This window comes from Ruegeria sp. HKCCA5839, assembly GCF_013035585.1.
In the GTDB taxonomy this organism is placed as follows: domain Bacteria; phylum Pseudomonadota; class Alphaproteobacteria; order Rhodobacterales; family Rhodobacteraceae; genus Ruegeria.
Genome location: NZ_WQIE01000003.1, coordinates 341,167 through 453,612, shown reverse-complemented (window position 1 = coordinate 453,612; position 112,446 = coordinate 341,167). Strand labels below are relative to the sequence as shown.

The following is a 112,446-nucleotide window of genomic DNA, read 5'->3' as shown; positions in this document are numbered from 1 at the left end:
TGGTACCCCGCCGAAGTTTGGCAGGAATGGCAAGACGCACTTGTTGCAGGGGGCGAAATCCCAGGGCCGCTGGATGACCTGAGCGCTGCTTGGACCAACGAGTTTGCTGCCATCGGCAACGCGGCTGTCAGCAAATGAACGCTGTAGTCACACATGAGTTTTCCGGCGCGCCTTTGGGCACGCCGGTCTATGAGTTGACCCATGTAAGCAAGACTTATGCACGCAATCTTGTTGTCGCTCTCGAGGACATCAATCTGACGCTTCGGAAAGGAAGCTTCACATCTGTCATCGGGTCCAGCGGGTGCGGCAAGTCAACGCTACTAAAGATCATGGCGGGTCTGATCCCGCCCACCAAAGGGCGTGTAATCCTTCAGGGGCAACCAGTCACTGGGACCCGCCGGGACATCGGTATGATGTTTCAGCAAGCGACGCTTTTCCCCTGGAAAACAGCGGTGGAAAACATCGTCTTGCCAATTGAGATCCGCGATGGAAAAGCGGCGGCCAAGCAAGCTATGGCCAAGGCCCACGAGCTTTTAGACATCGTTGGTTTGCAAGGATTCGAAAACGTATATCCGAACGAGTTGTCGGGCGGCATGGCGCAGCGCGCTTCGATATGCCGTATGCTGATCACTGAACCAGCCGTACTTTTGATGGACGAACCCTTCAGCGCCCTCGATGAATTGTCGCGCGACATGATGAATATGGAGTTGCAGCGGATTTGCCGGGAACAGGATGCGACTGCTTTTCTTGTGACGCACTCCATTCAGGAAGCTGTTATCTTGTCTGACGAAATCGTCGTCTTGAAGCCGCGCCCAGGCAGGATTGCTGAAATCGTTGAGGTCGACCTGCCACGCCCACGAACACTCGATATGATGACGACACCCAAATTCGGCGCTATCGTAGACTACATTCGCAGCCTCCTGGATAAGGGAGAAGAAATGTGAGCGAAGTTCAGAACTACTCACCTTCCGTAAAAGAAGCTGACTCCTCAGAAGACACTGTATGGGAGCAGAAAGTTCACTTTATCGACTCGGTCCCTCGCTGGCTGGCGATGACCTTTGTTTTCGTGGTCTTCGTTGGTACCTGGCAAATTGTGACTAGCCTCAAGCTGGTCTCTCCGATCATTCTGCCGACGCCAATGGAAACCCTCAAAGATATGATCTTCGTAGGGCAAAACCTTATGACCGGCGGGTATATGCTTGGGGCGCTGTGGATCACCATAAAGGAAGTCATCTATGGCTTTGCGCTGGCAATCGCGATCGGGTTTTCGCTGGGCGTTCTGGTTGGCGAAACGGCTTTTGGGGAGAAGGCAGTAATGCCTTACTTGGTGTCAATCGATACGATGCCAAAAGTCGCGTTCGCTCCTCTCTTCGTAGCTTGGTTGGGCTTTGGCATTGAATCCAAGGTGGCACTTGCCGCCTTTATCGCAACATTTCCGATTGTCGTTGGTACCGCGGCCGGACTTCACGCCGCCGACGAAAACGCGCGCATGTTGTTCAAGACGATGGGCGCCAGCCGGATGCAGACTTTGATCAAGATGAAGCTGCCAACCGGTCTGCCGCAGATATTCACCGGCCTTAAGATCGGAGCAGTCGGGGTTATGGCGGGCGCGATTACAGGAGAGTTCCTGGGCGGCGGGAAGGGATTTGGTGAGCTGATCCGTGTGGCAGCCTCGCAGCTCAATACTCCGCGCGTTTTCTCGTTGATCCTGTATCTCAGCCTCGTCGGCCTGGCCGTTTTTGCAACAGTGGTTTGGACCCAGCGCAAACTAGTGTTCTGGCATAAAGAGCAGGTTGGCAGAGATGACTTCTGAGCCTTTGAAAATTAACTGCCAGACCTTACGTGAGTTTGTGGCGAGCGCGCTCGAAACTCGAGGTGTGCCAAAAGCGGATGCGGATCAGGTGGCCTCGACGATGGTTGAGGCCGACATATTCGGATATTCCACCCACGGGGTCTTTCGCCTGCGCCAGTACCTTGCCCGATTGGCCGGAGGCGGGTGCAACGCCACGCCAAACGTTGCCGTCATACATCAGACAGTCGCAACCGCGTTGATTGACGGCGATGACGGCATTGGGCATTTGGCTATGACGGTGGCGCGAGATCTTGCAATAGAAAAGGCGAAAGAGGTCGGCATCGGATGGGTTGGTGTTCGGCGCGGCAATCATGCAGGACCGCTGGCACTTTATGTGCGCCCGCAAGCCGAGGCTGGGTTGCTTGGTATGGCCGCGGCGGTGGGCAGTGCAAACCACGTACCGCCCTATGGCGGAAGCGACTTGCTTCTTGGCACCAATCCCATCGCATTCTCTGCCCCTGCCGATGGCCCGGACCCGTTTGTGTTTGATATGGCGACGACCGTTGCCGCGATGGGTAAGATCAAAACCCTGTTGCAGCAAGGCGAACCTATGCCCGAAGGTTGGATGGTTGGGCGTGATGGCAATCCGTTAACGGACCCTGCCCGCAAATCAGAAGGGTTTCTTTTGCCGATCGGAGGTCCGAAGGGTTTCGGCCTTTCCGTGGCTATCGGGCTGATGGCCGGGGTGCTGAATGGCGCAGCATTCGGCTCTGACGTGGTCAATTTCACCTCGGACACTACTTCATCCACAAACACCGGCCAGTTCGTTATGGCGCTCAATCCGGCAGCCTTTGGGATGGGCAATGACTTTGCTTCTAACGCAGCCCGCGTCTTCTCTGAAATGCGCGCATCCGCCCCCCTGCCCGGTCATGACCCGGTACGCCTGCCCGGAGACGGAAAAACGGCTGCAGCTGAGGCCCTTCGCAAAGACGGTGTAAGCCTCAACCCCGCTCTTTGCCGAGACCTCAACAATCTCGCCCTGGACTGTGGACTGACTCCCCCGTTTCCTGATGTTAACACTGACTAGCGGCATATCTGAGGGCAGCCGGACTGCACTTTTGACCAGGGTTTAGCGAGGCGTCACTTCTGGCTTCAGCGCTTTTACAAGCGCCGAAAGTTTGTTCATCATGTGAAGTTTCATTGCCTTACCAAGCCCATCTGCATCTCGGGCCTTGAGCAACTCCATCATGGCTTCATGTTCGTCAATTGCCTGTGCCCAACGCTCGTCCGACAAGTTGGCCAAAAAACGTGCACGGCGGACCCGCGCGGCCAAAAGCTTGTGGTGGTTTTCCAGTATGTCGTTTCGCGCGCCCTTTATAAGTGCCTGATGGATGTCTTGATTGGCTGTAAAGTACGCCTGTCGATCACGCGCTTCGTACGCGCTCAGCATATCCTTGTGGCTACCGTCAATCCGTTGAATTTCCGCAACGTCTATTTGCTGACACGCTAGTTCCCCCGCCAGTTGCTCAAGCGCTGCGAGCACTGGAAACGTGTTTTCCAATTCTTCCCTCGTAACACTCGCGACACGGGCACCCCGGTTGGCTTGAAGCACCACAAAGCCTTCGGATGCAAGAACCTTTAGGGCCTCTCGCAATGGTGTCCGGGAAACACCCAATGAGTCGCAAAGCTGTTTCTCGGGCACTTTCTCACCCGGCTTCAAAACGTCTTCGACGACAAGATTGCGCAAGCGTTCGACCAACTCTTCATGTAGGGTCGGGCGATTAATGCTATCCATCAGGTTCATATCCACATCCTAATATTCAAGGACCATATCCAGCAGGCGCGCGACGTGCATCGCTTGGCGCTGCGTACCTTCGGCGATTTGGTGGCGGCATGATGTTCCATCCGCAACAACAATTGCATCCGTAGGCGCCGCCTCTAAAGCTGGAAACAGGTCGAGCTCTGCCATCTTGATCGAGACATCAATAGTACCGGGCGCGTATCCAAACGCCCCGGCCATACCACAACAACTGCTTTCGATCATGTGAACCTGTGATGCGGGAATACGCTTAAGTAAGTTGAGCATCGGTGTAACGGCATCGTGTGCTTTCTGGTGGCAATGACCATGCACATAAATGGGGCGATCTACCGATTTTAGAGGCAGATCCGGCTGTTTGGCCAGAAACTCCTCAAAGGTATGAGAGGCTTTGGATAGCAACTCCGCATCCCGCCCCGGACAAAGAGCCAAATATTCGTCCCGGAATGTGAGGATAGAAGAAGGTTCGAGACCGACTACCGGTATGCCCTGTGCAGCTGCTTCTCGCGTCGCGTCAATCACACGCTGTGCCTCGTGACGCGCCTCTTCCACGCAACCCTCAGCCAAAAGAGTGCGCCCGCAATCCAGCGGCCTTCCTGTTTGGTCATCTCTTGCTATGGCAACCCGAAGCCCTAGCGCACGCAGAACCCGGACAGCGGCGCGCAGATTGTCTGGCTCGAAATATCGGTTGAACACATCGGCAAACAGAAGCACCTGCGGATCTATGTCTTGGGCCTCGACATCCCGGAACGGGTCGGAGGACCACACTGGCAGGTCACGTCGCGCCGAAATTCCAGTTGGTTTCTCCAACAGCTTGCGCAAGGGCCCAATTTTGTTCCGAGCATTCAATAACCACGCGACTTTTGCAGCTTTTGGCGCATATCTCGGCAGATAAGCTATTAACTTATCAGCCAATGTCAGCCCGTCTTTTTTGCGCTTTGCTGAAAGTACTTCGATCTTCATGCGGGCCATATCGACGCCAGTCGGGCATTCACGCGCACAAGCCTTGCAAGACACGCAGTATTCCATCGTGTCCTGCATTGCGTCTGAAGTTAAACCACCCGGCAACTGCCCGCTGATGGCAAAACGCAACGTGTTTGCTCGCCCACGTGTGGCATCACGCTCGTTTCTCGTCGCACGGAAGGAAGGACACATTACTCCGCCCTTGAGCTTGCGACACGCACCGTTGTTGTTGCACATCTCGACGGCACCCTGAAATCCTCCTCCGGCACCCGGCCAAGCGGACCAGTCCAGCGCCGTTTCGAATTCAGGAACTGAGTAGTCCGGGCTGTAGCGGAATAGGAGGCGATCATCCATGGCAGGCGCGTGCACGATTTTGCCGGGGTTCATTAGCCCGGCAGGGTCAAACCGGGCCTTAACCTGTTCAAACGCGGAAACGATACGAGGGCCGAACATCTTTTCATGAAACTCTGATCGCACGATCCCATCACCGTGTTCGCCTGAATGAGACCCTTTGTATCTCTTGACTAGATCAAAGGTCTCTTCGGCAATCGCCCTCATTGTCCGGACGTCTTTGTCCTGCCGCATGTTCAGGACAGGACGAACATGGAGACACCCGACTGAGGCATGCGCGTACCATGTCCCTTTTGTGCCGTGCCGGGTAAAAATTTCGGTCAGGCCAGCGGTATAATCGGCGAGATCAGGCAAAGGGACGGCGCAATCTTCCACAAAAGAGATCGGTTTGCCGGCCTCCTTCATCGACATCATAACGTTCAACCCGGATTTTCGGTATTCGGCGATCGAGTTTTGCAGTTTGGTATCAGTAACTGATACAACCCCGCCCCAACGGTTTTCAGTCCCACTGAAATCAAACCCGAGATCTCCCATCAGTTGCGATAGCTCGACCAGCTTTGCAGCATTGGCGTCAGCGCTACCCTCAGCAAACTCCACTAACAACAACGCTTCAGGGCTGCCTTCTACAAACGCCTCAATCGTACTGCGGAACAATGGGATATCTCTCCCCAACGCAATCATGGTGTCGTCGATCAATTCCACCGCCTGCGGCTTGAGCGTCACGAGGTGCTGTGTTGCCTCCATCGCAGCACGGAACGTCGGGAAATGACACACGCCGACAACTTTCTCGCCCGGCAAGTGAGCAAGGTTCAGTTCCAATTCAGCGAAATAGGCCAGAGTGCCTTCTGACCCCACCAGCAAATGAGACATGTTGACGTCGTTGCCGACAAGCGCATCGATGTTATACCCGCCCACACGACGCTGGAGATTGGGAAACCGGGCGTCAATTTCCGCAGCCTCGCGACGCCCCAGAGCACGCATGTCCCCAACAAGATCGGCATAATCTCCAGATGCCGTCGTATCGGCGCTGAACCGTGCTTCCATACCATCGCTGAGGATTGCACTTATTGCACGGACGTTATCGCGCATGATCCCGTAGCGCAGGGATTTTCCACCAGAAGAGTTGTTGGCGGCCATTCCTCCAAGCGTGCAACGCGACGCGGTCGAGGGGTCTACGGGAAACCATAAGCCATATTGCTTTAGTGACTGGTTCAACTGATCCAGAACAACGCCGGGCTGAACACGCGCGACACGGTTCTCAACGTCCACGTCAAGAACACGATTCAAGTGCTTGGTGTTGTCTAAGACAACGCTTTGATTGACCGTTTGCCCACATTGCGATGTGCCGCCGCCGCGCGGAAGAACGGAGCATCCTTCGTCGCGCGCTACAGACATCACGGCCTGCACGTCCTCTTTGTTTCGGGGAATGACCACGGCGTCCGGCATCATCTGATAGATCGAAGCGTCAGTCGAGTATCGTGCGCGTGATGCCGGGTCAGCCATCACCTCGCCTTGGACGTCAGACATCAGTCGGCGATGCAACGATCCATTCTCAAGCATCGGGTTCGCCTTCCCTTCCCAACTAGCCAATTAGAAGCTTCACTTCACCGTTGACTGAATAATGAATTCATAATTAACTTTTGCCAATAGGTAATTGCGCCACTGTTTCGGCGCCAGCGGAAGGATCAGTTCAGATGCGCCAGGCGGGCAGACATTTTTTGCAAATCCCAGGGCCAAGTGCCGTTCCGGAACGCATCCTGAAGGCCATAAGCATGCAGACCATCGATCACCGGGGGCCAGATTTTGCAGAAGTAGGCCACAAAGCCCTCGCTGGGATGAAAACAATTTTCAAGACAGAACAAAACGTCTTTATCTATCCTTCATCCGGTACAGGCGCGTGGGAAGCTGCGCTTGTGAACACAGTGTCGCCGGGCGGAAATGTTCTCATGTACGAAACAGGACATTTCGCATTCATGTGGTGCAATTTGGCTGAAAAAATTGGGTTACAGCCAGAGTTGATTGAAGGGGATTGGCGTGGCGGTGCGGACCCCAATCAGATAGAAGACCGCTTGCGCGCGGACAGTCAGCACGAGATCAAGGCGGTATGCGTCGTCCACAATGAAACTTCTACCGGGTCAGTCTCGCCTATTGAGGAAGTGCGCAGGGCAATAGACACGGCGAAACACCCTGCCCTTCTTTTGGTTGATTCAATCTCTGGCCTTGCATCGATCGATTTCAGGTTCGATGATTGGGGCGTTGATGTCTGCGTCTCAGGCTCGCAAAAAGGACTGATGCTGCCGCCAGGCCTGAGCTTCAACGCTGTGAGCGATCGTGCTCTGGAACATTCAAAATCCGTGACCATGCCACGCAGCTATTGGAATTGGCAGGATATGGTCGAGCCGAACCAGAAAGGGTTCTTCCCTTATACCCCTGGCACCAATCTTATCTATGGATTGAATGAGGCCATCGATATGTTGCACGAGGAGGGGCTGGAGAACGTATTCGCTCGTCATGCCCGCCACGGAGCCGCGACTCGAGCTGCCGTGCAAGCATGGGGGCTTGAGGTATTGTGTGCCCGCCAAGGTCAGGAGTCAGGCGTACTGACCGCTGTCAAAGTGCCTGAGGGACATTCTGCTGATGCCTTTCGTGCGACGGCGCTGGAGCACTATGATATCTCACTCGGAAATGGTCTATCCAAAGTAGCCGACAAGGTATTCCGAATAGGTCACTTGGGCGATTTCAACGACCTGATGTTGATGGGCACACTCTCAGGCGTAGAAATGGGACTCGCCAAAAGCGGCGTGCCGCACACTACAGGCGGTACTCAGGCTGCATTGGAGTATCTCAAGGCCGCGTAGCGCCGGACAGAGTCTCCAAAAACTTAACCAGGTCTGCAATCTCCTGCTCGGATAAATTCAGTTCAGAGAGTATGGCTTCGCCATCGGCGTGAAGCCTTTCTACATCAATTTCGTTATAGTGTCGGACCACGGCGTCCAGATCATCCAGGCTGCCGTCATGCATGTAGGGGGCGGTTTCGGCCACACCTCGAAGGCTGGGAGTACGAAAGGTTCCAAAATCGGAATGGCTCCTGCGTACATTTCGGACCGCCCACGCGCCTTGCTTTTCCGGATCGTCAGTCCAGTCTCCGTCCAATGTGAAAGGGCTGGAGAGCAAAAAGTTCAGCCCTCCGAACCGGCCATCGTCGACTTCGGTTTCACTCAGAAAATATGGCACGCCCGCGTCGTGGAATTCGTTGTTGGAAAATCTCGGGCCATTATGGCAGAACGCGCAATTCCCGCGCCCTAAAAACAGCTGAAGACCTCGCTGGGCTGCTTCGGGATAGTACGCAGCCGCTGGAAAATCTCGACGCTCTAAGGCATCGCGAAAATCGTCAAACTGCGTCCGTTCGGTAACCAAGTTCTCCAAGTAAGCCGAAAGAGCTTTTGCTGTATTCACAAGAACAAGCTCTGGGTCTTGATCTTGCATGACGCCATAAATAGCTTCAAAGTCATCAAGGTAGGCACTCTCGGAGATGGCTGTCTTTAGGCTTGCTTTGGTATGCGCCATCTCTTCAGCTTCGATGATCGGATGCAGACTGGCCGCCCAAAGACTGTCGCTCTTGCCTACCCATCCGTACCAGCGGAGACCAGCCAGGTTTCGCAGTGATGGTGAGTTCCTGTCCAACAGAACACGCCCAATCGCCCGCGCCTCCTGCGTGGTAAATGCCTGTTCAGGATCATGACAACTTGCACAAGCAAATGCGCCGTCGACCGACAGCACGGGATCATTGAACAAGGCTCTTCCCAGCGCAATCGCTCGGGGATCGTTTGAAACCCTGTTGCTTGGATCAGGTTGGAACGATGGTGGCCACGGCCCAAAGGACAGCGTTTGTTGGATTTCGTCTTCTGACAATAGGACTTCTGCACGCACCGAACTCGTCAGTATGACTAGCGAAGCTGTCACCCACAACTTCATTTCAGCGCAATGTCAAAGGTGTAGGATACCGATTGCCCGTTGTATTCGAAGTCCACTTGAAGCTCCCACATTCCCGGCATGTGAAACAGCATATCATCAACACGGAACACACCGTCGCCTTTTGCAGTGACGACTGGAAGGTAGTTCATCCCGTGTTGGTGAGCAGGCATGATTGCATCGACGCGCATATCACTCACGGCAATTTCGCTGCACACAGTGAGGAGTATTGAAAACGGTTGAGCCAACGGAATTTCGTTGACAGTCACATGCACAGCAGGCGCGTTCTGAATTTCCGAACCCATCCGTTGCCCGGTCGCCTCACAAGCGACGGCAGCGCCGGAAGATACTAGAAACCAGACGAGCCAGCGGATCATTTTGTTGCCAGCAATCGTTCTGCGTTGGCATAAGCAATGTTGTCCGCTATCTGGTCTGGAAGCAAATCCAGCCATGCGCGCGAAAAATCTGCGTGCGGGCCAACGTAATACCAGCGCTCCGGCGCAAATGTATCGGTACCGACCATAAACCGATCAGGATGGGCTTCGAACGCAGCTTGCCAATCCGGATCGACACGGCCCCGCGAGACCATGTCGGAACGGAACGCCAGATCGGCCCAAAGCCGGGGATACGCATTTAAAGCCTCGACAACCTTTCCCGGATCGTCAAAGCCAGAATGTGCCCACAATACCCGAGCCTCCGGCCAGGTTTCGAAGATCAGGTCAACCGCGTCGCGATCACCGTGATGGTGCAGAATTAAGTTCCGTTCCTTCGCCAGTGCGATCATACGCTGGATAACCGGCGTTTTGATATCGTCCCCATAGGCGTGAAACTCGCCGATGGCTTCGTAGGCGTTCTTCGACAGATTTGCTTCCAGATAATCGATTACTGTTTCGTCGTGCATCCAGGTGTTGATCTCACCGCGACGACGATAGGGACGAAGTGCCGGAACAACGATGTCCGGCGCTGCAGCCAAAAGCAGTTGCGTTCCGCTATCGTCCGAGCTGGAAACCAGGGCTTTCCGCACGCCTGCATCCCGCAGGATTTTGGCCACTTGTTCGGGCGGAACCAGTTTCACGGCATCATGGCTGTAGTGAATATGTGCATCGAAAATCGGTCGCTCATCGGCGATGGCCACTCCGCTGACTAGCGCTGCACATACAATGAATATGTATTTTAGCACTTCAAGCATCCTCCATAGCGTTCAGTCCCGAGCAAGCGTGACGTCGAAATTCACGTGCAGGTAAGGTTCAGTGATCCTACCAGAAAGTGCCATGTCATCGGGAAATTCCGAAGCTGGTCGTTCAATATACGTCATCACCAGATCGTCTCGAACACCAAAGACCGTATCCTGATCCAGATAGGGATCGTCGTCCGGAAAAATCTCGGTCACGAGTGAGCGATAGCCGGGGGCTTTGACGATAAAGTGCAGGTGTGAGGGCCTCCACGGATGGCGACCACAAGCACGCAGAATATCGCCAACTGGCCCGTCAGACGGCACAGTGTATTCAACTGGCTTTACTGTGGTGAACGCGTATCTGCCATCGCCACCAACTGTCATCAACCCGTGGAAAGAGTAGGTGTCCTGTTCTTCATCCTGGCTGGCGTAGAGGCCGTTGGGTGCCGTTTGCCAGATGTCGAGTTCTGCTCCTGCAATTGGATTGCCCGCTGTGTCTCGAATGATGCCTTCAGCAAGCAGAACCGGCCCGCCGTAGTGTCGTTTCATATCCCCACCTATGGGCAGCGGAGGTGCGCCGGATACATGAAACGGGCCCAACACCGACGAACTTGTTGCGTCTGGACTTGAATGCAGCATGTCCACCAAAGAAGACAGGCCCAGGACGTCCGACGCCAGCACAAACTCGTGCCGGTCCTCGGTTTCCACAGCGGCACAGCCCTCGAGAAACGCAATCCCAGCGCGCCATTCGTCATGCGTCAGGTTGGTTTCGCGCGCGAAGTCATGAAGGTGTTTGACAAGTGACCCCATGATTTCTCGCATCCTCGGATCGGTGTCCTTGGACAGGTATCCCATGAACACGTCGGTGATATTGTCTTTGGTGACAGAGCGCATCTGGGTCTCCTTAAATCAGGGCAAGGCTGAGGATCGGGAATTCGATCAGAATGAACAGAACGATCAGCATCACGAACGCAAAGGGAAGTGCGCCCATGAACACATCCTTGAGCGATATTCGGTCATCGTTGATCGTCGATTTGATGACGAAGCAGGATATGCCCAAAGGCGGGGTCAAAAGCCCGATTTCGGCGCCGACCACAGTGATAATGCCAAACCAAATCAACGACATGTCCAGGGCTTCGGCCATAGGCAGGAACAGCGGGACGACGATCAGAATGATGGACGCTGTATCGAGCAAAGTTCCCAGAAAAAGCATCAAGAGAACGTAGAGCAGCATGATCGACCAGAAGGACGCCGAATTCCCAGCGAGCAATTCCTGCAACTGGTTGGGTAGCCCTGCAAGCCCCAGCATCCGGCTATAGATCGAAGCCGCAGTGATCAGGAACAGGATCGCCGCTGTAATGTGGCCGGTTTCCAGCAGGGCGTCCCAGAAGGCTCTGGGCGTCATGGATTTGCGCGCCACAGCAATGATAAGCGCAACCAGCGCTCCGGCTGCTCCGGCCTCGACCGCGGTTAGCCACCCGGTGTAAATCCCGCCGAGTACGACTGTGATAATGAACAGTGTCGGCAGGGTTTTCGACGCAACCTCGCGGCCGGACATCCATTCAGTGTCTTCCACGACCCGACCACCAACAAAAGCTGGCGTAAAACGGCCCATAACCCAGATCGCGGCGACGTAGGCAATGGCCAGCATGATCCCCGGAATGACGCCAGCCAGGAACATATCGCCCACGGATTGTTCGGCGACAAAAGAATAGATGATCAGCATGGCCGAAGGCGGGATGATCATACCCAAGACCGAAGACCCGGCGACCACCCCGACAGCAAAGCGCGGGTTGTAAGCCTGCGCCATCATCTGAGGAACCGAGACTTTGGTGAACACGGAAGCGGAGGCTATTGAAGACCCGGTTACGGCTGCAAAGACGGCGTTGGCTCCGACGGTTGCCATGCCGATGCCGCCTTTGACCTTGCGAAACCGCATGGTCATGACTTCGTAGATGTCCTTGCCCAATCCGGCCTTCGAGACAATGAGACCCATAAAGGTGAACAGCGGAATGGTCGCGAAACTGTACTCCATCGCGCTGTCGCCCACCGCAACCTTCAGCAGGTTGAGCGCAAGCGTGAAGTTGTCTCGCATCAGCCAGATCGACACGAAGGAGACCACACCCAAAGCAATCGGAATGTAGACGCCCGCGTAAATCAGAAAGACTATGGCAACAACCGAGATCAGGCCAATCTCAATCGGCGTCATTCTGCGACCTCGTCATGCTCTGGGGTGCGAATAAGTTGCGGGCGGTCCTGCGCCGTGACGACCTTGAGCAGGAAGATCACGCAGGCAAGCGCAGTACCACACGCGATGACCAGTTTGACCGGCCACCAAGGCAATGTGAAAAGACCGGGCACTCCGAAGTAGTCCTGTGTCTCCCACATGTGAAGAAATTCTGGGAAGGTTACATAGGCGATCAAGGCCATGAAGATTGCCGAAATGGCGTTGATGATGCGCCTCAGGTTGGCTGTCAGAACGGGGCGACGATGGTGTAGCAGGTTCAGAAACCCATCTGAGCGCGTCAATCGATCCACTCTGACAACGTCGGCCAGCTGCAGGAACACGATCATCACGACCGAGAATTGCACCATCTCGTAGGTGCCGCGCAGTGGGGCCGAAAACAGGCCCCGCGCAATGACGTCAACATTCAGAACGACCACCAACGCTAGGACGACAAGCGTACCCAATGCATTGGCGACGATAGCAAGCGAATTGGCGACCCGCGACAAGCCAGCAACTGCGGTCTTCAGCATGAAAGGCCCCTTTCGTGGATCGCCAGCCAGTTATTCGGCCGTCCAGTCCCGCACACCAGTGAAACCGGCATCCTGAAGCTTGCCGAGATAAGCGGCCAGCATATCTGTACCCTGCTCGCCGTTCTCATTCAGCGTTGCAGCCCATTCCTGCGCAACATTGGGCATCGCATTTGCCCACGCAGCGCGGTCTTCGTCCGAGATTTCAATGATCGATCCGCCAGCTTCAACAAATGCATCTCGCGATGCAGCGGCTCGATCCATTGCAATACCTGCCACGTGGTCACGGTAGTCGATAGCCACGGCCTGTAGTACTTCTTTGACCTCATCGGGCAGACTCGCCCAGTAGTCGGCATTGACGGTGACTGTTTTTGTATTCACCGCACCAAGATCTGCCTTCAACATGTAAGGGGCCACTTCGACGATTTTGAACGTCTTGGAAGCTTCCGGCCAAATCATTACGCAATCGACAAGGCCGGTTTGAACCATGTTGTAGAAATCAGTGAGGCCTCCGCGTACGCCCGCCGCGTCCTTGATCCCCTCGAGATAGCGTAAATTCAGGCCGGCACCCGCGATCTTGCGTCCTTCAAGATCTGCAACTTTCTCAACCGGCTCTGAGCAGAACATCTGATATGTGTCGAGCACAACGCCCGTCGCCAGATAAACCTGATTTTGCGCAGCAAACTCATTCTGCATAGCCGGGTATTCTCGCGCGATCTCGTCAACTGCCTTGGCCACTGCACGAGCATCCGACGCGACGAATGGTGTCGAGCCCGAGATTCCCTGGCTGGGCAGCTTGGACGAATGGAAGATGGTTGTGACGATGCCAATGTCGCCCAAACCCAACTGTATGCCTTCCAGAACACCTTTGGGTTTTACAATAGAACCGCCATAGTTCTCCTGCCAGTTCATCTTGTAATTGCCGGACTCGGCCAACCGCTTATTCACTTCAGGAATAAAGAAGTTGGTGAATTCCTTCACCCATAAGGCCCGATCTGGGTACCCATCAATCACAACAGCTGAAATGGTCTCTTCTGCCGCGAGGGGCATCGCCATGACACCTGCCAGAGCAGCGCCCACTAGGCTGCGTTTGGTCCAGTTTTTCATTTCTCTCCTCCCAGAAAGTCGGGTCATTTCTATTTTTTTGCTTTGACCCAGTTTACGGTCAGGTCCGTGCCTGCCGCTTCAAACAGTTTTGCGATGGCGCAATACTTGGCTGTCTCCTCGCCCACGCGCGTCAGTTCCTCCTGACTGGTGGGCGTCTCACAATACACGGTGAGTTCAATTTCCGGAAACGGAACATCGATCTCCTCCTCCATCAGCACACCACGCCGGTCCAACCTGCATTTCGCGTCGATTGTCACATTGCCGAGGTAAACTCCCAACCGATGTGCGTTCTTGTGCCCGATGACATTCGTACAAGCGATCAGGGCTGCCATTGCGGTTTCGGTCGGAGACGGACCAAGATTTGTCCCGCCGCGTTCTACGGGTTCATCAACAACAATATCAAAACCGCGAATCGGTATCTCAGTCCGCGCATGAGTCGGGCATTGAGCTGTCGTACGGTAAGTCACGACGGGTTTCACTTTCATAGCCATAGCGTCACCTCCTCATGCATACGAGCAAACCTTTTCGAATGAAAAACGTGGTAGCTTCTGGAACAATCCGGTTTCGTCCGCATAGCCCAGATTGCAAAGAAAATTGGACTTGAGCGTCGTGCCCGCGAAGAACTCCTCATCGACGATCTTGTTCGAAAAACCTGACATGGCGCCGACGTCCAACCCGACAGCCCGGGCCGCAATCATGAAGTAAGCGCCCTGAAGCGTGCCATTTCGAAAGGCCGTGTCTGCCACGTAGTCAGGCTTGTTTTCGAACAATGGCCGACGGTCTTCGTGCGGGAAAAGAAAGGGCAGTTCCTTCCAGAAGTCCATGTCATAGGCAATGATCGCCGTGACCGGAGCATCCATCATCTTTGGCACATTCTTCGGCTTTAAAGACTTTGCAAGCCGCTCTTTCCCTTCGGGACTTTTCACGAAAACGAAGCGCGCGGGCAACGTATTCATGCTGGTCGCGCCGTTGATCGTGATGTCGTAGATCTCTTCAAGTATGTCGTCAGAAACAGGCTTGTTGGTCCACGCGTAGTGCGATCTGGATTCGCGCAGGATCAAGGCGATCGCGTCATCCGACAAGCGTGGAATGCGCTCGCGCAGATCACGATGATCTTGCTGCGCCTTGGCGCGAAGTGCTTCCAGCTCTGCCCCGGTTGGTGCGGTCATGCTGCGGCCACCTTGGACTTGGCGTCTTTTTCGTCAATGACTGGGCTGGCGCAAATTCCAATGCCTTCAATCTCGACCTCAACGGTTTCACCGGGCTTCAACCAACGGGGATTGGGCTTTTTGGCGTGCCCGACACCAGGAGGCGTACCTAGCGCAATCAGATCCCCCGGCTCCAAAGTAGTATATTCCGAAATCGTCGCGATGACCTGACGAACCCCCCAAATCATGTTGGCGGTATTCGAGCTTTGAAGGATTTCATCACCCACACGGCTTTCGATCTTCAGACCTGATGCCCCTTCGGGCAACTCATCCGGAGTCACGGTGAAAGGACCGATCGCGCCCGTGTCATCAAAGTTTTTGCCGGGCGTCCACTGAACGGTTTTGCGCTGATAGTCCCGCAGCGAACCATCGTTGAATACAGTGTAGCCAAAGACATAATCCAGCGCGTCCCGCTCCGAGATATGGCGTCCGCGCTTTCCAACGATCAGCATAAGTTCGGCTTCGTAGTCGAGCTTCTCGGAACAAGCAGGCCGCACCATGGGTTGCCCCGCCGCCATGATCGAATTCTTCCCGCGCATGAACAGCGTCGGATACTCTGGAATATCATACCCGCCTTCCTTGATGTGGTCCGTGTAGTTCAACCCCATGCAAATGATCGTTCCTGGAGCGGTAACGGGCAATGCCGGAGTGATGGAAGACACGGGCACACCGTCTGCCGTGTCTATTTTGCTGGCAAGTGAGTCGGCCAGTTCAGGCTTGGCTATCAAACCCATCAAATCCGAACCGACAGCAGGGTCCAAAGCCGTTAGATTCAATGCGTTTTCGCCGTTGACAGCAAAAACCGCTGTGCCTTCCGAAGTCTCTCCCACCAGGTATTTCATTTTCACCATCCATGTCAGTTCGCTTGATTTTTGCCGACTATTTTGCAATATGTCAATTAATATCGATATTTTTGGAGGGCTCTAATGGTTGCTTGGGCAGACTACAAATCAGAAGCAGAGAGCCGTGGTGCGCTAGCTTTGGAGCTATACGCGGCGCTCAGCACACCAGCCAAAGCGCCCGAAGATGTGAAAGCGTCGCTTCCCGATCACCTGGCATATCAGGCGCAACTTGAACGCTCAGGGCATCTGGCTTTTGCAGGACCAATGTCGGATGAGTCTGGTGAGCACATGCAAGGGATGGGCCTGATCATCTATCGCGCCGACAGTCTTGAGGCCGCCAGGAAACTGGCCGAGGATGACCCAATGCATAAATGCGGGGCACGCAGTTTTGTGCTTCGGAGATGGATGATCAACGAGGGCTCGCTGAACCTCTCAGTCGGCCTATCGACCGGAACAAGCGCCCTCAGTTAAATGTACCCAGAAGTTTGCGCATTCACAGAGGAACAGTCGAACATGGACGTCATGCTTGATACCGGGGGCAAAGAAACATCTGCCACTCACGGAGCGTATCGACGGCTACGCGATATGATCCTGACAGGTGATTTGCCTCCCGGACAGAAGCTCAAGATCGAGCAACTTCGTGGTCTGCTGGATACTGGCGCAAGCCCGGTTCGCGAGGCGCTTAGCCTTCTGACTTCTGACATGCTGGTTGAGCGGATCGATCAGCGCGGATTTCGGGCGGCACCGGTCAGCAAATGCAACTTCGAGGAAATCCTATTGCTGCGATGCAACCTCGAAGAAACAGCGCTGCGCGCTTCCATCGCCAATGCAGACGGCGCTTGGGAGGACAGGCTAGTTTTACGTCATCACCATATGAAAAAGGCCGGTCAAAAAGGTGCGACTGACTTCGAAGACGCCCACAAAGAATTTCATATGGCCTTGTTGGAAAATGCAAAACTGCCGTTGCTGTTACGGTATTGCTCGCAGCTTTATGACCTCAACATTCGCTACCGATATCTGGCAGCGGGAGGGCCAAGTTACAAAAAGCGCGATATCGCTGCCGAACACCAGAAAATCCTAGATGCCGCACTCGATCACGACGCGGACAGCGCGACCCGGCACTTGCTCAACCACTACCGCCGAACGGGTGAGTACCTGAGCAGTCAGATGGAGGCATGAAATGCAGCGGAACTGGTTTCTGGGCGATCTGTTGAATCAGTTGTTCGACCATCCCGGAAAAAGGCGCGGCAACGACGACAAACGATCCATTGTAGAGCTTTGTGAGGCCTTGTTGTCTACCGAAGGCGAAGTATCGGGCTTTACCCTCGCTTCCACGATTCTTGATCGCTACCAGACTTTGAACGATCCCGAGAAACTCAAGTTTTTTGCCTATTTAAATGACCAACTTGAACTGGACGCGGATAAGCTTGCCGAAACGGCAAGCCTCTATGCCAAAGACCGAAGTGCCGATTTATATAAAGAGCTTAGTGAAGTCGCGGAACCCAATCGGCAAGAATTGTTGCGCCGATTAAACCAACCATCAGGTGCGACACAAGAACTCGTAGCAATGCGCGTTGATCTGTTGAGCTTTCTCAATTCCAACCCCGAGCTCCAGCGAACAGATATTGATTTCGTCCATTTGCTGCGAAGCTGGTTCAATCGGGGGTTTCTAGTCCTCAAACAAATCAGTTGGGATACCCCTGCCCGCGTTTTGGACAAGATCGTTGCCTACGAGGCAGTCCATCAGATCAACGATCTGGACGATCTGCGACGCAGGCTCTACCCGCCGGATCGTCGTTGCTTTGCGTTCTTCCATCCTTCGATGCCAGATGAACCGCTGATATTTGTCGAAGTTGCTCTGACGGCTGAAGTTCCAGACGCAATTGATGCGCTTTTGTCCGAAGGTCGAGAACCTATCGAAGCCGATCAGGCAAAATTCGCGGTGTTTTATTCGATCTCAAACTGTCAGAAGGGGCTGACCGGTATCAGCTTCGGCAATCTGTTGATCAAACAGGTTGTGACCGAGCTTTCTCGTGAGCTTCAGGACCTCGACACATTTGTTACACTTTCGCCAATACCTGGGCTAAATCGATGGCTGACCACGCAAAGGCAACATCCTGAGCATGCCCATGCTGCCGAGGCTGTACTTGCAGAAAACGCCTCGCCACAAGAGCTGCGAGCGATGGCTGCGCGGTACTTGATGTTCGCCAAGCGAGAAGATGGGATGCCGTTGGACCCTGTGGCCCGCTTTCACTTGGGTAATGGTGCCGAGCTTTACGAATTGCACGCTGAGGCAGATTTATCGCCGAATGGACGTTCCCAATCCGGCGGCGCGATGGTCAATTACCTCTACGACTTGAACAAGACAGAACGTCACCACCAGGAATTTGCAACTAATGCCACGATCGAAGCCTCGCGTTCTGTTCGCGCAGCTTCAACTGCAGCACTTGCGGTTAAACCAAAGGAAAATACAGAGTGACTAACACCCTCTACGACAGCTTGTTTGACCATCACGAGGGAAACAAGGCTCCATTCCTGCAACTCGATGACGGCCGGGTAGTGTCCTATGATGCGTTTCTGAAACGCGCTGCACAGATCGCGCATGTCTTGCAGAACAATGGGGTTTCCCCCGGCGATCGCGTCGTTGTGCAAGCCCCAAAGATGGCCGATACTATTGCGCTCTACGCCGCTTCGGTTCAGGCAGGCGCTGTCTACTTGCCGCTCAACACTGCCTACACATTGGCAGAGTTGGACTATTTCATCTCTGATGCCCAACCTGCGATGGTCGTCTGCGAAAGCCAAGACGAGGCCGAAATCGGAAAACTGGCGACTCGATCTAGCGCAAGTCTATTGACCCTCGGCGGCGATACCCCAAGCCTGAGCCGAGAGGCGGACGCGCAGCCCAGCGTATTTGAAACTGTGGATCGCGCACCGGACGACCTTGCAGCGCTACTTTATACGTCGGGCACCACGGGCCGCTCCAAGGGCGCGATGCTGAGCCATCAAAATCTACTCTCCAATGCCCAAGCTCTCGCCGATCTGTGGCGTATCACAAACGACGATCGCTTGATTCACGCGCTTCCGATCTTTCACACGCATGGGCTTTTCGTGGCGATTAATACGTCACTACTCGCCAGTGCCAAAGTTCGGCTGATGGAAAAGTTCGACATTGGCTCGATCTTGGAAGAGTTGCCGCATTCCACCCTTCTGATGGGTGTGCCGACATTCTATACTAGACTGCTGGCAGAGGACCGGTTCAACAGAGAGAGAGCCGGTAACATGCGGCTGTTCGTTTCCGGTTCTGCCCCGCTGCTAGCCGAAACCCATATGGCATTTGAAACGCGCACCGGTCACCGCATCCTCGAGCGCTATGGCATGACCGAGACAAACATGAACACCTCGAACCCCTATAGCGGTGAGCGCCGCGCAGGCACCGTTGGCATGGCGCTGCCCGGTACCGAGGTCATTGTGACCAGCCCTGAAACCGGAGCGCCATTGGCCCAAGGCGAGGTTGGAATGATCGAAGTGCGCGGCCCCAACGTGTTCAAAGGCTATTGGCAGATGCCCGAGAAAACCGCCGAAGAACTGCGAGAGAACGGGTTCTTCATCACCGGGGACTTGGGCCAATTCAGCGAGGATGGCTACCTGTCGATTGTGGGCAGGTCAAAAGACCTGATCATTACTGGTGGTTACAACGTCTACCCCAAAGAAATTGAAGACATCCTGAACGACATCGACGGTGTTCTGGAATCGGCGGTTTTCGGCGTCCCTGACGACGACTTCGGAGAAGCAATCATCGCCGCTCTGGTTGCTGAACCAGGCGTAAAACTCGACACGGATCAGATTGCGAAAACCATCAAGGACAAGCTGTCGCGCTTCAAGCATCCGCGCCGCTACGAACTCGCCCCGGAATTGCCACGAAACACAATGGGAAAGGTCCAAAAGAACGTGTTGCGCGAACGGTACGCGGACAAGGAACTGTCAACGGCCGTATCTTAGGAAACCCATGCAAATGCTCAATCAAATTATGACCTTCAGATCGGATACTACCCACCCTTCGGACTGCCAAACTCATTAGGAGATTCACAATGACCCGCATGACGGCAAAAGACTTCGACCAGGAACTTCTGGACCTGTATGACTTTTACGCGCACGGCAAGATCACCAAGCGCCAATTCTTGGACCGAGCCGGCAAGTTCGCGGTTGGCGGCGTCACAGCGGTCGCACTGCTGAACATGCTCAGCCCGAATTACGCGATGGCTCAGCAAGTGTCGTTCAACGATCCCGATATCCACGCGGACTACATCACCTACCCTTCACCGAATGGTACCGGTGATGTTCGCGGCTATCTGGTTCGCCCCGCCGGCGTTGAAGAGCCCCTGCCCGGGGTGCTGGTGATCCACGAAAACCGCGGCCTGAATCCTTACATCGAGGATGTAGCGCGCAGGTTGGCAAAGGCCGGATTTATGGCGCTGGCCCCCGATGGCCTGACATCGGTTGGCGGCTACCCGGGTAATGACGCCGATGGGCGCGACTTGCAAAAGACAGTCGACGGTGTCGAGTTGATGAACGATTTCTTCAACGGATTCGAATACCTGCTGAATCGAGAAGATTGCACCGGCAAGGTCGGCGCAGTGGGTTTCTGCTATGGCGGCGGAGTGGTCAGCGCAATTGCTGTGGCCTACCCCGAACTGGCGGCAGGAGTCCCATTCTACGGACGTCAGCCAGCTGCAGAAGACGTCGCCAAGATTCAGGCACCATTGCTTGTTCAGATGGGAGAGCTTGACGAACGCATCAACGCAGGTTGGCCAGATTTTGAAGCCGCTCTGCAATCCAACGATAAGGTTTACGAGGCCTATATCTACGAAAATGCCAACCATGGTTTTCATAACGATAGCACGCCTCGTTATGACGAGGAAATGGCAAGCCTAGCCTGGGACCGCACTATTGATTGGTTCAACACCTACCTAAAGTAACTACTGTGTACGGCGAAGCGAACATTGTGTTTTCGTCGCTTCGTCGCAACCCACAGTTTACCGGGGCCAAGTCATTTGAAGCCCCAGTATTCTATTTCTCATGATCCGATAGATCGACAGGAACGCTTGACTAAAAGGCTTGGGTGCAAAGAACATTTGATTTGAGCCCCAAGGCAGCAGTCTCAAATTCAATGAATCACTTTGACCGCTTTAAACAGATGGCAATCCCAATCAGATTAGAATTGCGAGCGATTTCGCGATACCGTTAGCATCGCGGAGAAAAAGCAAAGTGTCTGGGTCAATCCAGGATAGGTCAAAACTGGATCTCCGAAATTGGGGCTAGAGATCACCTTTTGTCGAATGACCTGTCAGGTGCTCCGACCAAGCAGTTGAGCACCCACGGGTAGCTTGTCGTGACATAGTATCCGTACTGGCCATCCACAGTCATGCCATTGCACTTATCTAGATCGCCAGCCCCAGTGAATTCGTAGTCGTCGATATATGTCCCGTCCGGAGTACCACCCGGCCCGTTAGGCGGCGCAGGCCGAGGCGTAGTTTTGAGTTGGTAGCCGGAAATCGCAGGTCTTATCGTACCATCCCTGTCTTTGAATATCGTCCCGTAGATCGGAAAGCCGTCAGCGGCGAAGCCAATAGCTGGTGACGGCTTATCAAGGTCGTTATCCAAAAACAGAGCATTTGGATTGGAATGGTAATGATACCTGCCATCGGGCTGGGCATGGGCATTGTGCAGATCTACACCAAAATACTGATCGTAAGACGGCGGATCGAGCAGCCATGGATCAGTGTCTCGACACCCCGCCAATACATTGCCGTTCTTGTCTGCTCGCGGACCGCTCGGGCGATAACACCCAGCCGAAAGCAAGTCGACCGGCACGCCATTCAACAAAATCGCATCATAACTCCGTTGCGACAGCGTGGTTTGGTTGCGGGCCTTTTCCGGATTTCTGGGAATCCGAAAAGTGCCAGGCAATTCTCGCACATTATTAGCGAAGTTGGCTGTAGGCCCGTTGAAATCATGATTGGGGATACCGTTGGTCTTTACGGTGCAGTGCCGGCTATTTGCCGAGATTTCGATTTCGGAGTTAAAACGTTGCTGGCGCGTTACATCCTCCACTGAAGCGGAATACACTCCTGCATAATCCGCGCAGTCTCCAGATCGGTTGCTGAGCAAAAGGTTGGTGATGTCCTGGGCTTCGTTTTGCGCATTAGCCTGAACGGTAAAAAAACCCACGAAAAGCGCGCTGATTGCCAAATATACCAATCGCATGGTTCGACCTCCTAAGGGTTTTCGAAACTACATAAATAAGTCACTCGACGAGAGGTTAGGCCAAGCGTCCAATCGTCAGAAGGCTACGCGATCACCACCCTTCAAATCCAGAATTTCCCTGGCTTCATCAGGCGTCGCCACCTGACTGCCTAGATCTTCTACGATGCGTCGAATTTTGGCGACTTGCTGAGCGTTGCTTTCGGCCAGCTTTCCACGTGAGATGAACAAGCTGTCTTCTAGGCCAACGCGAAGATTGCCGCCCATCTGACTTGCAGTGGTAGCAAGCGACATCTGCGCACCGCCGGCTCCGAGAACGGACCAGCGGTAGTCATCACCAAACAGGCAATCTGCTGTACGTTTCATGAAGATCAGGTTGTCGACCTCAGGCCCGATACCACCGAGGATTCCAAAGATGAACTGAATGAAAATAGGTGCTTTGAACAACCCGATATCCATGCAGAATTTTAAGTTATACAAGTGGCCGACATCGTAGCATTCATGTTCGAATTTGATGTCATGCGGCGCGAGCGTTTCTGCCGCTTCGCGAATGTCCCGGAACGTATTGCGAAAGATGTTCTGATCGGAGTTCGCGACATAGTCTTTCTCCCAATCAAATTTCCAATCATCATCGCCATAACGGTTTGCCAATGGGTGAAACGAGAAGTTCATCGAACCCATATTCATCGAGCACATCTCGGGGCTGAAAGTCTTGGCCGGGTTGATCCGGTCTTGAATGGATAGTGTCAGCGATCCTCCAGTCGATAGGTTCACAACGGCATTGGTCGCCTGTTTTATGCGGGGCAGAAATGGCGCAAAGTCATTTGGATCGACGGATGGCGACCCGTCCTGGGGATTTCGCGCATGCAGGTGTAGGATCGACGCTCCAACCTCGGCGGCCTCAATCGCCTGCCGCGCGATGTCATCATAGGTGTACGGAAGTGCCTCCGACATGGTTGGTGTGTGGATCGCTCCTGTTACAGCACATGTGATGATGGTCTTTTTCTGACGGGCCATTGGTTCAGTTTTCCTTGGATTGTCCGGTGTGCTTTACGCGATAGCCCAGCGGAAAAAGTTGCAGATCATAGCGGCTGCGAATCATGCCCCAGATTCCTTTCGGCGCCTTGAGCATGACGACAATCGCAACCACACCGAGAACGATCAGGTAAGTTGTTCCGAGGTCGGCCAGCGTTTCGCGCAGAGCGAAGAAGACGAGCGTACCGATGATCGGTCCTTCGATGGTACCGATGCCGCCTATTACGACGATGAAGATGACGAAGGCGGTCCAGTCGTTGACGCTGAACGCCGCATCCGGCGATATGCGCAGCTTTTGCAAGAAGATCAGAGCGCCGATCATTGCCGTGAATGCCGAGGTGACGACGTACACAATGAACTTCGTGCGCCAGATATCGATGCCGAGGCTTCCGGCGGCCAGTTCGTTGTCGCGAATTGCCGTCAGCGCCAACCCTTGGCGCGAGCGTAGGAAGAGATAAACGGCAGTCACCACCAACATAGCAGCCCCGAGCGCCAGCCAATAACTAAGCGCCTCTCGCATCGCGCGCCCGGACGCCAGAGATTTGACGATGGCAACGGGCAGCGAAGATCCTGATCCCCCACCAAGCGCTGAGATTTGCGCGAAGCTCAGCCGAAAGACTTCAGCGATGACCCAGGTACCTATGGCAAAATAAGCGCCTCGAAGCCTGAAGATCAGAACAGCCACCGGGATCGAGATCAAGGCTCCCAGCACGCCTGCGGCTGCAATAGCAACCAATGGGTTCAGCCCACCCAGCATCGTAAGCGCAAAGAGCATATAGCCGCCAAAGCCCACATAGGCTTGCTGACCAACAGAGACGAGACCGGCGTAACCCGCCATGAGATTCCAAAGAGTTGCGAGGGACAGGTAGAGAAACAGCTCTCCCATCAGGCGCATGTCGGCGCGGCCTGCCCACCAGGGCGCTGCAATCAAAACAAGCAGACCGATTGCGGCAAGGATCGCGGCAACTCGTGCTGCTTTTGATGATCGAGAAACAGAGTAGTCCTGCAGGTTCATCCGGAAACCCTCGGAAAGAGGCCGTTCGGACGAACGGCAAGAATGACAAGGAAGGCAATATGGCCAGCTAGCACCTGCCAGCCCGGATCAATCTTGGCTCCGATGGTTTGCGCGACGCCGAGGATAACGCCGCCGATCAGGGTGCCCCAAAGGTTGCCAAGCCCACCGATAATGACGGCCTCAAAGCCAAAGATCAGGCGGCCCCCGCCAATGGAAGGATCAAAGCTTGTCCGAATGCCAAGCAGGATACCGGCGATTGCTGTCACGCCCAGCGCCAGAGCCATGGCCAGTCCAAAGATATGCCGGCGATTGAGGCCCATAAGCTGGGCGATGTCTTGATTGTCGGACACCGCTCGAAATGCGCGACCAAGCGCGGTGTGATAGAAGGTCCATTGCAGCCCCCAGATCACAGCAATGGCGATCCCGAAGGTCAGTAGCGGTAATATCCCGAGGGTCACACCGCCTACTGCGACGCTGGCTGTTTCCAGCGCACCAGCATTCAGTGTTTGGGGGTCGGCCGTGTAGACCTCCAGCAACCCGTTCTGAATAATCACACTAAGCCCAAAGGTCACAAGCAGCGGTGGAAGAATATCATCGCCAAGAGTTTGGTTCAGCAGGCCGCGTTGAAGGGCATACCCGATCAACGCCATAGCGGGAACAACGATCACCAACGCCGCCATCGGGTGCATCCCGGTCGCGGTCGTCACGGTCAAGCCGAGATATGCGGCCAACACAATCAGATCGCCATGGGCAATATTGACGAGCCGCATGACCCCAAAGATTAACGACAGACCTGCGGCAAACAGCGCGTATAGCCCACCCAGCAGTGTTCCCTGCACGATAGCGTTCAGCCATTCCATATTATTTGATCCCGAAATACGCGCGTGAGATATCTTCACGCGATACGATGTCAGATGCGCTTTCCAGCGAAACGCGCCCCTCCTGCAGGCAGTAGACCCGGCTCGAGACCGAAAGTGCCTTGGTTATGTCCTGTTCGACGATGATCGCGCTCATGCCTTCACCGATGATACCAGGCAAAGCCTCGTAGATATCTTTGATGATGATCGGCGCCAGCCCGAGGCTGATTTCATCGAAGAGGATCAGATCGGGATTGGCCATCAATGCACGCCCGATGGCGACCATCTGCTGTTGACCGCCCGACAGCGATGTAGAGGCCTGATCTTTTCGCTCTTCAAGGATCGGGAATAGATCATATACTGCTTTCAGATCCCAAGGGCCTGCGCGACCAACTTGGGCGCCGATCATCAGGTTTTCTTTGACAGACAAAGAGGGGAATAGCTGTCGACCCTCTGGCACCATCGCCAGTCCACGTTCAGCAACCTGGTCCGCGCGAAGGCGACTGATATCCTGACCCCGATAGTGAATCTGATCCGGTCCGTTCGTCAGCAGCCCGGTGATAGACCGCATCAGGGTTGTCTTGCCTGCGCCGTTCGCACCGATAATGGCAAGAACTTCGCCTTCACCAACGTCCAATTCGACATCATAGAGCGCTTGAAAATCGCCGTAGTAGGAGTTCAAGCTGCGTGTTTGAAGAATGGGATCAGGCATCGGCTTCGATCCCCAGATAGATTTCTTTGACTTCAGCGCTTTCCATTATTGCCTGCGGCTCGCCCTCGGCGATCTTCTTTCCGAAGTCGATGACGATCAGACGATCCACGACAGCCAGCAGGGCGTGCACAACATGTTCGATCCAGATGATGGTGACACCAGACGCGTGAATGTCCTTGATGGTTTGAACCAGTGATTTGCACTCAGCTTCGGTCAAACCACCGGCAATCTCATCCAACAGCAGCAGTTTGGGTTTGGCGCAGAGCGCGCGTGTCAGTTCCAGGCGTTTCCGTTCCAGCAGTGTCAGGCCGCCTGCTAGAACGTTTGCCTTGGGCAGCAGCTCCGTTTGGTCCAGAACCTCCAGACAAAAGCGCTCAGCCTGATGCCCATGCAAGCCGGCCGACTGCGTGGCGGCGATCATTGCGTTTTCAAAAACAGTCATTCCCGAAAACGGCTGCGGGACCTGAAAAGAACGCGCAATGCCTGCATGGCTGCGCTTTGCGGCGCTCCATTTAGTAACGTTCTGCCTATTGAATTCTATCACTCCGGAATTCGATTTGAGCGTCCCAGTGATCAGATTGAACATCGAGGTTTTGCCGGCACCGTTGGGCCCGATCACCCCCAATGCCTCGCCTTGTTGGACCTCATAGCTCATGGCATCGGCGACAGTGACTGCGCCAAATGCCTTGCTCAGTTCTTGGAGTTTCAAGATTGTCGTCATGCTTCTCTCGGATGGAGGATTCGGCGCCAAGATCGGCGCCGAATGTCTGGTCAGCCCAGCAGTTTCATGTCCGCCGTCACCGGAACCTCTGGCGCGGTGCTGTTGGCAACAATCTGCAACTCGTATGCGTCTCCAGACTTCTGCCACTGGCCACCGACCAACGGAGTTTTGGTAACGTTATTCATCGGCCCGTCACCCCAGTTCACCGGCCCGACAATTGTGTTCAGGTTGGTGGACGTGATTGCCGAAATGATCGAAGACGGGTCTTCCAGATCATCCGCCCGTTTGATGACATCCGCAACGACCTCGAACAGCGCGTGCTTAAAGCCGAGCGGTTGCGTCCAAGGTCGACCCGACTCTGTTGTATAACCTTCGGCAAGGTCTTTCGAGGAAATGCCGGTGAGTGAGGACGAGAACGGATGATGCGGGGACCACCAGACCTCGGTCGACAACCCGTCACCACGGTCTCCCAGCGATTCAATGACCGATGGGAACAGAAGTGCCTTGCCAATGGTCACGACCTTTGGGTTGAACCCTTGCTGGGCGGCTTGGCTCCAGAACGTAGCGAAATCGGGTGGAATCATGTTGCCAGTGACGATTTCGCAACCCGCAGCTTTGAACGCTGCGATCTGGTTTGAGAAGTCGTCGGAGAGAGGCTGATAGCGACCGGGGTCAGTCAGCGTGTAGCCAGCTGTGGCCAGCGGTTTGGGCAGGCCCAATTCCGCATCACCCCATGCATTTCCGTCGGCATCGTTGGGGAAAAGACCGCCCACTGTCTTGGTCACGCCCGTTTTGTCCCACATATCTAGGAACGCCGCGATCACATCCTCCAAACCCCAGAAGAAGTGATAGGTCGTTTCAAAACCCTCACCTGGAACACCATTGCGGCCAAAGAAATAAGGCTGCCAAGGGCAGTCGGTCGTGATGCAGGGAACTTCGTTGATCTCTGCCTGATCAGCAACAGGGTTCACCGTGTCCGGCGTTGAAGCGGCCACGATGATATCGACCTCATCACCCAAGATCAGGTCAGCGGCAACCTCGGCTGCGCGGTTGGGGTTGGACTGGCTGTCTTTTGAGATGATATCGACGTTCCAAGTCTTTCCGTTATTGTCCAACCCGGCCGAAAAGACCTGCTGAATGGCTTGAAGCACATATTCATCGGCCTCGGCGAAACCAGCCAGTGGACCGGTACGCGGGCTGACATTGCCAATCCTTAGCGTCGGGTTTGCCGCATAAGCACGCGTTGCCCGGAGGATGGCCGGAGCAGCGATTGCCGCCGTAGCCCCGGCAATAAAACCGCGCCTTGTGGCCGTCTTAAAAGTCTTTGTCATTGCGTCCTCCCTTCACCGGCCTCCCGCCAGTGTTTGATTGATCTTACAAAGTCTTCTCGAGATTTTTCAGATGTTTCGCGACACGTTGGCGAACCTGATCTGCTTCGCCCTCGGCCCATTTCCTGAAACCTTCGCCTGATTTCATCCCCAGCTTACCCGCATCGACAAGCGACTTGAGGTAGGATGAAGGGCCTTTATGCGCCTCAAGATCGTGTAGTACGTTTTCGTGGATATCGAGAGTCAGGTCGGTACCCACCAAATCTGCGTTTTCCAACGGGCCAAGGACCGCCAATCGCCGCCCAAAGCTGGACTTGATCACGGTATCAACGGCTTCCGCATCGCAAATACCGTTTTCCACCAGACTGACCGCTTCGCGCCACAGCGCATGCTGAAGGCGATTGCCGATAAAGCCGGGTACGTCCTTCTCGACCATCACCGGAGTTTTTCCAGCATCCTTCAATAGATAGAACATCGTCTGTGCAATCTCAGGGTCTGTCCATTCCGTCTTGATGACTTCGACCAACGGGATCATGTGCGGGGGATTCCACCAATGGGTTCCCAAAGCTCGGTTTTTCAGTCGCAAACCGGACATGATCTGAGTGATCGGCATGACCGAGGTATTGGATGCGAGTATGCAAGTTTCTGGTGCATGCGCCTCGATCTCAGCAAAGATCGCTTGCTTGAGCTCCAACTTTTCCGGCGCCGCTTCAAAAACAGCATCGGCATGTTGAACCGCACTTTCTGTCGTCGCAAAGATTTCAATCATCTTGAGGGTATCTGTGATTGTGACCTCGTCGTCCCCCATCGCGGCCATGCTGGAGCGGACGCGGGCAGGCACGCTGGCTCGCGCCTCTTCAACTGGATCTGTGATGGCGACGCATTGACCTGCTTTTGCAAAGGTTAGGGCGATACCGTGCCCCATCAGACCCGCGCCAATTACCGCTATTTGCTGCTTCTTGCGCACCATCACTTAACCCGCCGTGTAACCACCGTCGGCATGAAGGATATGCCCGGTGTAAAAATCAGATGCCCGCGACGCGAGAAACAGGAGCGGACCGGCAAGGTCTTCAGGCTCACCCAGTCGTCCTTTGGGAACACGGGTTAGGAAGCCATCGCGCACTGCTTTAGCTTCGTCGGATTCTTCGAACATCCAAGCCGTCAAAGGCGAGCGGAATACCGTCGGCGCGATCGCGTTGACGGTAATCCCTGTTGGACCCAGCTCACATCCCAAGGCTTTGGTTATCCCGTTCACGGCAGCCTTTGATGCGCAATACGCCGTGTAACCGGCAGGGTGTCCAAGGATGCTGCGCGCAGAACTGACGAAAATTATCTTGCCATATTCGCTTTGCTTCATGTGTGCCGCCGCCGCGCGCGCCAAAAGCCAACTCTGGTTCACATTGGCGTCCATCACTGCATTGAAGGTCTCTGGCGCCATTTCGTTGATCGGCGCGACTTTGTTCATGCCGGACGCGACAACGAGAATATCGAGCTTACCAAAATTATTTACTGCTTCTTCTACCAGCGCACCGCAGGATGCCTCGTTGGACGGGCGCGTATTCACCGCAACGACGGTTGCACCAAGCGCCTTGCACTCTTTGGCAATCTCGTCGAGCGCTTCTTGATTGCCCGCAGCCAGAACCAGATTGCACCCAGCGCCAGCCAGTACGCGCGCAGCGACCATGCCAAACGCGCCGGATGCTCCGGTGATCAGTGCGACGTTGTCTTTTACGTCAAACATCTTGAGTGGATCAGACATTCTTTTCGTCCTTAGTTTTCTGATGGATACGGAATGACCACCAGCATTTTGCAGGTGTGGTTGGCGCGGTTTTCAATTTTACGCACTTCGCCCGGTGCGATCGTGCAGCTATCCATCGGCCCAAGAAGGATTTCGGTGCCGTCAACGATGACGGTCATCTCGCCCTCCAGTACGACGTAGACTTTCTCAAAAGGTGTGGAGTCCGGCCCAGCACCACCGCCCGGTAGGAACTGGCTGAAGCCAATCCACTGATTTGTCGGCCCGCCTTCCTCAAAGCCTTGCAAGCGAAGACCATGACACCCAAAATGGTTCGGTGCTTCGTAGGGTTGGGCGTCTTGAAAGCGCTTCAGATGCATGTCCGTCTCCGCTCAAGGTTATTGGCGGCCACCGGCGAACCGGCGACCGGTCCGTGAGTGTTCAGAAATCTTCGCCAGCTTCGATGCGGTAAGACTGGTTCTTGTCGATCATCGCAACCAATCGGATAATGCAGCCGTCGCCACGGTCCCAATTCCAAGGGAAGAACGCGAAGGTACAGCGCTTGCCGGTTACTGCATCGAGATCGCCGCCAACATTTTCGATACCGAGAATACCCTTGGAGAACAGCATGTTGTGCACAGGCTCCCATTCTGGGAAGTCAACGTCCCAGGGCGTTCCACCTGACCACTCAAGGTATTCCTCCTCAAGATGCGGCATGATCGGACCGTTGCGCTGCGGGCCAATGGCGGTTGCCAGCGGGTGATCGTTCGCCTGGGTATCGTGGCCGACGACTTTCACACCTTTCTCGATCATCCACTCAGCGGCGGAAGGAACGAGACCCGGGCAATAAGCAAAGTAGTCGCCATCTTCATACTGCTTGTGCCAGCCGGTGTTGATGATCAGCACATCGCCTTTGCGGATTGCGTGACCACAGGCCTTTTCCAGATCATCGCCGGTAATTTGCTCCCATTTCTTTTTAGGTACAGAAACCACCAAACCCGAGCCAAAGAAATGGGGTAACGGTACCTCATCGATGAACGGCGTTCCCTGAACGACATGCGCCGGTGCATCAATATGAGTGGTTACGTGCATCGTCGTGGTAATCGTCTGAGACAACACGCCGGACTTAGCCATATAGTGCTTTCGGTCGATCTGGACGTCCTTGAAATACGGCCAGTTGGGGCACTGAAACCCGTATCTGTGGCTCAGATTGTAAAACTCAAGCCCCATGTCATTGTCGGTGTTTGCCTGAAACTCAATGCCGCGGATTTCGACCATAGGGCATATCTCCTCTGTTCGCCGGCAACGCGGCGGTGTTCGCTTTTCAATTGTCTGGGTGGCCTCCCCACCTGTCCCGCATGATGATGCACACGCACCGCATTATGGTCAACAGAAAACTCACTATACGGTTGACTTGCACCGCATTGTGGTACAACACTGTAAAAATGCCAGGCATCCGCAGCTACGATGCCAAGACAGAATGGGGTAGATAAATGTCTGAAAAAGCAGATAAAGGTGGCATTCAGGTCATTTCCAGAGCGGCCTCGATTTTGCGTGTTCTAAAAGAAAACCAATCCGGAATGAGCTTGGGGAAGATCGCCGAGCGTGTTGACCTGCCTCGCTCTACGGTACAGAGAATCACTAGCGCACTTGCTGAAGAAAAACTTGTCATAGCAGATGCAAATGGGGGCGGCTTAAGGCTCGGCCCCGAACTAAACGCTCTCGCTGGCGCGGCGCAGTACAGCATCGTCGAACACTGCCGGCTGCTTTTGACGGAATTAACCCAAAAAACCGGGGAAACCACAGACCTCGCTGTGATGCGTGGGATTGGTATGGTTTTTCTGGATCAAGTTCCGGGCGTTTACCGTTTGACTACGGTCTCGCAAGTAGGCGAGGTTTTTCCACTGACCACCACTGCAAACGGGAAAGCTTGTCTCGCTCAGCTCGATGAAGGAGACGCAACAAAGCTCATTAAGAACGAATGGGAACGGAATGGTATCCAAAGAAACTTGGATGAGTTTCTTTCCGAACTTGATACAGTCCGCGAACAGGGCCTTGCCTATGATTTGGACGAGCATTCTGCCGGCGTATCGGCAATCGGGTTTTCTTTCGTCGACTGGGTCGGAGACCTGCACGCGATATCAATTCCAGTGCCAACGACGCGATTTGCACGGCAAAGAGCAACCATCCAACAAGCGCTTATCGAGACATCCAAAAATATACATCAAACTTTCCAATAAGCTTTCGAAGCTGAATCGAGGCAGATTGGTGTCTCTCGACCGACCTTGTCTGGCAGCCCGCGCTTCCAAAGGAAAAAATCCCTACATTGCACCCAACCAATTGCGGCTAGTTCCGCATGGTCGCGAAGGTTCGCATTCGTGTTTGATCGCAACTTTTGCAGTCATTGGATGATTGTCGACATCGTAACGAACCGAGAACATCACTGAATGGGCGTTATGTGAAGCGATCTCTGGTTGAGTAGTGGGCATTCAGTGGAATGATTGCGAAGGGCTGTCTCGCGGACAAACCAGACTTTTACAATTGGACAAGGCATGTCCGCTCAATGCCTGTCTCCGACATTGGCGTCAGGATGTCTGATTGCACGCTAAACATAATTTGAGCTCATGTTTCCCAAGGAGGCTTTGCGCCAATCTCTGTTACCAGAAAGTCCATGAACACCCGCACTTTTGGGGACAGAACGTTGGACTTGGGATAGATCAGCCACAAGACATTGTCTTCGCTGGCCTCGAAGTTTGGAAGAACGCGTACCAAACGGCCTGACTTCAGTTGTTCATGCACGCTCCATCTAGCATTCAAGGAAATACCGGCCCCGGCCAATGTGGCGCGAACCTGGCTTTGACCGTCATCGATAATCAATTGGCCTTTGGCTGACGTAGGATCGAAAGCAGCGTTTTCGCCTGCCGGTCCTATCAGTGAACGCGGCTGGAGGTTTTGGAATGCGATCAGACGGTGGTTTTTCAAATCGGCTGGTGTATCGGGAACGCCGTGCGTATCGAGGTAGTGTGGTGCAGCACAAAGAATACGCTGGTCATCAGCCAGTTTGCGGCCCTTCAGGCTGGTGTCGACAAGTGGCGCGTTCCTGAGCGCCAGATCATAGCTACCTTCGATCAGGTCGAACTGCACATCTGACAGGCGCAGATCAAGTGTGAGGTCCGGATGCTGTTCAAGGAACTTAGGCAGGATTGGCGCGATGTAATGCTGCGCAAAACTGCTTGGTGCAGCAAACCGCAATGTACCCTTGATCGTTGTCGTTTGCTTGCCCAATGCAGCAAGTGCTGCCTCTTCTTGCGCAATCATCTCACGGGCGAAGGGCAGAAAATCGTCTCCTTCTACCGACAGCGACACTTTGCGCGTTGTGCGGTGCAAAAGCTCGAAGCCCAGGTTCTGCTCCAGCTTGGCAAGCCTTGCGCTGGAGACTGCTGGGGCCATACCAAGTTCACGCCCCGCCGCGCTGATGTTCAGCATTTCTGCAGCCTTGATAAATAATCGAAGCGCGTCTGTGTCCAAGCCCATTATATTTATTATCCGAATTAACAATCCATTATTTGGCAGTTTATCTGGAATTTGATCAGCATTAAATCCCTTTCATAGATACTGCAGAGCTTAGGCGGGAGGCGCAAATGACACGGAAAGCCATAGTCAACTACCATGTTCACAAATCCTACCGGCAAGCCTTTGAACTTGATGCTGGCGGGGTAGCAGGGAAACTGATTTCCCCTGAACTGGCCGCGACATCCGTTGTGCTAACAGACAACCGCACAACTACTGCGCCTATTTCATTTGCGTGTGATGCCGTTGAAATCACGGCACTGGAAACGCAAGTCTCAGACTTTGCAGGCGACAGCTGGGAACCGATTTACGATACAGAACTCAAGGCGATGCTGCAGAACAGGCTGGGTGCGCGAGAGGTGGTGGTTTTTGATCATACCGTTCGGGTGGATGACCCTGAAGCATTGCGTAAACCAGCGCGCAATGTCCACAGCGACTACAGCAAAGACGGGGCCGAACAGCGGCTTGTCGATCTGCTGGGTGCCGAGGCCGCAGCGGAATGGGCGCAAGATCACTACGCTTTTGTCAATGTATGGCGCCCTTTGGATCATCCCATCAATTCTGCGCCACTTGGATTCGTTCGCCCATCATCGGTTGATCCGTCTGATTGGATTCTGTTGGACCTGATCTATCCTGACCGCGTGGGACAAATCATGGGGTTGGTGGGAAACCCTAAACATGAGTGGATCTATCAATCCAAGATGACACCGGATGAGGTCGCGATCTTCAACATCTATGACAATCAAGGCCTGGCGTCGATTGCTCACAGCGCCCTCGATATGGTCGAGGATCCAAACATCACTACCATTCGCAAAAGCATCGAAAGCCGCACTTTGGTGCGCTATTAAGGAGGGGCAGACGTGTTGAATAAAACGCAGCCGGCTGGGTTTGAGCAAATCAACTTGGCCTACAACCAGGTGTTCCGTCCCGGACGACTGAGCGTTGGCCTTGTGTTGCCTCTCGAAGCCTATGCAGTCGGCGCAGAGCCGACGCTACGGGGGCACCTGGAAGCGGCTCAGAAAGCCGAGGAGCTTGGGTTTGCAGCACTTTGGCTGCGCGACGTGCCCTTCAATGTACCAAGCTTTGGTGACCCCGGGCAGGTATTCGATCCATTTGTCTATCTGGGTGCACTGGCAACGGCGACGGAGCGGATTGCGCTTGGAACGGCGAGTGTGATCCTGCCGTTGCGTCATCCCGCCCATGTGGCCAAGGCAGCAGCGACGGCAGATGTGCTCTCGGGCGGGCGGTTGCTCTTGGGCGTTGCCTCCGGTGATCGGCCTCAGGAGTACCCGGCGACGAACCAGAGCTATGATGACCGGGGCGGTCGTTTCCGCGACAGTGTTGACTACATTCGCGCGGTCGGTTCGGCCTATCCCAAGCATGAAAATGCACAGGGCAACCTGCGTGGCGGGATTGACCTGTTGCCAAAGCCGCATGGTACGCGCCTGCCGATGCTCATTACCGGTGGTAGCCAACAATCACCCGATTGGGTGGCGCAGAACGGAGATGGTTGGATGACCTATCCGCGTACCGCTGCGGCTCAAGGTCAAGTCATCGCAGATTACCGCAGACGTGTGAAGGCGGCGGGTCAAGCGGATAAGCCTGTTATGCAATCGCTCTATGTCGATCTCGTTGCCGACCCCGCTGCACCACCCCGCCCAATCCATCTTGGGTTTCAGTCCGGAGCTGATTTCCTACGCAGCTATCTGCGTGAGATTGAGACGCTCGGCGTCAATCACGTGGCCCTGAATCTCAGGTTCAATCAAGCACCCATCGATACAACCCTCGAACATTTGGCGCATTCTGTGCTGCCTGACTTTTCTTGAAGGATAAGACCGATGAACAAAACTATTCTCGTTACAGGTTCAACCGACGGCATTGGCCTGCTGACGGCAAAGAAGCTTGCTGCCGATGGGCACAAAGTTCTCCTGCATGGACGCAGTGCCTCCAAATTGGAGCGCGCGGCTGCCGCCGTCGGAGACGATGTCGAAACCTATGCCGCTGATCTGAGCGACCTGTCCGCGGTTCGAAAACTGGCCGAAAATGTTCGGGCCAATCATCACAATCTGGATGTGTTGATTAACAATGCAGGTGTGCTGAAAGCCCCCCAAACCGTGCTTGAAAATGGTCAGGACATCCGCTTTGTGGTGAACACGCTTGCACCGTTTCTGCTGACCGAATTGCTGCTGCCGATCATTCCCGCCGGCGGGCGTGTCGTGAACCTGTCATCGGCAGCTCAGGCTCCGGTGAACATCAATGCCATGCAGGGCAATGTGCCACTGGCGGATATGGAAGCCTACGCCCAAAGCAAGTTGGCGATCACTATCTGGACCCGCGAATGGGCCAAATCGCTCTCCAATGCGCCTGTGATGGTCGCGGTAAATCCCGGATCACTTCTGGCCTCAAAGATGGTGAAAGAAGGCTTTGGCCTCGCCGGGAACGATATGAACATCGGTGCTGATATCTTGATTGACGCAGCCTTGGGTGCACGGTTCGCTGACGCGTCAGGCGCCTATTTTGACAATGACAGCGGGGCTTTCGCTGATCCGCATGCCGCAGCGCGCGACAAGAACCACACTGCCGACGTCATGAACAAAATCAAAGACTTGATCAGCCGGACGGGCTGACCATTCCGGCGCGAAAGCACCGCGCATTTCCACCTTTAACACTCCCCTATCCCTCACGCATGCCACGTTGAGGCCCAAGAAAGGACTGCCTGATGAAGTATGAGAACTTTCAAACCTTTGAGGTAGCCGTCGAAAACGGTATCGCCACGGTCACCTTCAGCTTTGGCTCCGTGAACGTGCAGGGCCAGGAAATGCTGGCCGATCTCAACAGTCTGGCCATGCGGCTAGAGCGGGACCGCGACACCAAGGTCGTGATATTTCAATCCGCCAATCCAGAAATCTGGGTCTGCCACTACGACACTGGCCTGCTCAAGGACATGTCGACTGAGGTCGTCTCCCGCGAGGACGCCCAGCTTTTAGACCTGCAGTCGGTCTGCGAGCGGATCAGCAAAGTACCACAGGCCACCATCGCAAAGCTGGAAGGGTTTGCACGCGGCGGCGGTCACGAATTGGCGTTGGCGCTGGATATGCGCTTTGCGGCACGGGGCAAGTACAAGTTTATGCAGATGGAAGTTGGAATGGGCATCCTGCCCTGCGGCGGCGGCGCTTCGCGCATGGCGCGCCAGACGGGTCTTGGCAAAGCGCTTGAAATCATTCTGAGTGCGCAAGACTACGATGCGGATGATGCAGAACGCCTGGGCACCATCAACAAGGCTTTGGAGCCTGATGAGATTGGTCCGTATGTCAACGCACTGGCTGAACGGATAGCGAAATTCCCGGCAGAGTCGATCAACGCCTGTAAGCAGATGGTCTATGAATCAATCGACAAACCCATTGATGAGGCGCTGAAGGCCGAAGCCTACTGGCTGTATCAGGCCACCAGCAAAACCCCGGCGGTCAAACGGTTCACCATTGCAGATGAGCAAGGCTTGGAACACGACATCGAAAACCAGCGCAAATGGGGCGATCTGGTGATGCAGGTGCAGGACATCAACTGACCACCGCCAAAGAAAAAACTCGTCTGGCGTGCGCGGTTTCCACGTGGGCCTGGCACCATTTCACAAAAGGAAAACCTCAATGAAGGCAATGGTTCTCAACTCTTACGGACCCGATGCGCTATTCGAGCTTGCCGAAATACCTAATCCGGTAGCGACTCTTGGACATGTGGTTGTCAAAGTGGCCGCGACCAGCGTCAACACCGTCGACACGATGATCCGAAACATGGGCCCTGACCTACCTCTGTCCCCACAATTGCCCGCCGTGCTTGGCATCGACTTCGCTGGCACGGTGGTTGCAATTGGCGAAGGCGTGACAGGCTTCGCCATAGGTGATGATGTATATGGCTGCGCGGGTGGGTTGATGGATATCCCGGGCGCTCTAGCAGAGTACATTAATGCCGATGCCCGCCTGATTGCCCACAAACCCAGGACGCTGAGCATGAAGGAAGCAGCAGCGCTGCCTCTCGTCGGCATAACCGCCTACGAAGGACTGACCCGCGCTGGTGTTGGCGAGGGGCAAACTGTGCTGGTACAAGGCGGCGCCGGTGGCGTTGGTCATATTGCCGTCCAAATCGCCCGCCACCTTGGTGCCAAAGTGTCCGCAACAGGTCGCGGCGAGGATCAGTTGGCCCTGATCGAAGAGCTGGGCGCGCACGCGATAGATTTCACAACGCAAAGGGTCCAGGACTACGTGGCAGATCACACCGAAGGTGTTGGCTTCGATCTGGTGTTTGATAGCGTTGGCGGTCCGAACATGACGAACTCGTTCGAAGCTGCCAGGCTCAATGGCCATGTCGCCTCAACGGTCGCGATGGTCGAGATCGACTTGACGCCTGTGCATTTCAAAGGTCTCTCTCTGCATGTCGTTTTCATGCTGATCCCGATGATGCACGGTGTCGGGCGGCAAACACATGGAGACATCCTGAGGACACTGGCGGAACTGGCGGAGGATGGAGCGCTCAAACCGATTGTCGACGAACAGAAGTTTGGATGGTCTGACGTCGGCGCAGCCTATGCGCACCTGACGAATGGGTCTAAGGTCGGAAAAGTCGTAGTGGAGCTGTGATAAGTTTCAGCTGAGATTGGTGCCTGCAATACGACCTTGCACACCAACTCAGTTTGAGCTGCGATTTTTTCAACTATCGCTGCTTAGCAGACCTTCGTGCAAAGCGCAGCATCGGTCGATTTGGGCTCAATGCAGTCATCCGACAGCTTTAGTCAAAAGGCTGGTTTGCGGATGCGAGCAGTCATTGGGGCCGGTCTCGGAATAGATAGAAGTGACCAACTTTGAAGCACGGCTAGTTGCGTCTTCAAGCTTTACTAAGAGACTCTACCGTCGCCTGACCCTTTCTCGATTGCGCTCCCGACGTTCGATGTTGATCCGGTGGTCGCGACCCAATGCCCGGTAGAATCCCAGTCCCTTGGACCAGTTTAGAAAATGGGCAAAGCTGTCGACCTGATCGTCGTTGCGCCCGCGTGGAAAGGACTGAAGCTCTCGTTTGAATACCGGCAGCCAGGGTGCGTCTGCAGGCAGATACACCTTGCCCTCTTCGACAGGACCGCAAGCGGACTGGAACCGGGTTTCCTTGTCCTTGTCGGGTTTAATGCGATCGTAGCGCCGACGGTCATCACGAAACAGCTCGTCCAGAAGCGGTTTACCGGAGGCAGCATCTTCGATCAAAACACGATCGGGATCCCAACGGCCGACAAGCTGTAGCGCCTTAGCTTTCAGGTCTGGGTAGTCCACCTGCCCGCGCCAGACGTCGAGAAGGTACCACGCATTTTCGCGGAACCCCCAGGTTGTACAGGCCGAGAAGTCGGACCGGGGATCCGCTGACATGCCCGTATCCCAGCTTTGAACCACCAGTTGGAACCAGCGACGATTTTCGATGGTCTCGTAGGTGCCAAACCACTCCCAGCGCAAGGGCGACCCGTCTGGCGCAATCGGGTTTTGCTGATACTGGCAATTGAACACGGCAGCACCCATTTCACGACGCTTGGTATCCAGCGTGTTCTGATCCAGGCGCGACGGACAAAGGAGATCACCCGGGTTGCGGTGCATGACCCTTCCACGCCCAAGAGGCACCGTCTCATGGTCTTCGGCGATGGCAGGCAGATTTAGGTGCCGATAGGTTCCGCGTTCCAGCAGGTAGCCCGGCGGATCCATCTCGTGCAACCGCTGTGCAACCATGACAACGCGCCCCTCGGCCGGGTTGTCAAAGCGCGACAGCAAGGTTCCCTCAATAAACTCCTGTGCCTTGACCAGTTCAGCTTCGGAACCCGCATCACCCGCCTTCAGCAGATCATCGATGATGATGTAATCGGCACCATGTCCAGTCACAGAACTGCCGATGGAGACAGCCTTGCGGCTGCCTCCCTTTGTGGTGCGGATTTCTTCTGAAGTGTTGCCCTTTTTGGCCAAGACAGTTTCAGGGAACATTTCCCGGTACCAGCGCGCAGACATGATCCGACGACAATCTTCGGAATGCTTGCGCGCCAGATCCAGCCCGTAGCTGGCAACAATGATCTTGGCGCTGGGGTTATGCCCAAGAAGATAAGCGACATATGCAACGGCCACGGTGACCGATTTCAGGCAACGTGGCGGGATGTTGATGATCAACCGCTTGTTTTCGCCTTGGCGAACGTTGTCCAATTCGTGGCACATGGCACGCACATGCCAAGCCGGATCAAAGCTGTGGCCAGTCCCTTGGTGCAGCGCGTCAAACACACGCCACACGAAGGGAAAGAAATTGTCCCGGCAAACCTCGCGCGCGGCTTGCTGGACCATTTTTGGATCAGGAGCCGTCATCTTCCGCCTCCTCGTTCTCAGGACCACCGTAACCATCCGGGTCGCTGGAAAAGAAATCCCGGAGGATGTGATAGTCGACCTTGGCCGGCCCTTCCAAATCAGCGCTGGCCTGTTCACTCCCATCACCTGTCCCGCCGAACAGATCGGCGTCGACCTTGAGCAAGGCCATCATTAATTTCGTGTCGCCGTTCAACGCGCCAGCCGTGAATCGCTTGGCTATTGCCTCCGCCTTGGAAATCCGGGCTTCGTGGGTGCCTTCGCGGACGGTGATCTTGGCTTCCAGTTCCCGTTTCAGGCTGGCATTCACCCCTTTAGCACCTTTCGGGCGCCCTTTCGGATTGCCGGAGCGGCCTTTCTTGAACTGGGTTGCTTTGGGCGGTTTGCCGTAGCCCACCTCATAGTCCTTCGTATCTTCAGACATGATCCGCCTCCTGCTCTGAGGTAGTATCGGTTGCTGCAGAAAGTGCATCGAACATCTGGCCTGTGACCGCATGCACAGCGCTTTCGCCGGCCATCTCCTGCCAACGGCGGATGGCGACATCGACATAAGCCGGGTCGAGCTCAATCAGCCGCGCCTGACGCCCGGTTTTCTCAGCTGCCAGCAACGTCGCGCCGGACCCGCCAAAGGCGTCCAGCACGACATCGCCGCGATGGCTCACATCCATGATGGCATCTGCCACCAGTGCCGTTGGCTTTACGGTGGGATGATCGACAAGATCCGCCTCGCGCCCTACCCCAAAGCTGTTCACGCCAGCGTAATCCCAGACATTGGTCCGGTTGCGCCCGTGCTTGCCCAACTCAACATTGTTGATATGCGCAGCACCTGGCTTCTTGAAGATGCAAACCAGCTCGTGCTTGGACCGGTAAAGGCTGCCCATCCCCCCATTGGTCTTGTTCCAGACACAGAGATTGATGAGGTCCAATCCACCTGCCTTGCCGGACGCAATCAGCTCTTCAATGTGGCGCCAGTCCATGCAGATCATCACGATGCCCCCGTCCGGCAGGCAGTCAAACAAACGATTGATCACGCCTGAAAGAAAGCCGCGGAACTCGCTATCCGACATTTCTCCTGACGCCATGGCAAATTCGCGATGATCGGAACTGCCGCCACAGCGGACGTGCCCATTGACCGGCACGTTATAAGGAGGATCGGTGAAGACCATCTGCGGTGTCTCACCTTCCAGCAAGGTGTCGTAGCTCTGCGCTTGCAGGGCATCCCCGCAGAAGATGCGATGATCTCCAAGAACCCAAAGATCGCCCGGCTGCGTGATTACGGGTGCCGCAGGGTCCGGGGCCTCTACCGTTTCCGCTTCCGTCTCCGTGGCCTCGCCCGCACTAACGATGATGATGTCAATCTCCGGTGCCTCGAACCCGGTGATATCCAGATCAAAGTCCAGTTCACCATCAAGGCTGAGGTCCGTCAGCTCGGCAAATTCGATCTGCAGCGCCGCTTCGTTCCAGTCCGACAGTTCCGCCAGCTTGTTATCCGCGATGCGCAAAGCACGAACTTCTGCATCTGACAGGTGACCCGCGACCACAGTCGGAACGGACATCAACCCCAGGGCCTTGGCGGCCTCATAGCGGCCATGGCCCGCGATGATTGTGCCCGAACCATCCAACAAGATCGGGGTGACAAAGCCAAACTGGGCTACCGACGCCTTCAGCTTGTCGATATTCTTGGCCGCGTGCACGCGGTTGTTGTTGGCGTAGGGTTTAATCTGGCTGATCCGGGATTGGACGACTTTATCCGCCATCCAGATCGGTGTGTTGGACGCCTGGACGTCGCTCTGTGTTTTCTTGGCAGGCATAGCCGCCTCCTTTCACTTGACGCTCTTTAGCGTCGATAAGAAAGGATCGTGTTGGGAATTCGGAGAGAGCACGACCAGCAACTCTCCGGACCAATCGATCCGGTTCGTTGCCCCTTCGAATGCTCTCGGTCTTATCCGCTTCAAAAATGCGGCGCCGAATGCTGCCTGGGAGATGTATTCACCTCCCCGTGGGACCTTGTCCCTTGCAGGGCTGGCTAGAATTTATGCACGGGCTTCTGCAATTGCAACTCCTAAAACCAAAAGTAACCAATTAAAATTGTTGACGAATAATCGGTGGTACGACAGCAGCGCCTTGCAAAACACACCCCTCTTGGGATTACCCCAGAAAGAGCTGGACTGTTGCTGCGAACCACGCATCACTGACCCCACGCCCGAACTATTCGGGCGCTCCTCGGTACCGGGGTTCGGCAACTCGCTGACCCAAGATCAGAGGAGACAGTTCATGTCCAAGCGGAAGCAAACCAAAATTGACAAGGTACAAGCCTTGTTGCGCCGACCGGGTGGCGCCAGCCTGGAAGCGCTCTGCAAAACAACAGGGTGGCAGCCTCATTCGGTCCGAGCGGCATTGAGTGGGTTACGGAAGAAAGGCGTCACAATTGAACGACGCGCATCCGACAAACCAAATGGACCATCCACGTATCATCTGACGGCGGGAACAGGAGAAGAGTCATGACGAAGTCGAGCGATGTCGCCGATCTCGCCGCCATGGGTCGATCGGATCTGGTCATGCTTTGGCAGCAACTGTTTGATCAACCCGCACCCGCCATGCTCAGCCAACCCTTTCTGCGTCGTTTTATCGCCTTTGAGATGCAGTCCCGCCGTCATGGCGGGCTACCCCGGCAGGTCAAAGCCACGCTGGAAAAGGGTTCTGAGAAGAAACCCCGACCTACCTACCCTGCCCTTAAACCCGGCGGGCGCCTGCTGCGCGAGTGGAACGGCGTGACCCATGTGGTTGATGTGACAGGGGATGGTTTTACCTGGAACGGTCGCTCCTATCGCTCGCTCTCGGCCATCGCCAGAGAGATTACGGGCGCGCATTGGTCGGGGCCGCGTTTCTTTGGGCTCATCGGCAAGGCGACCAAATGAGCCCGCGCTGTAAAATCCGATGCGCCATCTACTCGCGCAAGTCCTCAGAAGATGGTCTGGATCAGGACTTCAATTCGCTGGATGCGCAATATGAGGCCTGCGCGGCCTATGTCGCCAGCCAGCGACACGAAGGCTGGACCCTACTGCCCGGGCGCTACGATGACGGTGGCCTTTCGGGCGGCACACTCGAACGCCCCGCCTTGCAACGCCTGCTTGAAGAGATCGATGCCGGGCGTATTGACATGGTGGTGGTCTACAAGATCGACCGACTGACCCGGTCGCTTGCCGACTTCTCGAAGCTGGTCGAACGGCTGGAACAGGCGAACTGTTCTTTTGTGTCCGTCACACAAGCATTCAACACCTCCTCATCCATGGGTCGGTTGACCCTGAATGTGCTGTTGTCCTTTGCTCAGTTTGAACGGGAAGTCACCGCCGAACGTATTCGCGACAAGATTGCAGCGTCGAAGAAGAAGGGGCTTTGGATGGGTGGCAACCTGCCTCTGGGCTATGATCGCCACCCGGATCCGAAGGCAAGAACGCTGGTGGTGAATGAGGCGCAGGCCAGAACGGTCCGGCATCTCTTTCGGCTTTATGGCGAACTGGGTTGCCTGCGCCAAGTAGAAGAACGGGCAACGGCAGAAGACCTGCGGTCAAAACGGGTTGTTCGGGCGGATGGTAGCGTGAAAGGGGATTGTCTGCTGTCACGCGGTCAAATCTATTACCTGCTGCGCAACCCGGTTTATCTCGGAAAAATTCGCCACAAAGATAAGATCTGGGACGGACAACATCCGGCGATCATCGACCAGGGCATCTGGGACCGAGTGCAGAAAAAAATGCGACAGGCCTCCAACCGCTCCCGGGCACGCAGCGACTCCTCCGATGCGCACCAACACTCGAAAGATCCCGGCGCCTGGCTCACGGGTCTGCTGCAGGACGAAACAGGTGATCGGTTGACGCCAACCCACACCACGCGCAACGGCAGAAGGTTGCGCTATTACGTCTCCAATCGATTGCTCTCGGGCGGCAAGGATATCGCCGGCTGGCGACTGCCCGGCCCTGCGCTGGAAAACGCTGTCATTGATGTGATCGTCAGACATCTGCGAGACGCCGCAATCACGCATCGAGTTCTGGTGCAGCCGGAGGCCGGGTCAGCCGAGGCACTTCAGACTTCAGTTGCGAATTTAGTAACCCGGCTTCAACACCAAGGCGGTCAGGTTGGCGTAGGTATTCTGGCCAGCGGTGGAATCGTACGAGGACACATTTACCTCGAATTAAACCCCAAAACTCTGGCAAGCGCACTTGGAATTGCTGCGGACCATCTGAACCCGGATCTCACATATATCACCGCATCCTTCGATCTGCGCCGCCGCGGCGTTGAGGCCAAGGTCATCGCCGGAGACATGGCACCCCAACCCGATCCACATCTCCGGTCCATGCTGATCCGCGCCCATGGCTGGGCGCGCGATCTAAAAGCCGGAGTTCAACTGATGGAAATTGCGCAGCGGGAAAACCTCCCCGGCGCCTTCATCCGCACCCGCGCCCAGCTCGCGTTTCTCTCACCGAAGATTCAAACCGCGATTCTCGAAGGTACCCAGCCGCCCGAACTCACACTCAAGCGTCTGGCCAGCAAGACCCATCCACTTGATTGGACTGAACAGGAGAGCCAGTTCGGCTTCTGACACCTCCAGAACCGGCGTCCCTGATACAGGGTTCGTCCTCCCTGATCCGTCAGCACAATTCCCTGTTCCCACGAGAAAATTCCCTGTTCCACCTTTTAGGGAATTTGCAACATAAGCTATTGGAAAAAATGGAGTTGTGACATCTGAAATGTTGGGTTCGAGACCTGTTTCGCGAAAATTCCCTGTAAATTGCAGGTTATCAGGGAAACACGGTCCAAAGCGACCCCGCCAAAATGCGTCACTGAGACTTGGGCCGGAAGTGCGCTCTGAGTGTACGGTTTGCTTCGTCTCTGATTGAAAGCGCACGCGCCAACTCGCGGGAATTGCGGCACAATTCCGGGTCAGAAAACACAACTGAAGTGAGACAGGTATGAGTGGCGGGGAGACAGGGATTCGAACCCTGGGAACGCTCTCACGTTCAACGGTTTTCAAGACCGCCGCATTCGACCACTCTGCCACCTCCCCGCTTGGGGCTCGGGTCTAAGGCCCCTGCGCGGCAGAGGCAAGACATAAATCGGGAAATCTTGCCGAAGTCCAAGCTGCGTCTTTCCATAAGACCAAGGGCAGGTTATGATTCGGGCAGAGGACCGCTAGAGACTGGCAAAAGAACCAGCTTAATCGCGGAGAGGCGCGGCCATAAGGCCTTGTCAGGCAAGGGAAAATGCAATGAAGCGAGCGATTGGCACACGCTTTGGGTCGCATCAGCTGTTGGCATTGGCCGCAGCTTTGGCTCTGGCTGGATGCGAAGAAGGTTTTGTTCCTGCGATCGCAACACCAGAAGAAGCGGAAAGCGAAACGGTTGAAAATGACGACGCGGTCGAGCTGTTTCCGCAAGCTGCCAATGGCGAACAGCGCGACGTTGAAGCACCAGAGATATTCCAGATAACCGAAGCCGGGCTTTGGGACGGTCGTCCGTCGCTGGGCGGTATCTGGGTCGCGCACCCGGATGTGGCGCAACCCGAACGCGTCAGGATTGTGAACACCACCAACAACAAATCGGTCACCGGGGCTCTTTTCCGGCGCGAGCGGAACCTGCCCGGACCGGCCCTGCAGGTCTCGTCTGCGGCAGCGGAAGAGCTGGGCCTTCTGGCAGGAGCCCCAACACGGGTCGAGGTTGTGGCGCTGAGGCGCGAAGCGATCACTCCGACACCGCCCCCGGCGGAACCCGAGGCGGACACGACCGAACTTGCAAGCGTTGAGACCGACACAGCGGTTGACGATACCTCTGCCGACGACGGCGCAGAAACTCCCGCAAAACGGAAATGGTGGCAAAAGAAATCTGCCGACGACGCGAGTGGAGCGGTGGCTGGAGCCGCTGTTGCCGGGGCCGCTGCTGGGGCGGCAATCGCTTCGGACTCAGAGGATGAAAGCCAGCCGGAAGCTACGGAGTCTTCGGATACCGAAAACACTGAAAGCGCCGCGCAGGATGCCGAGGAAAAGCCGAAGAAACGCAAGTGGTGGCAGAAAAAACCTGCCGAAGACACCGCGACCGGCGCAGTTGTTGCCGGAGCGGCAACAGGAGCGGCCGTAGCAGCCGAGGCAGGTGCATCGGCGGCATCGGATGCAGCAGAAGCCGGAGCTGACGTGGCCGTTGAAACAGCCGCTTTGACGGATCCGGTTGTCACCGCGCCGGACGAGGCTCCGAAAAAACGCAAGTGGTGGCAGAAGAAAGATCCTCAGGAGATCACCGAAACACCGCTGGATCCTATCGCTGGCGCTGCCGCAGCCATTGACGCGGCCGAGCCCACAGCGACCGAAGCCGCGGCAGCAGCGGCTGGCACCTCGGCTGCTGTTTCGAACTTGTCGCAACCTTATGTGCAGGTCGGCACCTTCTCGGTTCAGTCCAACGCCAACAGTGCCGCCGAAAAGATCCGCCGCAACGGCATGTCCGCTGAAGTGCGGGAGTTGAAGACGGACGAAAACACAATCTGGCGCGTCTTGGTTGGCCCGGCAAAAACGCGGGCCGAGCGCAGAGCCATCCTTTCAGACGTTAAGGATCTGGGCTTTACCGACGCGTTCACGGCCAAAAACTGACACTCAGGAGGACTATGATGCTTTCTGTACTGCGATCGACATCCCTGGCGGTGGGGCTGGCGCTGATGGCGCTGCCGTCTCACGCCTTCGACACACAGGCGCGCGCCGCTTATGTGATGGACCAGAAAACAGGGACGGTACTGCTGTCGAAAGACGCCGACGAGCCTTTGCCACCTGCGTCGATGTCCAAGCTCATGACGCTTTACGTCGCGTTCGAAGCCCTTCGGGATGGCCGCCTGACCTTGGACGAGACATTGCCTGTGTCCGAACATGCCATGAGTTATGGCGGCTCGACCATGTTCCTGAACACCCAGGATCGGGTGACGGTCGAGGACCTGTTGCGCGGGATCATTGTGTTGTCGGGAAATGATGCCTGCGTTGTCATTGCCGAAGCGCTCAGCCCTGACGGGACCGAGGCCGGGTTTGCCAGATACATGACCCAGCGCGCCGAGCAGATGGGCATGACACGCTCCAACTTCACCAACTCGAACGGATGGCCATCAGCCGGGCATCGTATGTCGGTGCATGATCTGGCAGTGCTTGCGGATCGGCTAATCTCGGATTTCCCCGAATATTACCCGCTGTTTGCAGAAGAAGAGTTCGAGTTTGATGGCCGCGCGCCGTCAAACTCGCGAAATCGCAACCCCCTGCTGAGATTGGGCATCGGCGCAGATGGGCTGAAGACCGGCCACACCCAAGAGGCAGGATACGGCCTTGTCGGGTCCGCAAAACAGGGCGACCGCAGGGTCATCTTTGTCCTCACAGGCCTCGACACAACCGCCCGCCGCGCAGAGGAGGCTGAGGCCGTGGTTAACTGGTCGTTTCGCAATTTTGTCGAGAGGACAGTTGCCGACGCGGACCGACCGATAGCACAAGCCAAGGTGTGGATGGGGGCAGAAAAGACCGTGGGTCTGGTGCCGCAAGAAGACCTGACCGTACTTTTCCCAATCCTGGGAGATAAGGATATTCAGGCCGAAGTCGTCTATGACGGGCCAGTCAATGCACCCATCCAGAAAGGTCAGCAGCTTGCTGAACTGGTGATCAAACCCGAAGGTCTGCCAGAAATACGCCGGCCATTGGTGGCCGCCAATGCTGTTGCCGAAGGTGGATTTGTGGTACGCATGCTGACCGTGGGCGGCATTGTTTTGAAAGATGTCGTCAAGAACAACCCGCTGGGGTCGCTTTGACACAGCAAGGACTGTTTCTGACATTCGAAGGCATTGACGGCTCGGGTAAATCCACCCAGGCCCGTATGTTGGCCGATCACCTGCGAAATACAGGCCATGAGGTCGTTCTGACCCGCGAGCCTGGTGGGTCCCCCGGGGCCGAAGAAATCCGCAACCTGGTGTTGCAGGGCGATCCTGATCGCTGGTCGGCCGAGACCGAATTGCTGCTGTTCACCGCCGCCCGTCGCGATCATCTGGAACGCACCATCGAACCCGCCCTGGCAGAAGGAAAGGTCGTGATATGCGACCGCTTTGCCGACAGCACCCGGATGTATCAGGGGCTTTCACGTGGCAATCTGCGAGCTGCCGTTGACCAACTGCACACGCTGATGATCGGGCGAGAGCCTGACATGACACTTTTGATCGACATGGACCCCGATACCGGCCTGTCGCGCGCCAAAGGGCGCCAGGGGGTCGAAGAGCGATTTGAAGACTTTGGCCCCGATCTGCAGCGCCGTATGCGTGCGGGGTTTCTGGATCTGGCCAAAGAGTTCCCCAAGCGCTTTCGTGTCATCGACGGCAATCGGGACGTGGACTCTGTGGCTCAGGATGTGACAGATATCGTTGGGACAGCCCTGCGATAGACGAAACATGAGCGACGACACTCCTGCACCAGATCAGGCGCCCGGTGCGCCCCATCCGCGCGAGACTATGCGCCTGTTTGGTCAGGACGCAGCTGAGCGGGCGTTTCTTGAGGCCTATACCTCTGACCGGCTGCACCATGGCTGGCTGCTGACCGGGCCGCGCGGCGTGGGTAAGGCGACGCTCGCCTGGCGGATCGCGCGGTTTTTGCTGGCCACGCCCCCCGTGGATGACGGCGGGCTGTTTGGGGCACCGCCCCCACCTGAGACGCTTGAGATTGATCCCGAACATCCCGTTGCCCATCGCATTCTGGCCAGCGCGGAACCGGGACTGGCCGCAATCACGCGCTCGCTGAACGATCAGGGCCGTTTGCGCAACGAAATCGTGGTGGATGATATCCGCAAGCTGGGCAAATTCTTCGGCTTGTCCTCGGCGGATGGCGGGCGGCGTGTTGTGATCGTGGATGCAGCCGATGAGATGAATGTCAGCGCGGCAAACGCGCTGCTGAAGATGCTTGAAGAGCCTCCGGCGCGCACCACGCTTCTGTTGATCTCGCACCAACCGTCGCGTCTTTTGCCCACGATCCGTTCGCGTTGTCGCAGCTTGCGCCTGTCCCCGCTGGGCCCAGACGATATGAATGCGGCACTGGCCCAGACCGGGGCCGAGCTGCCCCAGAATACGGATCACCTGGCCGCCCTGGCTGCAGGTTCGGTTGGCGATGCGGTGCGGCTGGTCAATCTGGGTGGGCTTGAGATTTATGCAGAGCTGATCGCCATTTTGGGCACCCTGCCCCGGATGGACCGCCAGCGCGCCTTGGCCCTGGCCGAAGCCGCTGCCCAGCGCGGTGCAGCTGAACGGTTCGAACTGCTGCTGACCCTGATCGACATCGCTCTGTCTCGGCTTGCGATCACTGGCGCCTGCGGCCTGCCGCCTCAGCCAGAAGCCGCCCAAAACGAGGCGGAAATCCTGACCCGCCTTTCGGCCACTCCGCAACAGGCCCGCCACTGGGCTGAAGTGGCCGCCACGATCACAGCCCGCGCGCGACATGGTCAGGCGGTGAACCTTGACCCTGCCGCTCTGGTCCTAGATACGGTGTTCAAGATTCAGGAAACCGCTGGTCAAAGCAGATGAGCATCACACCGGAAATCACTGACAGCCATTGCCATCTGGATTTCCCGGATTTTGATGGGCAGTTGGATCAGATCATCGCCAACGCCGCTGATGCAGGCGTGACCCGCATGGTCACCATCTGCACCAAACTGCGCAACGAACCCGCAATTCGCGCCATCGCCGAAGCGCATGCCCCCGTCTTCTACGCCGCCGGCACGCACCCGATGAGCGCGGCGGACGAGCCCATGACGACCGTCGAAGAATTGGTCGCGATGTCCGAGCATCCGAAATTCGTAGGCATTGGCGAAACCGGGCTGGACTATCACTACACCGCCGAAAGCGCCGATGTGCAAAAGCAATCGTTGCGCATTCATATCGAGGCCGCACAACGCACCGGGCTGCCTTTGATCATCCACGCCCGTGCCGCAGATGAAGACATGGCGCGCATTCTGACCGAAGAGTACCGCAATGCGCCCTATGGTTGCGTCATGCACTGCTTTTCATCTTCGTCCGAACTGGCCCGCGCCGCCTTGGAGCTTGGGTTTTACGTGTCCATGTCGGGCATCGCTGCATTCCCAAAAAGCCAGGAGCTGCGGGATATCTTCGCCGCCGCACCGATCGACCGTATTCTGGTAGAAACCGACGCGCCGTATCTGGCACCGCCCCCACATCGGGGCAAACGTAATGAGCCTGCCTATACCGCCCATACCGCGCGCAAAGGGGCCGAGGTATTCGGCATGAACTATGCCGATTTCGCCGCTCATACTCAGGCAAATTTTGATCGGTTGTTCACGAAAGCCGCATCCTTTCGGGCCGCTGCATGACCGGATTGCGCTGTACCATCCTGGGCTGCGGTTCCTCGGGTGGCGTGCCCCGTTTGGGTGGGCATTGGGGTGAATGCGATCCCGGCAACCCCAAGAACACCCGACGCCGCTGCTCGATGCTGGTGGAACGCGACGGGCCCGATGGAACCACATCGGTGCTGATCGACACCTCGCCCGATATGCGTAGCCAGTTGCTGGATACCGATACCGGACGATTGGACGGCGTAGTGTTCACCCACGCGCACGCTGATCACACAAACGGGATCGACGATCTGCGCATGATCGTGTTCAACATGAAGTCCCGCGTGCCGGTGTGGGCCGACGGTGACACACAAAACGCGCTGCTGGGCCGGTTTGGATATGCGTTCGTGCAACCCGAAGGCTCACCCTACCCGCCGATCCTTGACCTGAAAACAATTGATGGCCCGTTCGAGATTGACGGCCCCGGCGGTCCAATCCCGTTCCATCCCTTCCGCGTTGAGCACGGATCGATTGACTCGCTGGGCTTTCGCATGGGCAACCTGGCGTATTTGCCAGATGTCTCGGAAATCTATGATGCGGCCTGGGCCGATCTTGAAGGGTTGGACTGTCTTATCATCGACGCCCTGCGCCGAACCCCGCACCCGACCCATGCGCATCTGGACAAAACCCTCGGCTGGATCGACCGCTTGTCACCCAAACGTGCGGTTCTGACCAATATGCATATCGATTTGGATTATGACACGGTGGCTGCGGAAACACCGGATCACATCACACCTGCCTATGATGGTATGGTTATCTTGCAAGATCTCTAAGGGTCAGCGACATGCAGCAAAATCAAGAATGCTGAGAAGATGCTGCAAAGCCTGATCGACGTCATCCTCCCCGTCTTCTTCGTGATCGGCGCCGGGTACGCCGCCACGCGCTTTGGATATTTCAAAGAAATTCATGTCGATGGGTTGATGCAATTCACCCAAGGCTTCGCGATTCCCTGTCTGTTGTTCCTGGCCATCTCGAACCTTGACCTGAGCGCAAGCTTTGATCCGCGTCTGTTGGGCAGCTTTTATGGTGCAGCCGGTCTGTGCTTTGCTGCAGGACTTTTCGGAGCGCGCATAATCTTTGGTCGCGATTGGGAAGACAGCGTTGCAATCGGGTTCTGCTGCCTCTTCTCGAACTCGGTCCTGTTGGGTCTGCCGATCACCGAACGCGCATATGGCCCCGAAAACCTGACAGGAAACTTCGCGATCATCGCCATTCACTCCCCCTTTTGTTACGGACTTGGCATCACGGTGATGGAGGTCGTCCGAAACCGGGGGCGCGGCGGAATGCAGACAGTGCGGTCGGTCTTGTCTGCCATGTTCAAGAATGCACTGATCCTGGGGATCGCACTGGGATTTGCCGTGAACCTTTCGGGGATCGTGATTCCCAGCGTTCTGGACGACGCCTTGCGCATGATCACCCTGGCGGCACTGCCAGCGGCACTCTTTGCCCTGGGCGGTGTCTTGGTGAAATACCGGCCCGAAGGAGACTTGCGCACGATCCTGTTCGTTTGTGCCATCTCGCTACTGATTCATCCCAGCTTGGTCTGGATGTTCGGCAGTGCATCGGACCTGCCGCAAGATATCTTCCGCTCGGGCATCATAACGGCCGCCATGGCGCCTGGCGTGAATTCCTATGTCTTTGCCAATATGTACGGGCGTGCCAAACGCGTAGCGGCCTCGTCAGTTCTGATCGGAACTGCGGGCTCGATCCTCACCGTCTGGATGTGGCTTACCCTGCTGAGGTAGCAAAGAGTTTGACATCGCTCGAGTTTATCACATCTAAGCGAAAGGATCATCTCGGAGCCACCAATGCCCCATGCTGTTATCGTCGCCCATGGTCAACCGTCCGACCCGGACCCAGCCGAAACCGCTCTGGCGCGTTTTGCCGCAAAAGTTGATGCGCTTTGCCCTGATATGCAGGTCCACTCTGCGACCCTGGCTGCGCCCCTGGCGCTAGAGCGTTGTCTCGATAGCCTGCCCGCCGATACAGTCATCTATCCCCTGTTCATGGCCAAAGGTTGGTTCGTCACCAGCGCCCTTCCCAAACGCGTTGCTGGCCGCTCTGTGCGCATACTGGACCCGCTGGGCGTCGATCCGAAATTGCCTTTGCTGGCAGCCGAAGCGTTGCGTGCGGAACTGCAAAACAATCACTGGCAGGCGGAACAGACCAATCTGGTCGTAGCCGCGCATGGATCCGGCCGCAGTCGGAACCCGTCCCAAGTAACCCTGGCCTTTGCGTCCGAGCTTGCGACGCTTGTCCCGTTTGCGGATATTCGCACAGGGTTTGTTGAAGAAGCGCCTTCGATCGCCGAAGCTGCATCCGATGTTGGTTCGCAATCGGTTTGCCTGCCGTTCTTTGCATGTACAGGCGGCCATGTGCTTGAAGACGTCCCCGAAGAGCTTGGAAAGGCCGGGTTTTCCGGCCTGATGATGCCAGTGGTCGGTGAGTTGCCCGTCATTCAGCGACACATTGCTGATCAGCTTGGCAAAGCACTGGTCACCTAATCACCGCGTACCTGGATGTGAAAAAGGCGGGCTCACTATCTAGCCCCGGCGAGTTTTCCATAGAACATATGCTGGGCACGCCCTGCACGCTTGGCCTGGTACAGTGCAAGGTCGGCAGCATTGACGACCCCCGCCGGATCTGGGGCATCGAACTGTGTGGACAGCGCGATACCGATGCTGGCAGAGATTTTACAGCTATGCCCTTGAAATTGCAGAGGTTCACATAACCTCTCGATCAATCGATTTGCAATAGTTTCAATCTTTCGGCGATCCTGCAACCCCTTGAAAACCAGAATAAATTCGTCCCCGCCAATTCGGAAAACAGAATCGTCGTCCCGCGTTTCCTCCAACATGATCCGCGCGGCCTGTTGCAGTACGAAATCCCCCGCGGCGTGGCCCAACCTGTCATTGACCGATTTGAAGAAATCCAGATCCAGATGCATCAAGGCAAATGTTGATTTCATCGAAACCAAATGGCCCAAAATGTGATCCATCGCACGGCGGTTTTTCAGGCCGGTCAATGCATCCGAATAGGCCTGTTCTTCCGCGGCCAGCATAGCGCCCTGCAGACGCAGGTTTAACGAACGCGACGCTTCCATGGCAGCGGATTTGGCTTCGACCAGATACAGCAGTTCGATCGCCAAATCTGTGCCCGAAAAATCTGCGCTGGTAAGGGAATAATCTCGCACCGCGTCGAGGATGGAAATCCCGAAAGACAAATTGATGACAGCCCCCGCATCGTTTGGCAAAGGCGCTATCAGCCCTCTGAGCGCGGTCTGCGGATCGTCGTGGAATTTCAGATGCAAACGCGCGCCGGGTGTGGCTAGTAGTGACGGTACTGTGGTCACATCCCTTGGCCGAACAAGCTTGAAAAGGTCCAGAAATGCACGACCGACCATTGGCATGTCGGGACGCAGCTTTTGCAATGTCGGGCCGACCTCTTGAATGTTTCCATTCTGATCCACCAACAAATACATCGGGCACAACGTATCCATAAGACGGGCCAATGCCGCTCTATCGATCATGACTGTGCGCTCCTAGCTCAAAATTCCGTCCTTTCGCAAACGCGCTTTCCACCAATGTGATCTTCAACACCTCAATCGGGCCTTGTGTAGCTTCCTGAGACAGGAAAACCAGCGAACCATAGTCGTCGGCCATGGCGCGCAAGACACCAGTCATCACACTGGGATAGCCTTCAAGCCCAGGATGGCAATGAAGGCGGAAATCCGATTGTGAAAGTTGCTGAAGCTCCAATTGAGGCAAAATCAAATCGGATACGGCCAGCCTTACCCTGTCGGACAAATCGTCCAGAGATTGCAGGAATTCCACATAGGTCACACCGCCAAAACGCAGCAACCGGCGCAAACCTTCCATATTAGGATGGGAAACGAGGTAGGTTCCAAGATCCTCAAGAACGTCCGAGCGCGGGCGATCAAGTTTGCGACACAGCGCGCTCAGGACCCTCGGGTAGATTTCGACATCATAGGTCAACATCGCCTCGAAATCGGCAAATTCGAGCCCTGCAGCCATCGTCGATTCTACCCATGTTTGTCGCCCGTAGTTAGCGCAAACAAACGACTGAATCGCTTTGATGATCAGACCATGCATAATGTGCCTTTGAAATGACGCGTTATGCAATCTGAGCTCAGAAAACTTAATAAACCGCGAAAATTCTCTGTTTGATACAGCGAATTGAGCGCAGTATCCGCCTGATACCTCAGTCGTTCAGAAGTCTGTAGGCGCTCCACCTTCGGCTTTTCTGCGGGCAACGAAGTCAGCCAGCTCATCGCGGATGGCGTCCTCCATCGGTGGCGCTTCAAAGCTGCCGACAATCTCTTTGAACATGTGGTGCGCACGTTCGGCGGTCCAAATACCGCCAGCAGCCTCCCACCCTTCAAAGTTCTTCCAATCGCTTAGAAACGGTTGATAGAAGGCCGTGGTATAGCGATCCTGAGTGTGCTGAATGCCAAAGAAATGGCCATCATTTCCCACCGCTCGGATCGCGTCGAGCGCGATTTCATCAGGTCCGGTCGCCACAAGTTCGGGCTGCATATACCGCTGAATCTGCTGCAATATCTCACAGTCCATAATGAACTTCTCGGGGCTGGCGATCAGACCGCCCTCAAGCCAACCCGCCGCGTGATAGACAATGTGGGTTCCCGACTGCACCGCTGCCCACAGCGAGTTCGATGTCTCCCAGATCGACTGGCCGTCGGGCACATTTGCGGCACAGACACCCGAAGACCGCATAGGCAGATTGTAGAACCGAGCCATCTGGCCCGTCATCTGAGTCGAGCGCATGTATTCCGGTGTTCCGAATGCGGGCGCTCCGGTTTTCATGTCGACATTCGACGTGAATGTGCCGATCACACAAGGGGTTCCGGGGCGGACGTACTGGAAGAGAGCGATGGCGCAGAGCGCTTCGGCCAAAGACTGAGCCACAGCACCGGCCATCGTAACCGGAGCCATGGCCCCTGCCAGCGTAAAAGGCGTGACCACGATCGCCTGACCTCGCCGTGCCAAACGCAAACAGCCGTCAATCATTGGATGGTCATGTTTCAGAGGCGAGGTCGAGTTGATGTTGGTATACATCCGGGGGGTGGCCTCGAACTCTTCGTGGCTCAGACCACCAGCGATGCGGACCATTTCCATCACGTCTTCGACACGTTCCTTGCCCAGCGAATAGGCGTGCATGGTTTTGTCGGTCAGAGTCAGCTTGTCATAAAGTACATCCAAATGGCGAATACTGGCGTGGAGGTCGACCGGTTCGACAGGGTAACCGCCAGCAAAGTGGATACAGTTGAAATACTGTGTCAGCTTCAACAGATCCTGACACATGCGCCGGTTGCCAGGCACTTTCTTGCCGATCTCCATATCCCAATAGTTGGGTGGCGAGGACACATTCCCGAACAACAGGTTGCGCCCGCCTATCGTGATTGTGCGATCAGGGTTACGTGGCGTGATGGTAAAGCTGGAAGGTGCCTTGCCGACCATTTCCATCACAAAGTCCCGGCCCATCCGCACATTGCTGCCTTCGACAGTGCACCCGGCCTCGCGCAGAATACCCAGAGCCTCTTCGTTCAGGAACTCGATCCCGATCTCTTCAAGAATCCGCATTGCGCCATCATGGATGGCCTCGATTCCTTCCGGGCCAAGAGGTTCGGTTGGCGCGTCCGTGTTGATCGGTGGATCCCAGGGCATCTGATCTATCACTGCGCTGCCGCGCCGCGCCGCCGCACCTGCGCGCCCGCCACTGCGCCGCCGAGATGTTCTGGGATTTGCCATCTTGCCCTCCGGGATTTGCTGCTGATTCAGCAAGCCCCGAACTCAGACCTTGTGGCCGTTCTGTCTGCGACAGCCTATGTCGCTTTTCCATTCCGGTCCGGCAATTTTGCGTCGGTTGCTTTACTTGGTGGCAAGCCAGGCCGGGATATGGCCGATATCTTGCAGAACCACATCCGCCAGCGGTTCAAGCTGATCTGCTGGCGCCATGCCCGTCAGCACGCCGATCGTTACCATACCCGCTGCCCGCCCGGCCAAAAGATCGTGACGGCTATCTCCGACCATGGCGACACGCGATGGATCGACATTCACATGTCTGGCAAAGGCCAGCATTTGTCCCGGTTCAGGCTTGTAGCCATGCCCGCTGTCGTAACCGGCGACAAAGTCGAAGTGATCCTGAACGCCCACCGATGCCAGATGCTGCAGCGCCGAGCTTTCGGCGTCGTTAGTAGCCACCCCCAACTTAAGTCCCAACCCGCGCAAAGATTGCAAGAATGGGGCCAGTGGTACGGCCTGGTACTGGTGAATTCCTGCCGCAGCTTCGTTCAGAGTATCAACGATCTGGGATACGGATATGCCGTTTAAATGCGGATGCAAAGCCTCGGCGACTTCGTCCACTGTCCCTGCGATGACGACGCTGTCAGGTTCATAGCGATCCTGGGCATAGTCAAAGCCGATGGCTTTACCCAGCTGACTTGCCTGTTCGGTATCACCCGCTGTCAGCAGATCCAGCGACATGCGCCCAAATGCTCCCCAAGTCTGGGCGAAGTCAAAAAGGGTACCGTCCTTGTCAAAAAGAAGGGCGTCGATGGCCATGAATTCAGGCTCCTGTGGGTTAAGTCCAATGCATCTCGGAATCGCCTGCCAATTGCGCACGCGCCTGGCCAGGCAACTCGTAAGGAACGGAATTGGCGTCACAAAACGACATAACCCACGAATCGTCCATCAAAAGAAACTCAAGCACGGATATCAGAAACTCTGGCTCGCCTGCCCGCTCGCGCAAGTCCTGTTCGGACGCACCTGTCGCGCCAAGAAACACGGGCAAAAGCTCGTCATTGGCGACCAGCCAACCCAAAACATTCAAGGCAAGAGTTTCGGCGTTACTTGCAGAGATCGGCATAAACTCGCCTTCGTAAGTCATTTGGAAAGGGTTTGTTAACCAGACTCATAAACACTTTGGACACGCATGCAATCCAACGGTGAGATGCTATGTCCCTACAAGGCACCATACTCGTCCTCGACGGGGTTTCGACCAATCGCATCATGCTGAAGGTTCAATTGACCGCAGCCTGGTATCAGGTCGTGCAAGCCGAAAGCCTGGACGGGTTGGCGGCGCTGCTGCGCAGGGTGCGGTCCGACTTGGTGCTCACGGCACAAAGCCTTCCGGATGGGACCGCCGAAGATGTGAAAAAGCTGCTGGCCTCGGATCCGAAACTTGAAGACGTCCCGATTGTTGCGATCGTTCCGCAGAATGATAAATCGGCGCGAATGCAGGCCCTGGCCGCAGGGTTGGACGACGCGATCGCGCATCCTTTCAAGGATACACTATTGCTGGCCCGTGTACGCAGCTTGCTGCGCGCACGGGCCGAACGGCAAGAGCTGCGGATCGGGAACGACTCGCAAACAATGGGCTTTGCAGAACCCGCAGCGGATCTGTTGCTGGCCCCCAGCATCAGCCATGTCGCCATTCTGTCTCAATCCGCGCAGATGAGTATGCTGTGGCGCAACGCTCTGGCCGAGCGCACGACTTATTCCGTCAGCTGCCACACCCGAATGAACCTGAGCGGGCTGCTGTCCGGGACACTTCCAAACGCGGTTATCGTAAAGATGCGGCGCGAAGGCGATGGGCTGAGCATCCTGGCTGACCTCCGGTCGCGCCGCGCAACACGGCACACGGTGCTGATTGCCGTATTAGAGGATGAAAACACAAACCTCGCCGCCGAGGCACTGGATCGAGGGGCCGATGCGGTCTGTATGAACGGGTTTGATGCCGATGAAATCGCGCTGCGGCTTGAGGCGTTGATTGCCCGTAAATCCCGGGACGACAACTTACGCGCAACCATGCGCGAAGGGCTTGCCGACGCGCTTACAGATCCTCTGACGGTGCTACACAATCGCCGCTATGCCATGCGGGCAATGGCTCAGATCACCCGCCAATCCCTGCAATCCGGGTGTGGCTTTGCAGTCATGCTGGCCGACCTGGACCATTTCAAAACCATCAATGACCGTTTTGGTCACGCTGGTGGGGATCTGGTGCTGACGGAAACTGCACGCCGTCTGAAATCCGCGATCGGGAAAAAGGGGTTTGCTGCACGGATTGGTGGTGAAGAATTTATGATCGTTCTTCCCGAAACTACCTCGACGCAGGCGTTGGAGCTGGCGGATGTGGTGTGCAATTGCATCTGCAACACGCCGTTCCTTCTTCCGGATCAACACAGTTTGATAACCCCCACGATCAGCGTGGGCGTCAACCTCTGCGAACCGCCTCAATTGTCCGGGCAACTGGAAAAGGACCCGATTGATCACCTGATCCGGTCAGCTGATCAGGCGCTCTACGCTGCCAAACAAGCGGGTCGAAATCAGGTTCAGATCGGGAAAACAGCGGCTTAGGGTTTGTCTTTTCCCTTTTTGCCTTTCGGCCCACGGCGCGCAATTTCTTTTAGACGTTCGGCGTAGGCCGCGCGTTCTACATCGGTCATAGCTTCGATCTGGTCCAGCCAAAGCCGGTGCAACGTCTCGCGCAAATCAGCTGAGGCTTTAGCCTGCTGATCCAGCAACACCTGAACGTCTGCGGGCTCGAAAGGTACGGCTTGTAGCGCCGCACTCAGCGCATCGAAATCCTGTTGTCGGCGCCCAGAGCCCAAAGTGCGCGCATCCCCTAGCTGCGCGCGGAGGGCCTTGCGGTCATCCTTTGGCAACGCCTTGTAAAGACCGTAGCCAAAGCCGGGAGGGACACGGCCCGGATCTCCTTTGGAAAAGCGCAGGGCAGTCCCAACGACCACGCCGACGACCAAAAGGTTCACCGCCAGTGACGCCACCAGCAAAACCTTCATCCATTTGCGTTTGCGTGTGGGAGCTTCACTCATTCCGTGTCCTCCAGGTCTTCAAAGTCCAAATTCAAGTCTGCCACCAAAAAGCTGGCATCCTGCGACACCAGGTAATCCGCTGGATCCGGCAGAAAGGACGGGGCCGAAAAACCGATCCAGACACCGGCGACACTCGCTGCGGCCAAACCGCTAAGACCGCGCCATCCCCCGAGATCCTGCCACCAGCGCCGATTGGGTTTCGGTGCAGGTGCCTGACGCGCCAGACGTACGGCTTCGGCATCGGTTTCGATACGAACCGCGAGCGCTTCAGGCAACGCGGGTCGGTCCTGCCGCGCTTGGGCGAACAGATTTTCCAACTCGTCTTGGTCAGCCATTTTCATACCCCAATTCATCTTTGCGACCCGCCAGAATGGCAGTCAGAGACCGTTTGCCACGCGCTGTCAAACTTTCGACCGCCTCGACCGAAATATCCATGATCTCGGCAATCTCCGGATTGGACAATTCCTCGATATGGCGCAGAACGACCGCCTGCCGCTGTCGCTCGGGCAACTGGTCCAGCGCCTGCTGCAACGCGTCCCTACGGGCCATGTCCAGCATCTGCTCTGCGACGCTGGCTGCACCGTCTTCGGGTTCGGGCGCGTCCTCCAACGTAGTGGGCCGCCTACGGCGCCTGAGATCGACACATAGATTCAGAGTCACGCGATAGAGCCATGTCGAAACCTGCGCCTGCCCGGCCACCCAATCGGGTGCAATCTGCCAAAGCCGCATCATCGCCTCTTGCGTTACGTCTTCCGCCTCGGCCCGATTGCCCAGAATGCGCATGGCAACCGAATAACTGCGCGGCCCCAACCGATCCGTCAGCGTTCGCGCCGCCCGGGCATCACCATCGGCAAACCGGCTCAGCAACTGGGCGTCGCTGAGCCTTTGCGCAGCGAGATCCTCGCCACACGTTTGAGACGTTGCGGAGGTCAGATCCTCCATCCCGCATCAGTTGCTGTCAGCGTCCGGCGCACCCTTGCGCTTGTGCCGGCGCTGCATCTTATCTTGGGCATCCGCGTATTCCTGTTCCGAGATCGTGCCATTCCCATCCGCATCGATCCGTTCGAACATCTTCGCGCCGCGGCGCGGTTTGGGCAACTCCTCTTGGCTCAGAAACCCATCTTCGTCGGCGTCGTATTTCTCGAACATTTTTGTCACACGGTCCGACGCACGCGCCTGCGCAGAGGCCAGCATCTCTTCGACGCTCAACTGACCGTCACCATCGGCATCTGCCGTTGAAAAGCGTTGTTGGCCATAAGCTGTAACTTCTGCTTCGGAAATCTCACCATCGCCATTTGCATCCAACTCCTGAAAAGTCGGAGGTGTTTTGTCTCGCCCTCCCTTGGCCAAAGCAGATGTACCCGTGATCGCAACAGCCGACACTACTATGGCTGAGATAAAACGCGCAGTTTTCATTTCGATTTCCTTTTGACTGTGCGGCTAGGAACCGCTGTTGATACTCAGTCAAACGACACCACGACCGATTTCCGTCGCTTATCCGTGATTTTTTTTCGCCCTTTTGCCAAATCCGCGATTTTGGTGACCTAGTCCTGACTGGCGCAAAGCGACGCACCCCCCTTTCGAAACGGACCCCATCAACGCTATATCGCTTGCACCAGAGCGCGCGAGTATCATCATGACAGATCAAACGATCGACAACACAATCGAAGTAGAGCGCCCAACCAAGCCCGCTCTTTTGAAGGGGTTTCGGTGTAAGTGCCCAAAGTGTGGTGAAGGCAATTTGCTGCACAGCTATCTGAAGGTGAATGATGCCTGTTCCCATTGCGGGGAAGAGTTGTTCCATCACCGCGCCGATGATGGCCCTGCCTATTTGACTATTCTGATCGTGGGGCACCTGCTGGCCCCGGCATTGCACGTGTCATATGTGCATTGGCGCCCAGACCCTTGGGTCATGGCCATTTCGTTCTCGATCGGATGTGTGGCGCTGTCGCTGTATCTGTTGCCGCGGCTCAAGGGTGTCGTGGTTGCCTACCAATGGGCGCGCCGCATGCATGGGTTCGGCAAGACCGCATGAGCGCGGACAAGGCTGCAATCCGCAATGCGTCTACGGTCATTGTGTTGCGAGACCGGAGTGGTGACCCTTCAATCCTGATGGGTCAGCGCGGTGCCGCGGCAGCCTTTATGCCAAACAAATTCGTGTTCCCCGGTGGGGCCGTCGATGCCGAGGATGCGGCGATTGAACTGGCCGCACCTTTGCCGGGTTTGTGTTATGACCGGCTGTCGCATCGCGCAGAAGCGGGGCTTGAAAATGCGCTGGCGGTGGCCGCTATACGCGAACTGTGGGAAGAAACCGGTCTTATCCTGGGCCAGCCTGGCAGATGGTCTGACCCTGTCCCTTCTGATTGGCAGAGCTTTGCTGCGATGGGGTTTCGACCTTCGGCACGCGCGCTTCAATTTGTGTTCCGCGCGCTGACCCCTCCGGGTCGCCCACGCCGGTTTGATGCCCGGTTTTTTCTGGTCGACGCAGACGAGATCATGGGCGACTTGGACGATTTTACCCATGCCTCGGATGAGCTGTCGCATTTGCAATGGGTCAAGATCCGCGAAGCCCGTGATTTTGATCTGCCCTTTATCACCGAGGTCGTGCTAGCGGAAATCGCAGCCCGCGCAACCGACGCCGAACCGCCCAACAGCGTGCCGTTTTTTCTGAATAACGAAGAAGCCAGCCTGTTCCTGCGGCTCAAGGGCTATCCCATGCCGCAGGCTGATTAGCGTTTAGGCGCGCATTCGGCTGATCACCACGGTCACTTCAGGTTTCTTGCCCAACTCGGCCTTGGCACTTTGACGCGCAATGCGCCGCAAGGCTTCCTCCAACTGGTCGTCATCGCGCAAAGTCTTGGCATCTGCCCGCATCAGGAACTGATTGAGGTCTTCTTCCAGCACCTCGACCAATGCTGCACGGGACGATCCGGTTTCAGGCAGGCCAATCGTGTCACACCAAGGCTCGCCCAGCGGCTCATCCTCTTCGTCCAGAATGACAGTCACTGTAACGTGCCCGTTCAGCGCCATGCGGATGCGATCGCGCACCACACCGTCCAACGCACCAATCTGCACAGATCCATCCAGATAGGTTCTGCCGGTTTCAATGTAATCCGCAACCGTCGGCGCGTTGCCTGTCAGGTCCAGCATGGTGCCGTTCACCGCCAATACACCCGTGCGCCCGCCTGATTCAGCCAGCTTGACGTGCTCGCGCAGGTGACGGTGTTCGCCATGCATCGGGATCACCATTTGCGGGTCAATCATCTTATGCACCTGTTCAAGATCCGGGCGGTTGGCGTGGCCGGACACGTGATACAGCCCCGAGCTGTCATCAACCACATCCACGCCTTTTTCGCTGAATTGGTTGACGATGCGGATGACACCGCGTTCGTTGCCTGGAATGGTCTTGGAGGAAAACAGGAACAGATCACCCTCTTTCACCTCAAGCCCAAGATATTTGCCACGCGCCAGTTGCGCACTGGCTGCGCGGCGTTCGCCCTGGCTGCCGGTGACGATCAGCATCAGGTTATCGCGTGAAACCTCAGATGCCTGTTCGGCACTGATTACTTTGGGAAAGTCACCCAGAATACCCGTTTCGGTCGCGGCCTCGATCATCCGCCGCATCGCGCGACCCAGCAACACAACCGAACGCCCGGCCCGCTGCCCGGCTTCGGCCAGGGTCTTCACCCGCGCCACGTTCGACGCAAATGTTGTGGCTACCACCATGCCCGACGCTTCGCTGACCAGCCGCGTGATCTCGGGTCCAACTTCGGATTCAGAGCGGCCTGCGTGGTTTGAAAAAACATTGGTACTGTCACAGACCAGCGCCTTGACGCCGGGCTTGGCCACTTCGGCCCACAGGTCTGCGTCAAACGGCTCACCCACAATCGGATTGGGATCAAGCTTGAAATCGCCTGTATGCACAACCCGGCCCGCAGGGCTGTCGATAATCAACCCGGCACTTTCAGGGATCGAATGCGAGACAGGCAGGAAGCCCACCTTGAACGGCCCAAGATCAATCTGTTCGGGCCAGGCCGAGGCGGTGCGTACTGCCTCAACCGGATTGCCATGTTCCTCCATCTTGCGCCGCGCGATATTGGCGGTGAACGCGCGCGCATAGATCGGTGCGCCCAAGGCTTCATAGCAATGGGCCACGGCGCCAACATGGTCCTCATGCGCGTGCGTGACAAAGACGGCCTCAAGCTGATCGGCACGTTCCTTGAGCCAGGTGATGTCTGCAAAGATCAGATCAACCCCGGGTGAGCTGTCCATGTCAGGGAACGCAACCCCAAGGTCCACCAGGATCAGACGCTCTTTTCCCGGTGCGCCATAGCCATAGACATAGGCGTTCATACCTATTTCACCCGCCCCACCCAGCGGCAGGTAGATCAGTCGTTCATTGCTCATGCTGAGCCATTTTCCTTGTTATAGCGATGGATCACGGTCAGACCGTGCATCGTCAGATCATCTTCAAAAGCATCAAATAGCTCGGCCGCCTGTTGGAACAACGGCGCGAGGCCACCGGTCGATATCACTTTCATGGGCACACCGGCCTCGCCTTTGATCCTGTCGCTAATCTCGCGCACCAGCCCGACATAGCCCCAGAACACACCCGATTGCATACATTCGACGGTGTTGGTGCCGATTACCTTCTGCGGCTTGGAAATGTCGACATGCGGCAATGCCGCAGCCGCAAGGTGCAGGGCCTCAAGGCTCAGGTTCACACCCGGGGCGATAACACCGCCCACATACGCGCCATCATGCGCCACCACGTCAAAGGTGGTTGCCGTGCCAAAATCCACCACGATCAGGTCGCCACCATGCCGATCAAAAGCGCCTGCGGTGTTGACCAGACGGTCAGGGCCAACCTGAGTGCCTTCGTCGACACGGGGCTGGAAGGGCAAAAGGGTTTCCGGCTTGCCCACCACCAGCGGGCGGCACCCAAAGAAACGATCCGCAAAAACCCGCAGGTTGAACACAACCCGGGGCACCGTGGAAGAGATGATGACATCCGTTATGTTGGCCTCGATCCCGTAATGCTTCACCAGCGTGGAATACCAGGTGAAATAGGCGTCCGCTGTGCGCGAATGGTGGGTCGAAGTGCGCAGGGTACACAGGAACTTCTCGCCATCCCAGATCGAGAAAACGGTGTTGGTATTTCCGCAATCTATCGCCAGAAGCATCGTTTGCCCCTTTCAGAAGTAAATCTCGGCCGCCGGAATGCTGACCCGGCCCTTGGCGGTGTTTAGGATAAGGTTGCCACCGGCGTCCACCGTTTCGAAGGTTCCGACAGTTTCCGACGTTGCGGTACGGGCGGTGATGACCTCACCCAGCCGGGCCGCGCGTGACAGCCAGGCGGTGCGGATGGGCGCGAAGCCATAGGTGGCAAATTGTGTTTCATACTGCGCGTAGGCTGCGGCCAACTCGGTCAGAAAATCCTCGGGCGTGACATGCGCTCCGGTCTCGGACAGCAACGAGACGGGGCGCACAGCGCCCTGCTCAACCTGATCTGCACCCGGAGCCTCGGACAGGTTCACGCCAATGCCAATCGCCAGATGTGACAGACCCCGACCCTGCCCGGTGCTTTCCAACAAGATGCCTGCAAGCTTGCCGCCGTTCAGCAACACGTCATTGGGCCATTTCAGCGCCAGCCCAGTGGCGCGACCTGTGACCGAGACACAGGCATCGAACAAAGCCAAGGAGGCCAGAAAGCTGCGCAAGGCCGCTTTCTCCGGCGGCTCATCCGGGCGCAAAAGCAAGGTTGCCGCCAGATTGCCCTTGGGGTGCGTCCATGCGCGTCCGCGCCGCCCGCGTGCTGCGGTTTGGTGGTGTGCCAAGATCCACACCGGGCCGGTGGCGGTTGGGGCAATGCGCGCAGCCTCGTTCAAGGTGCTGTCCACCTCTTGCACGATGTGCAACCCGTACCCCTGTGGCCAATGACTCATGTCAAAAAGGCCCGGTCACCTGACCGAGCCTCCCATGTCTGTTGTGATCCTGGGTCAGTTGACAAGCGTTGCCGCCGCTGCTGCCGCCGCGCCTTCGACGCCGAACTGATAGAACACCCCAATCAGCATCAACGCCGCCGAGCCCATCAACGCGCCCCACAGAACCGGGGTCGAGCGGGTTTCGATCGGATCTTCGTTTTCATCCCCGAAATACATGTAGAACACGATCCGCAGGTAATAGAACGCCCCGATCACAGAGGCGATGGCCGACACGATGACCAATCCGGTCAGGCCTGCGCTGACACCGGCTTGCCACACGCCGAACTTGGCGAAGAAGCCCAACATCGGAGGCACGCCCGCAAGGCTGAACATCAGGATCAGCACAGCCAGCGCTTTGCCAGGATCGCGTTTGGAATATTGCCGCAGCGCGTCGATATCAGTGACAGGTTTGCCATCGCGTTCCATCATCAGGATGAAGGCGAAAGTTCCGATATTCATCGTCACATAAATGGCCAGATACATCAGCATCGCCTTGATGCCCATCTCGGTTCCGGCCGCCAGACCGATCAGCGCGTACCCCATATGGGCAATTGACGAAAACGCCATAAGCCGCTTGATGTCCCGCTGCCCAATCGCTGCTATCGCACCCAGCAGCATCGACAGAACCGACAACAGCACAATCACCTGCTGCCAGTCTTTCACGATACCCCCAAAGGCATCATGCAAAAGCCGCGCAAACAGCGCCATCGCAGCCACTTTGGGCGCGGTGGCAAAGAACGCGGTGATCGGCGTTGGCGAACCTTCGTACACGTCGGGCGTCCACATGTGGAACGGAACCGCCGAGACCTTGAAGGCCAGACCCGAGATCAGGAATATCAGGCCAAACAACAGGCCAACAGATACATCGCCCGCCTGTACGGTCGAAATGATGCCCGAGAACAGCGTGGTGCCAGTAAAGCCATAGACCAGCGACGCACCATAGAGCAGCAGGCCCGAGCTGAGCGCGCCCAGCACAAAATACTTCAACCCCGCCTCGGTCGATTTGGCACTGTCACGTCTCAGCGCGGCCACGACATAAAGCGCCAGCGACTGCAGTTCGAGCCCCATATAGAGCGACATCAGATCGCCTGCGCTGACCATCATCATCATGCCAACCGCGGCCAGGGCGACCAGCAAAGGGTATTCGAAGCGCAACAGATCCCGGCGCGCCATATACTCCTGGCTCATCAGCAATACAGCCGCCGCAGACAACAGAATGGCGACTTTGGCAAAGCGGGCAAAGCCGTCATCGACAAACATTCCGTTGAAGGCCACATTCGTTCCTTCACCATTGGTCGCGATCCAAAAGGACAGCGCAGCCATCAGTCCGGCGGTGACCCAGACCAGAGCCGGGGCCAGTTTGTCTTTGGTGGTGTAAACAGCCCCGATCAGCGCGGCCATCGCATACACGGCCAGAATGATCTCTGGCAGGATTACGGTCAGATCAGCCTGGATCATGTCTCCAAAGCCTCCTTAATGCGATGCGGCGGTCTGGGTCGCGGCCTCTGCCGCGGTCAGAGCCGTGTCATAGTTCGAAATCAGGGCCGCCGTGGAATTTCCGATCACATCGGTGACCAGCGACGGGTAAACCCCCAGCAGGATCGTCATCACGATCAAAGGCGCAAAGATCAGCCGCTCACGCGCGCTCATGTCGGTGATGGACTTGAGGCTTTCCTTGATCAGGTCACCAAAGACGACCCGGCGATAAAGCCACAGAGCATAGCCCGCCGAAAAGATCACCCCGGTCGCGGCCACCGCTGTCACCCAGGTGTTCACCTGAAACGCGCCCATAAGGGTAAGGAATTCGCCGATGAAGCCGGACGTGCCCGGAAGGCCGACATTTGCCATGGTGAACAGCATGAAGACCAGCGCGTAGGCAGGCATCCGAATGACTAGACCGCCATAAGCGTCGATGTCACGCGTATGCATCCGGTCATAGATGACGCCCACACACAGGAAGAGTGCTGCCGAGATGAACCCGTGGCTGATCATCTGGAAGATCGCGCCGTCAATGCCCTGCTGGTTTGCTGCAAAGATGCCCATTGTGACAAAGCCCATATGCGCGACCGAGGAATATGCGATCAGCTTTTTCATATCCTCCTGCACCAATGCGACCAGCGAGGTGTAGACCACCGCGATGGCCGACATCCACAGCACCAGATCAGTCATCACCGCAGAGCCCACAGGGAACATCGGCAGGCTGAACCGCAAGAAGCCATAGCCGCCCATTTTCAGCAGAATCGCCGCAAGCACAACCGAGCCCGCTGTGGGGGCTTGCACGTGCGCATCCGGCAGCCAGGTGTGAACCGGCCACATTGGCATTTTCACCGCGAAGGACGCGAAGAAAGCCAGGAACATTAGGGTCTGCATGCCGCCCACGATATACACGCCCAGAACGCTGAACCCATCAGACGAGAACTGATGGCTCATCAGCGCCTCGATATCCGTGGTGCCCGCATCGGCATACATCGCAACCATCGCCACCAGCATGAGAACGGAACCGAGGAAAGTATAGAGGAAGAACTTGAAGCTGGCATAGATCCGGTTCGCCCCACCCCAGATACCGATGATCAGGAACATCGGGATCAGGCCTGCCTCGAAGAACAGATAGAACAGCACCAGATCCAGCGCCATGAACACGCCCAGCATCAGCGTTTCCAGCAACAGGAAGGCGATCATGTATTCCTTGACACGGTCGGTAACCTGCCAGCTGGCCAGAATGGTCAGCGGCATGATGAAGGTGGTCAGCAGCACAAACAGGATGCTGATACCGTCCACACCCATCTTGTATTTCAGACCCAAAAGCCACTCGGCCTCTTCCACCATCTGAAACCCGGTGTTGGACGGGTCAAAGCCGGTATAAATGCCAATCGACACAAAAAAGGTCACGGTGGTGGCAAGCAACGCGATCCACTTCGCGTTTCGCTGGGCCGCCGCGTCGTTCCCATGCAGGAACAGCGCCATCAGACCTGCCGCAATCGCAGGAATGAAAGTGACCATGGAGAGGATATTATCCATTAGTTCGCGCCCCCGCCGATAGACATCCAGGTGATCAGGGCCGCGATGCCCAAGACCATCCAGAAGGCGTAAGTAAAGATATAGCCGGTCTGCGCCTTGCCTGCGAGGCGGGTGAAGAAGGGCACAACACCCATCGCAATCCCGTTTAGGAACCCGTCGATCGTGTTGCCATCGCCGCGTTTCCAGAAGAACCGCCCAATCGCCACAGTGGGTTTGACAAAGATCGCGTCATAGATCTCGTCAAAATACCACTTGTTCAGCAGGAACAGATAAAGCGGTCGCTGGTTCGCCGCCAGACGTGCGGGCAGAGAGGTGTTCACGATATAGAACCAATAGGCCACGACAAAGCCCAGCAGCATGGCCACAAAGGGCGAGACCTTGACCCATTTCGGAACCGCGTGCGCATCATCCAGCACGGTATTGTCCGGCGCCATATAGAGCGCGCCTTCCCCCGGTTCTCCGGCAAACACATAATGATGGTCGCCATGGGCGTCTTTCTCACCATGACCTTCTGCGCCATGTCCCTCATCGGCATGACTGTCATCTGCGTGGGCGTCATCGCCGTGATGGGCGTCTGCGGTTCCATCTTCCTCATGCGCGGCATGCGTATCAGCGGAGTGGCCTTCACCATGCTCTGACGCTTCCGCCACCGGGATGCCATAGAACTTGCCGACCTTGTCGGTGTGACCAAAGAAACTGTTATACCAGATCATCCCGGCAAACACCGCACCCAGAGACAAAACGCCCAGCGGGATCAGCATGACCTTTGGGCTTTCATGCGCGTGATCATGCGTGTGGTTGTCGCCGCGCGGCTCTCCATAGAAGGTCAGGAAGATCAGACGCCAGCTGTAGAACGAGGTGAACACCGCCGCGATCACCAGCATCCAGAAGGCATAGCCGGTGCCACCGGCAAAGGCGCTTTCGATAATGGCGTCTTTCGACAGGAAGCCTGCAAATCCAAAGGTGGTTAGCGGGATCCCAACACCGGTGATGGCCAGCGTGCCGATCATCATCGCCCAGAACGTATAGGGGATCTTTTTGCGCAGCCCGCCATACTCGGTCATCTCTTGCTCGTGATGCATCGCGTGGATCACAGAACCGGCGCCAAGGAACAGCAAGGCCTTAAAGAACGCGTGCGTCAGCAGGTGGAACATCGCCGCCGAATACATGCCAACGCCAGCCGCCACGAACATGTAGCCCAGCTGCGAACAGGTCGAATAGGCGATGACGCGTTTGATGTCGGTTTGTACCAGACCTACGGTCGCGGCAAAGAAGGCAGTCGAGGCTCCAAGGAAGGTGATGAACCCGGTCGCGCCCGGCGCGAACTCCATCAGAGGCGACATGCGGCAGACCAGGAAAACACCTGCCGTCACCATGGTCGCGGCGTGGATCAGGGCTGACACAGGCGTCGGGCCCTCCATCGCGTCCGGCAGCCAGGTGTGCAGGATCAACTGCGCCGACTTGCCCATCGCACCGATGAACAGCAGCACGCAGATCACCTCAACCGCGTTCCATTCCCCCCAGAGGAAATGCAGCTGCGTCTCCGACAGGGTCGAGGCCGACGCAAAGATATCCGAGAAGTTGATGCTATCGGTCAGCAGGAAGATCGCGAAGATCCCCAGCGCAAAGCCAAAGTCACCGACCCGGTTGACAATGAACGCTTTCATCGCCGCCGCATTGGCACTGGGTTTGCGATAGTAGAACCCGATCAGCAAGTAGGATGCGACGCCCACGCCTTCCCAGCCAAAGAACATCTGCACCAGATTATCCGCCGTCACCAGCATCAACATCGCGAAGGTGAAGAACGATAGATAGGCAAAGAAACGCGGCTTATAGCTCTCACCCTCGCGCCATTGCGGGTCGTGATCCATGTAGCCGAAGGAATAAAGGTGTACGAGCGCCGAGACGGTTGTCACCACGATCAGCATAATCGCGGTCAACCGGTCCAGACGAATGGCCCAGCTTGTCGAGAGCGTGCCGCTTTCGATCCAGCGCAGGATCTCGATCTGTTGCGTCTGGCCATCGAAACCGAGGAACACGATCCACGACAGTAGACAGGCCAGAAACAACAGACCCGTGGCCGTCCACATGGCGGCTTTCTCGCCAATGAACTTCCAGCCAAACCCGCAGATCAGCGCGCCCACCAGCGGGGCAAAGAGGATGGTGGTTTCCATAGTGCTCTTAGCCCTTCATCATATTGACGTCTTCAACCGCGATGGTGCCGCGGTTGCGGAAGAAGCAGACCAGAATGGCCAGACCAATCGCCGCCTCAGCCGCCGCAACGGTCAGCACAAACAGCGTAAACACCTGCCCGACCAGATCGCCCAGGAAGCTGGAAAACGCCACGAGGTTGATATTCACTGCCAGCAGCATCAGTTCGATACTCATCAGCAGGATGATGACGTTCTTGCGGTTCAGGAAGAGACCGAAGATGCCGATGACGAACAGCGTCGCCGCGACCGTAAGATAGTGTTCAAGTCCGATCATAGCTTCGCTCCTGGCGAGTCGGGATAGTGGAGTTTGCAGCCGCAGGCGGGGCTAGGCCTCCGATTAAAGGGAAGGTTTTTTAGCCGGTCCGAGATCGTCTCGGATTTCGTCCTAATCCCGTGTTTCTTTGCCGCTTCAGCAAGTTGCGACAGGGAAGAGGACTGGGACATCTCCAACAATCCATCAGGACCATCAAAACATGAAACTGTGCTTACCGGAACGGTAAGAGGCAGGCCACCACAAAGCGTTCCAGAGAACACAAGTGCCTCGCCAGTCTCACAATCAGCAACCCATAATTCCTGAGTGCTGCCACATGTTAAATCAGTGATCCGCTGAGCAACCAGCGAGCCCGCAAACCCAGTCACAGGCCCACCTTCCAGCGGCGATTTCCACGACCCCGCATTTTCAAATTCGCAACGCTCACCGACAGACAGTGGCTCTCTTCCTAGCCCATCCAAGAACCAATTGGGCAAGGCGCATTCCGCCTGCGCGGCACTGGCTGAGACAATAGCGACCATGCCGAGTATGACGTGGGTGAACCTCACAACCCCTGCCCCGGTTTCACGTCCTTCAGCTCCATCGCCTTGGCCGGGTCGCGCATCATTTGGCCGACGATGTCCTGACGCTTGATGTCCTGACGGTGGCGCAGGGTCAACACGATGGCGCCGATCATGGCGACCAGCAGGATCAGGCCCGCCAGTTGGAACAGAAGGAAATATTGATCGTAAAGGATGACACCCAGCGCCTCGGTGTTGTGGCGGTCCACCGGGACTGGCTGGGCCAGATTGGCCTCAACCCCTTGGGCGCTGTCCCAGGCTCCGAAGGCCATGACAAACTGCATCAGGATGACCAGGCCGATCAGCAGGGCCAATGGCATATAGCGCGCCATCTCGGCCTTGAGCTCGGCAAAATCCACGTCCAGCATCATCACGACGAACAGGAACAGAACCGCGACCGCGCCGACATAGACGATGATCAGCAGCATCGCCACGAACTCGGCCCCCAGCAGAACAAACAGCCCCGCCGAGGACAGGAAGGCCAGGATCAGCCACAGCACCGAGTGCACCGGTTGACGGCTGATCACCGTGAACAGCCCGCCGGTAATGGCGCTGATGGCAAACAGATAGAAGGCAAAGACGGTCATTGATCCTCATCCTCGTTATCGCCCAGAACCTCTTGCGCCAGATCCAGCGCGCGGGTCATGGCCGGGATGCCGGCAAAGACCGACATCTGACCGATCGTTTCCACGATCTCTTGTTTCTTGGCCCCTGCCTCGAGCGCGTGGCGGACAGTCTGGCGCACGGCAGTGTCGGCCTGCGCGCCCTGACAGGTCAGCCCGGCCAGCGTCAGCAGCAAGCGGGTCTTGGCATCCAGACCGTCGGGGTTGACGGTGTTGCCGAACATCATCTCCATGACCTCTTTGGGCATGGTCGGCCACAGCGCCTCGAACCCTTTGGGCGAGAAGCTCTCCATCGCCGGGTTCATCGCCTTGGCCATATCCTGCGCCTGACGCATCATCAGCTCGAACGGGTTTAAGGGCGCGTCAGTCATCTGTAGGGCGCGTCCAGTTCCAGGTTGCGAGCGATCTCGGCTTCCCAGCGCTCGCCGTTATCCAGCAGCTTTTCCTTGTCGTAGAACAGCTCTTCCCGGGTTTCCGTCGCGAATTCGAAATTCGGGCCTTCGACGATAGCATCGACCGGGCAGGCCTCTTGGCAGAAGCCGCAATAGATGCATTTGGTCATGTCGATGTCATAACGCGTGGTGCGGCGCGAGCCGTCCTCGCGTGGCTCGGCGTCGATGGTGATAGCCTGCGCAGGGCAAATCGCCTCACAGAGTTTGCAGGCAATGCAGCGCTCTTCACCATTCGGATAACGGCGCAGGGCATGTTCTCCGCGGAACCGAGGGCTCAGCGGGCCCTTTTCATGCGGATAGTTCACGGTAGCCTTGGGGGCAAAGAAATACTTCAGCCCCAGTTTCATGCCGACCCAGAAATCTTGCAGCAGGAAATACTTGGCAGCGCGGGTGTAGTCGATTTGGGTCATATCAGCCTCCTACGCTCCAACGGGCAAACGAGCCCCAGAACCAGTCGAACCTTGCCGCGAAGGCTACAAACACCACCCAGGCCAGCGAGAAGGGCAGGAAGACTTTCCAGCCCAGCCGCATCAGCTGGTCATAGCGGTAGCGGGGCGTGATCGCCTTGACCATCGCGAAGAGGAAGAAGAAGAACGCCATTTTGGCAACCATCCACAGCACGCCGTCGGGCAGGCCCGGGATCGGCGACAGCCAGCCGCCGAAGAACAGCAGTGTAGTCAGCGCGCACATCAGGAAGATGGCAATGTATTCGCCAGCCATGAACAGCAGGAATGGCGTGGCCGAGTATTCGACCTGGTAGCCGGCCACCAGTTCCGATTCCGCCTCGGGCAGGTCGAACGGAGGCCGGTTGGTTTCAGCCAGCGCCGAGATGAAGAACAGGAAGACCATCGGGAAATGCGGCAGCCAGTACCAGCTGAAGAACCCGAACCGGCCATCTTGCGCCTCGACAATCGCGCCGAAATTCATCGAGCCGGTCGAGATGATGACGCCGATGATGATCAGACCGATGGAGACTTCATAGGAAATCATCTGCGCCGCCGAGCGCAACGAACCCAAGAACGGGTACTTTGAGTTCGACGCCCAACCACCCATAATCACGCCATAAACTTCTAATGAGGAGATGGCGAAGACATAGAGGATCGCGACGTTGATGTCCGACAGCACCCAGCCATCGTTCAGCGGGATCACCGCCCAGGCGACCATGGCCAGCACAAACGAGGTGAGCGGCGCGAGGATGAACACGGTACGGTCAGCACCTGCCGGGATCACCACCTCTTTGACCACATATTTCAGCGCATCAGCCACGGTTTGCAGCAGGCCATAGGCACCTACCACGTTCGGACCCCGGCGCATCTGTACGGCGGCCCAGATCTTGCGGTCACCATAGACAAGGAACAACAGCGAAATCATCACAAAGGCCACAACCGCAAGCACTTGCGCCAGGACGATGAGGGCTATTCCGCCCGGGGTGTTAAAGAATTCAGCCATTGGTCCTCACACCGTGGGTATTCCGTTTTCCGCGCGCGATGCAAAGGCTATGTGCCTGCGCATATTGCGGCTGGGTCGGCGCGTTGGTGTAAACAGCATCTGTTCCCCGTGCGCTACCCTTTTTCTTTGGTTTCACGCGCAAATTTTGCGCGACATCGGGCCCGAAACCCGCCGCGCTCAGATGCGATATGAAACCGGTTTGTATCATTCTGCCGCGATCTTTTGAGATTTCAGCGCTTGCGCCTGTGCCGATAGCTCGGCCATCAGTTGCGAGGCCCGCGCGATCGGGTTGGTCAGATAGAAATCCGTGATGGCATAGCGGAAGCTGGCTTCGCCGAATGTTCCGGCCTCAAGCGCTTGAACCTCGTTTTCGATAACCTCATCAATACGGGCCAGATGCGGCACGGCCTCGATCAGCGCGCTGCGCAGTTGGGCCAGAGAATCATAGGGCAGTGTCGCGCCCAGCTCGGCGGACAAAGCCCGCAGGATGGCCCAGTTTTCCTTGGCCTCGCCCGGTGCAAACCCGGCGCGCATGGCCAGTTGCGGACGGCCTTCGGTGTTTACGAACAAACCGTTTTCCTCGGTATAGGCCGCACCCGGCAGGATCACATCTGCGCGATGCGCGCCCCGGTCGCCATGGCTGCCCTGATAGATGACAAAAGCGCCCTCACCGATCTCGACCTCATCCGCGCCGAGGTTATAGATCACGTCTGCCGCATTAGTGGCGTCCATACCGTCTGCGTTGGTGGCATCGACATCCATGGCGCCGACACGACCAGCGGCGGTGTGCAGGACGATTAAACCGCTTTCCGTGTTGGCAGCAATGGTTTGCGCTGCGGCAAGAACCGCCGCCCCGTCGGCCTCTTGCAATGCGCCTTGGCCGATGATCACCAGCGACGGCTTGCCCATGATCTCTTCATCACCGCCCATATCGACAACCTGTTGCAGCGCAGCTCGGTCGTCACCCATATGGTGATAGGCGTAGGTCAGATCGACGGCGGGACCCACCAAGGCCACTTCAGCCCCATGCGCCCACGCCTTTCGGATCCGCGCGTTCAGCACCGGAGCCTCTTCGCGCGGGTTGGTTCCGATCAGCAGAATACGCTCGGCGCTGTCGATGTCCTCAATCGCTGCGGTCCCGGCATAGGCCGCACGGTTGCCCGCAGGCAGTTTGGCCCCATCGGTGCGGCACTCGACAACACCGCCCTGCCCCTCGATCATCTGTTTCAACGCAAAAGCAGCCTCGACCGGGGCCAGATCGCCCACAATGCCCGCCGGTTTTTCGGCCCCTTTCAGCGCCTCAGCGGCCTTGCCCAACGCCTCAGCCCACGACGCTGGGCGCAGTTTGCCGTTTTCCCGCACATAGGGCTTGTCCAAACGCTGACGGCGAAGGCCATCCCAGACAAAGCGGGTTTTGTCGCTGATCCATTCCTCGTTCACACCGTCATGGTTGCGCGGCAGAAAACGCATCACCTCGCGCCCTTTGGTATCGACCCGGATGTTCGACCCCAATGCATCCATCACATCGATGCTCTCGGTCTTGGTCAGCTCCCACGGGCGAGCGGTAAAGGCATAGGGCTTCGAGGTCAGCGCACCCACCGGGCACAAATCAATGATGTTGCCCTGAAGGTTCGATTGCAGCGTCTGGTTCAGATACGAGGTGATCTCGGCATCTTCACCGCGCCCGGTCTGACCCATTTGGGTGATCCCTGCGACTTCGGTGGTGAAACGCACACAGCGGGTGCAGCTGATGCAGCGGGTCATCGCGGTGCCCACCAGAGGCCCCAGATCCAGATCATCCACCGCGCGCTTTGCCTCTTTGAAGCGCGACCCCGAGACGCCATAGGCCATCGCCTGATCTTGCAGATCGCACTCACCGCCCTGGTCGCAAATCGGACAATCCAGCGGGTGGTTGATCAGCAGGAACTCCATCACCCCTTCTCGGGCCTTCTTGACCATAGGAGAGTTCGTCTTGACCACCGGCGGTTGTCCTTCCGGCCCCGGTCGCAAATCACGAACTTGCATCGCACAGGACGCCGCAGGTTTCGGCGGGCCGCCCACGACCTCAACCAGACACATCCGGCAGTTGCCGGCGATCGAAAGACGTTCATGATAGCAGAAACGCGGCACTTCGATCCCGGCCTCTTCGCAGGCCTGGATCAAGGTCATTGCACCATCGACTTCGATTTCCTGCCCGTCGATATTGATCTTGCGGAGGTCAGACATGGCTTTCACTTCGCCTTCAAATACACGCCTATGGCGCTGTTTCTTTGGATTTCCTTCTGCCCCAAGGCGCAGAATGAATTCGGTTTTTCATAGGTAACGCCGTTATCGGCAAGATAGGCTTCGCCCTTGGCGCGCATCCGATCCTTTTCGGCATCCGATTCAACATAGGACCGGATCTCGCTGTCCGAGTACCCAAGTTTGTTGGCTTTCGAGCGCAAACTCCACAACACACTGATTGCTTTCAAACGGCGACCACTGATTGTGGGACAGTACTCAGAAATCTCGTTTGCGACCGCGATATAGTACAGCTCGTTGTCTATTTCCGACACGTCGCGCAAGGGCGGTTTCGCATCAGCTGCGGCAGGAACGACCATCGCTGCCGACAAGGCAACTATTTTCAATACAGACATGACATATCCCTTCGTCTTGGAACCTCCAAGACGGGGCTGCTCGGCACTGCTATGCAATAGCAGCGGCTGGCCAGAGGCCGGATATGTCAATGAAACGCTCATGGTCGTTGGCAACGCCCCACAAAGGTCAGTTTGTCGTTTTCGACCTGAAGCTGCTCAGTGTCCGGCCCGACGCTCCAGTCGATGCGCGATGATCCGAAGTTGCGAATGCAGAACCGGATTCCTTCGTGTCTGCCCGCCTCTCGCGCACCATCAAAAGATTTCGAAACACCATTGACCGTTACGCTGAACGCTGCGGGCTCAGTCCGTTTGGCTGTTTGTTTAGCGCTGGCACGAAAGACATGACCATCGAAAGCAACGCGTTCGGCTGATGATTTGATCGTGCTGCCGCATCCGGCGATCATAGAAACGGCAACAAGCGTGGCTAAAACACCCGCACGTCCAAATCGGCTGTGGCCCTCGAAACAGTTATGACGTTCCGATCGCACCATCAGAACGCCGCCACCAGCGTCATGATGCCAATCACGAACATGCACGCCCAGCCCAATACATAAAGAACCGAGCGCAAGCCGCTGTTCGGGCTGCCAATTCCGCGAATATGTACGATCAGCATCACCAGCCGCGCGACCAGCGCGACCGAGGCCAGCAGGTTCACCCAAAACGGGCTTGCCGCCAACAGGATCGCCGCAAAGGTGACCGCAGCAAAGGCCGGAAGCGTTTCGGTTCCGTTCAGATAGGCCCGGTTCAACCGATAGGCTTTGTCTGAATAATCCTGTTCGGGTGTGTCCCCCGGAGCCAGACCTTTGCTTTGCTTGGCCAGCGCCGTGAAGGGCGCCATGAACAAAACGATCAGGGTGAAGATCACCACCGAGGCAATCGCGTGTCCGTATTCTGCAAAGACATCCATCGTTTTACTCCGCCGCCATTGCGCCCATGCGACCCGATTTCTGAGCCTTGATCCGGTCTTCGATCTCTTCGCGGAAGTTGCGGATCAGGCCCTGGATCGGCCAGGCCGCCGCGTCGCCCAGGGCACAGATTGTGTGGCCTTCGACCTGCTTGGTCACGTCAAACAACATGTCGATCTCTTCCAACTCGGCCTCGCCACGGACCAAACGGTCCATCACGCGCATCATCCAGCCGGTGCCCTCGCGACACGGAGTACACTGGCCGCAGCTTTCGTGCTTGTAGAACTTCGACAGCCGCCAGATCGCCTTGATGATGTCGGTAGATTTGTCCATCACGATCACCGCAGCTGTCCCCAGGCCAGATCCCAGATCGTTGCGCAGATAGTCGAAATCCATGATCGCATCGCGCATGTTTTCACCCCGCACGCAAGGCACCGACGATCCCCCCGGGATCACAGCAAGCAGATTGTCCCAGCCGCCCCGAATGCCACCGCAATGAGTCTCGATCAGTTCTTCAAAAGACAGCGACATCGCCTCTTCGACAACGCAGGGGTTGTTCACATGACCCGAGATCGCAAAGAGCTTGGTGCCTGCGTTGTTCTGACGACCAAAGCCTGCAAACCAATCCGCACCACGGCGCAGGATAGTAGGTACAACGGCGATGGATTCCACATTGTTCACAGTGGTCGGACACCCATACAGCCCCGCCCCTGCCGGGAACGGAGGCTTCATGCGCGGCATGCCCTTTTTGCCCTCAAGGCTTTCGATCAGCGCGGTTTCCTCACCGCAGATATAAGCCCCGGCCCCGTGATGCAGGAACAGGTCGAAATCCCAGCCCGAACCGGCGGCGTTCTTGCCCAGAAGCCCTGCGTCATAAGCCTCGTCAATCGCGGCCTGCAGCGCCTCACGCTCGCGGATATATTCGCCGCGCAGATAGATATAGCAGGTATGCGCATTCATTGCGAAAGAGGCGATCAGACAGCCTTCGATCAGTGTATGCGGATCATGGCGCATGATTTCGCGGTCTTTGCAGGTGCCGGGCTCGGATTCGTCGGCGTTCACCACCAGATAAGATGGACGCCCATCGCTTTCTTTGGGCATGAACGACCATTTCAGCCCAGTCGGAAAGCCCGCACCGCCGCGACCACGCAGCCCCGAATCCTTCATCGTCTGAATGATCCAGTCGCGGCCCTTTTCGATCAGGCCAGCAGTGCCGTCCCAATGCCCCCGGGCCTGCGCGCCGCGCAGAGTACGCTCGTGCATCCCGTAGATGTTGGTAAAGATCCGGTCCTGATCCTTCAGCATCGCGTGTTACCTTCAGCTGTCCTGACGCATGCGCCAGAGTTGAAAAATGTTGACGCCCGCATAAATGAACCCCGCCAGCGCGGCGAAATCAAAAAGCAGTGCATAGCGGCCCGGCAGACCCAACTGCGGACCAATAAAGGACATGGCAAGCCAAAGCAGCATCGTCACCGCGATTACGATACCGATATGGCGACCCTTGCGGGCTATGGCCTGTTCCTTGTCCTTATCCATCTCATCCCGACGCCCCGGATGGGCATCCTGTCTTAGTCTTCGTAAGTGCCGTCTTTCTTGGCACGTTTGGCAAACTCGGTCTCTTCCCCAGCGGCCAGTTTCGCCGCCTGGTCAATCCAGCCGTCACGCTCGATCCGGCCCTTGAACTTGAGGCGGCTGTCGACCCAGGCCACCTGTTCCGGTGTCCAGGCCGCGATCTGGTCAAAGTGGTAAAAGCCCAAAGCGTTCAGCGTCTGTTCAAGCTTTGGCCCGACGCCTTTCAACATCTTGAGGTCATCTGCCTTGCCATCCCGCGCTGCGGTCAATGCCTCAGGCTGCGCCTCTTTCGCCTCTTGCGCCTGTTTCACCGCAGGTTTTGCAGGTGCAGGCGCTTTGGGTGGTTTCGGTGCCGATTTGGTCGCGGCTGCCTTGCCATCCTTGTCCAGCCACGGGGTCAGGATCGGTACCTCGGTCCCGTCGATGCGCTTGACGGTGTCACCCAGATCGGTCGCCAGCGCAACACTGGCATTGTATTGCGGTTTGCCCGCATCATGGTCGGTCAGGCTGGTCAGCCCGCTTTTCGGCTCTGCCGCATAGCGCCCGTTCTGAGGGCCCGGGGTCGGAACCTGACCGGCGGCCAGAGCGTCAATGATCTTGCCAAAACTCTCAGCCGTCAGATCTTCGTAATAATCCTTGCCGATCTGCGCCATCGGCGCGTTGGCGCAGGAACCCAGGCATTCCACCTCTTCCCAGCTCAACTTGCCATCGGCAGACAGCGCATGCGGCTTGGCGGCGATCTTGTCCTTGCAGACCGCAATCAGATCCTCGGCCCCGCAAATCATGCAGGACGTCGTGCCACAGACCTGAATATGCGCCACAGAACCCACCGGTTGCAGTTGGAACATGAAATAGAAAGAGGCCACCTCAAGCACGCGGATATAGGCCATGCCCAGCATGTCAGCGACAGATTCAATCGCCGGGCGGGTCAACCACCCCTCCTGCTCCTGCGCGCGCCACAGCAGAGGGATCACCGCGCTGGCCTGACGGCCTTCGGGATATTTGGTAATCTGCGCTTCGGCCCATTGCTGGTTGGCAGCGGTGAAGGCGAAGGTATCGGGTTGTTCGGGGTGAAGACGGCGGAGCATTACGTATACCCATTAAATTTGATTATGTCGCGAAAACAGTGCTCACACACCAGCTGCGCTTCGAGCTTTTCTTCAGCCTCACCGGCCCATTCTTCACCAGCTGAAAGATAACGCTGGTGACATTCGTGACACCATCCACACGGCTCGGGCTTATCTGCGTCTGTCCAATAAAATGAAGACACGCTCCCATGCCTGAACGCTTCCAACGCGTGCGAGCAGACATATGCTGCGCCAGCATGACCATGTTGAGAGCATTGGATCTGCGTGCTCACCGATCAATCTCCCCGAACACAACGTCCATTGTCCCGATGATTGCAGCGACATCGGCCAGTTGGTGGCCTTTCGCGACATGGTCCATGGCTTGCAGATGCAGGAACCCGGGCGCGCGCAGTTTGGCGCGGTAGGGTTTGTTGGTACCGTCGGCGACCAGATAGACGCCGAACTCGCCCTTGGGGGCCTCGACGGCCGCGTAAACCTCGCCTGCGGGCACGTGGAACCCTTCGGTATAGAGCTTGAAGTGATGGATCAGGCTCTCCATCGAGGTTTTCATGTCCGAGCGTTTCGGCGGGGTGATCTTGCCACGGGCCAGCACGTCGCCGGGACAGTCGCGGATTTTGGCGATCGCCTGACGGATGATCAGCAGCGACTGGCGCATCTCTTCCATGCGCACCAGATAGCGGTCATAGCAGTCGCCGTTTTTGCCGACGGGGATCTGGAACTCGAACTCGTCATAGCATTCATAGGGCTGCGCGCGGCGCAGATCCCAGGCCAGACCCGAGCCACGGACCATCACGCCCGAGAAGCCGTATTTCTGGATGTCATCCTCGGTCACCACGCCGATATCGGCGTTACGCTGTTTGAAGATGCGGTTTTCGGTCAGCAAACCGTCGATATCATCCAGCACAGACGGGAATTCGTGGCTCCATGCCTCGATATCATCCAGCAGTTCGGGCGGCAGGTCCTGATGGACACCACCGGGGCGGAAATAGGCGGCGTGCAGGCGGGCGCCGCAGGCACGCTCATAGAACACCATCAGTTTTTCGCGCTCTTCGAATCCCCAAAGAGGCGGTGTCAGCGCGCCGACATCCATCGCTTGCGTTGTCACGTTCAGCAGGTGGTTCAGGATGCGCCCGATCTCGGAATACAGCACCCGGATCAGCGAACCCCGGCGCGGCACTTCCACACCGGTCAGCTTTTCGATGGCCAGACACCAGGCATGTTCCTGGTTCATCGGCGCGACGTAATCCAGCCGGTCGAAATAGGGCAGGTTTTGCAGGTACGTCCGGCTTTCCATCAGCTTTTCAGTGCCCCGATGCAGCAAGCCGATATGCGGATCGCAGCGCTCGACGATCTCACCGTCCAGTTCAAGCACCAAACGCAGAACACCATGCGCCGCAGGGTGTTGCGGGCCGAAGTTGATGTTGAAGTTGCGGATCTTCTGCTCGCCGCTCAGCGCGTCGGTGCTGCCGTCATCATATCTTGAGCCGTCCATCAACGCCCCCGTTTCTTCTTTTTCGCCTCAGTCCGAACCCGGACCTTTTCAGCGTCTTGTGCCTTGGCTGCCGCCCCGGCAAGCAGAACACCCAATGCGCCCAGTATGATCAGTTCCCCCAACATCTCAGCGACGCTCCAATTCCTGCAATTTCAGACCAACCCACCACAGCAGCGCGATGGTGCCAAACGGGATAAGGCAGAGCAGAGACCAATATTTGTTGATCCCGAAAAAGGGCAGGATCTTCAACATCGGAATGATGGTCAGCGCTGAAAGGATCAGCCACCAGATACTGCCCATTACTCTGCCTCCTGTTTCTCATCCCCCGGCAGAATGTAATTCGCGCCTTCCCAAGGGGACATGAAATCAAACTGACGGTATTCCTGCACCAGCGACACAGGCTCATAGACCACGCGCTTTTGCGCCTCGTCATAGCGGACTTCGGTATAGCCGGTGGTCGGGAAATCCTTGCGCAGCGGATAGCCGCGGAACCCGTAATCGGTCAGGATCCGACGCAGGTCCGGGTGGCCCGAGAACAGGATGCCGAACATGTCAAACACCTCACGCTCAAACCAGTTGGCCGAGGGGTGAACATCCACGATCGAGGGTACCATATCCTCTTCGCGCACCGAAACCCGCAGGCGGATGCGCTGGTTCTGGTACATCGACAGGAAGTGGTAAACCACATCGAACCGCTTGGCCCGTTCGGGGTAATCAACACCGGTGATGTCCACCAAGGTCGAGAATTTGCAAGCCTGATCGGATTTCAGGAATTCGACGAATTCCACCAGGTTCGACGGGGCCACATCCACGTTCAGTTCGCCATGGGTCACGTCCCAGGACAGAACGCAATCGGTCCGCTTCAGCTCAAGCTGCGCGCCGAGTTCTTTGAGTGCTTCACTCATTGCGTCCCTCCTGAAGAACTTCGTCATAAAATGTCGCTTCGGCATCGTATGACTTGAAAAACTTCGCCATGAAGTCAGGCATGACCGTCTTTTCGGCGTTTTGGCCAGCGTAAGCCACGATAGCCGCCATATCGCGCCATTTTGTCAGCACGACAACGTGACACGGATCCTGCTCCCGTCTGACCAAGAACGAAACCGACAAGAACCCGTCCAACGCGCGCATTGCAGGCAAAGCTCGGGCACGGAATGTTTCGACCCAGCCCGGAACATCGTCCCGAGCAACAACGGCTTCCCAGCGCCTGACGACAGCAGCACTCATCTGACAATCGTCCCGGTTCGGCGGATTTTGCGCTGCAACTGCATCAGCCCATAAAGCAGCGCCTCAGCCGTGGGGGGGCAGCCAGGGACATAGATATCCACGGGCACAACGCGGTCGCAGCCACGCACGACCGAGTAGGAATAGTGGTAATACCCGCCCCCATTGGCGCAGGATCCCATCGAGATCACATAGCGCGGCTCGGGCATCTGGTCATAGACCTTGCGCAGCGCAGGCGCCATCTTGTTGGTCAACGTTCCGGCCACGATCATCACGTCCGACTGACGCGGGGACGCACGTGGCGCGATGCCAAATCGTTCAGCGTCATAACGAGGCATCGAGGTGTGCATCATCTCAACCGCGCAACACGCCAGACCAAAGGTCATCCAGTGCAGCGACCCGGTGCGGGCCCAATTGATGATGTCCTCGGTTGAGGTCAGCAGAAACCCTTTGTCCTGCAACTCGGCGTTCAGGGCCTGGGTGGCGACTTCCTTGTCGACGCCAGCGGTGTTTGCACCCGTCATCACTCCCATTCCAGGGCCCCCTTCTTCCATTCATAGGCAAAGCCAATGGTCAGAACACCCAAGAACACCATCATCGACCAGAAGCCGACATCGCTGATGTCGCGGAAGCCAACGGCCCAGGGGAACAGGAAGGCGATTTCCAGATCAAAGATGATGAAGAGAATCGACACCAGATAGAACCTGACGTCGAATTTCATCCGCGCATCGTCGAACGCGTTGAAACCACATTCATATGCGCTGACCTTTTCGGGGTCGGGATTGCGGACAGCCAGCACCACAGCGGCAAGAATCAGGACGATTCCAAGACCAATGGCCACGGCCAGAAACACCAGAATCGGGAGGTACTCCCGCAGCAGGTCTTCCACGTATAGCTCCTTTCCTGCGCTTGTCCCGAAAGGGCGCGCCGTCAATTGGCGATTTGACAGGACATTCTCTATCCCTGTGGGGTCAGAGGGTCAACTCAACACAACCCCGCAGCGCGGGATTGTTACAGATGTTAAGCTGAGGCCGTTTGCAGCGCTGGATATTCAGACTTGATCAACCGGTGTTACGTCCAGCCAGGTTTTCTTTTGTCGAAAAAAGCAGCGATTCCTTCCTGCGCCTCTTCGGTTTCCCATCGGGACACAAGCTGTTGAATGGTGTGGTCAATCACCGCATCATCAATGGTCGGGCCAAGCGACCGGACCAAGGCCTTGGCCGAGGCAACCGCACCCGGTGCGCAGGACAGATAGGGCTGAACCTCGGCCTCAATGGCCTCGGCCAACGCCTCTGCCGGTACGGCGCGTGCCAACAAGCCCAGTTCCACCGCTTCTGCCGCATCAAACAGACGGGCCGACATGAAAACGCGGCGCGCCCGTGCTTCGCCCATACGTGCGATCACATAGGGGCCAATCGTGGCCGGGATCAGGCCCAGGCGCGTCTCGGTCAATCCCATCCTCAGGCTAACCACCCCAATGGCCACGTCGCAGACCGAAGCCATCCCAACCCCACCACCAAAAGCATTGCCCTGCACCGCTCCGATCAGAGGCTTGGGTAGAATGTTCAGCGCATTCAGCATCTCGGCCAGCTTGCGGGCTTCGACAAACCGGGTCCGGGCGTCAGCCTCCATCTGTGCCTGCATCCAGCTCAAATCACCACCTGCGCAAAAGCTCTTGCCCTGCGCGGCCAGAACCACAACGCGCACGGTATCATCGCTGGCCAGCCGATTGGCGGCCTCGGTCAATTCCGCGATCATCTGCGCCGACAGCGCGTTGTGCTTTTCCGGGCGCGCCAGGGTCAATGTTGCGACGCCACGGGGATCGACAGATAATTCAAGGGTTTCCAAAACTTTTCTCCGCTTCCAGGTCCTGATCGACCGCCGCACGGATCAGCGCGACGGTTTGCGCGACAGACAACCGCGCCGTGTCGATATGGAGTGATGCATTTGGCAAGGGGTCATATTCGCGTTTCAAAACGTCAGACCATGTGGGCCCAACCCAGCCTTCAAGATCCACGCGCCGCTCTTCCAACCGTGAGCGATGTGTCTGCGGGTCGGAACAGGTGAATTCAATATCCAAAAACCGCGCTCCTGTCTGCGTTGCCACGTCGCGCCAAGCCCCACGCGTCAGCGCAATGGGGTTCACACAATCAGCAATCACATCATAGCCCTGTTGCAACGCCCCCGCCGCAATGGCTTGTGCCGCCGCATATCCCCCATCAGCAAGATCCGAGACCTGCATATGCGATGATCTCATGGCAGCTTCGATCTGATCTATCCACAACCACAACGCCCCGGTTTCTTGCGCCAGACCTCGCGCAATCGTGGTCTTTCCCACCCCGGGCAAGCCTGTGAAACTTATCAGAACAGGCATCAACCGCCTCGCATCGCCCGCGCCATTTCGGCAGCCCGTTCCAGAACCGAAGCATTCAACCCGGTCTCGTACCCCAACCGGTCCAGATGCGCGGCAACCGCTTCGGTCGCGACGTTCCCTGCCGCGCCGGGCGCGTAAGGACAGCCGCCCAACCCGCCCACCGCCGCATCAAACACGCGCACGCCCAGCGCCAGAGAGGCATCGATATTGTCGATGGCCCGCCCGTTCGTGTCATGGAAATGTCCCGCAAGCCGCGTCACTGGCACCCTTTCCCGCACGGCCAGCAACATATGCGCGATGGTATCCGGCGTCCCTTTTCCAATCGTATCGCCTAGCGAAATCTCATAGCACCCATGCGCGAATAAGGTATCCGCCACCTCGGCAACCTTCTCGGGTGGGGTCGGCCCGTCATAGGGGCAATCCGTCACGCAAGACACATAGCCGCGAACCGGCAGATCAATATGCCGCGCGGCCTCAAGGATCGGCACGAACCGCTCGATGGATTCGGCGATAGTTGCGTTGATATTGGCTTTCGAGAACCCCTCGGAAGCCGAAGCAAATACCGCAATCTCATCGGCTTGTGCGGCCAAAGCGTCTTCGTATCCGCGCATATTCGGTGTCAACGCAGCATAGCGCACGCCATCCGCGCGTTTGACCCCGGCCAAAACCTCGGCGCTGCCCGCCATCTGAGGCACCCATTTCGGAGAGACAAAGCTGGCGACCTCAATCCGGTTGAACCCCGCTTGGCTCAGGCAATCCACCAGTGCGATCTTCTCGGCAACCGGAATATCGCGCTTTTCGTTTTGAAGCCCATCCCGCGGCCCAACTTCAAAGATTTCGACGCGTTCACCCATGGCTTCACCTTCCCTGCTTCTTCTCGTTCCAAATACGGATGGCGCGACAGTGACACGCCAAGCGCGTTTCGAACAGCTTAAGCCTCCTCCAACCGAACCAGCGCCGCACCTGCCTCGACCTGAGCACCCGCGTCTGCCAGCACCTCGGCCACCACACCATCGCGGGCAGCCAGCAGGGAATGCTCCATCTTCATGGCTTCCAGAATGGCCAAACGGTCGCCTTCCTTCACTGCCTGCCCCGCCGTGGCAAAGACGGCTTTGACCAGACCGGGCATCGGCGCTTCGATCACATTGGTATCGCCTGCAGCGCTGGCATCGCGATCCAGAGGGTCGACAATCTCGAACACCTGCCCATAATCGTCGAACACGGTGATCCTGGATCCCGCCACCGAGACATTAGGCATAAGCTGTCCATTTATGACCCATCCCGCACCTTGGCGCAGCACGTCAAGCCGGTCACTGCCGATGGTCCAAACCTGCCGAACAGGGCCTTCGACCTGAACGTCCAGATCGATAAACTCGCCTTCACGTATCAATTGCACCGCCCGATGCAGTGAGCCCCACAGAGTGAACCCGGTCTCAGGGCCGGTTTCCGTCAAACCAAGCGCCGTCATAGCCGCAGCAACCGCCGAAGCATTGCTCACCGGGGCCTCTTGCACCAGATCATCCAGATCGCGCCCAATCAGGCCCGTGTCAACGTCGCCTGCAGCAAACCCGTTATGCCGGGTCAGCGCCCCCAGAAAGGCAAGGTTGGTCACGGTTCCGGCTACCTCTGTCCGGCGCAGTGCCCGGTGCAGGCTTTCCAACGCAACCGCGCGCGTCGGACCATGCACCACAACCTTGGCAATCATCGGATCATACCAGGGGCTGATCGTGTCACCCGAGCGCACACCGCTATCGGCGCGGCATTCCGGTGGAAAACGCAAATGGGTCAGCGTTCCGGTCGCGGGCAGAAAGCCCTTGGGTACGTCCTCGGCATACAGCCGTGCCTCGAACGCATGACCGTTGATTTCAAGTTCGCTTTGCTGCTTGGGCAGGCTTTCTCCGGCCGCCACGCGCAATTGCCACTCGACCAAATCGACGCCGGTGATCGCCTCGGTCACCGGATGTTCGACCTGCAATCGCGTGTTCATCTCCATGAACCAGAACCGATCCGGCCGCAGCCCGTCCGAGGCATCAACGATGAACTCAACCGTGCCTGCACCCTTATACCCAATAGCCTCAGCCGCGCGCACACCCGCCCGCCCCATGGCCGCGCGCATCTCATCGGTCATGCCGGGCGCCGGAGCTTCTTCGATCACCTTCTGATGTCGCCGCTGCAACGAACAATCGCGTTCGAACAAATGCACGGCATGGGTGCCATCACCAAAGATCTGCACCTCGATATGGCGCGGCTTCGTGACGAATTTCTCGACCAACACCGCATCGTTGCCGAAGGCCGTCTTGGCCTCGCCCCGCGCGCTGTCCAAGGCAGCCAAAAAATCCTCGGGCCGCTCAACCAGTCGCATCCCCTTGCCGCCACCGCCCGCGACCGCCTTGATCAGAACAGGGTAACCAATCGACGCGGCCTCACCCGCCAAATGTACGGCATGCTGGTTATCCCCATGATAGCCGGGCACCACCGGCACACCCGCCTCTTCCATCAACGCCTTGGCCGCATCCTTGAGCCCCATCTGCCGGATCGCCTGCGCCGAAGGTCCAATGAATGTCAGCCCTGCGGCCTCAACAGCCTCAACGAAATCGGGGTTCTCGGACAGGAACCCATAGCCTGGATGGATCCCCTGCGCGCCCGACTGCAGCGCGGCCTGAATGATCACATCACCTTTAAGATAACTCTCAGCCGGAGCCGCCCCTCCGATATGCACTGCCTCATCAGCCATCTGCACATGTTTGGCTTCCGCATCCGCATCAGAATAAACGGCCACACAGGAAACCCCCATCTTCTGAGCCGTCTCCATAACCCGACACGCAATCTCGCCACGGTTGGCAATCAGAATTTTATTGAACATTATTTTTTTTCCAATTCTTAATTGCGTTATTCAGATGTCGTTCAGTGCGCGCATCGAGCGCAACAAGGTTTACTTCAAGGTGGCTATCAGCGACCGCGTTCACTGCGGCCTCGGCTGCCTTGTCATGCGGAAACCCGTATGCACCTGTGGAGATTGCCGGAAAAGCAATACTCTGACACTCATGGGCGCTCGCGAGCCTTAGACAATTGGCGTAGCAGCGAGCCAACAGATCAATTTCGCCAGATTCTCCGCCGCGCCAAATCGGACCTACTGTATGGATGACGATGCGTGCCGGAAGATTGTAAGCTCCGGTTACCTTAGCCTCGCCAGTCTCGCATCCTCGGAGTTCACGGCACTCTTCAAGCAATTTTGGCCCGGCTGCGCGGTGAATAGCGCCATCCACACCTCCTCCACCCAACAAAGAACGGTTGGCAGCATTCACAATCGCGTCCACCCGCAATTGCGTGATGTCGGATTTGACAATCTGAAAACCCATGATCACATCCTAAACACGCCGAAACGTGTCTCCTCAATCGGGGCGTTCAGCGCGGCGCTCAGTGACAGGGCCAGCACGTCGCGGGATTTGCGGGGGTCGATGATGCCGTCATCCCACAGCCGCGCCGAGGCGTAGAGCGGGTGGGATTGTTCCTCGAACATCTCAAGGGTGGGTTGCTTGAACGCGGCTTCTTCTTCAGCCGACCAGGAGCCGCCCTGCCGCTCGATCCCGTCGCGCTTGACGGTGGCCAGCACGCCTGCGGCCTGTTCACCGCCCATGACCGAGATCCGCGAATTCGGCCAGGTCCACAGAAAGCGCGGCTGATAGGCCCGCCCGGCCATGCCATAATTCCCGGCCCCGAACGAACCGCCCACCAGCATGGTAATCTTTGGCACCGAGGTCGTCGCCACCGCGGTCACCATCTTGGCCCCATGCCGCGCGATGCCTTCGTTTTCATATTTGCGCCCGACCATGAACCCGGTGATATTTTGCAAAAACACCAGAGGAATACGGCGCTGTGAGCACAGTTCGACAAAATGCGCGCCCTTCTGTGCGGCCTCGGAAAAGAGCACGCCATTATTGGCGATGATCCCCACCGGGCAGCCTTTGACATGGGCGAAACCGGTCACCAGCGTCTCACCGAACCGGGGCTTGAACTCATCGAACCGAGAGCCATCGACCAGCCGCGCGATCACCTCGCGGATGTCATAGGGCATGCGCAAATCGGCAGGGACAACACCCAGTATTTCGTCCGGGTCATAGGCCGGGTCCTCGGGGCTGGCCCAATCTACGGCCCGCGGTTTGCGCAGGTTCAGCGACCCGACCGCGCGCCGGGCCAAAGCCAGCGCGTGGGCGTCATCCTCGGCCAGATAGTCCGCCACGCCGGACAGGCGGGTATGGACATCGCCGCCGCCAAGGTCTTCGGCGCTGACCACCTCGCCCGTCGCGGCTTTGACCAGAGGCGGCCCGGCCAGAAAGATCGTGCCCTGGTCTTTGACAATAATGGTGACGTCCGACATCGCAGGTACATAGGCGCCACCCGCCGTGCATGAGCCCATCACGACGGCGATCTGAGGGATGCCCTTCGCACTCATCCGCGCCTGATTATAGAAGATGCGGCCAAAATGGTCGCGGTCGGGGAACACTTCATCCTGATTGGGCAGGTTCGCCCCGCCGCTGTCGACCAAATAGATGCAGGGCAGACGGTTTTCCTCGGCGATCTCCTGCGCGCGGAGGTGTTTCTTGACCGTCATCGGATAATAGGTGCCGCCCTTCACGGTTGCGTCGTTGCAGACGACCATGGCCTCATGTCCCTGAACGCGGCCAATCCCCGCGATCACGCCGGCACAAGGGGCCGCGCCCTCATACATCCCATGCGCCGCCGTCGCCCCGATTTCGAGGAACGGAGACCCGGGGTCCAACAGGTTCGCCACCCTGCGCCGCGGCAGCATCTTGCCGCGTGATTCGTGCCGCGCGCGAGATTTCTCACCGCCCCCCATACGAGCGGCCTCGGCAGCGGCAGAGATTTGAGCCAATGCTTCGAGATGGGCGGTACGGTTTGCTTTGAAGCCCTCGGAGGCGGGCATGGCTTTGGATGTGAGTTTCATGCGCGCAGCATCCTTTTCAGTTTCGCGGGCAATTGTCGGCGTGCTCGGGTGGTTTTGAAGACTGTCGGCAGCTTTCTGTCGAACCAATAACGCCAAGTGTGGTTTGCTGGGGCCTTTCCGCCCAGCAGTTCAAGCATCGCGGCGACATGTTCTCGGTTATAAAACCACAGTAACCGACCGGAATAGTTTAGTTGAAAATATGCGTCCTGAGGCCATCGAATCTTGGTTTTTCTGGAAGTATGGCGGTTGTCGCAAATTGACGTTCCAAGCAAAGAATTGAGGGGATGCCGATACATGCCTATCGGATAAAGAGCATTCGTCGAATGAATGTCCGAACCACCGAGGCCGATATAGGCCAAGGTATGTTCACGATGCCAGTTCGAATAGTTTCGCTTGGGCTGGTCAGCTTTTACGACCATGACGTCCTTCCCGAGCGTTTCGCCAAAAGAGTCCTTTGCCCTGACCTCTAACTCTGCAGGCACAAATCGCGCAGGCGTTTGACAGTTCGGACACTCAATTGTCACGGTCTTCGGGAAAGACGCAGTATCGCGGTTGAAGTCAAAGGAGGATGTCATCATTCCGCCTCCCCCGCCGCCCGCACCTTCAACTCCTTGCGGATCACTTTCCCCGTCACCGTCATCGGCAGCGCATCCAAAAACGCCACCTCACGCGGATACGAGTAATGCGCCAGACGGTCCTTGACCCAGTCCTGCAACTCACGCTCCGCCGCCTCAGCCCCCGGTTTCAACACCACATAGGCCTTCACGATCTCGGTGCGCAAAGGATCAGGCTTGCCAACCACGCCGACCGTCGCCACCGCCGGGTGGGTCAGCAGGCAATCCTCGATCTCAGCTGGGCCGATACGGTAGCCGGACGAGGTGATCACGTCGTCATCCCGGCCCACAAAGCGCAGATAGTCGTCCTCCCAGATGCCGCGGTCCCCGGTGATCAGCCAATCGCCCCGGAACTTCTCAGCCGTCGCTTCGGGCCGGTTCCAATATTCCAGCAACATCGAGGCCGAGCCGCGTCTTACCGCTACGTCACCCTCTTGATCCGTCGGGTTGCCCGCCTCGTCGATCACAGCAACCTCATGCCCGGGCACCGGTTTGCCGATGCAGCCCGGGCGCACCGGGAAATCCTGCGCGCAGGACGAAACCACCATATTGCATTCGGTCTGCCCATAGAATTCGTTGATCACCAGGCCAAAGGCACGCTGCCCCCAGGCCAGCATCTCGGCCCCCAAAGGCTCACCGCCTGAAGCGACCGAACGCAGGCCGGGGATGCTCTGATCCGCCGCTTTGAGCATTCGCAACGCAGTCGGTGGAAAGAACACGTTGCGCACTCCGCCACGTGCGATCACATCGGCACAGGCTTCGGGCGTGAATTTCTCAAGCCGGGCCGCGACTACTGGAATACCCAGCGCCAGCCCCGGCATCAGCACGTCAAACAACCCACCGATCCAAGCCCAGTCGGCGGGGGTCCATAGGCAATCCCCGTGGCGCAGGTGATTGTGGCTGATCGAGACGCCGGGCAGATGGCCGGTCAGCACCCGGTGCCCGTGCAGCGCGCCCTTGGGGCTGCCGGTGGTGCCTGAGGTATAGATCAGCACGGCGGGGTCTTCGGGTCCGGTCTCGGCAAAGGGCAGTGGGTCATCCGAGGGCGTGATCTGATCAACCAGAAGCGGCCGGGCGAGATCGCCCAGCAGTTCAGCGCCCTCTGCGTCCGTCACCACGATACGCGCCCCGGCATCGCCCACGCGAGAGGCCAGCGCGTCACGTTTGAACAGCTTGAACAGCGGCACAGAGATCGCACCCAGCTTCCAGATCGCCAGATGCGCCGCGGCGCACCACGGTGACTGGCTCAGCAGCACGCCGACGCGATCCCCCGGCTGCACTTGCGTGCGCAGAGCATGGGCAATTCCGTCTGCCATCTGCCCCAACTGATCGTAAGTGACCTCAGTGCGCCCCTTGCTCAAATCGACAATTGCGACGCGATCAGCAGGCTGTGACAAGCATTGCCGCGCCATGTTCAGCCGATCAGGAATCGCCCAGCTGCCATCAGCGTGCAAACCCGGTATGCACTCAGAGGAAAGCACTGATTTTTCCATTTATTTTCTGTCTGTTAGAGACATCAATCCGCTGACATCCAAATGCAGAAATTTGATGCAGATCAGGGCCCTGCACCCGGTCTTGGTGCAAAATCGTGCCATCACACTGTTCAAAGGCAAAATCATGACCAAGACACTTGCTGCATTGACCCTGAGCACCGCACTCATCGCCCTCGCAGCCCCCGTTTCGGCGCAATCCCAGGGCGATTGGACTTTCGGGATCGGGGCCGGGTATCTCGACCCGAAATCCGACAATGGAACTTTGGCCGGGCTCGACGCCGAAGTCGACTCGGACACCAGCGTCATCTTTACCGCTGAATACTTCTTTCGCGACAACCTCGGCATCGAGCTGCTGGCTGCAACACCGTTCAGCCATGACGTCACACTGGGTGGCAGCATCGATGCTGGCAGCACCAAACACCTGCCGCCCACCCTGTCGCTGAACTATCACTTCCCGACCAATTCGGTATGGAAACCCTATGTCGGCGCTGGCATCAACTACACCATTTTCTTTGACGAAAGCTCGGCCTTGGGTGATCTGGAGCTGGACGATTCCGTTGGTATCGCCGTACAGGCTGGCCTTGACTACATGGTCAGTGAAAACGGAGCAGTGCGTCTGAACCTGCGCTGGTTCGATATCGACACGGACGTTTCCCTGAACGGTACCGACATCGGAACCGCTGATATCGACCCTTGGCTGGTCGGCATATCCTACGTCCATCGCTTCTGATCCTTTCCTGAAGAGCCTCGCCACCATGTGGCGGGGCTGCTTAATCAGAGCATTTCGTTCATCATTTCCCGCCCGATCAGCATCCGGCGAATTTCGCTGGTGCCCGCGCCGATCTCCATCAGCTTGGCGTCGCGGAAAATGCGGCTGACCGGCGCGTCAGACAGGAACCCGGCCCCGCCCATCGCCTGCACCGCCTGATGCGCCTGGGTCATCGCAGCCTCGGACGCATAGAGGCAGCATGCCGCCGCATCCTGTCGCGTGACGTCGCCCCTGTCGCAGGCCTTGGCGACCTCATAGACATAGGCACGCGCCGAGTTCATCGCCGTGTACATATCGGCAATCTTGCCCTGCATCAGTTGGAAGCTGCCAATCGGCTTACCGAACTGCTTGCGCTCGGCCAGATAAGGCATGATCTCATCCAGGCAGGCAGCCATGATGCCCGTACCGATCCCGGCCAGTACCACGCGTTCGTAATCCAAGCCCGACATCAGGACGGCGACGCCTTTGCCCTCTTCGCCCAGAACGTTTTCGAACGGCACTTCGACATCTTCAAAGATCAGCTCTGCCGTATTCGACCCCCGCATCCCCAACTTGTCGAAATGGGGTGAGGTCGAGAACCCTTTCATCTCTTTTTCGATCAGAAAGGCCGTTATGCCTTTTGAGCCCGCATCCGGGTCGGTCTTGGCATAGACCACCAAAGTATCCGCGTCCGGGCCGTTGGTGATCCAGTATTTATTGCCGTTCAGGCGGTAGTGGTCGTTGCGCTTTTCAGCCCGCAATTTCATCGACACCACATCCGATCCCGCCGAAGGCTCTGACATTGCAAGAGCGCCCACATGGTCGCCGGAAATCAGCCGTGGCAAGTATTTCTGTTTTTGCGCCTCTGAGCCGTTGAGTTTGATCTGGTTCACACAGAGGTTCGAATGTGCCCCGTAAGAAAGCGATACCGAGGCCGAGGCCCGCGCCACTTCCTCGACCGCAATGGTATGCGCCAGATAGGACATCCCTGCCCCACCATACTCCTCGGGCACGGTAACCCCCAACAGGCCAAGCTCTCCCATCTCTTTCCAAAGCGCGTTGGGAAAAGCATTGCTGGCGTCAATCTCGGCCGCCATCGGCTTGACCCGCTCCTGAGCCCAACGGTGCACCATTTCGCGCAGCGCATTCACATCCTCGCCCAGATCGAATTGCATTGTGGCCATAAACATGCGGGGCTCCCTTCCCTGCGTTAATGAACAAGTGTTCAATAATCAGATATCAACGAAAGCTGAGTCGGTCAACAACAGCGTAACCCAATAGATTAAGCCGCCCTGAAACGGGCGGCTTTTGCTTATCTGTGTGCGTCATAGACGCACGCAATTGGATCAGGATTGAAAGACCGCGCTGACCTCGGCCCGGATGATCCGCGCGATCAACCGGCAATCTTCCAAAGTGAAGGTCAGCGGCACCCGCATATCTATGATCCCCGCCAAAATCCTGTCGCTCGTCGGCATCGCCTCGCTTTTGGCATAGCGCCAGCTGTCATAGCGGGATGTGAACCCGGTGGGCTCGGCTCCACCGAACCACTTCAGTTCCACCCCGCGTGCAGCGCAGCGGCGCAGAACCTCGGCGATACGATCCGCGGTCCAATCGAGCAGCAGAAATTGAAGCGAGGAGCCGACATAGGTTTCTTCCGCTGGCCGTTCGACCAGCGTCAGCCCCGGGGTGTCGCGCAACCCGGCTTCAATCGCAACGTAACGTTCGTTCCAGCGTTCGACCTGTCTGTCCAGTTCACGCAGTTGCGGGCGCAGAATGGCCGCGCGCAAATTGTCCATGCGACCGGAAATATTGGGCGTGGTGTATTTGATCCGTTCAAACACTTCGGGACCGGGGGCCGCAAGGTGACGCTCGAACAGCATGTAGGAGCCCGACAGCATGGTGGCCCGGGCCGCGATCTCTTCATCATCGGTGATCAGCAACCCGCCCTCACCGGAATTGACATGTTTGTAAGTCTGGCAGGAATAGCAGCCCACCGCCCCCTGCCGCCCGGATTTTTGCCCGCGCCAGGCGGCGCCCATTGTGTGGGCGCAATCCTCGATCACGGTGACACCGGCGGCGTCACAGAGCGCCATCAGGCGGTCCATATCACACAGATGTCCCCGCATATGGCTGAGCATCAGAACCTTCGCCCGATCCAGCTTGGCCTCCAGATCGTCCAGATCGATGGTTAGGCTTTCGGTCACGCCAACAAACACAGGCCGCGCTCCAACCGAGGCGATGGACCCGGGCACCGGGGCCAGTGTGAAGGCGTTGGTCAGCACCGTATCGCCGGGTTGCACGCCAACGGCCCGCAGCGCCGTGGCCAGAGCATAACCGCCGGACGAGACCGCGAGGCAGTACTTCGCCCCCATCTGCGCGGCAAATTCCTGCTCCAGCAAGGCGGTTTCACCCAGCTCGTCCGGGGCGACGTTATACCGATGCAAGCGCCCGTGGCGCAGCACGGCCAGAGCGGCCTCAATCGCCTCTTCGGGGATGGGTTCCTGTTGGGTGAAATTACCGGTGAATATCTCTGTCATGGCTTCTGTTTTGAGGTTATGGCTCACTTGGGTCAAGGGATCATGCCGCCGCGCCGATAAGGCTCTGTACAATTTCCGGCAGGTCGTCGAAATGATGCAGCAGTGCTTCGGGCTCCAATGCGGCCATATCATCACCAGACGGCCCAAAGGTCACCAGCACCGAGGGTACACCCGCCGCGCGCGCCGTGTTTCGATCCGTGTCGCTGTCGCCGATCAGCACGCAATGGTCTGGATGGCCACCCGCACGCCGTGCGGCCTCACGCAACGGTTCGGGGTCAGGCTTGCGCACGGGCAGCGTGTCAGCACCGACCAGCGACGCAAAGCGATCCCGTACACCCAACCGGGTCAGCAACAGATCCGCCAGACCTTCGGGCTTGTTGGTGCAGACGCCAACGCCATAGCCCGCGCCTTTGAGCGTTGCGACCGCGTCCAGCGCACCGGGGTAAAACGCGGTATGGGTGTCGATGGCTTGTTCATACGCGTCAAGCAAAACCGGATAGTACTCGGCTACGGTTGCCTCATCGTAAGCCCCGACCCGTTCCAGCCCATGGGTCAGCATCCGCCGCCCGCCACGCAAGGCGATTCCCGCGTCCTGATCTGAAACCAGCACATCGCCATGCCCCATCAAACGGAAACAATGATTGGCTGCAGCCAGTAAATCGCCCGAAGTGTCGGCCAATGTCCCATCAAGATCGAAGATCACCGTTCGCATTCTGCCTCCGTTCTGGCAGGTTTTCGCCTGCCTGTGTTGCAATCGGCAATCTTCTTTGATGGCCGAACGGCTTGCGCCTTTGCTCGCAGCGGATAAAACGGTCCGGTAAAAAACAAAAGAGAAATCGCGTTTATGAGTATTGCCCTAGTCATTCTGGCGGCCGGAAAAGGCACAAGAATGAATTCAGATCTTCCAAAGGTTCTGCACCCCATCGCCCAGACACCGATGCTGGTTCATGCCATGCGGGCTGGTGGTGCCTTGAACCCAAAGCACACGGTCATTGTAACCGGGCACGGTGCGGAACTGGTTGCCAAGGCAGCGCGTGCGGAAGACGAAACAGCGACGATTGTGGTTCAGGACGAACAGTTGGGCACCGCCCATGCGGTGGCTCAGGCGCGCGACGCGTTGCAGGGCTTTGAGGGTGATGTGATTGTTCTGTTTGGCGACACGCCTTTCATCAATCCTGAAACCCTGCAGCGGATGGTTGAGGCGCGGCAGTCCCATGATCTGGTCATGTTGGGCTTTGATATTGCCGAAATCCAGCCACGCTATGGTCGATTGATCATGGAGGGCGACCGGCTGGTTCAGATCGTGGAATACAAGGACGCTACCGAAGAGCAACGTGCAATCCGCTTTACCAATAGTGGCCTCATGGCCTGCGACGCGAAACTGATGTTTGAGCTGATCAATCAGGTCAGCAACGAAAACGCCTCGGGCGAGTATTACCTGACCGAGCTGCCCGCGCTGGCCAATGCGCGCGGCCTGTCCTGCACCGCGATCAAATGTGATGAGGCCGAAACGCTGGGTGTGGACTCGCGCGTTGATCTGGCGGCAGCAGACGGAGTTTTCCAAACCCGCGCCCGCACCGAACTGATGCAGCTGGGCGTGACCCTGATGGCACCCGAGACGGTCTATCTTTCGGCCGATACGGTGATCGGGCGCGACACGGTGATCGAACCCAATGTGGTCTTTGGCCCCGGCGTCACCGTGGAAAGCGGCGCGACGATCCGGGCCTTTTCGCATCTGGAGGGTTGCCATGTCAGCCGTGGTGCCACAATCGGCCCCTATGCGCGTCTGCGCCCCGGTACTGAGTTGGCCGAGAACACACGGGTCGGCAATTTTGTCGAGATCAAGAATGCCGAGATTGCCGAGGGCGCCAAGATCAACCACCTCAGCTATATCGGTGACGCGACTGTCGGCGCAGGCAGCAATATCGGCGCGGGCACGATCACCTGCAATTACGACGGGGTGATGAAGCACAAGACAAAGATCGGCGAAAACGTCTTTGTCGGCTCAAACACGATGCTGGTTGCCCCCGTCACTGTCGGCGATGGCGCGATGACCGCAACCGGCACCGTGGTGACCCGCGATGTGGAACCCGATGCGCTGGCCGTGGCACGCCCGCGCCAAGAGAACAAACCGGGTTATGCGCGAAAACTATTTGACATGTTAAAGGCGAAGAAAGCTCGCCGCGACAAAGGGTCTTGAATTATGTGTGGTATTGTAGGTGTTCTGGGTCAGCATGAGGCCGCCCCTATTCTGGTCGAAGCGTTAAAGCGTTTGGAATATCGCGGCTATGACAGCGCGGGGATCGCAACAGTTAATGACGGCGCTTTGGGCCGGCGGCGTGCGGTGGGCAAGCTGGTCAATCTCAGCGACCTGCTGGTACATGATCCTCTTCCGGGCAAATCCGGCATAGGCCATACCCGGTGGGCCACGCATGGTGCGCCGTCGGTCACCAACGCGCACCCGCACAAGGCGGGCCCGGTGGCAGTTGTGCATAACGGGATTGTCGAAAACTATCGCGATTTGCGGGCTGAACTGGCCGAAAATGGTATCTCGTTCCAGACCGAGACGGATACCGAGACCGTCGCCTTGATGACCCAGTATTACCTGCAATCCGGCCTGTCCCCGGTCGAGGCCGCGTTCAAGACGATTGACCGGCTAGAGGGTGCTTTTGCACTGGCCTTCCTGTTTGACGGCGAGGATGATCTAATCGTTGCAGCGCGCAAGGGCTCGCCCCTGGCCATCGGTCATGGCGATGGGGAGATGTATGTGGGCTCGGACGCGATTGCCCTGGCGCCGCTGACCGACGAGATCACTTATCTGGAAGAGGGCGACCGCGCGGTTCTGACGCGCACATCGCTTGAAATCCGTACCGAGGCCGGTGAACTGGCCAATCGTGAAAAGCGCAAGATCAAGCTGGATCACACCCGCGCCGATAAGGGCGAGCATAAACACTATATGGCCAAGGAAATCGCCGAGCAGCCCGTCGTCGTGGCGCAGGCCATCGGGTCCTATCTTCCCACCGGGGGCGATCAGGTCGTGCTGCCTGATACGGATCTGGATTTCACCAAGCTTGACCGCCTGACCATGGTCGCTTGCGGTACCGCGTTCTATGCCTGTCTGACCGCCAAATACTGGTTCGAACAGCTGGCGCAGATGCCCGTCGAGGTCGATATCGCCAGCGAGTTCCGCTATCGCGAACCGCCGATCTCGGACCGCACGCTGGCCCTGTTTGTCAGCCAATCGGGTGAAACTGCGGATACCCTCGCCGCTTTGCGGTATTGCGAAGGCAAGGCGGACAAGATCGTGTCTGTGGTCAACGTGGCCGAAAGCTCGATCGCGCGCGAGAGCGATGTTGCGCTGCCGATCCATGCAGGTGTTGAGATTGGCGTTGCCTCGACCAAAGCCTTCACCTGTCAGCTGAGCGTTTTGCTGATGTTGGCGCTGAAAGCCGCAGCAGATCGCGGCACGCTCGGCGCTGACGAAATCGCAGATCACGCGGCAGCGCTGCGTGGCTTGCCCTCAGTCATGAATATCGCGCTGGATCAGGACAACGCGATCCGTAAATCGGCACAACGCCTGTCCGAGGCGCGGGACGTGCTGTTTCTGGGCCGTGGGCTGATGTATCCGCTGGCAATGGAAGGCGCGCTGAAACTAAAAGAAATCAGCTATATACACGCCGAAGGTTATGCATCGGGTGAGCTGAAACACGGGCCAATTGCCCTGATCGACAAGCATATGCCGGTGGTGGTTATGGCCCCGCGCGATGCGGTGTTCGACAAGACCGTATCCAACATGCAAGAGGTGATGGCACGCAAAGGCAAAGTCATTCTGGTCTCGGACGATGATGGCATTGCCGAGGCTGGTGATGGCGTCTGGACAACAATCCGCATGCCCAATATCCACACCAGCCTTGCGCCAATCCTGTACTCGATCCCGGCGCAATTGCTGGCCTATCACACAGCGGTTGCCAAAGGTACGGATGTGGATCAGCCACGCAATCTGGCAAAATCCGTAACCGTTGAATGACCTGGCCCGCCCCCATCACCCTGTCCGGCGATCACGTTCGGCTTGAACCGCTGGACCTGTCCCATGCGGACGCTTTGAAAGCTGCCGCTGCGGATCTGGGGCAGCTCTGGTACACCTCCATTCCCACGCCCGAGGGCATGGAGGCCGAAATCACCCGGCGTATTGGGCTGCATGACATGCAGCCTTTCACGGTGATGACGCCAGACGGCACGCTAGTTGGCATGACGACCTATATGAACACCGATGAGGTCAATCGCCGGGTCGAAATCGGCTCGACCTGGATCAGCAAGGCGGTGCAGCGTACTTTGTTGAACTCGGAGGCCAAGTTTCTGTTGCTGCGCCATGCCTTCGAAGAGCTGGGCTGCAATGCCGTCGAATTCCGCACCCATCGGATGAACACCCAGTCGCGCCGCGCTATTGAACGTTTAGGGGCCCAGCTGGATGGAATCCTGCGCGCCCATATGGTGATGCCCAACGACACGCTGCGCGACACCGCCGTCTATTCGATCATTGCCCCCGAATGGCCCACCGTGCGGGCGCATTTGCTACACAAGCTGGGCCGATGACGCTGGACGACGCCCTAAACGCGCTCAAGGCGCAGAGCGACCCGGACAAGGCTGTGCAGATGGCCGCTTATCACAAGGTCGAACGCCCCTATCTGGGCGTTGCCAACCCGGTTCTGAACGACCTGACCAAGACTTGGCGCCAAACGCTGGACGTGCCGGCGCGGGTTGCTTTGGCGGATGCGCTTTGGGCCAGCAATATTCACGAGGCGCGCGTTGCTGCTGCAAAACTGCTGACACAGGCCCGCATCCGCCCGGATGACGCGGTATGGGATCTGCTGCAAAGCTGGCTGCCTGATTTCGACGCCTGGGCCATCGCCGATCACGCCTGCATGGCGATGCAGAAACGCCTGACGGCACAGCCCGACCGGCTGGATCAGGTTGAAAGCTGGACACGGGCAGACCATATGTGGACCCGCCGCGCAGCCTTGGTCGCCACCCTGCCCTGGACCAAGCAGAACCACCCCAAGCCCGAAGATCTGGACCGCCGCGACCGCATTCTGGGTTGGGCCGCAAGTTATGTGCCCGACCGCGACTGGTTCATCCAGAAATCTATCGCGTGGTGGCTGCGCGAGTTGTCGAAACACGACCCTGATCGCGTGACCGCTTTCCTGGACGCACACGGCGCAGATATGAAACCCTTTGCCCGCCGAGAAGCTGGCAAATACCTGCGTGCTCAGTAAGTGTAAACGTCCAGCTCGACCAGCGCATCAAACGGCAAAACCAAAGCCCGCATCGCATCCAGTGACAACCGGCTGCCGCCTGTTTCGGCCGGGATCAGCGTGACAAAAGCCTGCGCCCCGGTGCTGGGCACCACGACGCGCCCGTTGACCTCAACATCCACCAATGGTGTTTGGAGCCACCGACCTGGCGTTGTAGGATCCCCCAACCCCGCAACCACGGTCCTGGCCCCTGTCCAGCCCGTCTTGACGGTCGCCTGCGTCGGCAGATCCTCCTCGGGCGTGACCGAAACCACCGTCTCTTCTGCGGTAGAAACGACCTCAGGCGCAGGGTTTTCCCGATTGAACAAACGATCCGAGGTCGACCGAATGGCATCACAGCCCATGAGCAGGCAGCAGAAAATCAGCGGTATGTATTTCATATTCGAACCTTAGTCGCCTGCGCGCCGAGCTGCCAGTGGAATGATGCGGTTGCGTCATGGTCTTATGTTGTTTTGACGGCACGACTGGCTGCTTAGGTCAAAACTCCATGGGGTTTTGCGCAACAGATGATCTCGGTTTTCCCTTTGGCGCACATATCACTCTTGGTAGCTTACACAGTTATTTTTATTCCAGAAAACAGAAAGACCTAAAATTACTTTCGGACACCGAACCAATGGATACTGACGGATATTTCGACGAAGAAACCGCAAGATCATATGATCAAGATCATGGGTCGAATGACCCATCTTTGATCCGCGCAACAACGGATTGCCTGATCGAACTTGCGGGCAAAGGAGACATTCTGGAATTTGCAACCGGAACCGGACGGATTGCCTTACCGCTGGCTGATATGGGCGCGAATGTGAAAGGAATCGAGCTTTCACGTGCGATGGTGCAAAGGCTGCGGGAAAAGGAAACGGGGAAACCGCTCGACATCACAATCGGCGACATCACGTCAGCGCGCGTCGAGGGGGCGTTTTCGTTGGTTTTTCTCGTGTTCAACACAATCGACAACCTGACAACGCAAGAAGCCCAGATCGCCTGCTTTGAAAATGCCTCTCGACATTTGTCCAAAGGTGGTCGCTTCCTCATCGAGACTCAGGTGCCACCCCTTCAGAAACTGCCATTTGGTGAAATGAAACTGGCATTTGCGAACACCAATCGTCATTTTGGCATCGACGAGTTCGACATCGCAACACAGAACTATACTTCCCACCATGTCTGGATGACCGACCTGGTTCACAAACACAAATCCATCCCGTTCCGCTACGCTTGGCCATCTGAACTTGACCTGATGGCAAGGATCGCGGGTTTGAGGCTCGAGTTTCGGTGGTCCGACTGGAATCGTTCGCCCTACGACCGGCTGAGCACGAAACACATATCCGTTTGGAAGAAAATCTGACGGAATTGCAGATCAGATGACGCACGGACCGTCTATCCCGGCCCCTGCACATTCACCACATCCCCCTTGCCGCTCCCCCTTTGCCGCTTTACCTATGGGGCATGACTGCTCCGCTTATCGACCCGTTTGCCCGCGCGATCACTTATCTCCGTGTGTCTGTCACGGACCGATGCGATTTTCGTTGCGTTTATTGCATGTCCGAGAACATGACGTTCCTGCCCAAAAAGGACCTGCTGACGCTGGAAGAGCTGGACCGCATGTGCTCGACCTTTGTGAAGATGGGCGTCGAAAAGCTGCGCATCACCGGGGGGGAACCTTTGGTGCGCCGCAATATCATGGCGTTTTTCAATGGGATGACCCGGCATCTGGACAGCGGCGCGTTGAAAGAGCTAACGCTGACCACTAACGGCTCGCAACTGCATCGCTTTGCCGATCAGCTCTACGCCGCTGGTGTGCGTCGCGTGAACATCTCACTCGATACGCTGGACGACGACAAATTTGCCCGCGTCACCCGCTGGGGCCGCCTGAAACAGGTGCTGAACGGGATTGATGCGGCGCAAAAGGCGGGGCTGCGCGTCAAGATCAATGCAGTGGCGCTGAAAGGGTTTAACGAGCCCGAACTGCCGCAGATCACCGAATGGTGCGCCGAGCGCGACATGGACCTGACCTGGATCGAGGTCATGCCCATGGGCGATATCGGCAACGAAGACCGGCTGGACCAATATTGGTCGCTCAAGGACGTGCGCAAGGAATACGAAAACCACTATACGGTGACGGATCTGGCCGAACGGACCGGAGGCCCGGCGCGTTATGTCCGGCTTGAGGAAACAGGCCAGAAGATAGGCTTCATCACGCCGCTCTCGCATAATTTCTGCGAAAGCTGCAATCGCGTACGCCTGACCTGCACCGGTGAGCTTTACATGTGCCTCGGCCAGGAAGACATGGCCGATCTGCGTGCGCCGTTGCGCGATCATCCCGATAGCGAAGATGCGTTGGAAGAGGCAATTCGCGCCGCCATCAATCTCAAGCCCAAGGGTCATGATTTCGACTATTCCCGGCAGGCGGTCGACGGCCAGATGAGCCGCCACATGAGCCATACCGGCGGCTGATATGCCCGGCACACCGACGTTTCTCTACCGGCTGTATTGCGGCCTCACCATGGTTGCAGCACCGCTGGTCTGGCACGTGGTGCGCAAAAAGCTGACCGCTGCGGATGTGCCAACGCAGCGTCAGCATGAACGGCTGGGCCATGCCAGCCTGCCGCGCCCCAAAGGCCGGGTAATCTGGTTTCACGCCGCCAGTGTGGGCGAAAGCCTCTCGGTGCTCAGCCTGATCAATCGCTTGGGTCAGCACCTGCCGGATGCCGAGTTTCTGATCACCTCGGGCACGCCCACTTCAGCCGCGCTGATCGCCAAACGCCTGCCCCTGCGCAGCCGTCACCAATACCCTCCGATCGACAGCGCCGGACCGGTGAGCCGGTTCCTGACCCATTGGCGCCCGGATGCGGCGATCTTTGTTGAAAGTGAGCTTTGGCCCCGGTTGATCGTCGAAAGCGGGAAACGAGGTGTTCCCCTGGCACTGCTGAACGCGCGGCTATCACAAAAATCTGTCGCAGGCTGGAAAAAGCGACCTGCCACGGCCCGTTTCATACTGTCCCAGTTCCGCCTGTTCCTCACCCAGAACGACAGTACGGCTCAAAACCTGATCGACATGGGCGCAAACCCTAAAAACGTACACCCCGGCACAAATCTCAAGGCCATGTCCGACCCTCTTCCTGTGGACCAAGCCGCCAAGGCGGAGATCCGTGACCAGATCAAATCCCGCAGGCTTTGGATCGCAAGCTCCACCCATGCGGGCGAAGAAGAAACCGTGTTGGCCGCGCATGCTCAATTGCTCAAGCAATATCCGGACCTGCTGCTTCTGCTGATCCCCCGTCACCCCGAACGTCGCGACGAAGTTCAAGCCTTGATCTCACAGGCCGGCCTGACCAGCGCCCTGCGCAGCAAGGGCCAGCCCATCACGGATCAAACACAGGTTTATGTGGCGGACACTCTGGGCGAATTGGGCGCCTGGTACGCGCTGTCGCCGATCGTGTTCCTGGGCGGCTCACTGAAAGAAATCGGCGGCCACAATCCGTTTGAACCAGCCCAATCCGGGGCCGCTGTCATCACCGGCCCGGGCACGTTCAATTTCGCGGAAACCTTTGCGCCACTGATCGAAACCGGCGGCGCTGTGGAAGTCACATCAGCCGCTGGACTGGCGGCCGCCGTATCAAACTGGCTGTCGGACCCGGCTGCTCTCCAACAGGCCCAGAATGCCGCGCAATCCTGCGTTAGCATCCAGGCCAACGCCCTCGACAACGTTATCGAAACCCTATGCACCCATCTGGACCTGAACCCACAGGATCCTTCTTCATCTGGCTGAAAATATCCTGGGGGTGCGGGGGCAGAGCCCCCGCCCGTGCCGTCACGCCGCAGGCATGCGCTGCTCAACGATCTCGGCCCACCAGCTGCACCCGGCTGGTATGGCTTCATCGTTGAAGTTGTATTCCGGGTGATGCACGGCTGCTGTGTCGCCGTTGCCGACCAGAATATAGGCGCCCGGACGTTCTTCCAGCATAAAGGCAAAATCCTCGCCCCCCATGACCAACGGGGCATCTTCACATGCGCCAGAGACCGAACGTGCGACATCCGCTGCAAATTCGGTCTGCTCGTCGCTGTTCACCATCACCGGATAGCCGCGGATATAGGTCACATCAGCGGTGCCACCAAAAGTCGCCGCGACGCCAGTACAGATCTCATTGATCCGCTTTTCGGCCAGATCGCGCATCTCTTTGCTCATGGTCCGCACCGTACCCTTGATCTGGACGGTTTGCGGGATCACGTTGAACGCTTTTGACGAGGTCTCGAATGACGTCACAGACACCACGACCTGATCAATCGGGTCCGCATTGCGCGACGCAATCGTCTGCAGTGCCAGCACCGCCTGAGCTGTCATGACAGTTGTGTCTACGGTCTCTTGCGGTTTGGCCGCATGGCCGCCGCGCCCTTCGAACGTGATGTCGAACTGATCGGTCGCGGCAAAAAACGATCCGGGACGGATCGAGAAACTGCCAACAGGTTTGCCTGGCCAGTTGTGCATTCCATAGACTTCCTGGATGTTCCAGCGCTCCATCATGCCGTCTTCGCACATCTCGCGACCGCCGCCGCCGCCCTCTTCGGCGGGCTGGAAAATCACCACAACCGTCCCGTCGAAATTGCGTGTCTCTGACAAGTATTTCGCCGCACCCAGCAACATAGCGGTGTGACCATCATGGCCACAGGCATGCATCGCCCCATCGGTTTTGGACGCATAATCCAGCCCGGTCGCCTCATGGATCGGCAGCGCATCCATGTCGGCGCGCAAGCCGATCACCTTGCCCTTGCTGTCGGACTTGCCCTTGATCACCCCCACAACACCGGTGCGGCCAATGCCGGTGACGACCTCATCACAGCCGAACTCTTTCAGCTTCTCGGCCACAAGGGCACTGGTGCGGTGGGTTTCGAACAGAATTTCAGGGTTTTCATGAATATCCCGTCGCCATGCGGTGATTTCATCCTGCAATTCGGCAAATCGGTTTTTAACTGGCATGTCTTCTCTCTCCTAACTCAAGCCGCCGGCATCCGGCGCTCGACCATTTCGGCAAACCACGAGCATCCGATCGGGATGATCTCGTCGTTGAAATTGTACTCGGGGTGGTGCAACCCGGCGCTGTCGCCATTGCCCAACACGATGAAAGCTCCGGGGCGTTCTTCCAGCATGAACGAGAAATCCTCACCCCCCATCACCATCGGCGCTTCGGCACAGCTGCCGCCGACGGCAATGGCAGCCTCTTCGGCATAGCCCGTCTGTTCCTCGGCGTTAATCGTGACCGGAACACCCCGGTTATAGGTAACTTTGACGGTGCCACCCATCGTTGCAGCGACACCCTCGGCAATCTCGGTCAGCCGTTTTTCGATCATCCCGCGCATCTCATTTGAATGGGTCCGCACCGTGCCGCCCACGCGCGCAGATTGCGGGATTACGTTGAACGCTTTGGAGGATGTCTCGACCGAGGTGACAGAAAGCACGCCTTGTGCGATCGGATCCGCATTGCGCGAAACCACTGTCTGCAACGCGACGATCATTTGCGACAGCATCACTGTGGTATCTACCGTCTCTTGCGGTTTCGCCGCGTGACCACCATGCCCTTCGATCTGAATTTCGAACTCGTCGGCTGCCGCAAGCAACGGCCCCGAGCGAATGGCGAACTGGCCCGAGGGCAAACCGGGCACGTTGTGCATGGCATAGACCTCTTGGATGTCGAACCGGTCCATCAAACCGTCTTTGCACATCGCCTCGGCTCCGTTCCCACCTTCTTCGGCGGGCTGAAAGATCACCACAGCGGTGCCATCGAAATTGCGCGTCTCGGTCAGGTATTTCGCGGCCCCCAGAACCATCGCGGTATGACCATCATGGCCACAAGCGTGCATGGCCCCTTCGGTTTTCGAGGCATAATCCAGACCGGTTTGTTCCTGCATCGGCAGCGCGTCCATATCAGCCCTCAGCCCGATGACCCGCCCTTTGGTGTCGCTTTTGCCCTTGATCACACCCACTACACCGGTGCGCCCGATGCCTGTGACCACTTCATCGCACCCAAAAGCTTTCAGCTTTTCTGCGACCAATGCGCTGGTGCGGTGCGTTTCATAGAGGATTTCGGGATTTTCGTGAATGTCCCGACGCCAATCGGTGATTTCCCTGTGCAATTCGGCAAGCCGGTTTCTGATTGGCATATGGTCCTCCGCTATCTGTTACGCGATCGGTAATCGCCGTTCGACCAGTTCAGCAAACCAGCTGCACCCGGCAGGAATGGCGTTATCGTCGAAATTATATTCCGGGTGATGGCACATGGCCGTGTCCCCGTTTCCGATAAAGATGTAGGCTCCGGGCCGTTCTTCAAGCATGTAGGCAAAATCTTCCGAAGGCATGATCGGATCCGTGCCATCATTGACCTTACCCGCCACCGCTGCCGCTGCTTCGGCGGCATAGGCTGTCTCTGCTTCGGAATTCACCGTGACCGGATAACCCGGTGTCCATGTCATCGTGGCCGATGCCCCAAAGGCTGAGGCTGTGTCTTCCGCGATGCGCCGCACGCGCTCCTCTGCAATCTGGCGATACTCAGAGTCCAGCGTGCGCACCGTACCCCGCAAGCGTACCGTGTGGGCAATGACGTTCGAGGCCACGCTGTCCGTCTCAAAGGTTCCAACGGTCAGAACCACACGCTTGATCGGATCCACAGTGCGCGCAACGACCGATTGCAGAGCCACCACGATATGCGAGGCAACAAGCGTTGTATCAACCGCATCATGTGGCGCAGCGGCATGGCCGCCACGGCCGGTAACAACGATCTCGAACTCGTCCGACGACGCCAATAAGGCCCCCGGTCTGATCGCAAACTCGCCCACCGGCAGGCCCGGCATATTGTGCATGCCATAAACCTCCTGAATGCCCCAGCGGTCCATCATCCCGTCCCGGCACATCGCCAGCCCCCCGGCCCCGCCTTCCTCGGCGGGTTGAAAGATCAACACGACCGAGCCATCGAAATTCCGTGTCTCAGCCAGATATTGCGCGGCTCCCAAGAGCATCGATGTATGACCATCATGCCCGCAAGCGTGCATCTTGCCCGGAACGGTCGAGGCATAATCAAGCCCGGTCGCCTCTTCGATGGGCAACGCATCCATGTCGGCCCGCAATCCGATCACCCGACCTTTGGTATCTGTGCGCCCCTTGATCACGGCAACAACGCCAGTTTTACCGATACCCGGCGTAATCTCATCCACGCCGAACTCTTTGAGCCGCTCGACGACAAAGGCCGCGGTTTCATGCACGTCATACATCAGTTCGGGATGGGCGTGCAGGTGGCGGCGCCATTTGGATATTTCGTCCTGCATTTCCGCCAACCGGTTTTTGACAGGCATTAGAAAACTCCTTTACCGGGCGTCTTGCGACAAACGCTGAACCAGTCGTTCCATGAACTGGTGGCCCTGATCAAATTGTTTTACTTCAATAAATTCGTTTGGCTGGTGAGCCTGAGCAATATCCCCCGGTCCGCAGATCACAGCGGAATAGCCGGCCTCTTGGAACTGACCGGCCTCGGTACCATAGCTTACCACATGTGACGCGTTATCCCCAGTTAACGCACGCACAAGCGTTTCGGCCTCACCATCCGTCTCTGGGGTCAACGCCGGAACCCCGAAAGTTTCGGTAACATCTATGCGTGCCTCAGGGTGCACGGCTTGCATCTTGGCCTCGACCGCGCGGACCTGATCGAGGTAGGCATCGCGCCATCTGCTGATCTGCTCGCCCGGAACAACACGAAAATCCATCATGAACCGGCAATCCTTGGCCGTGATGTTGTGGGCCGTCCCCCCGTTGATCATGCCGACATGACAGGTGGTCCAGGGCGGATCAAAAACCGAGGCCAGATCGCTCGGCAGGGCAGCCATGTTTTCGGCATTGCGCGCATTGGCCCAATCAATCAGGGGTGCGGCGGACATGATGGCATTCACACCCGTATGCATGATCGAGCTGTGAACCTCGAACCCGACGACATGCGTGCTGAAACCAAAGCCCCCCTTGTGGCCGGTCACCGCCTGCATCATCGACGGTTCGCCAACAATGACGGCCGAGCCTTTGGGCAGAACCTTTTGCATCGCCTTGATCATCGGTGGCGCTCCGGTACAGCCAACCTCTTCATCGAAGCTCAGGGCCAATTGTACCGGTCGCTTGATATCCGCGTATTGCGCCTCGACCACCGCCCAGATCGCAAGCGCGTCAAAGCCTTTCATGTCGCAGGTGCCACGACCGAAATACTTGCCGTCTCTTTCGGTGACAACGAATGGGTCGGTATCCCAAGGCTGCCCATCCACCGGCACGACGTCTGTGTGCCCGGACAGGACGACAGCGCCTTCTTCGTCGGGCCCTACATGCGCGAACAGAGCAGCCTTGTGCGGCTGTTCCGGGTCGGGCCAGCGGTGCGATACGATCCCATGGTCTTCCAGATAGCCTTCGACCCAGTCCACCAGCGGCAAGTTGGTGTCTCGACTAACGGTGGGGAATGAGATCAGCTTGGTCATGATCTCAAGCGGCGTCAGACGCTGTGCCATGCAGATTAGTACCCGCTGTCGGTCGTCAGAATGAAATGCCCCGGTTCAACTTCTTTGTACTCTGACGGTTCCGGCTGGTAGTCAATCGGATGAATTGGCGATGGGATCGGCTTGAAATTCAAATCTTTTTCCGACTTGCGCTTGTTCGGATCTGCAATCGGAACCGCCTTCATCAGCGCCTGCGTGTAGGGGTGTTGCGGGTTTTCAAAGACCCGCGCGCGCGGGCCCAGCTCGACAATCCGGCCCAGATACATCACGCCTACATAGTGGCTGACCCGTTCCACGACGGCCATGTCATGGCTGATGAACAGATATGACAATCCAAGTTCGGATTGCAGTTCCATCATCAGGTTCAACACCTGCGCCTGCACGGATACATCCAAAGCCGAGACCGCCTCATCCGCAATGATAAGCTTGGGGTTCAGGGCCAGCGCACGTGCGATCGCGATCCGTTGCCGCTGTCCGCCCGACATCTCGTGCGGGAAACGGCGCATGAAGCTGCGCGGCAGTTGCACCTTGTCAAACAGCTGCGCCACGCGGTCTTGCAATTCCGATCCAGAAGCAACGCCGTAATTGCGCATCGGTTCGGCCACTTGATCCACCAGTTGCATCTGCGGATTGAGCGAGGCGAAAGGGTCCTGAAAAATCATCTGCATGTCCAGCCGCGCTTTGCGCAGACCGCTCTGATCCAGCTTCATGATGTCAACGCCGTCCAGATTGATCTCACCCCGCAAGGGCTCGACCAGTCGCAGGATCGACCGCCCGGCCGAAGATTTTCCGCAGCCCGATTCGCCCACAAGGCTGAGGGTCTGCCCCTTGTTCAACGTGAAAGACACATCTTCGACCGCATGCACATTTGAGATTGTCCGGCGCAGCAACCCGCCCTTGACCGGAAAGCGTGTGGTCAGATTCTTGACCGACAGCAACACCTCTTCGGTGCCCGGAATAGGAGCGATATTCTGGCCTTCAACACCCAGCAGCTTCATCGGTTCGGGCGCGGATTTGCCCTGCATCTCGCCAAGCTTCGGCACGGCGGCCAGCAGCGCTTTGGTATAATCGTGCTGCGGGTTCTCAAAGATTTCGGTGACCGTACCTTCTTCGACCTTGTTGCCCCGGAACATGACAACCACGCGGTCGGCCATCTGGGCAACCACGGCCATATCATGGGTGATGAACATCACCGCCGTGCCGGTTTCGCGCTTGAGGCGGTCCATCAGCGCCAGAATTTCCGCCTGAATTGTCACGTCCAAAGCGGTGGTCGGTTCATCGGCAATCAGCAGACGCGGCTCGCACGCCATGGCCATGGCGATGACCACGCGCTGCCGCATCCCGCCTGACAACTCGTGCGGATACTGTTTCAAACGCCGTTCAGGTTCGGGGATTCGCACCTGACGCAACAGCTCCAGCGCGCGCGCTTCGGCTTGCGATTTGGACATGTCTTTGTGGATGCGCAGACCTTCGGTCAGCTGTCGGCCCACCGTGAACACAGGATTCAGGGCCGTCATCGGCTCTTGAAAGATCATTCCGATCTCATTGCCGCGAATCTGTTTCATCAGATCCTGATCGGCCTTCGACAGATCCATCTCATCGCCGTCGCGGCGATCAAACAGCAATTGACCGCCTGCAATTTCGCCTCCGCCAAACTCGACCAGGCGCATCAAAGACAAAGACGAGACCGATTTACCCGACCCGGATTCGCCAACGATACAAACGGTTTCGCCGGGATTCACTTCGAACGAAACATCCTCGACCCCGACAACTGGACCATCCTTGGTCTGAAACTCCACCCGCAGTTTTTTGATCTGGGCAATAGGCTGATCCAGCACGCGTACGCTCCCCTTGGCGTTGATTTTTCTTCTGAATGCCAAACGCTAAGGCGGTGTCAGTAGAAAAGTCAAACCTATTGCACGATTTCGCAACGGCACCACTTGCTTTTTTCTCAAGTTCTGTTTCGATACCCTTCGTAACCGCCTGGGGAGACGGTCAAAAAAACGGCACTTCGCTTGAATTTTCGTTTCTTGACAAAAGCTTACCCCTAAGCGGCAACGCCAAGTCCGCAGGCATTGCGGAAATAATCGAGGCACGAACGTGCCCTTCTAGGGAGTTAATTATGAAGATCAAAACCCTTTTGCTCGGTGCGATTGCAAGCACGGCAATGGCCCCAATGGCCTTTGCCGAGCGTGGATCGGACGGAAACGTCAGCATCATTTATTGGCAAGCTCCGTCCATTCTGAACCCTTTCCTGTCCGGTGGTACAAAGGACGTTGAATCCGCCTCGTTGGTGATCGAACCTCTGGCCCGCTACGACCAAGACGGCAACATGGTGCCGTTCCTGGCCTCCGAGATCCCGACGGTTGAAAACGGTGGCGTCAGCGAAGATCTCACCTCTATCACCTGGAAGATTGCACCGGGAATCAAATGGTCAGATGGCACACCGTTCACTTCGGCTGATGTTGTCTTCACCGCGAACTACTGCATGGACCCGGAAGGTGGTTGTGCGCAGGTGACCAAATTTGAAGGCGTGACAAATGTCGAAGCGCTGGACGATCTGACCGTTAAGGTCACATTCGACGCCCCGACCCCCTTCCCTTACGGTCCGTTTGTCGGTGGCGAAAGCCCGATCATCCAGGCCGCTCAGTTCGCCGATTGCCTGGGCGCGAAAGCACCTGAGTGCACCGAACAGAACTTTAACCCAATTGGCACCGGCCCGTTTGTTGTCACCGAATTCAAACCGAATGACGTGATCACATTCAAAGCCAATGACAACTATCGCGATCCGGCAAAGCCCGCCTTTGCGACCGTGACATTCAAGGGCGGCGGTGACGCGACAGCTGCTGGCCGTGCCGTGATGGAAACCGGCGAGTTCGACTATGCCTGGAACCTTCAGCTGGCGCCCGAAGTGATCGCGCAGATGCAGGAAGGCGGCAAGGGCACACCGGTTGCAGGCTTTGGCCCGCTGGTCGAGCGTATCATGCTGAACCAGACCAACCCGTCCCCCGACCTGCCGGAAGGTGAGCGTTCGACCGCCAAGCATCCGCATCCGTTCCTGCAGGATCCAGCGGTTTACAAAGCCATGTCTTTGGCCATCGACCGTCCGCTGCTGGTTGAGATCGGATACGGCCAGGCTGGTAAAGTGACCTGTAACTGGGTTCCGGCACCTGCGGCGTTCAACTCAACCTCGATGACCTGCGACACGCAGGACATTGAAGGCGCAAAGAAACTGCTGGATGACGCTGGCATCGTAGACACTGATGGCGACGGCATTCGTGAAAAAGACGGTGTTCCGCTGAAAGTGGTTTATCAGACGTCGACCAACGCTGTCCGTCAGGACTTCCAGGCGCTGATCAAAGAGTGGTGGAGCCAGATCGGCATCGAAACCGAACTGCGCAACATCAACGCATCGGTCTTCTTTGGCGGTGACCCGGGTTCGCCTGACACGTTCCAGAAGTTCTATGCTGACGTTGAAATGTACGCCAACACCTTCAACGGCACCGACCCGCAGTCCTACCTGGGCAACGGCCTGTGCGACAAGGCTCCGCGTC

Annotated in this window: 116 protein-coding genes and 1 tRNA gene (2 of these 117 cut by a window edge); 39 read left to right on the top strand and 78 right to left on the bottom strand. The window is 57.2% G+C overall.

From position 1 onward, the window contains the following. The 4 genes in view from GOV38_RS11840 to GOV38_RS11825 are tightly spaced (each overlapping or abutting the next) and all read left to right on the top strand, a layout consistent with a single transcriptional unit that may run on beyond the window. A protein-coding gene (locus GOV38_RS11840) for an ABC transporter substrate-binding protein (protein ID WP_171209692.1) crosses the window boundary here: on the top strand, positions 1-138 show its 3' portion. It extends 891 nt beyond the left edge of the window; the window shows 138 of its 1,029 coding nt (coding positions 892-1,029); the start codon falls outside the window, past its left edge; the stop codon is at positions 136-138. Further along, a complete protein-coding gene (locus GOV38_RS11835) occupies positions 135-944 on the top strand; it encodes an ABC transporter ATP-binding protein (RefSeq protein WP_170336353.1) in 810 nt (269 codons plus the stop codon). The genes GOV38_RS11840 and GOV38_RS11835 overlap by 4 nt, the downstream gene beginning before the upstream one ends. Continuing rightward, the gene (locus tag GOV38_RS11830) at positions 941-1,813 is read left to right on the top strand and encodes an ABC transporter permease (RefSeq protein WP_170716461.1); all 873 of its coding nucleotides are present in this window, start codon (positions 941-943) and stop codon (positions 1,811-1,813) included. The genes GOV38_RS11835 and GOV38_RS11830 overlap by 4 nt, the downstream gene beginning before the upstream one ends. Beyond that, positions 1,803-2,879, top strand: coding sequence for an Ldh family oxidoreductase (locus tag GOV38_RS11825; RefSeq protein WP_171209693.1), 1,077 nt, complete (start codon positions 1,803-1,805; stop codon positions 2,877-2,879). Before GOV38_RS11830 ends, GOV38_RS11825 begins: the two co-directional genes overlap by 11 nt. A gap of 42 nt (positions 2,880-2,921) precedes the next feature. Here GOV38_RS11825 and GOV38_RS11820 read toward each other — a convergent pair whose 3' ends face one another. Further along, positions 2,922-3,596 carry a GntR family transcriptional regulator gene (locus tag GOV38_RS11820; RefSeq protein ID WP_217352084.1) on the bottom strand — a complete coding sequence of 225 codons (675 nt, stop codon included), beginning with the start codon at positions 3,594-3,596 and terminating at the stop codon, positions 2,922-2,924. Positions 3,597-3,605: 9 nt separating this feature from the next. Further along, positions 3,606-6,482, bottom strand: coding sequence for an FAD-binding and (Fe-S)-binding domain-containing protein (locus GOV38_RS11815; RefSeq protein WP_171209694.1), 2,877 nt, complete (start codon positions 6,480-6,482; stop codon positions 3,606-3,608). Positions 6,483-6,616: 134 nt separating this feature from the next. On the opposite strand from GOV38_RS11815, the gene GOV38_RS11810 reads away from it, so the two are divergent. Continuing rightward, complete coding sequence (locus GOV38_RS11810; RefSeq protein ID WP_171209695.1) at positions 6,617-7,780, top strand: alanine--glyoxylate aminotransferase family protein; 1,164 nt, start codon at positions 6,617-6,619, stop codon at positions 7,778-7,780. On the opposite strand, the gene GOV38_RS11805 is transcribed toward GOV38_RS11810, so the two are convergent. From GOV38_RS11805 to GOV38_RS11760, 10 genes are read right to left on the bottom strand one after another with little or no spacing between them, the layout of a single operon-like run. Then, a complete protein-coding gene (locus GOV38_RS11805; protein ID WP_171209696.1) occupies positions 7,767-8,834 on the bottom strand; it encodes a cytochrome-c peroxidase in 1,068 nt (355 codons plus the stop codon). The genes GOV38_RS11810 and GOV38_RS11805 overlap by 14 nt on opposite strands. 59 nt (positions 8,835-8,893) lie before the next feature. Beyond that, positions 8,894-9,271 carry a hypothetical protein gene (locus GOV38_RS11800; RefSeq protein WP_171209697.1) on the bottom strand — a complete coding sequence of 126 codons (378 nt, stop codon included), beginning with the start codon at positions 9,269-9,271 and terminating at the stop codon, positions 8,894-8,896. After that, a complete protein-coding gene (locus GOV38_RS11795) occupies positions 9,268-10,083 on the bottom strand; it encodes an amidohydrolase family protein (protein ID WP_174838843.1) in 816 nt (271 codons plus the stop codon). The genes GOV38_RS11800 and GOV38_RS11795 overlap by 4 nt, the downstream gene beginning before the upstream one ends. A gap of 12 nt (positions 10,084-10,095) precedes the next feature. Next, entirely contained in the window at positions 10,096-10,962 is an 867-nt protein-coding gene (locus GOV38_RS11790; protein ID WP_171209699.1) for a dioxygenase, read from the bottom strand. A gap of 10 nt (positions 10,963-10,972) precedes the next feature. Beyond that, positions 10,973-12,277 carry a TRAP transporter large permease gene (locus GOV38_RS11785; RefSeq protein ID WP_171209700.1) on the bottom strand — a complete coding sequence of 435 codons (1,305 nt, stop codon included), beginning with the start codon at positions 12,275-12,277 and terminating at the stop codon, positions 10,973-10,975. Further along, positions 12,274-12,825 carry a TRAP transporter small permease gene (locus tag GOV38_RS11780; RefSeq protein ID WP_171097064.1) on the bottom strand — a complete coding sequence of 184 codons (552 nt, stop codon included), beginning with the start codon at positions 12,823-12,825 and terminating at the stop codon, positions 12,274-12,276. The genes GOV38_RS11785 and GOV38_RS11780 overlap by 4 nt, the downstream gene beginning before the upstream one ends. Positions 12,826-12,855: 30 nt before the next feature. Further along, positions 12,856-13,929 carry a C4-dicarboxylate TRAP transporter substrate-binding protein gene (locus GOV38_RS11775; RefSeq protein WP_171097062.1) on the bottom strand — a complete coding sequence of 358 codons (1,074 nt, stop codon included), beginning with the start codon at positions 13,927-13,929 and terminating at the stop codon, positions 12,856-12,858. A 29-nt stretch (positions 13,930-13,958) separates the two neighbouring features. After that, positions 13,959-14,420: an OsmC family protein gene (locus GOV38_RS11770; RefSeq protein ID WP_254430615.1), complete on the bottom strand. Its 462-nt coding sequence runs from the start codon at positions 14,418-14,420 to the stop codon at positions 13,959-13,961. 12 nt (positions 14,421-14,432) lie between these two features. Next, positions 14,433-15,098: a malonic semialdehyde reductase gene (locus GOV38_RS11765; RefSeq protein WP_171209701.1), complete on the bottom strand. Its 666-nt coding sequence runs from the start codon at positions 15,096-15,098 to the stop codon at positions 14,433-14,435. Beyond that, the gene (locus GOV38_RS11760) at positions 15,095-15,979 is read right to left on the bottom strand and encodes a fumarylacetoacetate hydrolase family protein (protein WP_171209702.1); all 885 of its coding nucleotides are present in this window, start codon (positions 15,977-15,979) and stop codon (positions 15,095-15,097) included. Before GOV38_RS11760 ends, GOV38_RS11765 begins: the two co-directional genes overlap by 4 nt. A gap of 84 nt (positions 15,980-16,063) precedes the next feature. Between GOV38_RS11760 and GOV38_RS11755 the strand changes: the two genes are divergently transcribed. The 5 genes from GOV38_RS11755 (at position 16,064) to yghX (ending at position 20,955) form a co-directional block, all read left to right on the top strand. Continuing rightward, positions 16,064-16,450: a YciI family protein gene (locus GOV38_RS11755; RefSeq protein ID WP_171209703.1), complete on the top strand. Its 387-nt coding sequence runs from the start codon at positions 16,064-16,066 to the stop codon at positions 16,448-16,450. Positions 16,451-16,492: 42 nt separating this feature from the next. Continuing rightward, positions 16,493-17,158 (top strand): GntR family transcriptional regulator, encoded by a 666-nt coding sequence (locus GOV38_RS11750; RefSeq protein WP_171209704.1) that lies wholly within the window; start codon positions 16,493-16,495, stop codon positions 17,156-17,158. A gap of 1 nt (position 17,159) precedes the next feature. After that, the gene (locus GOV38_RS11745; RefSeq protein ID WP_171209705.1) at positions 17,160-18,458 is read left to right on the top strand and encodes a malonyl-CoA decarboxylase; all 1,299 of its coding nucleotides are present in this window, start codon (positions 17,160-17,162) and stop codon (positions 18,456-18,458) included. Beyond that, positions 18,455-19,978, top strand: a complete 1,524-nt coding sequence (locus tag GOV38_RS11740; RefSeq protein ID WP_171209706.1) for a malonyl-CoA synthase — start codon at positions 18,455-18,457, stop codon at positions 19,976-19,978. The genes GOV38_RS11745 and GOV38_RS11740 overlap by 4 nt, the downstream gene beginning before the upstream one ends. 89 nt (positions 19,979-20,067) lie before the next feature. Beyond that, a complete protein-coding gene (yghX, locus tag GOV38_RS11735) occupies positions 20,068-20,955 on the top strand; it encodes a YghX family hydrolase (RefSeq protein WP_171209707.1) in 888 nt (295 codons plus the stop codon). A gap of 346 nt (positions 20,956-21,301) precedes the next feature. Here yghX and GOV38_RS11730 read toward each other — a convergent pair whose 3' ends face one another. The 11 genes from GOV38_RS11730 to GOV38_RS11680 form a co-directional block, all read right to left on the bottom strand. Further along, a complete protein-coding gene (locus GOV38_RS11730) occupies positions 21,302-22,243 on the bottom strand; it encodes a YHYH protein (RefSeq protein WP_171209708.1) in 942 nt (313 codons plus the stop codon). Positions 22,244-22,318: 75 nt separating this feature from the next. Next, positions 22,319-23,257 (bottom strand): 3-keto-5-aminohexanoate cleavage protein, encoded by a 939-nt coding sequence (locus GOV38_RS11725; RefSeq protein ID WP_171209709.1) that lies wholly within the window; start codon positions 23,255-23,257, stop codon positions 22,319-22,321. A 4-nt stretch (positions 23,258-23,261) separates the two neighbouring features. Further along, positions 23,262-24,290, bottom strand: a complete 1,029-nt coding sequence (locus GOV38_RS11720; RefSeq protein ID WP_171209710.1) for a branched-chain amino acid ABC transporter permease — start codon at positions 24,288-24,290, stop codon at positions 23,262-23,264. Continuing rightward, complete coding sequence (locus GOV38_RS11715) at positions 24,287-25,150, bottom strand: branched-chain amino acid ABC transporter permease (protein ID WP_170332018.1); 864 nt, start codon at positions 25,148-25,150, stop codon at positions 24,287-24,289. The genes GOV38_RS11720 and GOV38_RS11715 overlap by 4 nt, the downstream gene beginning before the upstream one ends. Before the next feature lies 1 nt (position 25,151). Continuing rightward, complete coding sequence (locus GOV38_RS11710; RefSeq protein WP_171209711.1) at positions 25,152-25,859, bottom strand: ABC transporter ATP-binding protein; 708 nt, start codon at positions 25,857-25,859, stop codon at positions 25,152-25,154. Further along, positions 25,852-26,580 (bottom strand): ABC transporter ATP-binding protein, encoded by a 729-nt coding sequence (locus GOV38_RS11705; protein WP_171209712.1) that lies wholly within the window; start codon positions 26,578-26,580, stop codon positions 25,852-25,854. The genes GOV38_RS11710 and GOV38_RS11705 overlap by 8 nt, the downstream gene beginning before the upstream one ends. A gap of 50 nt (positions 26,581-26,630) precedes the next feature. After that, on the bottom strand, positions 26,631-27,911 hold the full coding sequence (locus tag GOV38_RS11700; RefSeq protein WP_171209713.1) for an ABC transporter substrate-binding protein: 1,281 nt from the start codon (positions 27,909-27,911) through the stop codon (positions 26,631-26,633). A 43-nt stretch (positions 27,912-27,954) separates the two neighbouring features. Continuing rightward, the gene (locus GOV38_RS11695) at positions 27,955-28,878 is read right to left on the bottom strand and encodes a 3-hydroxyacyl-CoA dehydrogenase family protein (RefSeq protein WP_171209714.1); all 924 of its coding nucleotides are present in this window, start codon (positions 28,876-28,878) and stop codon (positions 27,955-27,957) included. A 3-nt stretch (positions 28,879-28,881) separates the two neighbouring features. Next, complete coding sequence (locus GOV38_RS11690) at positions 28,882-29,667, bottom strand: SDR family NAD(P)-dependent oxidoreductase (RefSeq protein ID WP_171209715.1); 786 nt, start codon at positions 29,665-29,667, stop codon at positions 28,882-28,884. 11 nt (positions 29,668-29,678) lie between these two features. Continuing rightward, positions 29,679-30,023 carry a cupin domain-containing protein gene (locus GOV38_RS11685; protein WP_171209716.1) on the bottom strand — a complete coding sequence of 115 codons (345 nt, stop codon included), beginning with the start codon at positions 30,021-30,023 and terminating at the stop codon, positions 29,679-29,681. 61 nt (positions 30,024-30,084) lie between these two features. Then, positions 30,085-30,921, bottom strand: coding sequence for a cyclase family protein (locus GOV38_RS11680; RefSeq protein ID WP_171128226.1), 837 nt, complete (start codon positions 30,919-30,921; stop codon positions 30,085-30,087). Positions 30,922-31,136: 215 nt separating this feature from the next. Between GOV38_RS11680 and GOV38_RS11675 the strand changes: the two genes are divergently transcribed. Beyond that, a complete protein-coding gene (locus GOV38_RS11675; protein WP_171209717.1) occupies positions 31,137-31,883 on the top strand; it encodes an IclR family transcriptional regulator in 747 nt (248 codons plus the stop codon). 382 nt (positions 31,884-32,265) lie between these two features. Here the strand turns inward: GOV38_RS11675 and GOV38_RS11670 are convergent, their stop codons facing one another. Further along, a complete protein-coding gene (locus tag GOV38_RS11670; protein ID WP_171209852.1) occupies positions 32,266-33,171 on the bottom strand; it encodes a LysR family transcriptional regulator in 906 nt (301 codons plus the stop codon). A gap of 113 nt (positions 33,172-33,284) precedes the next feature. On the opposite strand from GOV38_RS11670, the gene GOV38_RS11665 reads away from it, so the two are divergent. The 5 genes from GOV38_RS11665 (at position 33,285) to GOV38_RS11645 (ending at position 37,844) form a co-directional block, all read left to right on the top strand. Further along, entirely contained in the window at positions 33,285-34,061 is a 777-nt protein-coding gene (locus GOV38_RS11665) for a CmcJ/NvfI family oxidoreductase (protein WP_171209718.1), read from the top strand. Positions 34,062-34,073: 12 nt separating this feature from the next. Beyond that, the gene (locus tag GOV38_RS11660) at positions 34,074-35,039 is read left to right on the top strand and encodes an LLM class oxidoreductase (protein ID WP_171209719.1); all 966 of its coding nucleotides are present in this window, start codon (positions 34,074-34,076) and stop codon (positions 35,037-35,039) included. A 12-nt stretch (positions 35,040-35,051) separates the two neighbouring features. Further along, positions 35,052-35,840, top strand: coding sequence for an SDR family NAD(P)-dependent oxidoreductase (locus GOV38_RS11655; RefSeq protein ID WP_171209720.1), 789 nt, complete (start codon positions 35,052-35,054; stop codon positions 35,838-35,840). Between the two features lie 92 nt (positions 35,841-35,932). Further along, positions 35,933-36,778, top strand: coding sequence for an enoyl-CoA hydratase/isomerase family protein (locus GOV38_RS11650; RefSeq protein WP_171209721.1), 846 nt, complete (start codon positions 35,933-35,935; stop codon positions 36,776-36,778). A gap of 79 nt (positions 36,779-36,857) precedes the next feature. Then, entirely contained in the window at positions 36,858-37,844 is a 987-nt protein-coding gene (locus GOV38_RS11645; RefSeq protein WP_171209722.1) for a zinc-dependent alcohol dehydrogenase family protein, read from the top strand. A 264-nt stretch (positions 37,845-38,108) separates the two neighbouring features. Here GOV38_RS11645 and terL read toward each other — a convergent pair whose 3' ends face one another. Genes terL through GOV38_RS11630 form a run of 3 tightly spaced genes read right to left on the bottom strand, consistent with a single transcriptional unit; the run spans position 38,109 to position 41,395 of the window. Beyond that, positions 38,109-39,587 carry a phage terminase large subunit gene (terL, locus tag GOV38_RS11640; RefSeq protein WP_171209723.1) on the bottom strand — a complete coding sequence of 493 codons (1,479 nt, stop codon included), beginning with the start codon at positions 39,585-39,587 and terminating at the stop codon, positions 38,109-38,111. Then, positions 39,574-40,008, bottom strand: coding sequence for a DUF5681 domain-containing protein (locus GOV38_RS11635; RefSeq protein ID WP_171209724.1), 435 nt, complete (start codon positions 40,006-40,008; stop codon positions 39,574-39,576). The genes terL and GOV38_RS11635 overlap by 14 nt, the downstream gene beginning before the upstream one ends. Further along, positions 40,001-41,395, bottom strand: a complete 1,395-nt coding sequence (locus tag GOV38_RS11630) for a DNA methyltransferase (protein ID WP_254430616.1) — start codon at positions 41,393-41,395, stop codon at positions 40,001-40,003. The genes GOV38_RS11635 and GOV38_RS11630 overlap by 8 nt, the downstream gene beginning before the upstream one ends. A gap of 172 nt (positions 41,396-41,567) precedes the next feature. Here GOV38_RS11630 and GOV38_RS22575 point away from each other — a divergent pair, with 172 nt between their 5' ends. The 3 genes from GOV38_RS22575 to GOV38_RS11615 are packed head-to-tail and all read left to right on the top strand — an operon-like array spanning position 41,568 to position 44,181. Next, complete coding sequence (locus GOV38_RS22575) at positions 41,568-42,089, top strand: DUF3489 domain-containing protein (RefSeq protein ID WP_371810524.1); 522 nt, start codon at positions 41,568-41,570, stop codon at positions 42,087-42,089. Then, the gene (locus GOV38_RS11620; RefSeq protein ID WP_171209726.1) at positions 42,086-42,502 is read left to right on the top strand and encodes a DUF2924 domain-containing protein; all 417 of its coding nucleotides are present in this window, start codon (positions 42,086-42,088) and stop codon (positions 42,500-42,502) included. The genes GOV38_RS22575 and GOV38_RS11620 overlap by 4 nt, the downstream gene beginning before the upstream one ends. Then, a complete protein-coding gene (locus tag GOV38_RS11615) occupies positions 42,499-44,181 on the top strand; it encodes a recombinase family protein (RefSeq protein WP_171209727.1) in 1,683 nt (560 codons plus the stop codon). The genes GOV38_RS11620 and GOV38_RS11615 overlap by 4 nt, the downstream gene beginning before the upstream one ends. A gap of 375 nt (positions 44,182-44,556) precedes the next feature. Here the strand turns inward: GOV38_RS11615 and GOV38_RS11610 are convergent. Then, positions 44,557-44,646, bottom strand: a tRNA-Ser gene (locus GOV38_RS11610). Between the two features lie 201 nt (positions 44,647-44,847). Between GOV38_RS11610 and GOV38_RS11605 the strand changes: the two genes are divergently transcribed. The 8 genes from GOV38_RS11605 to GOV38_RS11570 all read left to right on the top strand — a co-directional run bounded on the left by GOV38_RS11605 (position 44,848) and on the right by GOV38_RS11570 (position 52,482). Further along, positions 44,848-46,215: an SPOR domain-containing protein gene (locus tag GOV38_RS11605; RefSeq protein WP_171209728.1), complete on the top strand. Its 1,368-nt coding sequence runs from the start codon at positions 44,848-44,850 to the stop codon at positions 46,213-46,215. A gap of 17 nt (positions 46,216-46,232) precedes the next feature. Beyond that, entirely contained in the window at positions 46,233-47,402 is a 1,170-nt protein-coding gene (locus tag GOV38_RS11600) for a D-alanyl-D-alanine carboxypeptidase family protein (RefSeq protein ID WP_171097019.1), read from the top strand. Further along, complete coding sequence (gene tmk, locus GOV38_RS11595) at positions 47,399-48,025, top strand: dTMP kinase (RefSeq protein WP_171209729.1); 627 nt, start codon at positions 47,399-47,401, stop codon at positions 48,023-48,025. The genes GOV38_RS11600 and tmk overlap by 4 nt, the downstream gene beginning before the upstream one ends. A gap of 7 nt (positions 48,026-48,032) precedes the next feature. Further along, a complete protein-coding gene (locus tag GOV38_RS11590; RefSeq protein ID WP_171209730.1) occupies positions 48,033-49,154 on the top strand; it encodes a DNA polymerase III subunit delta' in 1,122 nt (373 codons plus the stop codon). Continuing rightward, positions 49,151-49,957, top strand: a complete 807-nt coding sequence (locus tag GOV38_RS11585; RefSeq protein WP_171209731.1) for a TatD family hydrolase — start codon at positions 49,151-49,153, stop codon at positions 49,955-49,957. Before GOV38_RS11590 ends, GOV38_RS11585 begins: the two co-directional genes overlap by 4 nt. After that, the gene (locus GOV38_RS11580; protein WP_171128204.1) at positions 49,954-50,751 is read left to right on the top strand and encodes an MBL fold metallo-hydrolase; all 798 of its coding nucleotides are present in this window, start codon (positions 49,954-49,956) and stop codon (positions 50,749-50,751) included. Before GOV38_RS11585 ends, GOV38_RS11580 begins: the two co-directional genes overlap by 4 nt. 39 nt (positions 50,752-50,790) lie before the next feature. Then, positions 50,791-51,723: an AEC family transporter gene (locus GOV38_RS11575; protein ID WP_171209732.1), complete on the top strand. Its 933-nt coding sequence runs from the start codon at positions 50,791-50,793 to the stop codon at positions 51,721-51,723. A gap of 63 nt (positions 51,724-51,786) precedes the next feature. Continuing rightward, positions 51,787-52,482: a CbiX/SirB N-terminal domain-containing protein gene (locus tag GOV38_RS11570; RefSeq protein WP_171209733.1), complete on the top strand. Its 696-nt coding sequence runs from the start codon at positions 51,787-51,789 to the stop codon at positions 52,480-52,482. Between the two features lie 35 nt (positions 52,483-52,517). Here the strand turns inward: GOV38_RS11570 and GOV38_RS11565 are convergent, their stop codons facing one another. From GOV38_RS11565 to GOV38_RS11545, 5 genes are all read right to left on the bottom strand, one after another. After that, positions 52,518-53,507, bottom strand: a complete 990-nt coding sequence (locus GOV38_RS11565) for a GGDEF domain-containing protein (RefSeq protein ID WP_171209734.1) — start codon at positions 53,505-53,507, stop codon at positions 52,518-52,520. After that, entirely contained in the window at positions 53,497-54,090 is a 594-nt protein-coding gene (locus tag GOV38_RS11560) for a heme NO-binding domain-containing protein (RefSeq protein ID WP_171209735.1), read from the bottom strand. Before GOV38_RS11560 ends, GOV38_RS11565 begins: the two co-directional genes overlap by 11 nt. Positions 54,091-54,207: 117 nt before the next feature. After that, positions 54,208-55,767, bottom strand: a complete 1,560-nt coding sequence (locus GOV38_RS11555) for a trimethylamine methyltransferase family protein (RefSeq protein ID WP_171128197.1) — start codon at positions 55,765-55,767, stop codon at positions 54,208-54,210. A gap of 120 nt (positions 55,768-55,887) precedes the next feature. Continuing rightward, entirely contained in the window at positions 55,888-56,580 is a 693-nt protein-coding gene (locus tag GOV38_RS11550; protein ID WP_171209736.1) for an HAD family hydrolase, read from the bottom strand. A gap of 19 nt (positions 56,581-56,599) precedes the next feature. Next, a complete protein-coding gene (locus GOV38_RS11545; RefSeq protein ID WP_171209737.1) occupies positions 56,600-56,884 on the bottom strand; it encodes a DUF3572 domain-containing protein in 285 nt (94 codons plus the stop codon). A gap of 89 nt (positions 56,885-56,973) precedes the next feature. Between GOV38_RS11545 and GOV38_RS11540 the strand changes: the two genes are divergently transcribed. Next, positions 56,974-58,374, top strand: coding sequence for a diguanylate cyclase (locus tag GOV38_RS11540; RefSeq protein WP_171209738.1), 1,401 nt, complete (start codon positions 56,974-56,976; stop codon positions 58,372-58,374). On the opposite strand, the gene GOV38_RS11535 is transcribed toward GOV38_RS11540, so the two are convergent. From GOV38_RS11535 to GOV38_RS11520, 4 genes are read right to left on the bottom strand one after another with little or no spacing between them, the layout of a single operon-like run. Further along, a complete protein-coding gene (locus tag GOV38_RS11535) occupies positions 58,371-58,850 on the bottom strand; it encodes a periplasmic heavy metal sensor (protein ID WP_171128189.1) in 480 nt (159 codons plus the stop codon). The two genes, GOV38_RS11540 and GOV38_RS11535, sit on opposite strands and share 4 nt — an antisense overlap. Further along, on the bottom strand, positions 58,847-59,185 hold the full coding sequence (locus tag GOV38_RS11530) for a hypothetical protein (RefSeq protein WP_171209739.1): 339 nt from the start codon (positions 59,183-59,185) through the stop codon (positions 58,847-58,849). The genes GOV38_RS11535 and GOV38_RS11530 overlap by 4 nt, the downstream gene beginning before the upstream one ends. Beyond that, a complete protein-coding gene (locus tag GOV38_RS11525; protein WP_171209740.1) occupies positions 59,178-59,792 on the bottom strand; it encodes an RNA polymerase sigma factor in 615 nt (204 codons plus the stop codon). Before GOV38_RS11525 ends, GOV38_RS11530 begins: the two co-directional genes overlap by 8 nt. A 6-nt stretch (positions 59,793-59,798) precedes the next feature. Further along, positions 59,799-60,266 carry an EF-hand domain-containing protein gene (locus GOV38_RS11520; protein WP_171209741.1) on the bottom strand — a complete coding sequence of 156 codons (468 nt, stop codon included), beginning with the start codon at positions 60,264-60,266 and terminating at the stop codon, positions 59,799-59,801. A 220-nt stretch (positions 60,267-60,486) separates the two neighbouring features. Between GOV38_RS11520 and GOV38_RS11515 the strand changes: the two genes are divergently transcribed. Both GOV38_RS11515 and GOV38_RS11510 read left to right on the top strand, forming a co-directional pair. Continuing rightward, complete coding sequence (locus GOV38_RS11515; RefSeq protein ID WP_171209742.1) at positions 60,487-60,885, top strand: DUF983 domain-containing protein; 399 nt, start codon at positions 60,487-60,489, stop codon at positions 60,883-60,885. After that, positions 60,882-61,583, top strand: a complete 702-nt coding sequence (locus tag GOV38_RS11510; RefSeq protein ID WP_171209743.1) for an NUDIX hydrolase — start codon at positions 60,882-60,884, stop codon at positions 61,581-61,583. Before GOV38_RS11515 ends, GOV38_RS11510 begins: the two co-directional genes overlap by 4 nt. Before the next feature lie 3 nt (positions 61,584-61,586). Here the strand turns inward: GOV38_RS11510 and GOV38_RS11505 are convergent, their stop codons facing one another. From GOV38_RS11505 to GOV38_RS11355, 32 genes are all read right to left on the bottom strand, one after another. Beyond that, entirely contained in the window at positions 61,587-63,257 is a 1,671-nt protein-coding gene (locus GOV38_RS11505) for a ribonuclease J (RefSeq protein ID WP_171209744.1), read from the bottom strand. Continuing rightward, positions 63,254-64,033 (bottom strand): type III pantothenate kinase, encoded by a 780-nt coding sequence (locus GOV38_RS11500; RefSeq protein ID WP_171209745.1) that lies wholly within the window; start codon positions 64,031-64,033, stop codon positions 63,254-63,256. The genes GOV38_RS11505 and GOV38_RS11500 overlap by 4 nt, the downstream gene beginning before the upstream one ends. A gap of 12 nt (positions 64,034-64,045) precedes the next feature. Continuing rightward, positions 64,046-64,795, bottom strand: coding sequence for a biotin--[acetyl-CoA-carboxylase] ligase (locus GOV38_RS11495; protein WP_171209746.1), 750 nt, complete (start codon positions 64,793-64,795; stop codon positions 64,046-64,048). 54 nt (positions 64,796-64,849) lie between these two features. Beyond that, complete coding sequence (gene nuoN / locus GOV38_RS11490; protein WP_171209747.1) at positions 64,850-66,292, bottom strand: NADH-quinone oxidoreductase subunit NuoN; 1,443 nt, start codon at positions 66,290-66,292, stop codon at positions 64,850-64,852. Positions 66,293-66,307: 15 nt separating this feature from the next. Continuing rightward, entirely contained in the window at positions 66,308-67,852 is a 1,545-nt protein-coding gene (locus tag GOV38_RS11485; RefSeq protein ID WP_171209748.1) for an NADH-quinone oxidoreductase subunit M, read from the bottom strand. Further along, positions 67,852-70,026: an NADH-quinone oxidoreductase subunit L gene (nuoL, locus tag GOV38_RS11480; protein WP_171209749.1), complete on the bottom strand. Its 2,175-nt coding sequence runs from the start codon at positions 70,024-70,026 to the stop codon at positions 67,852-67,854. The genes GOV38_RS11485 and nuoL overlap by 1 nt, the downstream gene beginning before the upstream one ends. A gap of 7 nt (positions 70,027-70,033) precedes the next feature. Further along, entirely contained in the window at positions 70,034-70,339 is a 306-nt protein-coding gene (gene nuoK, locus GOV38_RS11475; RefSeq protein ID WP_005984024.1) for an NADH-quinone oxidoreductase subunit NuoK, read from the bottom strand. 541 nt (positions 70,340-70,880) lie between these two features. After that, complete coding sequence (locus GOV38_RS11470) at positions 70,881-71,483, bottom strand: NADH-quinone oxidoreductase subunit J (protein ID WP_171096968.1); 603 nt, start codon at positions 71,481-71,483, stop codon at positions 70,881-70,883. After that, positions 71,480-71,890: a carboxymuconolactone decarboxylase family protein gene (locus GOV38_RS11465; protein ID WP_171096966.1), complete on the bottom strand. Its 411-nt coding sequence runs from the start codon at positions 71,888-71,890 to the stop codon at positions 71,480-71,482. Before GOV38_RS11465 ends, GOV38_RS11470 begins: the two co-directional genes overlap by 4 nt. After that, positions 71,887-72,381, bottom strand: a complete 495-nt coding sequence (gene nuoI / locus GOV38_RS11460) for an NADH-quinone oxidoreductase subunit NuoI (protein WP_170570317.1) — start codon at positions 72,379-72,381, stop codon at positions 71,887-71,889. The genes GOV38_RS11465 and nuoI overlap by 4 nt, the downstream gene beginning before the upstream one ends. 1 nt (position 72,382) lies before the next feature. Further along, positions 72,383-73,420, bottom strand: a complete 1,038-nt coding sequence (gene nuoH / locus GOV38_RS11455) for an NADH-quinone oxidoreductase subunit NuoH (protein ID WP_171209750.1) — start codon at positions 73,418-73,420, stop codon at positions 72,383-72,385. Between the two features lie 204 nt (positions 73,421-73,624). Then, positions 73,625-75,646 carry an NADH-quinone oxidoreductase subunit NuoG gene (gene nuoG / locus GOV38_RS11450; RefSeq protein ID WP_171209751.1) on the bottom strand — a complete coding sequence of 674 codons (2,022 nt, stop codon included), beginning with the start codon at positions 75,644-75,646 and terminating at the stop codon, positions 73,625-73,627. A 5-nt stretch (positions 75,647-75,651) separates the two neighbouring features. After that, a complete protein-coding gene (locus GOV38_RS11445; RefSeq protein WP_254430617.1) occupies positions 75,652-76,158 on the bottom strand; it encodes a DUF5333 domain-containing protein in 507 nt (168 codons plus the stop codon). A gap of 388 nt (positions 76,159-76,546) precedes the next feature. Beyond that, entirely contained in the window at positions 76,547-76,963 is a 417-nt protein-coding gene (locus GOV38_RS11440; protein ID WP_171213006.1) for an MAPEG family protein, read from the bottom strand. Between the two features lie 4 nt (positions 76,964-76,967). Next, complete coding sequence (nuoF, locus tag GOV38_RS11435) at positions 76,968-78,266, bottom strand: NADH-quinone oxidoreductase subunit NuoF (RefSeq protein WP_171128157.1); 1,299 nt, start codon at positions 78,264-78,266, stop codon at positions 76,968-76,970. Positions 78,267-78,278: 12 nt separating this feature from the next. After that, positions 78,279-78,497, bottom strand: coding sequence for a DUF5337 domain-containing protein (locus tag GOV38_RS11430; protein ID WP_171096957.1), 219 nt, complete (start codon positions 78,495-78,497; stop codon positions 78,279-78,281). A 32-nt stretch (positions 78,498-78,529) separates the two neighbouring features. After that, positions 78,530-79,621 carry an NADH-quinone oxidoreductase subunit NuoE gene (gene nuoE, locus GOV38_RS11425; RefSeq protein ID WP_171209753.1) on the bottom strand — a complete coding sequence of 364 codons (1,092 nt, stop codon included), beginning with the start codon at positions 79,619-79,621 and terminating at the stop codon, positions 78,530-78,532. 268 nt (positions 79,622-79,889) lie between these two features. Next, positions 79,890-81,113, bottom strand: a complete 1,224-nt coding sequence (locus GOV38_RS11420) for an NADH-quinone oxidoreductase subunit D (protein WP_171209754.1) — start codon at positions 81,111-81,113, stop codon at positions 79,890-79,892. Further along, entirely contained in the window at positions 81,113-81,238 is a 126-nt protein-coding gene (locus GOV38_RS22470) for a hypothetical protein (RefSeq protein ID WP_256368659.1), read from the bottom strand. The genes GOV38_RS11420 and GOV38_RS22470 overlap by 1 nt, the downstream gene beginning before the upstream one ends. 1 nt (position 81,239) lies before the next feature. Next, the gene (locus GOV38_RS11415) at positions 81,240-81,413 is read right to left on the bottom strand and encodes a hypothetical protein (RefSeq protein WP_171128149.1); all 174 of its coding nucleotides are present in this window, start codon (positions 81,411-81,413) and stop codon (positions 81,240-81,242) included. After that, positions 81,413-82,018 (bottom strand): NADH-quinone oxidoreductase subunit C, encoded by a 606-nt coding sequence (locus GOV38_RS11410; RefSeq protein ID WP_171128147.1) that lies wholly within the window; start codon positions 82,016-82,018, stop codon positions 81,413-81,415. Before GOV38_RS11410 ends, GOV38_RS11415 begins: the two co-directional genes overlap by 1 nt. Beyond that, on the bottom strand, positions 82,011-82,337 hold the full coding sequence (locus tag GOV38_RS11405; RefSeq protein ID WP_171128145.1) for an antibiotic biosynthesis monooxygenase: 327 nt from the start codon (positions 82,335-82,337) through the stop codon (positions 82,011-82,013). The genes GOV38_RS11410 and GOV38_RS11405 overlap by 8 nt, the downstream gene beginning before the upstream one ends. Further along, positions 82,334-82,867: an NADH-quinone oxidoreductase subunit B family protein gene (locus GOV38_RS11400; RefSeq protein ID WP_010442777.1), complete on the bottom strand. Its 534-nt coding sequence runs from the start codon at positions 82,865-82,867 to the stop codon at positions 82,334-82,336. Before GOV38_RS11400 ends, GOV38_RS11405 begins: the two co-directional genes overlap by 4 nt. Continuing rightward, a complete protein-coding gene (locus GOV38_RS11395) occupies positions 82,858-83,223 on the bottom strand; it encodes an NADH-quinone oxidoreductase subunit A (protein ID WP_170768082.1) in 366 nt (121 codons plus the stop codon). Before GOV38_RS11395 ends, GOV38_RS11400 begins: the two co-directional genes overlap by 10 nt. 182 nt (positions 83,224-83,405) lie before the next feature. Beyond that, complete coding sequence (locus GOV38_RS11390; RefSeq protein WP_174838845.1) at positions 83,406-84,182, bottom strand: crotonase/enoyl-CoA hydratase family protein; 777 nt, start codon at positions 84,180-84,182, stop codon at positions 83,406-83,408. Beyond that, on the bottom strand, positions 84,169-84,708 hold the full coding sequence (locus tag GOV38_RS11385; RefSeq protein WP_171209755.1) for an AAA family ATPase: 540 nt from the start codon (positions 84,706-84,708) through the stop codon (positions 84,169-84,171). Before GOV38_RS11385 ends, GOV38_RS11390 begins: the two co-directional genes overlap by 14 nt. Further along, a complete protein-coding gene (locus GOV38_RS11380) occupies positions 84,708-85,562 on the bottom strand; it encodes a hydroxymethylglutaryl-CoA lyase (RefSeq protein WP_171209756.1) in 855 nt (284 codons plus the stop codon). Before GOV38_RS11380 ends, GOV38_RS11385 begins: the two co-directional genes overlap by 1 nt. A 77-nt stretch (positions 85,563-85,639) precedes the next feature. Next, on the bottom strand, positions 85,640-87,571 hold the full coding sequence (locus GOV38_RS11375; protein ID WP_171209757.1) for an acetyl/propionyl/methylcrotonyl-CoA carboxylase subunit alpha: 1,932 nt from the start codon (positions 87,569-87,571) through the stop codon (positions 85,640-85,642). After that, positions 87,561-88,067, bottom strand: coding sequence for an O-acetyl-ADP-ribose deacetylase (locus tag GOV38_RS11370; RefSeq protein WP_171209758.1), 507 nt, complete (start codon positions 88,065-88,067; stop codon positions 87,561-87,563). Before GOV38_RS11370 ends, GOV38_RS11375 begins: the two co-directional genes overlap by 11 nt. 2 nt (positions 88,068-88,069) lie before the next feature. Further along, positions 88,070-89,674 (bottom strand): carboxyl transferase domain-containing protein, encoded by a 1,605-nt coding sequence (locus tag GOV38_RS11365; protein WP_171209759.1) that lies wholly within the window; start codon positions 89,672-89,674, stop codon positions 88,070-88,072. Continuing rightward, positions 89,671-90,252, bottom strand: coding sequence for a hypothetical protein (locus GOV38_RS11360; protein ID WP_171209760.1), 582 nt, complete (start codon positions 90,250-90,252; stop codon positions 89,671-89,673). Before GOV38_RS11360 ends, GOV38_RS11365 begins: the two co-directional genes overlap by 4 nt. Continuing rightward, positions 90,249-91,781: an AMP-binding protein gene (locus tag GOV38_RS11355; protein ID WP_171209761.1), complete on the bottom strand. Its 1,533-nt coding sequence runs from the start codon at positions 91,779-91,781 to the stop codon at positions 90,249-90,251. Before GOV38_RS11355 ends, GOV38_RS11360 begins: the two co-directional genes overlap by 4 nt. A gap of 124 nt (positions 91,782-91,905) precedes the next feature. On the opposite strand from GOV38_RS11355, the gene GOV38_RS11350 reads away from it, so the two are divergent. Then, positions 91,906-92,511 carry an OmpW family protein gene (locus tag GOV38_RS11350; protein WP_171128128.1) on the top strand — a complete coding sequence of 202 codons (606 nt, stop codon included), beginning with the start codon at positions 91,906-91,908 and terminating at the stop codon, positions 92,509-92,511. 44 nt (positions 92,512-92,555) lie between these two features. Here the strand turns inward: GOV38_RS11350 and GOV38_RS11345 are convergent, their stop codons facing one another. The 3 genes from GOV38_RS11345 to GOV38_RS11335 all read right to left on the bottom strand — a co-directional run bounded on the left by GOV38_RS11345 (position 92,556) and on the right by GOV38_RS11335 (position 95,778). Beyond that, a complete protein-coding gene (locus tag GOV38_RS11345) occupies positions 92,556-93,719 on the bottom strand; it encodes an isovaleryl-CoA dehydrogenase (RefSeq protein WP_171209762.1) in 1,164 nt (387 codons plus the stop codon). Between the two features lie 156 nt (positions 93,720-93,875). Next, positions 93,876-95,066 carry a DegT/DnrJ/EryC1/StrS aminotransferase family protein gene (locus GOV38_RS11340; protein WP_171209763.1) on the bottom strand — a complete coding sequence of 397 codons (1,191 nt, stop codon included), beginning with the start codon at positions 95,064-95,066 and terminating at the stop codon, positions 93,876-93,878. A gap of 40 nt (positions 95,067-95,106) precedes the next feature. Next, on the bottom strand, positions 95,107-95,778 hold the full coding sequence (locus GOV38_RS11335) for an HAD-IA family hydrolase (protein WP_171209764.1): 672 nt from the start codon (positions 95,776-95,778) through the stop codon (positions 95,107-95,109). A gap of 132 nt (positions 95,779-95,910) precedes the next feature. Here GOV38_RS11335 and glmU point away from each other — a divergent pair, with 132 nt between their 5' ends. The 4 genes from glmU to GOV38_RS11315 are packed head-to-tail and all read left to right on the top strand — an operon-like array spanning position 95,911 to position 100,339. Further along, positions 95,911-97,266, top strand: a complete 1,356-nt coding sequence (gene glmU, locus GOV38_RS11330) for a bifunctional UDP-N-acetylglucosamine diphosphorylase/glucosamine-1-phosphate N-acetyltransferase GlmU (RefSeq protein WP_171209765.1) — start codon at positions 95,911-95,913, stop codon at positions 97,264-97,266. A 3-nt stretch (positions 97,267-97,269) separates the two neighbouring features. Next, complete coding sequence (glmS, locus tag GOV38_RS11325; protein ID WP_171096923.1) at positions 97,270-99,093, top strand: glutamine--fructose-6-phosphate transaminase (isomerizing); 1,824 nt, start codon at positions 97,270-97,272, stop codon at positions 99,091-99,093. Beyond that, positions 99,090-99,659 carry a GNAT family N-acetyltransferase gene (locus GOV38_RS11320; RefSeq protein ID WP_171209766.1) on the top strand — a complete coding sequence of 190 codons (570 nt, stop codon included), beginning with the start codon at positions 99,090-99,092 and terminating at the stop codon, positions 99,657-99,659. Before glmS ends, GOV38_RS11320 begins: the two co-directional genes overlap by 4 nt. Then, positions 99,656-100,339 carry a DNA alkylation repair protein gene (locus GOV38_RS11315; RefSeq protein WP_171209767.1) on the top strand — a complete coding sequence of 228 codons (684 nt, stop codon included), beginning with the start codon at positions 99,656-99,658 and terminating at the stop codon, positions 100,337-100,339. The genes GOV38_RS11320 and GOV38_RS11315 overlap by 4 nt, the downstream gene beginning before the upstream one ends. Here GOV38_RS11315 and GOV38_RS11310 read toward each other — a convergent pair. Further along, positions 100,333-100,758: a hypothetical protein gene (locus tag GOV38_RS11310; RefSeq protein WP_171209768.1), complete on the bottom strand. Its 426-nt coding sequence runs from the start codon at positions 100,756-100,758 to the stop codon at positions 100,333-100,335. The two genes, GOV38_RS11315 and GOV38_RS11310, sit on opposite strands and share 7 nt — an antisense overlap. 233 nt (positions 100,759-100,991) lie before the next feature. On the opposite strand from GOV38_RS11310, the gene GOV38_RS11305 reads away from it, so the two are divergent. From GOV38_RS11305 to GOV38_RS11295, 3 genes are all read left to right on the top strand, one after another. After that, positions 100,992-101,720, top strand: a complete 729-nt coding sequence (locus GOV38_RS11305; RefSeq protein ID WP_171209769.1) for a bifunctional 2-polyprenyl-6-hydroxyphenol methylase/3-demethylubiquinol 3-O-methyltransferase UbiG — start codon at positions 100,992-100,994, stop codon at positions 101,718-101,720. 101 nt (positions 101,721-101,821) lie between these two features. After that, positions 101,822-102,829: a GTP 3',8-cyclase MoaA gene (gene moaA / locus GOV38_RS11300; RefSeq protein ID WP_171209770.1), complete on the top strand. Its 1,008-nt coding sequence runs from the start codon at positions 101,822-101,824 to the stop codon at positions 102,827-102,829. A 1-nt stretch (position 102,830) separates the two neighbouring features. Then, on the top strand, positions 102,831-104,144 hold the full coding sequence (locus GOV38_RS11295; protein ID WP_171209771.1) for a 3-deoxy-D-manno-octulosonic acid transferase: 1,314 nt from the start codon (positions 102,831-102,833) through the stop codon (positions 104,142-104,144). A gap of 42 nt (positions 104,145-104,186) precedes the next feature. Here GOV38_RS11295 and GOV38_RS11290 read toward each other — a convergent pair whose 3' ends face one another. From GOV38_RS11290 to GOV38_RS11270, 5 genes are read right to left on the bottom strand one after another with little or no spacing between them, the layout of a single operon-like run. Next, positions 104,187-105,350: a M20 aminoacylase family protein gene (locus tag GOV38_RS11290; RefSeq protein WP_171128107.1), complete on the bottom strand. Its 1,164-nt coding sequence runs from the start codon at positions 105,348-105,350 to the stop codon at positions 104,187-104,189. Positions 105,351-105,367: 17 nt separating this feature from the next. Then, positions 105,368-106,531, bottom strand: a complete 1,164-nt coding sequence (locus GOV38_RS11285; RefSeq protein ID WP_171209772.1) for a M20 aminoacylase family protein — start codon at positions 106,529-106,531, stop codon at positions 105,368-105,370. Between the two features lie 18 nt (positions 106,532-106,549). After that, positions 106,550-107,716, bottom strand: a complete 1,167-nt coding sequence (locus tag GOV38_RS11280) for a M20 aminoacylase family protein (protein ID WP_171209773.1) — start codon at positions 107,714-107,716, stop codon at positions 106,550-106,552. Between the two features lie 12 nt (positions 107,717-107,728). Next, a complete protein-coding gene (gene argE / locus GOV38_RS11275; protein WP_171209774.1) occupies positions 107,729-108,904 on the bottom strand; it encodes an acetylornithine deacetylase in 1,176 nt (391 codons plus the stop codon). Between the two features lie 5 nt (positions 108,905-108,909). Continuing rightward, positions 108,910-110,730, bottom strand: coding sequence for an ABC transporter ATP-binding protein (locus tag GOV38_RS11270; RefSeq protein WP_171209775.1), 1,821 nt, complete (start codon positions 110,728-110,730; stop codon positions 108,910-108,912). Between the two features lie 284 nt (positions 110,731-111,014). Between GOV38_RS11270 and GOV38_RS11265 the strand changes: the two genes are divergently transcribed. Further along, positions 111,015-112,446: the 5' portion of a peptide ABC transporter substrate-binding protein gene (locus GOV38_RS11265; RefSeq protein WP_171096901.1), read on the top strand. The gene runs 275 nt beyond the window's last position; 1,432 of the gene's 1,707 nt are visible here — the first part of the coding sequence; its start codon is at positions 111,015-111,017; its stop codon lies beyond the right edge, outside the window.

What these genes read in the sequence shown, in the direction of transcription:
- GOV38_RS11700 (WP_171209713.1), bottom strand. Translation starts at nt 27,911, where the DNA reads ATGACAAAGACTTTTAAGACGGCCACAAGGCGCGGTTTTATTGCCGGG.
- GOV38_RS11560 (WP_171209735.1), bottom strand. Translation starts at nt 54,090, where the DNA reads ATGCATGGTCTGATCATCAAAGCGATTCAGTCGTTTGTTTGCGCTAAC.
- GOV38_RS11280 (WP_171209773.1), bottom strand. Translation starts at nt 107,716, where the DNA reads ATGCCTGTCAAAAACCGGTTGGCGGAAATGCAGGACGAAATATCCAAA.
- GOV38_RS11835 (WP_170336353.1), top strand. Translation starts at nt 135, where the DNA reads ATGAACGCTGTAGTCACACATGAGTTTTCCGGCGCGCCTTTGGGCACG.
- argE (WP_171209774.1), bottom strand. Translation starts at nt 108,904, where the DNA reads ATGGCACAGCGTCTGACGCCGCTTGAGATCATGACCAAGCTGATCTCA.
- GOV38_RS11385 (WP_171209755.1), bottom strand. Translation starts at nt 84,708, where the DNA reads ATGCCTGTTCTGATAAGTTTCACAGGCTTGCCCGGGGTGGGAAAGACC.
- GOV38_RS11535 (WP_171128189.1), bottom strand. Translation starts at nt 58,850, where the DNA reads ATGAGTGAAGCTCCCACACGCAAACGCAAATGGATGAAGGTTTTGCTG.
- GOV38_RS11575 (WP_171209732.1), top strand. Translation starts at nt 50,791, where the DNA reads ATGCTGCAAAGCCTGATCGACGTCATCCTCCCCGTCTTCTTCGTGATC.
- GOV38_RS11540 (WP_171209738.1), top strand. Translation starts at nt 56,974, where the DNA reads ATGTCCCTACAAGGCACCATACTCGTCCTCGACGGGGTTTCGACCAAT.
- GOV38_RS11520 (WP_171209741.1), bottom strand. Translation starts at nt 60,266, where the DNA reads ATGAAAACTGCGCGTTTTATCTCAGCCATAGTAGTGTCGGCTGTTGCG.
- GOV38_RS11555 (WP_171128197.1), bottom strand. Translation starts at nt 55,767, where the DNA reads ATGGCAAATCCCAGAACATCTCGGCGGCGCAGTGGCGGGCGCGCAGGT.
- GOV38_RS11635 (WP_171209724.1), bottom strand. Translation starts at nt 40,008, where the DNA reads ATGTCTGAAGATACGAAGGACTATGAGGTGGGCTACGGCAAACCGCCC.
- GOV38_RS11730 (WP_171209708.1), bottom strand. Translation starts at nt 22,243, where the DNA reads ATGCGATTGGTATATTTGGCAATCAGCGCGCTTTTCGTGGGTTTTTTT.
- GOV38_RS11380 (WP_171209756.1), bottom strand. Translation starts at nt 85,562, where the DNA reads ATGGGTGAACGCGTCGAAATCTTTGAAGTTGGGCCGCGGGATGGGCTT.
- GOV38_RS11605 (WP_171209728.1), top strand. Translation starts at nt 44,848, where the DNA reads ATGAAGCGAGCGATTGGCACACGCTTTGGGTCGCATCAGCTGTTGGCA.
- GOV38_RS11545 (WP_171209737.1), bottom strand. Translation starts at nt 56,884, where the DNA reads ATGCCGATCTCTGCAAGTAACGCCGAAACTCTTGCCTTGAATGTTTTG.
- GOV38_RS11675 (WP_171209717.1), top strand. Translation starts at nt 31,137, where the DNA reads ATGTCTGAAAAAGCAGATAAAGGTGGCATTCAGGTCATTTCCAGAGCG.
- GOV38_RS11400 (WP_010442777.1), bottom strand. Translation starts at nt 82,867, where the DNA reads ATGGGAGTGATGACGGGTGCAAACACCGCTGGCGTCGACAAGGAAGTC.
- GOV38_RS11665 (WP_171209718.1), top strand. Translation starts at nt 33,285, where the DNA reads ATGACACGGAAAGCCATAGTCAACTACCATGTTCACAAATCCTACCGG.
- GOV38_RS11765 (WP_171209701.1), bottom strand. Translation starts at nt 15,098, where the DNA reads ATGACCGCACCAACCGGGGCAGAGCTGGAAGCACTTCGCGCCAAGGCG.
- GOV38_RS11825 (WP_171209693.1), top strand. Translation starts at nt 1,803, where the DNA reads ATGACTTCTGAGCCTTTGAAAATTAACTGCCAGACCTTACGTGAGTTT.
- GOV38_RS11410 (WP_171128147.1), bottom strand. Translation starts at nt 82,018, where the DNA reads ATGAGTGAAGCACTCAAAGAACTCGGCGCGCAGCTTGAGCTGAAGCGG.
- GOV38_RS11570 (WP_171209733.1), top strand. Translation starts at nt 51,787, where the DNA reads ATGCCCCATGCTGTTATCGTCGCCCATGGTCAACCGTCCGACCCGGAC.
- GOV38_RS11785 (WP_171209700.1), bottom strand. Translation starts at nt 12,277, where the DNA reads ATGACGCCGATTGAGATTGGCCTGATCTCGGTTGTTGCCATAGTCTTT.
- GOV38_RS11580 (WP_171128204.1), top strand. Translation starts at nt 49,954, where the DNA reads ATGACCGGATTGCGCTGTACCATCCTGGGCTGCGGTTCCTCGGGTGGC.
- GOV38_RS11495 (WP_171209746.1), bottom strand. Translation starts at nt 64,795, where the DNA reads ATGAGTCATTGGCCACAGGGGTACGGGTTGCACATCGTGCAAGAGGTG.
- GOV38_RS11680 (WP_171128226.1), bottom strand. Translation starts at nt 30,921, where the DNA reads ATGGTCGAAATCCGCGGCATTGAGTTTCAGGCAAACACCGACAATGAC.
- GOV38_RS11720 (WP_171209710.1), bottom strand. Translation starts at nt 24,290, where the DNA reads ATGAACCTGCAGGACTACTCTGTTTCTCGATCATCAAAAGCAGCACGA.
- nuoF (WP_171128157.1), bottom strand. Translation starts at nt 78,266, where the DNA reads ATGCTGAAGGATCAGGACCGGATCTTTACCAACATCTACGGGATGCAC.
- GOV38_RS11485 (WP_171209748.1), bottom strand. Translation starts at nt 67,852, where the DNA reads ATGGATAATATCCTCTCCATGGTCACTTTCATTCCTGCGATTGCGGCA.
- GOV38_RS11345 (WP_171209762.1), bottom strand. Translation starts at nt 93,719, where the DNA reads ATGTTTATGGCCACAATGCAATTCGATCTGGGCGAGGATGTGAATGCG.
- GOV38_RS11655 (WP_171209720.1), top strand. Translation starts at nt 35,052, where the DNA reads ATGAACAAAACTATTCTCGTTACAGGTTCAACCGACGGCATTGGCCTG.
- GOV38_RS11770 (WP_254430615.1), bottom strand. Translation starts at nt 14,420, where the DNA reads ATGGCTATGAAAGTGAAACCCGTCGTGACTTACCGTACGACAGCTCAA.
- yghX (WP_171209707.1), top strand. Translation starts at nt 20,068, where the DNA reads ATGACCCGCATGACGGCAAAAGACTTCGACCAGGAACTTCTGGACCTG.
- GOV38_RS11820 (WP_217352084.1), bottom strand. Translation starts at nt 3,596, where the DNA reads ATGAACCTGATGGATAGCATTAATCGCCCGACCCTACATGAAGAGTTG.
- GOV38_RS11355 (WP_171209761.1), bottom strand. Translation starts at nt 91,781, where the DNA reads ATGGAAAAATCAGTGCTTTCCTCTGAGTGCATACCGGGTTTGCACGCT.
- GOV38_RS11365 (WP_171209759.1), bottom strand. Translation starts at nt 89,674, where the DNA reads ATGAAACTCACATCCAAAGCCATGCCCGCCTCCGAGGGCTTCAAAGCA.
- GOV38_RS11685 (WP_171209716.1), bottom strand. Translation starts at nt 30,023, where the DNA reads ATGCATCTGAAGCGCTTTCAAGACGCCCAACCCTACGAAGCACCGAAC.
- GOV38_RS11445 (WP_254430617.1), bottom strand. Translation starts at nt 76,158, where the DNA reads ATGAGCGTTTCATTGACATATCCGGCCTCTGGCCAGCCGCTGCTATTG.
- GOV38_RS22470 (WP_256368659.1), bottom strand. Translation starts at nt 81,238, where the DNA reads ATGTTGGGGGAACTGATCATACTGGGCGCATTGGGTGTTCTGCTTGCC.
- GOV38_RS11415 (WP_171128149.1), bottom strand. Translation starts at nt 81,413, where the DNA reads ATGGGCAGTATCTGGTGGCTGATCCTTTCAGCGCTGACCATCATTCCG.
- nuoK (WP_005984024.1), bottom strand. Translation starts at nt 70,339, where the DNA reads ATGATCGGACTTGAACACTATCTTACGGTCGCGGCGACGCTGTTCGTC.
- GOV38_RS11630 (WP_254430616.1), bottom strand. Translation starts at nt 41,395, where the DNA reads ATGCCTGCCAAGAAAACACAGAGCGACGTCCAGGCGTCCAACACACCG.
- moaA (WP_171209770.1), top strand. Translation starts at nt 101,822, where the DNA reads ATGACTGCTCCGCTTATCGACCCGTTTGCCCGCGCGATCACTTATCTC.
- GOV38_RS11715 (WP_170332018.1), bottom strand. Translation starts at nt 25,150, where the DNA reads ATGGAATGGCTGAACGCTATCGTGCAGGGAACACTGCTGGGTGGGCTA.
- terL (WP_171209723.1), bottom strand. Translation starts at nt 39,587, where the DNA reads ATGACGGCTCCTGATCCAAAAATGGTCCAGCAAGCCGCGCGCGAGGTT.
- GOV38_RS11505 (WP_171209744.1), bottom strand. Translation starts at nt 63,257, where the DNA reads ATGAGCAATGAACGACTGATCTACCTGCCGCTGGGTGGGGCGGGTGAA.
- GOV38_RS11320 (WP_171209766.1), top strand. Translation starts at nt 99,090, where the DNA reads ATGACCTGGCCCGCCCCCATCACCCTGTCCGGCGATCACGTTCGGCTT.
- GOV38_RS11815 (WP_171209694.1), bottom strand. Translation starts at nt 6,482, where the DNA reads ATGCTTGAGAATGGATCGTTGCATCGCCGACTGATGTCTGACGTCCAA.
- GOV38_RS11295 (WP_171209771.1), top strand. Translation starts at nt 102,831, where the DNA reads ATGCCCGGCACACCGACGTTTCTCTACCGGCTGTATTGCGGCCTCACC.
- GOV38_RS11620 (WP_171209726.1), top strand. Translation starts at nt 42,086, where the DNA reads ATGACGAAGTCGAGCGATGTCGCCGATCTCGCCGCCATGGGTCGATCG.
- GOV38_RS11550 (WP_171209736.1), bottom strand. Translation starts at nt 56,580, where the DNA reads ATGGCCATCGACGCCCTTCTTTTTGACAAGGACGGTACCCTTTTTGAC.
- glmU (WP_171209765.1), top strand. Translation starts at nt 95,911, where the DNA reads ATGAGTATTGCCCTAGTCATTCTGGCGGCCGGAAAAGGCACAAGAATG.
- GOV38_RS11645 (WP_171209722.1), top strand. Translation starts at nt 36,858, where the DNA reads ATGAAGGCAATGGTTCTCAACTCTTACGGACCCGATGCGCTATTCGAG.
- nuoL (WP_171209749.1), bottom strand. Translation starts at nt 70,026, where the DNA reads ATGGAAACCACCATCCTCTTTGCCCCGCTGGTGGGCGCGCTGATCTGC.
- GOV38_RS11760 (WP_171209702.1), bottom strand. Translation starts at nt 15,979, where the DNA reads ATGAAATACCTGGTGGGAGAGACTTCGGAAGGCACAGCGGTTTTTGCT.
- GOV38_RS11305 (WP_171209769.1), top strand. Translation starts at nt 100,992, where the DNA reads ATGGATACTGACGGATATTTCGACGAAGAAACCGCAAGATCATATGAT.
- GOV38_RS11725 (WP_171209709.1), bottom strand. Translation starts at nt 23,257, where the DNA reads ATGGCCCGTCAGAAAAAGACCATCATCACATGTGCTGTAACAGGAGCG.
- GOV38_RS11525 (WP_171209740.1), bottom strand. Translation starts at nt 59,792, where the DNA reads ATGGAGGATCTGACCTCCGCAACGTCTCAAACGTGTGGCGAGGATCTC.
- GOV38_RS11470 (WP_171096968.1), bottom strand. Translation starts at nt 71,483, where the DNA reads ATGACCGTCTTTGCCTTCTATCTGTTTGCCATCAGCGCCATTACCGGC.
- nuoN (WP_171209747.1), bottom strand. Translation starts at nt 66,292, where the DNA reads ATGATCCAGGCTGATCTGACCGTAATCCTGCCAGAGATCATTCTGGCC.
- GOV38_RS11290 (WP_171128107.1), bottom strand. Translation starts at nt 105,350, where the DNA reads ATGCCAGTTAAAAACCGATTTGCCGAATTGCAGGATGAAATCACCGCA.
- GOV38_RS22575 (WP_371810524.1), top strand. Translation starts at nt 41,568, where the DNA reads ATGTATTCACCTCCCCGTGGGACCTTGTCCCTTGCAGGGCTGGCTAGA.
- GOV38_RS11790 (WP_171209699.1), bottom strand. Translation starts at nt 10,962, where the DNA reads ATGCGCTCTGTCACCAAAGACAATATCACCGACGTGTTCATGGGATAC.
- GOV38_RS11650 (WP_171209721.1), top strand. Translation starts at nt 35,933, where the DNA reads ATGAAGTATGAGAACTTTCAAACCTTTGAGGTAGCCGTCGAAAACGGT.
- GOV38_RS11370 (WP_171209758.1), bottom strand. Translation starts at nt 88,067, where the DNA reads ATGGGTTTTCAGATTGTCAAATCCGACATCACGCAATTGCGGGTGGAC.
- nuoE (WP_171209753.1), bottom strand. Translation starts at nt 79,621, where the DNA reads ATGCTCCGCCGTCTTCACCCCGAACAACCCGATACCTTCGCCTTCACC.
- GOV38_RS11340 (WP_171209763.1), bottom strand. Translation starts at nt 95,066, where the DNA reads ATGACAGAGATATTCACCGGTAATTTCACCCAACAGGAACCCATCCCC.
- GOV38_RS11755 (WP_171209703.1), top strand. Translation starts at nt 16,064, where the DNA reads ATGGTTGCTTGGGCAGACTACAAATCAGAAGCAGAGAGCCGTGGTGCG.
- GOV38_RS11315 (WP_171209767.1), top strand. Translation starts at nt 99,656, where the DNA reads ATGACGCTGGACGACGCCCTAAACGCGCTCAAGGCGCAGAGCGACCCG.
- GOV38_RS11285 (WP_171209772.1), bottom strand. Translation starts at nt 106,531, where the DNA reads ATGCCAATCAGAAACCGGCTTGCCGAATTGCACAGGGAAATCACCGAT.
- GOV38_RS11775 (WP_171097062.1), bottom strand. Translation starts at nt 13,929, where the DNA reads ATGAAAAACTGGACCAAACGCAGCCTAGTGGGCGCTGCTCTGGCAGGT.
- GOV38_RS11600 (WP_171097019.1), top strand. Translation starts at nt 46,233, where the DNA reads ATGCTTTCTGTACTGCGATCGACATCCCTGGCGGTGGGGCTGGCGCTG.
- GOV38_RS11695 (WP_171209714.1), bottom strand. Translation starts at nt 28,878, where the DNA reads ATGGTGCGCAAGAAGCAGCAAATAGCGGTAATTGGCGCGGGTCTGATG.
- GOV38_RS11810 (WP_171209695.1), top strand. Translation starts at nt 6,617, where the DNA reads ATGCGCCAGGCGGGCAGACATTTTTTGCAAATCCCAGGGCCAAGTGCC.
- GOV38_RS11310 (WP_171209768.1), bottom strand. Translation starts at nt 100,758, where the DNA reads ATGAAATACATACCGCTGATTTTCTGCTGCCTGCTCATGGGCTGTGAT.
- GOV38_RS11465 (WP_171096966.1), bottom strand. Translation starts at nt 71,890, where the DNA reads ATGACTGACGCGCCCTTAAACCCGTTCGAGCTGATGATGCGTCAGGCG.
- GOV38_RS11420 (WP_171209754.1), bottom strand. Translation starts at nt 81,113, where the DNA reads ATGGACGGCTCAAGATATGATGACGGCAGCACCGACGCGCTGAGCGGC.
- glmS (WP_171096923.1), top strand. Translation starts at nt 97,270, where the DNA reads ATGTGTGGTATTGTAGGTGTTCTGGGTCAGCATGAGGCCGCCCCTATT.
- GOV38_RS11500 (WP_171209745.1), bottom strand. Translation starts at nt 64,033, where the DNA reads ATGCTTCTGGCGATAGATTGCGGAAATACCAACACCGTTTTCTCGATC.
- GOV38_RS11795 (WP_174838843.1), bottom strand. Translation starts at nt 10,083, where the DNA reads ATGCTTGAAGTGCTAAAATACATATTCATTGTATGTGCAGCGCTAGTC.
- GOV38_RS11430 (WP_171096957.1), bottom strand. Translation starts at nt 78,497, where the DNA reads ATGGATAAGGACAAGGAACAGGCCATAGCCCGCAAGGGTCGCCATATC.
- GOV38_RS11690 (WP_171209715.1), bottom strand. Translation starts at nt 29,667, where the DNA reads ATGTCTGATCCACTCAAGATGTTTGACGTAAAAGACAACGTCGCACTG.
- GOV38_RS11585 (WP_171209731.1), top strand. Translation starts at nt 49,151, where the DNA reads ATGAGCATCACACCGGAAATCACTGACAGCCATTGCCATCTGGATTTC.
- GOV38_RS11510 (WP_171209743.1), top strand. Translation starts at nt 60,882, where the DNA reads ATGAGCGCGGACAAGGCTGCAATCCGCAATGCGTCTACGGTCATTGTG.
- GOV38_RS11705 (WP_171209712.1), bottom strand. Translation starts at nt 26,580, where the DNA reads ATGACGACAATCTTGAAACTCCAAGAACTGAGCAAGGCATTTGGCGCA.
- GOV38_RS11590 (WP_171209730.1), top strand. Translation starts at nt 48,033, where the DNA reads ATGAGCGACGACACTCCTGCACCAGATCAGGCGCCCGGTGCGCCCCAT.
- GOV38_RS11335 (WP_171209764.1), bottom strand. Translation starts at nt 95,778, where the DNA reads ATGCGAACGGTGATCTTCGATCTTGATGGGACATTGGCCGACACTTCG.
- GOV38_RS11750 (WP_171209704.1), top strand. Translation starts at nt 16,493, where the DNA reads ATGGACGTCATGCTTGATACCGGGGGCAAAGAAACATCTGCCACTCAC.
- GOV38_RS11350 (WP_171128128.1), top strand. Translation starts at nt 91,906, where the DNA reads ATGACCAAGACACTTGCTGCATTGACCCTGAGCACCGCACTCATCGCC.
- nuoH (WP_171209750.1), bottom strand. Translation starts at nt 73,420, where the DNA reads ATGGCTGAATTCTTTAACACCCCGGGCGGAATAGCCCTCATCGTCCTG.
- GOV38_RS11440 (WP_171213006.1), bottom strand. Translation starts at nt 76,963, where the DNA reads ATGGATGTCTTTGCAGAATACGGACACGCGATTGCCTCGGTGGTGATC.
- GOV38_RS11780 (WP_171097064.1), bottom strand. Translation starts at nt 12,825, where the DNA reads ATGCTGAAGACCGCAGTTGCTGGCTTGTCGCGGGTCGCCAATTCGCTT.
- GOV38_RS11710 (WP_171209711.1), bottom strand. Translation starts at nt 25,859, where the DNA reads ATGCCTGATCCCATTCTTCAAACACGCAGCTTGAACTCCTACTACGGC.
- GOV38_RS11800 (WP_171209697.1), bottom strand. Translation starts at nt 9,271, where the DNA reads ATGATCCGCTGGCTCGTCTGGTTTCTAGTATCTTCCGGCGCTGCCGTC.
- GOV38_RS11745 (WP_171209705.1), top strand. Translation starts at nt 17,160, where the DNA reads ATGCAGCGGAACTGGTTTCTGGGCGATCTGTTGAATCAGTTGTTCGAC.
- GOV38_RS11530 (WP_171209739.1), bottom strand. Translation starts at nt 59,185, where the DNA reads ATGGCTGACCAAGACGAGTTGGAAAATCTGTTCGCCCAAGCGCGGCAG.
- nuoI (WP_170570317.1), bottom strand. Translation starts at nt 72,381, where the DNA reads ATGACCCAAATCGACTACACCCGCGCTGCCAAGTATTTCCTGCTGCAA.
- nuoG (WP_171209751.1), bottom strand. Translation starts at nt 75,646, where the DNA reads ATGTCTGACCTCCGCAAGATCAATATCGACGGGCAGGAAATCGAAGTC.
- GOV38_RS11565 (WP_171209734.1), bottom strand. Translation starts at nt 53,507, where the DNA reads ATGATCGATAGAGCGGCATTGGCCCGTCTTATGGATACGTTGTGCCCG.
- GOV38_RS11515 (WP_171209742.1), top strand. Translation starts at nt 60,487, where the DNA reads ATGACAGATCAAACGATCGACAACACAATCGAAGTAGAGCGCCCAACC.
- GOV38_RS11405 (WP_171128145.1), bottom strand. Translation starts at nt 82,337, where the DNA reads ATGAGTGCTGCTGTCGTCAGGCGCTGGGAAGCCGTTGTTGCTCGGGAC.
- GOV38_RS11375 (WP_171209757.1), bottom strand. Translation starts at nt 87,571, where the DNA reads ATGTTCAATAAAATTCTGATTGCCAACCGTGGCGAGATTGCGTGTCGG.
- GOV38_RS11360 (WP_171209760.1), bottom strand. Translation starts at nt 90,252, where the DNA reads ATGATGACATCCTCCTTTGACTTCAACCGCGATACTGCGTCTTTCCCG.
- GOV38_RS11615 (WP_171209727.1), top strand. Translation starts at nt 42,499, where the DNA reads ATGAGCCCGCGCTGTAAAATCCGATGCGCCATCTACTCGCGCAAGTCC.